Genomic DNA, 114766 nt, shown 5'->3' with positions numbered 1-114766 from the left:
CAGGAGTACGGTCGGCTTGCCCGGGGCCGCTGGGCGGCGGGCGACGACGGCGGGCCCGCCGGGCTTGCCGTTGTTGTCCACCCGCAGGATCTGCACGTCGTCCAGGCCAGCTCCGCGGAGCAGTTCGGCGACTGCTTCGGCTGAGCGGTCCAGATGGGCAGGGTCAAAGGAATCCCAGGCGATGCCGGGAATAGCTACCAGCCGGGTCAGGTCCTCGAGCGTGCGGGGAAATGCCGCCGCCACGCTGGCGCGCAGCGCTGCTTCATCCGGGACCGTGCTGGAGGTGTGGGAAGAGGAAGTCATAGGCCACACCCTACAACTGTGCTCTGCATGCTTCGAGGCGGGAGGCCTGCTTCGGGGTCCGGGGCCTGCTTCGGGGTGCGGGGCCTGCGGCGATGCTGAAAACCGCCGGCGTTTGCGTGTCCGGTAACCGCCGCGCATGCCGCCTGCGGTTCAGGTATCCTTGATGAGTGTTCGGACGAAAGAAAGAAGCGCCCACCGCGCAGGAAACTGTGGATCAGGCAACCACGGCCCAGGCCGGGTCACCGAAGCCGGGTGGCTCTGCAGGCAAGGGTGCCCCCACCCCTCGGCGCAAGGACCAGGTAGCTGCACGCCAGCGCCCACTGGTCCCCAATGACCGCAAGGCTGCCCGTGAGGCAAGCCGCGCCGCCATGCGCGAGGAACGCCTGAAGACACGTGCCGCCCTGGATACCGGCGACGAGCGTTACCTTCCCCTCCGGGACAAGGGCCCCAACCGCCGATTTGTCCGCGATGTAGTGGATGCCCGCTGGAACGTCGGTGAATTCGTCATGATCGCCGCGGCCGTGTTCGTAGTGGCGAGCTTCATCCAGAACCTCACCGTGCAGAGCTTCATTCTGATGGCGTTCTGGGCCCTGATTGTTCTGGTGATCGTAGACAGCATCCGCATCCGCTTCCTGCTGCGCCGCCGCCTCACCGAAAAGTTCGGCGGCCCCAACCAGGGCGACGTCTGGTACGGAATCTCCCGCGCCCTGCAGCTGCGCCGTTTCCGCCTCCCCAAGCCGCAGGTCCGCCGCGGCGAGAAGGTTTCCTAGCGGAACCCGCTCAACCCACATACATACAGAAGAAGGGACCGGTTCAACCGGTCCCTTCTTCTGTATCTTCTGCCCGGACTCCGGCAGTTCAGCCCCGCCGGTGGAGGTTCTGCAGCCTCCGGTTGATCCGTCCCGCCCAGAAGGGCCCTTCGTAGAGGAACGCGGTGTAGCCCTGCACCAGGTTCGCGCCGGCGTCGAGCCGCTCCTGAACGTCATCACCGGTCTCAACGCCGCCAACGGAGATGATCACCGGTTCCGGACCCAGCGCTGAACGCAGCCGGCGCAGAACTTCCAGTGAACGCTGCTTCAGCGGCGCCCCGCTCAGCCCGCCGACGCCGGCAGCGATAACCGTTTCGGGATCGGTCACGAGTCCTTCACGCCCGATGGTGGTGTTTGTTGCCACCACGCCGTCGAGCTTGAGGTCCAGGGCCAGGCGGGCGACGTCGTCGATGTCCTCGTCGGTGAGGTCCGGAGCGATCTTCACCAGCAGCGGCACGTGCCGGCCGGCGGTCTCATCCGCGGTCTGGCCCACCGCGGTGAGCAGCGGGCGCAGCGAATCGATGCTCTGCAGCTGACGCAGGCCCGGGGTGTTCGGGGAACTGACGTTAACCACCAGGTAGTCGGCGTCCGCGGCGAGCAGCCGGGTGCTGGCCAGGTAGTCTTCGACCGCGTCTTCGAGACCCACCTTTTTGGTCTTCCCGATGTTCACGCCCACAATCGGGCGGTTGCGGCCCCAGCGGCGGTAGAGACCGTCCACAGCTTTCCGGACCCGAGGGGCGACGGCGGCAGCGCCGTCGTTGTTAAAGCCCATGCGGTTGATGACAGCGCGGTCCTCCACCAGCCGGAACAGGCGCGGCTTCGCGTTGCCGGGCTGGGCCTGGGCAGTCACTGTTCCCAGTTCAACATGCCCGAATCCGAGGTTCGCCAGCGCAACGACGGCGGAGCCTTCCTTGTCGAAGCCTGCCGCAAGGCCAAAGGGTGAGGGGAAGGTAAGGCCCAGTGCTTCCGTTGACAGGTCCCGGCCGGGGCGGGTAAGCGCACGCAGAACCGGTGCGGCCGGTGTATAGGCAATGGCACGGATGGCTTCATAACCGATTCGATGGGCTTTTTCAGGGTCCATTCCGGAGAAGACGATCCGGAAGAACGTGGGGTAAACGCGCATGATTTAATGCTTCCACTCGCGGTGTCCTGCACCAAATCGCGGTCAGGAGTGCCCGTCAGGTTCGTGTATTTTCGATATATGGGGCAGAACTGGCAACCGGACAGGCTGGGCAGCGGGTATCGTGCCCTCACGCTGGACCTGGGCGAAGATGATGAAGGCCCGGTTGTAGCCACGCTGGTCTCCTACACGCCGGAGCCTCCCCCGCCGCCAACGTTCACCGGCCGCGTGCGTGAGCGGCTTTCCCGGTTCCGCGGCCCGGTGGAGCCTGCTTCGGTGAATGCGGTGGTGTACATCCACGGGTGGGCGGACTACTTCTTCCAAACAGAGCTGGCGGATTTCTGGGCCGAACGGGGTGTCGCGTTTTATGCCCTGGACCTGCGCAAGTACGGCCGCAGCCTGCGGCCCGGCCAATCCGAGGGCTTTATTACCGACCTCTCCGAATATGACGCCGATATTGAGGCGGCACTGGCTGCAGCGGAAGCGGACGTCAAGGCAAGCCGCGGGGAACAGACCCCGGTGCGCCTTTCGCTGATGGCCCACTCAACGGGCGGACTGGTGGCCTCGCTCTGGGCACACCGCAACCCCGGCCGAATCGCAGCACTGATCCTGAACAGCCCCTGGCTGGAACTGCGCGGAAGCTCCCTGGCCCGTAACGCCGCAGCGGGGCTGCTGGAACCGCTGGCCCGCACCCGGCCCAAGACCCGGCTCAAGATTCCGGAACTGGACTTTTACTGGCGGTCGCTCAGCGCGGAAGCCGACGGCGAATGGGAACTCGATCCGGTCTGGAAACCGCCGGGCAGCTGGCCGGTACGGGCCGGCTGGATAACCGCCGTGCTGGCGGGCCACTCACAGGTTGCCAAGGGACTGGACATCACCTGCCCCGTCCTGGTGCTGGCGTCGGCCCGCTCCACGATCGGTGCCACCTGGAACGAGACCATGAAGACCACGGACAGCGTGCTGGACGTCAGCCTGATGGTCCAGCGGGCACTGCTGCTGGGCCCGGTGGTGACAGTTCTCCGCTTTGACGGTGCCCTGCATGACGTGCTGCTCTCGGCCCGGCCGGTCCGCCGCCTGGTCTATACCCGGCTGGACAAGTGGGCGGCAACCTACCTGCTGGGGAAAAAACCCGGTTAGGCCCCCGCGGCTGCCTGGTCTACCGCTCCCCCGTACCGGCGGTCGCGCCGTGCGTAGGTTTCCACGGCTTCCCACAGGGTCCTGCGGTCTACGTCCGGCCACAGGGTATTCATAAAAACCATCTCCGCATACGCGGACTGCCAGAGCATAAAGTTTGAGAGCCGCTGTTCCCCGGAGGTGCGCAGGAACAGGTCGACGTCCGGCAGGTCCGGCTCATCAAGGTAGCGCTGGATCGTCTTCTCCGTGATGCTCCCGGGGCGCACTTTGCCGTTCTTGACGTCCTCGGCGATCGCCCTGACGGCATCGGTGATTTCCGCCCGTCCGCCATAGTTCACACACATGTTCAGGGTGCACGTGGTGTTGTTTTTCGTCTGTTCCTCGGCAACTTCCAGTTCCCGGATGACCGATCCCCAGAGCCGGGGCCGGCGCCCGGACCAGCGGATGCGGACACCCCATTCATCAAGCTGGTCCCGCTGGCGGCGAAGTACATCGCGGCTGAAGCCCATCAGGAACCGGACCTCTTCCGGGGACCGCTTCCAGTTCTCGGTGGAGAACGCGTACACGGACACGTGCTGGATTCCGATCTCCACTGCCCCGGCCATCACGTCGAGCAGTGCTGCCTCTCCGGCCCGGTGCCCTTCGGTACGCGGCAGGCCCCGCTGGTTGGCCCAGCGGCCGTTTCCGTCCATCACAATAGCCACATGCGCAGGCACCAGGTCACGGGGAACCGGCGGCGGAACAGCACCGGAGGGGTGCGGCCAGGGCGCAGCCGGAGACTTGCGGGGAGGGACCAAAGCTATACACGCTCCACATGTTGAAGGGATTTCACGACTCGTTCCAGGTGCCACTGCAGATAGCTGGCCACGAGTCCGGCGGATTCCCGCCGGGCCTGCGGTCCCGCAGCATCTGCGTGCTCCCAGTCGCCGGTTAGCAGCGCGGAGAGCAGAAGCATGGTTTCGGGCGACGGCGATGCTGAGCCCGGGGGCCGGCACACCGGGCAGACGGCGCCGCCAAGCGGGGCGGAGAACGCACTGTGCGGCCCGGGCGCGCCGCAGCGGGCGCAGTCGGTAAAGGACGGTGCCCAGCCTGCGGTGGCCAGGGCGCGCAGCAGGTAGGAATCCAGAATCAGTTCCGGTGGGTGTGCCCCGCGGCCCAGCGCTGCCATGGCACCGATCACCAGGTGGTAGTGCGCGTTCGCGGACTCGCCGTCGACGTCCGTGAGCCGCTCGGCGGTTTCGGCAACGGCCGCTGCGGCCGTGTAGCGGGCGTAATCGGCTGCGATTCCCGCACCATACGCTCCCTTGGTCTGCACCTGGGTCACGATGTCCAGGCTGCGGCCGTGGGAAAGCTGCAGGTCCACCACCATAAAGGGCTCCAGCCGTGCCCCGAATTTGCTGGAGGTGCGGCGTACTCCTTTGGCTACCGCGCGGACCTGGCCGTGGTTGCGCGTCAGCAGGATGACGATCCGGTCCGCTTCACCCAGCTTGTGGGTGCGCAGCACCACGCCCTCGTCACGGTAGGTCCGTGAAGCAAAAGATCTATTGGCCACGGATCCATTTTCCCACGCAGCAGCGCGCCCGGCTGCATGTGCAGCCGGGCGCGCCTTGTGCCGGACGGGAGCCGGCGGGGATGCTAGTCGCCCGAAGCGTCGCGGATCGCCCGGTTCACGGCGGAGATGACAGCCTTCAAGGCGGAGAGCGTGGTGTTCGAATCGATGCCGACTCCCCACAGCACGCGTTCGCCGACGGCGAGCTCAACGTAGGCGGCTGCCATTGCGTTGCCGCTGGCGGAGAGGGCGTGCTCGGAGTAGTCCAGCAGCCGCACGTCGACGCCGTCCTGGCTCAGGATCTGCAGCAGGGCGTCGATGGGACCGGTACCGGAGGCCACACGGCGCTGCTGCACGTTGCCGGCACGCAGGCTGGCGGTGAGCAGGAAGGACCCGTTCTCCGCCGTATCTGCAGTGACCGAGGTGAGGGCGTAGTGGCCCCAGGGCTCCGCACCGGAATCGGGAGTGGAGGGCAGGTATTCGTCCTGGAAAACGCGCCAGAGTTCGGCTCCGGTGACTTCGCCGCCCACGGTGTCCGTGCGCCGCTGGATGACTCCGGAGAACTCGATCTGTGCGCGGCGCGGCAGGTCCAGGTTGTGTTCGTTCTTGAGCAGGTACGCCACCCCGCCCTTGCCGGACTGGGAGTTGACCCGGATGACTGCCTCGTAGCTGCGGCCGATGTCCTTCGGGTCGATCGGCAGGTACGGGACACCCCATTCCAGGTCGTCCACCGTCTTGCCGGCTGCGGCTGCTTCCTTCTCCATGGACTCGAAGCCCTTTTTGATGGCGTCCTGGTGGGAACCGGAGAAGGCGGTGAAGACGAGGTCGCCGCCGTAGGGGGAACGCTCGGGTACGGGCAGCTGGTTGCAGTATTCGACGGTCCGCCGGATTTCGTCCATGTTAGAGAAGTCGATCTCCGGGTCGATGCCCTGGCTGAACATGTTCATGCCCAAGGTGATCAGGTCCACGTTTCCGGTGCGCTCACCGTTGCCGAAGAGGCAGCCTTCGATCCGGTCTGCCCCGGCCAGGTAGCCCAGTTCCGCGGCGGCAACGCCGGTGCCGCGGTCATTGTGCGGGTGCAGGGAGAGGATGATTGCCTCGCGGTTGGCCAGGTTGCGGTGCATCCATTCGATCGAATCGGCGTAGACGTTCGGCGTCGCCATTTCCACGGTGGCCGGCAGGTTCAGGATCATCTGACGGTCAGTGGAGGCTTCGAGGACTTCGGCTACGGCGTTGGAGATCCGCAGCGCGAAGTCCAGTTCCGTACCGGTGTAGGACTCCGGGGAGTATTCGTACGTGACGTCGATGCCGCGCAGCTGTTCCTCGTACTTTTTGCACAGCCGGGCACCGGTCAGCGCGATGTCCACGATCCCGTCCTGGTCCGTGTTGAAGACAACCTTGCGCTGCAGCACGGAGGTGGAGTTGTACAGGTGGACAATCGCGCGGTCCGCGCCTTCGAGGGCTTCGTAGGTGCGCTCGATGAGGTGTTCGCGGGACTGGGTGAGGACCTGGATCGTGACGTCGTCCGGAATCCGGTCGCCTTCGATCAGCTGGCGGACAAAGTCGAAGTCCAGCTGGGACGCCGAGGGGAATCCAACTTCGATTTCCTTGTAACCCATGTTCACCAGCAGGTCGAACATCTTGTGCTTGCGCTCAGGAGTCATGGGATCGATGAGCGCCTGGTTTCCGTCACGCAGGTCGACGGCGCACCAGCGCGGAGCCTTGGTGATGACCTTGTCGGGCCAGGTGCGGTCGGGCAGATCCACACTGATCTGGTCCTGGAACGGAACATATTTGTGGATCGGCATGCCGGAGGGCTGCTGTGCGTTTCGCATAATGTCTGGGGTGGCCTTTTCTTTTTAGATCTTTAGAAATGGTGGCCGGGCAACACAAACTCCGCAGCGAGGGTTCGGCCTAAACAGTGGTTTGCGTGGCCTCGCCGCGGCAGCTAAGAAGGAGGATCTCTGCGCGCACGTGCCCAGACTAGCACGCACGTTCCGGCGCTACGGAAAACTCAGTAACCGAACGCAGACTGGCACGTAACCTGCGCCGCCGTCTGTCCGGTGAGCCCGCCAAGGTCCCCGGTATCTTCCATGACATTGCCCTTGGTGAAGTCGGAACCGATCTGCACGACGACGCCGCTCACCACGGCGCTTGCGCTGACCTGCGAGGCCGGGATGTTCAGCGCTTCGGCGACCTGGAGCGCCATGGCGTCGTAGCCCGGGGTGAAGAACACCTGGGTTCCCGGGGTTGTGGATTCGGAGAGCCCGCCGGCAATGGCCTGGGTGAAGCCTTCGCTGAGGAGGTACTCGGCCAGTTCGGCGTCGCGGCCGCTGGCGGATCCGCTGATCCCGTCCAGCAGGGTGACCGGAATCGCTGCCGGGTCAACTGCGGGCTCGGTCTCTTCCGGAGCAGGGGTTTCAGTGCCGGGAGTCCCGGTGCCGGGAGCAGCGGGTTCTTCAGCGGCGACGCCGATGGGCTGGTCCGCCACCAGGGCATCGAAGAGCGGCTGGGCTGCGGCTTCGTCGAGGACGAGTCGGTTGGGGTCGAGTTCGTAGGGCACCACGGGCACGGTCACAAAGGCAACGCTGCCCAGATCCACATCTTTCATCCGGCCGGCCATCGCGATCAGGGTGGGGATGTCGGTAAGGCCCTCATCAACTGTGAGGTTCTTGGTCACGGTGTCGGCGATGGAGTACAGGCGGGGCAGGTTGTTCAGCGTGCCCTCACCCTGGACCTTGCGGACCATGGAAGCAAGGAAACTCTGCTGTGCCTTAATCCGGCCTTCATCGCCGCCGTTGCCGAAGCCGTGGCGGGTGCGCAGGAAGGCGAGGGCCTGGTCGCCCTGGATGCTTGACACTCCGGCGGGGATGTTCAGCCCGGAGAGCGGATCATCCACCGGCTGGTTCACGCAGACTTCCACTCCACCGAGGGTGTTGGAAAGTTCCTTGACGGCGTTGAAGTCGGCCATCATAAAGTGGTCGATGCTCAGGCCCGTGAGCTCGTTGATCGCAGCCACCGTGCAGCCGGGCCCTCCGTTGCCGAGGGCACCGTTCAGCTGGGCCAGGTCCATGGCCTGGTACTGCATGCCCGATTCCGGATCAGTACAGGCGGGCAGGGCCACCAGCAGATCACGCGGGAAGCTGACCACAGTCACGTGGGAGCGGTCCGCGGCCATGTTCACCAGCATCATGACGTCCGAGTTGTTGGAGTCCTGGCCTTCGCGGTTGTCCGTGCCCAGCACCAGGATCTGCATCGAATCGGTGTTGGTGTCCGCCGGGAGCCCATCCTGGTCCTGGCCGATATTCAGCGGCTTGGTGTCGAAGTTGCTCTGCAGCCTCAGCAGCTGAACCCCGGCGAACACCAGTCCGGAAACGAGTGTCAGCGATAGCAGCAGCGCAATTGAAGCCAGCACGGGGTGTCCCCCGCGGGCAGCTCCGTTGCCCAGATGGCGCCCGCCGGGTGCGGTGGTAGTCCGGCGTCGGCTTGGTGCGGCAGATCCGGAGGGACCATGACCTGTAGCGGCACGGCGTGATGGCATAGCCGTTCCCTCCCCTGGATCTGATACTGATGGCTTGCGAAAATGGTTGAACAAAGTGTACGGGCCGCTGCTGTGAAGAAGCTTAGGACCCGCTGGCGGGCAGCACGGGCTGCTAGAACCCCAGCTTTACCAGCTGCTTGGGATCCCGCTGCCAGTCCTTGGCGATCTTAACGTGCAGGTCCAGGTAAACCCGGGTTCCCAGCAGAGCCTCGATGCCGCGTCGTGCATTTGTTCCCACTTCACGCAGGCGTGAACCGCCCCGGCCAATAATAATCGCTTTCTGCGACGGGCGTTCAACATAAAGATTCACGCGCACATCCAGCAGCTGGTTGTCCTCACTGCGGCCTTCACGCGGCACGATCTCTTCGACCACCACCGCAAGTGAGTGCGGCAGCTCGTCCCGGACGCCCTCGAGGGCTGCCTCACGGACCAGTTCCGCAACCATCACCGCTTCGGGCTCGTCCGTCAGTTCACCGTCCGGGTAAAGCGGCGGCGAAGCGGGCATGTGCGAGGCAAGGACATCCGCAACGGTGTCCACCTGGAAGCCGTCGGTGGCAGAGACGGGAACGACGTCGGCCCAGCCGTCGGCACCCAGGACTTCAGTTCCCAGCGCGGTCACTGACATCAGCTGCTTGGCCAGCGCCGCACGGTCCACCGTGTCGGTCTTGGTGACCAGGGCAATAACCGGCTTCTTCTTCAGCGCTGCGAGCTGGTTGGCGATGTAGCGGTCACCCGGCCCCACCGCTTCGTTTGCCGGCAGGCAGAACCCGATCGCGTCCACCTCGGCCAGGGTATCGGCAACGAGGTCGTTCAGCCGCTGCCCCAGCAGGGTGCGCGGACGGTGCAGGCCCGGGGTATCCACGAGGATGAGCTGCGAGGTTTCCCGGTGCACGATTCCCCGGATGGTGTGGCGTGTCGTCTGCGGCTTTGCCGAGGTGATGGCCACTTTCTGGCCCACCAGGGCGTTGGTCAGGGTGGATTTGCCGGCGTTGGGCCGGCCCACCAGGGACACGAATCCGGCGCGGAACGTGGGTTCAGTCATCTCGGGGTACCAATTCTGTTGTTTTGGGGCGGTCTGTGTGGTCCGCCGCTGTAGTGTTGGGTTCGCCGTCTTCCGGCTGCCGCCAGGCGAGGACGTGTGAGACGCGGTTGCGCCGTCCCTCCAGCCGCTCAGCGTGGAGAACGATCGAATCGATGACCACTTCGCTGCCCACAATGGGCACGCGGCCGAGGGCCTTGGCCAAAAGCCCGCCCACGGTGTCCACCTCGTCGTCTTCGAGGCTGAGGTCGAACAGTTCACCGAGGTCATCGATGCCGGCCTTGGAACTGAGCCGGTAGCGCCCGTCCCCCAGGTCTTCGATGTCCGGGCGTTCGGAGTCGTATTCGTCGACGATTTCGCCCACGATCTCTTCAATCAGGTCTTCGAGCGTGACCAGGCCCGCTGTTCCGCCGTACTCGTCAATCACCACGGCAACGTGCGTGGATTCACGCTGCAGTTCCTGCAGCAGCTCCCCCACCGCCTTGGACTCGGGGACGTAGCGGACGGGTCTGCAGAATCCGTCCACGGCCTGGCTCCCGGCTTCGGGGGACCGTCCGTGCATCTGGGCGGCAACGTCCTTGAGGTACAGGATGCCGACGATCTGGTCAGCACTGTCCTCGATGACCGGCACCCGCGAGTAGCCCGAGCGCAGGAACAGGGACATCGCCTGGCGGAGGGTGGATCCGGAGTCAATGCAGACCATGTCCGTCCGCGGAACCATGACTGAGCGCACCTTTGTATCACCAAGCTCAAACACGGAGTGGATCAGCTCGGCTTCCGTGTTTTCGATCATGTCCGCTTCGGAGGCACGGTCCAGCAGCTCACGGAACTCTTCCTCCGTGAAGAAGGCGGCATCCGGGCCCTGGGTCCCGGGCGCAACGGCAGAGCCGATCTTCACGAGCCAGCCGGGAATCGGGCCGAGGACGGTCCGCAGTACACTCACCAGTCCTGCCGTGAGAACAACGACGCCGGTGACGTGGCGGCGGCCGATCTGGCGCGGGGAAACCCCAACCAGTACAAACCCAACACCGGCCATGGTGACCGTAGCCAGGAGGCCGGCGAGCCAGAGGTTCTCCACCACAAGCTGGAAGGCCATGGCAACGGAGACCGCCGTCGCCATTTCGAACCAGACACGCCAGAACCGCAGCGCGTGCATGTGTGCAACGGGGTGCTGCAGAATCCGTTTGAGGGGTTTGCCGGCACGGCCGCTGAGCAGCGCTTCGGCTTCATGTCGCGGGAGGTAGCCGTAGGCTGCCTCGGCGGCGGTAAGGAGTCCGGCCAGCACCACAAAGGCGATGGCCATGACAACTAGGACGCCTACGCTCAACTGCGTGTCTCCTTCGGGGCTTCCTTGCCCGTGTAGTCCGAGAGCAGGCGCCGCTGAAGCCCGAACATTTCGGCCTCTTCCTCGGGCTCAGCGTGGTCGTACCCCAGCAGGTGAAGGATCCCGTGGGTGGTCAGCAGGAGCAGTTCATCCTCCAGGCCGTGCCCGGCGGTCTCAGCCTGCCGTTCTGCGACCTGCGGGCAGAGCACAATGTCGCCGAGGACTCCGGCGGGGGTCGGACGGCCCGGCGACCCGGGACGCAGCTCATCCATCGGGAAGGACAGCACATCGGTGGGGCCGGGAAGGTCCATCCATTCAATGTGCAGCTTCTCGATCGCGTCCTCGTCCACCAGGATGATGGACAGCTCGGCTTCCGGATGGACGTACATGGCGTCCAGGACAAAGCGGCCCAGCCGGGACAGCGCTTCCTCGTCTGCCTGCATGGCGGACTCGTTGTTGACTTCGATGCTCATCGTTTCTTCTCCTGCCCGGCACTGTGGGAACCGGTGCGGGAACGGCGTTCTTCATCCCATTCGCTGTAGGCGGTCACGATGTCGCTGACCAGGCGGTGCCGGACGACGTCGGTCGCGGTCAGTTCGGAGAAATGCACGTCCTCGATCCCGTCCAGGATCTCGTGGACGATCCGCAGGCCGGAAGTGGTGGACCCGGGAAGGTCCACCTGGGTGACGTCACCGGTGACAACCATCTTGGACCCGAAGCCCAGACGGGTCAGGAACATCTTCATCTGCTCCGGTGTGGTGTTCTGCGCCTCGTCAAGGATGATAAACGCGTCATTGAGGGTCCGGCCGCGCATGTACGCCAGCGGTGCAACCTCGATCGTTCCCGCTGCCATCAGGCGGGGAATCGATTCCGGGTCCATCATGTCGTGCAGGGCGTCATACAGCGGGCGCAGGTAGGGATCGATCTTGTCATTCAGCGTTCCGGGAAGGAATCCCAGCCGCTCTCCCGCTTCGACTGCCGGGCGGGTCAGGATAATCCGGTTGACTTCCTTCTGCTGCAGCGCCTGCACGGCCTTTGCCATGGCCAGGTAGGTCTTGCCGGTGCCGGCCGGGCCAATCCCGAAGACCACGGTGTTGCGGTCAATCGCATCAACGTAGTTCTTCTGGTTCAGCGTCTTCGGGCGGATAGTGCGCCCGCGGGTGGAGAGGATGTTCTGCGTCAGGACCTCAGCCGGACGTTCTGCGCTCTGGTCGCGCAGCATGGTGATCAGCTGCTCAAGGACCTGAGGCGTAACGCGCGTCTGGTGCCGGGCAAGCACACGTACTTCATTGACGAGGCGGACAGTCCGTTCCACAGCGGGGGCGGGACCGGAGACGGAGAGCTCGTTGCCGCGGACATGGAGGTTCACCTCCGGGAAGGCGTTCTCGATGATTTTCAGGGCTTCATCGTTGGCGCCCAAAGACTGGACCATATGCTCTGTGGAGTCGAAGACAATTGTCTGCTGGTCCTCACGGATGGTGCCGATTCCTGCTGAAGATTCGGTCATATATGCGGCCCCTCGGCCTCTCATCGCCCCTTTGTGGAAATCTGTTGTGGAAGTCTGCTGAAAATCATGGTGCGCACACCCTCCTTAATTCTACTGGATAGGTGCCTGAGTGCACTGACGGAATCCGCGCAGGCCGCTGGCCGGGGGCTGTGCGCGGAGCCGTGACGCAGTTGTGAGCTGTATTACGGGCTTTGTCTCGGCTTGGCATCGTCTGGGTCTCAATCAGGTTTCAGTCCCGCCACAGAAGCATCAACCCCCGCTTTTGGGGTGTTTCGCTGTGCCAAGCTTGAAGGCATGCTCCGGCCGGGATCCGCCCTGGCCGGATCCCCCACGCATCGCCCGGTCCACGGACTGCGGGCACAAGACACGGAAGGCAGGGATAGTCATGACCAGGCAGCATAAGCGCCTCTCCGGCCGCACCCGCCTCCTGATGGCGGCAGCAGCAGCACCGCTTCTCCTGAGCTCCTGCGGAGTGGTTGCGGAACTCCCGACCACCAGCATGCCGAGCTCCTTCAGTGCGGCCACCTCACCCGAAGGCCGCCCGATGGCCGTCTCCGCCCCGGCCGAAGCCACAGTTTCCAAGGTTGTCATGCCGGTGTACTGGCTTGGCCTGAACGGTTCGGACGTCCAGCTCTACCGGGAGTTCCTGCCGTCGAAGAACACCGGCGACCCCATTGGTGAAGCGGTTATGGCCATGACCACCGATGCTCCCCGCGATGACGACTACTTCACTCCGTGGTCGCCCGCTTCGAAGGTCACCGCATCGATCTCCAGTAAGAACATCATCACGGTGGATATCACCGCTGACGCATTCAAACCGTCGCTGGACGCAGGCATGGCCCACCGCGCCGTGCAGCAGCTGGTTTACACAGCCACCGCCGCCGCTGCCAACGCCGGGCTGACCGCTGCCGGCTACAACACCAGCGTGGTGGTGCTGGTGGACGGCAAAGCCGGCTACAACGCTTTTGGTCACGAGGATCTTGAACCTGCCCTGGAACGGGACAAGACCCTTCCCGCGCCGATCTGGATCATCAGCCCGCAGGAACAGGACGGCACCGAAACGTCCCTCACGGTCATGGGTTCGGCGGTGGTCCGGGATGACCGGCTTGCCTGGAGCGTGGAACGCATCGCCAACGGACGGCCGGAAACCAAACCCGTGCAGACGGGCGAGATCAGCCTCGACGCAGAGCCAGGCGAGACCGCGATGTTCGAAATGCTCCTTGAGCTGGAACCCGGTGAGTACAACCTGCGGGTTTTCCACGGCGACGGCGCAAACCAGGACTCAAAGCGCTTTACCGTCTACTAGGAGCGAAGCCGGCTCCGAGGCGGGTCAGCTCCAGCGGCCCAGCAGGTAGTTCAGCAATACCAGCGCGGCCGGTCCGGCGCTTGAAGAGCGCAGGACGTGCGGACCCAGACGGACCGAAACGGCACCGGCAGCACCAAGCGCCTGCAGTTCCGCAGGACTAATGCCGCCTTCGGGTCCAACCACGACGGCGATGGACCGGATTCCGGTCTCCGTGCCTGCTGCCACTGACCTTGCCAGCGCCAGTTCCACCGCTGCAGCCAGCGGGACCTGGGCTTCCTCGTGCAGCACGAGCACCAGGTCCGTGTCAGCCAGCCGTGCGGGCAGAGCCTTGCTGTCGGCCACATCCAGCACCTGCGGAATCCGCGACCGGCGCGACTGTTTTGCCGCGGAAGTGACTACGGCCCGCCATTTCGCCTGGCCCTTTACCGCCTTGTCAGCCTTCCAGCGCACGATGCTTCGTTCGGACTGCCAGGGCAGAACGGCGTCCACTCCAAGTTCGGTAGCGGCCTCAATGGCCTGCTCATCGCGGTCGCCCTTGGCCAGTGCCTGCACCAGTGTCAGCTCACAGCCCACAGCAGGCTCCGCCTCGACCTCGCGCACATCGACTTCCAGCAGCGCGGGATCCGCGGACCGGACAGTTCCGCGCAGGCGCGTTCCGGCGCCGTCGACGATGTCCACGTCCTCTCCCGGCGCCAGCCGCTTGACCGCTACGGCATGACGGGCTTCGGGACCGGTCAGCGCGAACACGCTTCCCGGTGCCGCTGCCGCTACCAGTTCCGGGTCACCGAAGAAGATCGGGTTGGTCACGGTGAGCGCCGGCCTCTAGTGGTTGCCGAGGCGGTCGCGCAGTTTCGCGAAGACGCCGCTGTTGCTGTTGCCGCTGACCCTGCCTTCGGCGAACTCTTCGCCGCGGAGTTCAGCGAGCCGGCGGAGCAGTTCTTCCTGCGCCTGATCCAGCTTCTGCGGTGTCTCCACCTGGACGTGAACCATCAGGTCACCGCGGCCGTAGCCGCGCAGGTGCGTGACGCCCAGGCCCTTGAGGGTGGTAACTTCACCGGACTGGGTGCCGGCCTTAATGTGGATTTCGCGTTCCCCGTCGAAGGTCTCCATGTTGATGACCGTGCCCAGGGCTGCCGCCGTCATGGGCACCGTAAGGGTGGCGTGGAGGTCATCGCCGTCGCGCATAAACACGGGATCGGCGTTGACCCGGATCTCAACGTACAGGTCTCCCTGCGGGCCGCCGGCGGTGCCGGCTTCACCCTGTCCGCTGAGCTGGATCCGCGTTCCGGTTCCGACGCCGGCGGGAACCTTGATGGTCAGGGTGCGGCGGCTGCGTACGCGGCCTTCGCCGGCGCATTCGTGGCACGGGTCCGGGATGACGGTGCCGAAGCCCTGGCAGGACCCGCAGGGCGCCGTCGTCATGACCTGGCCAAGGATGGAACGCACCGCGCGCTGGACCTGGCCGCTGCCGTGGCAGATGTCGCAGGTCCGCGGGGAGGTTCCGGGCTGGCAGCAGGAGCCGTCGCACGTGGGGCAGACAACGGCGGTCTCCACGTCGATCTTCTTGTTGGTGCCGAAGACGGCATCCTTCAGGTCGATCCGGACGTTGATGAGCGCGTCCTGTCCCCGCCGGGTGCGCGACGCCGGTCCGCGGCCGCCGCCGGGTGCTCCGCCGCCGAAGAAGGTGTCGAAGATGTCCTGGAAGCCGAAGCCCTGGCCGCTGAAGCCGCCGCCGAACCCGTTGTCCGTGCCGTTCTCCTGGCCGGTGGTGTCGTAGACGCGCCGCTTCTGCGGGTCGGACAGTACTTCGTAGGCATGGGTCACGGCCTTGAACTCGTCTGCCGCTCCGGGGGCGGTGTTCACGTCCGGATGGAGCTTGCGGGCAAGCTTGCGGTAAGCCTTCTTGATTTCCTCGCCGGTGGCATCCCGGCTTACGCCGAGTACCTGGTAGTGATCACTCACTCGTGCACATCGCTTCCTGTGTTGCGTCCCCCGCCTCGGGGATGATTAGTCTTCCGGACACCGCTGGTGAGGCGGCTGCCAGTCTTTGGGGTCAGGTGTTCAGGACCCGGGAAAGGTAGCGGGCAACGGCTCGAACCGCTGCCATGGTGTTGGGATAGTCCATCCGCGTGGGACCAAGGATTCCTACCATAGCCGAAGCATCCGGCCCATACCCAGTGGCGACGACGGATGCCTCCGAGAGCGAACCGTATGGGTTTTCCGATCCGATGCGGACCGAGACTCCCCTGGCGTCCTGCTCCATTTCCGAGAGCAGCCGAAGCATAACGACCTGTTCTTCCAGGGCTTCAAGGATGGGCCCGATGGTCAGCGGGAAGTCTCCCGTTGCGCGGGCCAGGTTGGCTGTTCCGGCCATCACCATGCGGTCTTCGCGGTTAATTCCTGCCAGCTGTTCCAGGGCCCGCACCAGGGCGCCGGCCGTTCCCCGCAGGTGGGCCGGAACGGTAGCCAGGGTGTCTGCCAGGTGGGAAGTGATCCGCGTGAGCGTGGTTCCGGCAAGTGCCTGCAGGAAGTGCTGGCGCAGTTCATGCAGGTCCTGCTCCGTCACGGGGGCCGGCACGGTGATGACACGCTGCTCAACGCGCCCGGTAGTGGAGATCAGCACCACGAGGACCTGAGCCGGGGCCAGCAGGACGAACTCGATGTGGCGCACCTTCGCGTTGCCGAGGTGCGGGTACTGCACGACGGCGACCTGGTTGGTCAGCTGGGACAGGAGCCGGACGGTGCGGTCCAGGATGTCATCGATGTCCTCGGCGCCTTCAAGAAGGGTCTGGATGGCACGCCGTTCAGCGGCGGAAAGCGGCTTCAGATCCGAGAGCTGGTCTACGAAAAGCCGGTAGCCCTTGTCCGTGGGGATGCGTCCGGCGGAGGTGTGCGGCGCAACGATCAGGCCCTCTTCTTCGAGGACTGCCATGTCATTGCGGATGGTGGCGGAGGAAACGCCAAGGTGGTGCCGCTCGACCAGGGCCTTGGATCCTACGGGTTCGCGGGAGTGGACGTAGTCTTCGACAATGGCCCGGAGCACCTCGAGCCGGCGTGGTTCGCTCATGGTTTCCTCCTTCGCTGACGGACTGTCATTCGCACCCGGGCGCTGCACGGCCGTGCCGGCCGCTGTTAGCACTCGGTGTCCCTAAGTGCTAAGTCTAATACCATCCACCGCCGTTGCTAGCATTGAATCTTCCGTGCCTGCGGCTCACGCAGGTGCTGCGCAGCGTCTTCTCCAGGAACGAGGTTTTATGCCCAGCTACGAGTGGGGGCCGCAGGACATCACCGCCCCGGCCCGTAAGGCCCTGCGCCGGGTCGGCGCAGAGAAGGGCCTGGTCCTGGAAGAAGTCCAGACCGGGTGGGTTGGTGCGGTGCTGCGCACCGAAAAGTCCGGCGGCATGCACCTGGTAGTGCTCGAGGATGCGCGCGGCAGGACCCGTTCCTTTGAACTCGGCTTCGGGTTCCTCCTTGAGGGCGAACCGGTTGAAGTGATTCCTGCCGTTAAAGCGGCAGCGCCGCCGGCCGCCCGGCGGACGGCTTCCGGTTCGGTCGCAGTGGAGAACGTCCGGGCCCGCACCGCCCGCGCAAGCCGGATCTGGGTGGAAGGCAAGCACGACGCCGAACTCGTGGAAAAGGTGTGGGGAGACGACCTGCGGATCGAGGGCATCGTCGTCGAGCCTCTGCACGGAGTGGATGACCTGGCCGGTGCGGTGCGTGACTTCTCCCCCGGCCCCGGCCGGCGCCTGGGCATCCTGGTTGACCATCTGGTGTCCGGTTCCAAGGAGTCGCGCATAGCTGCCGAGGCCATGCGGGTTCCCGGCGCGGCAGGCAACGTGCTTATTGTGGGCCACCCCTATGTGGACGTCTGGCAGGCCATCAAGCCCCATGTCATCGGCCTGCAGGCCTGGCCCGTGGTGCCGCGGAACGAGGACTGGAAGACCGGAATCCTGAAGGGACTCGGCTGGCCGCACCGCAGCCACACCGACGTCGCGCTGGGCTGGAAAAAGCTGCTGGGCTCAGTCCGGACCTACGCCGATCTTGAACCGGCGCTGCTGGGCCGGGTGGAAGAAGTCATTGATTTCCTCACCGTTCCGTAGCCGTCCCGCCGCGCCGCGCTGAACCGGCCTTTGCCTGCTCCGGCGGCGGAACCCAGTACCCTTGTCTAACAACAGGTACCCGCGGGGGCAGCCCTGCGTCATCTGAGAGTTAAAGGAATAGCAACCGTGTCCAACCCACGCCCGAACCACCCGCAGCCGGATAACCACGGTTCGCCGGCGCGCCCGGACTACCAGGGTGCCCCGGCGAATGCCCTCCCGCTGACCGCGTCGGAAGACCGCCAGTGGGCCACGCTTTCCCACTTCGGCGGCATCCTGGGCTTCGTTCCTTCGCTCATCATCTATCTGGTGTTCCGTGACCGCGGGCCGTTCACGGCTCAGGAGTCGAAGGAAGCCCTGAACTTCACGCTGCCGCCCACCATCCTGGCGCTCGTGGCCTGGCTGCTTTCATTCATTCCGGTGGTGGGAGGGTATTTCGCCATCTTCAACGCGCTGATCTGGATTGCAGTCGCCGTGTTTTCCGTCATAGCGGGCATCGAATGCAACCGCGGACGGCCGTACCGCTACCGCTTCAATCTGCGCCGCATCCGGTAGTCCGCGGGGTTTTTACCGGTTCGGTCTGCTGCGGCTAGGGCAGCAGCCGGCGCACAACGGCGTCGGCCAGCAGCCTGCCCTTGAGCGTAAGCAGCACGGTGCCGCCAATGGCAGCCTTCGGCTCCACCAGTCCGTCCGCGATCAGGCCGGCGATCTCGTGCCGTCCTTCGGGACGCAGCAGCTCCCGCGGCAGGCCTTCAGCGAGCCGGGTGCGCAGCATGACGTCCTCCAGGTAGCGCGTGTCCGCATCCAGGGTTTCCCGCCCGACGGCGGGTGACTCCCCCGCCGCGATCCGCTGGGCGTAGGCAGTGGGATGCTTGGCGTTCCACCAGCGGACTCCGCCAACGTGCGAGTGCGCCCCGGGACCAATTCCCCACCAGTCATCACTGCGCCAGTAGGCCAGGTTGTGCCGGCAGGCGTCCTGCGGGGTGCGTGCCCAGTTGCTGACCTCGTACCAGTTCAGCCCGGCAGCGGTGAACAGTTCATCGGCTAGCAGGTACTTGTCCGCGTGGTCGTCGTCGTCAATGGGCGGCACTTCGCCGCGGCGCATGCGCGCAGCCAGCTTGGTGCCCTCCTCGACGATCAGCGCGTAGGCCGAAATGTGGTCGGGCCCGTAGCTCAGGGCTTCCTCGACCGAATGCTTCCAGTCCGCCAGGGACTCCCCCGGCGTGCCGTAGATCAGGTCCACGCTGACTTTCAGGCCGGCGTCGCGCGCCCACTGCACCGCCTGCGGTACCCGCGAGGGTGTGTGGGTCCGGTCCAGGACCGCCAGGACGTGCGGCACCGCGGACTGCATGCCAAAGGAGACTCGGGTGAAGCCGGCATCTTTAAGGAGCTGCAGGGATTCAGGGGTCACCGAGTCGGGGTTCGCCTCGGTGGTCACCTCCGCACCGGGAGCCAGACCCCACTCCTCGACGGCGGTGCCCAGGATGGCGGCCAGGTCTTCAGCCGGGAGCAGGGTCGGTGTGCCGCCGCCAAAGAAGACTGTCTCGATGGGCCGCTCCGGGACGCCCGACGCCGCCAGGGCCTTGGCAGCAAACCGGACTTCCTGCTGTGCTGTGGAGGCGTAGGCGTCCTGCGACGCTCCCCCGCCCAGCTCGGTGGCGGTGTAGGTGTTGAAGTCGCAGTAGCCGCAGCGAACGGCACAGAACGGAATGTGGACGTAGAGCCCGAATTTCCGTTCTGCTGCCGCGGTGGCTGCATCGGCCGGAAGGATTCCGTCCCTTGGGGCGGGATCCCCGAGCGGAAGCGCGCTGGGTGTCACTTCTTGGCTTTGTCCTTGGACTCGTCGGAGGACAGGGCAGCCACAAAGGCTTCCTGCGGTACTTCCACGCGGCCAACCATCTTCATGCGCTTCTTGCCTTCCTTCTGCTTTTCCAGCAGCTTGCGCTTACGGCTGATGTCGCCGCCGTAGCACTTGGCAAGCACGTCCTTGCGGATCGCGCGGATGGATTCGCGGGCGATGATGCGGGAGCCGATGGCGGCCTGGATTGGCACCTCGAACTGCTGCCTGGGGATGAGTTCGCGCAGCTTGCCGGTCATCATGACGCCGTAGGCGTAGGCCTTGTCCTTGTGTGTGATGGAGCTGAAGGCGTCCACCTGTTCGCCCTGAAGCAGGATGTCCACCTTGACCAGATCGGAAATCTGTTCGCCGTCTGCCTTCCAGTCGAGTGAGGCGTAGCCGCGGGTCTTGGACTTCAGCACGTCGAAGAAATCGAAGACGATCTCGGCCAGCGGCAGGCGGTACCGGATTTCCACCCGGTCCTCGGAGAGGTAATCCATGCCGCCCAGGACACCGCGGCGGGTCTGGCACAGCTCCATGATGGCGCCGACGAACTCGCTCGGCGCGAGGATCGTGGCCGCTACCATCGGCTCGCGGACCTCCTTGATCTTGCCTTCGGGGTACTCGCTCGGGTTGGTCACCTTGACCACCTTGTTGTCCTCGAGCGTCACCTCGTACTCCACGTTCGGTGCGGTGGAGATCAGGTCCAGGTTGTACTCGCGCTCGAGCCGCTCACGGGTGATTTCGAGGTGGAGCAGGCCCAGGAAGCCCACGCGGAAGCCGAAGCCCAGCGCCGCCGAGGTCTCGGGTTCATACACCAGGGCCGCGTCATTGAGCATCAGCTTTTCCAGCGCATCGCGCAGCACCGGGTAGTCGGCGCCGTCGATCGGGTAGAGACCGGAGAACACCATGGGCTTGGCATCGGCGTAGCCCGGCAGCGATTCGGCGGCGGGCTTGGCCAGGTTGGTGACGGTGTCGCCGACCTTGGACAGGCGGACGTCCTTCACGCCGGTGATCAGGTAGCCGACCTCGCCGACTCCCAGTCCCTTGGACGGGGTGGGTTCCGGGGAGCTGACGCCGATTTCGAGGAGTTCGTGGCTGGCACGGGTGGACATCATCTGCACGCGTTCCCGCGGCGAGAGCTTGCCGTCAACCACACGGACGTAGGTGACCACGCCGCGGTAGGTGTCATAGACGGAGTCGAAGATCATGGCGCGTGCCGGTGCGTTGGGGTCGCCGACGGGTGCGGGAATGTCACGGACAATCTGGTCCAGCAGGGCTTCGACGCCGACGCCGGTCTTGCCGGAAACCTTCAGCACGTCCTCCGGATCCCCGCCGATCAGTTTCGCCAGTTCCTCGGCGTACTTTTCCGGCTGTGCTGCCGGCAGGTCGATCTTGTTAAGGACCGGGATGATGGTGAGGTCGTTTTCCATCGCCAGGTAGAGATTGGCGAGGGTCTGTGCTTCGATGCCCTGGGCGGCGTCCACCAGGAGCACTGCGCCTTCGCAGGCTGCCAGGGAGCGGGAGACCTCGTAGGTGAAGTCAACGTGGCCCGGGGTGTCGATCATGTTCAGGGCGTAGGACTGGTCATCGAGTTCCCAGGGCATGCGTACAGCCTGGGACTTGATGGTGATGCCGCGTTCGCGTTCGATGTCCATGCGGTCCAGGTACTGGGCCTTCATGTCGCGCTGCTGTACCACTCCGGTGAGCTGGAGCATGCGGTCGGCCAGGGTGGACTTGCCATGGTCGATGTGGGCGATGATGCAGAAATTCCGAATGATCGCCGGATCCGTCGCGGCAGGCACCGGTGAGAAGCGGGCCAGAGGTGACACTGTGGCGGTTCCTTTACTGTTTGCATGGCTTCGGTGCTGTCCCCGGATGTGTACTCAGGGCAGGACCGCTCGCACGCAGGGATTGTACGAAGTGGACTGGTGTTAACAGTCTCCCACGTTTACCCCGGGTGACCCGAACTGTTCACGGCCGGGAAGAACGGCCGGGCCGTCCCGGCCGCCCGCACCTAGGATGGCGGCATGGCTTTTTCTTCCCGTAACCTGCTCAGCCTTGCCCGGAATGCCCTTCGGGTTGCCCGCCATCTGGCGCCCGGTCCTGCGAAAACTCCGAGTGCATCTTCCACGCGCTCATCCCACGCCCAGTCGTCTCCCTCCCCCTCAGCTACCTTGCAGTCGGCCCGGCGCAGCGGATACGCCGGCGACTACTCGGGACCGATCAAACCCGCCTACGCACCGAAGCCGGACGGGGCTCCGGATCCCGGCGAAGTTGTCTGGGCCTGGGTGCCCTATGAGGACGATCCGTCCCAGGGCAAGGACCGTCCTGTGCTGCTGATCGGCCGCAGCGGGCCCCGCCTGCTGGGCCTGATGCTCACCACCCGGGACCGGAACAACTCCAGAGACTCGGATCCGGACTACCTCGACATTGGCACCGGCGCCTGGGACAGCAAGGGGCGGCCGAGCGAGGTTAAGCTGGACCGGATCATTCAGCTGGATCAGGCGGACATCCGCAGGCAGGGTGCCATCGTGGACCGTTCTGTCTTTGAGCGTGTTGCGAAGCGGCTCGCGGAGCGCCGGCGCTGAAGCCGCTTCGTGCTGCGAGCAGGTGCGGGCCGGGCACGGGTCTTCGTGCCCGGTTCCACACTGTCCGCGAAGTTCTGCTAACATTTATTGCTGTGTGTCCGCGCAGGTCGACGGGCACTTCAGGCCGGGCGCCATTACGGTATCCCCACGCCGCTCAGTCAATGTCTGGTCTGAAATTCCCTCACCGACCAAGTCCGCAATACAAAGAGAGTTTATAAGTGGCCAATATTAAGTCCCAGAAGAAGCGCATCCTCACCAACGAGAAGGCGCGTCAGCGCAACAACTCGGTGAAGTCCGAGCTGAAGACGCTTATCCGCAACGTGGATAACGCTGTCACCGCTGCTGACAAGGAAGCGGCTCAGGCAGCCCTGCAGGCTGCTACCCGCAAGCTGGACAAGGCTGTCAGCAAGGGCGTTATCCACAAGAACAACGCTGCTAACCGCAAGTCGGCCATCTCCAAGAAGGTCAACGCGCTCTAAGCGGGAGCAACACCCTTAGTTTTACGAAAACGGCTGGTCCCTCGGGACCGGCCGTTTTTGCTTTAAGCCGGTATGTACCGTCCCGTTCCTGCGGCCACCGTTTCAATCCCGCAGGCACCCCGGCGCTGTGCGGCCAACGTGAAGGATCTCTCCGGTCGCAGGATCCTGAATCGGCGGTGTCCAGTTCGCCGCTTCCTGGAACATGCGGCGGGACGTCCGATTCAGCCGGGAACTGCCGAACGGATTATCGCCCGGAGGCAGCCAGCGCGATGACTGTAACGGCACGCTCCACCGCGTACACCGGATCGCGGCCGGCACCTTTGACCTGGGCATCTGCCTCGGCCAGGGCCTGCACCGCCTTGACCAGCGACTCGGAGGAAAAGCGCTGCGCATCCCGCCGTGCCTGGTCCACTTGCCAGGGAGCCATCCCCAGATCCTTGGCGAGGGAAGCGGAGGAACCCCGCAGATCGGCTACCCGTGCCACCGCGCGCACCTTCATGGCCAGCGCTGCCACCAGGGGAACCGGGTCCACTCCGGTGGCCAGTGCATGGCGAAGCATCGACAGTGCCGCCCCCGCACGCCCAGCCAGCGCGGCGTCGGCCACCTTGAAGGCAGTCGCTTCGACCCTGCCGCCGTAGTACTTCTCGACCGTCTCCTCAGTGACTTCGCCGGACGTATCGTGCATCAGCTGCTGGCACGCGGACGCCAGTTCAGCCAGGCTCGAACCCACCGCACTGACCAGCGCGCGGACGGCGCCGCCGTCAATCCGCCGCTTCCCGGCCTTGAACTCCTGGGAAACGAAGTCGGCCTTGTCGGCATCCTTCTTAAAAGGCTGGCAGTCGACCACCGGTGCTTTGGCGGCTTTGACGGCGTCGAGCAGCTTCTTGCCCCGGTTTCCGCCCGAGTGGTGCAGGACGAGCACCGTGTCCGGCGCCGGATCGGAGAGGTAGGTGAGGGTATCGTTCAGGAACTCCTCACTCATGTGCGCGAGGTTCCCGGCCTCGATCAGCTTCGCTTCCCCGAACAGGGACGGACTGGCAATAAGCGTCAGCTGCCCGGCGGTGTAGGCGGCGGCGTCGATGCGGATCACTTCGGTATCCGGCGCCTGGCTGCGCTGCTGCAGGCGAATATTCTCCATGGCACGGCCGGCAAGGTAGTCTTCCGGGCCGGTCAGCAGCACAACGGGGGCTGGAGCAGCCTGCCGCCAGGAGACGGTACCGGCCGCCGGCTTGGCGGTAGATTTCTTGGGCACGGCCGGATTCACGGATGCACTGCTCCTGGACTGGTGAACGGGGGATCGATCACCCCCAACATTGCCACGGGGCAACCCGCCGGCCAACTTCCGCCGTCGTCGTTTTTGCCACATTCCTCTTTCATGGTGATCTGCCTGCGGACCCGCACCCGCGCGGCGAGGGGAACGCAGACGCCGCCAGTCAAGTTTGTCCGCAACCGCGGGTACGGCTAATGTTGCGGAGGCATACGCCCAGAGGAGAGTGATTTAGTGGCCGCAGTTGACGGCGGACCCTCCCGCCGCAAGCCCTCGCGCCGGCAGCCCCGTTCCGTTGTTGCGCGGGCAGCAGTCGATGCCGCACTCGAGCACGGCTTTGAGAACGTGACGGTCGAGATGATCTGTTCGCGGGCTGACATTTCCCGCAGCTCCTTCTTCAATCACTTTCCCTCCCGTCACGCGGCAATCGTGGGTGAACCCCTCACCGTGCCCGGACCTGATGTGATCTACCCGATTCTTTCCCGGCATCCGGACGACCTGGTCCGTGGCCTGCTGGAAATGCAGGTACCTGTCCTGGCCAACCGGACCGCCGACTCGGACATCCTGCGCGACCGTTCCCGGCTGATCACTGAACAGCCAGCGGCCATGCGCCAGTACTCCACCGGGCTCATCTCCGTGCAGAACGGCCTCACTGACGCAGTCGAAGGATGGTTGCGCGCCCATCCGCAGTATGCCCGCATTCCAGGCAAACCACGGACTGAAGCGGTGCTGGCGGTTACGGCCGCGTATGCGGCGATGTACGCGACCTCCGACTGGTGGCGCGTTCCGCTGCGCGACGTCCCTGACCCCTTAGCCTCGTGTCTGGCCGCAGTGGATGCACTCAGGGTTGTTGTTGGGGCCAACGATCCGTCCCGTCCGCTGAGCCTTCCCGAGGTTCCGCTTCCCGAACCGGAAGAGGCCACAGCACCCGCCCCCGGTCTCCGGGAACGCAAACGGCGGGACACTGAGAACCGCATTGAGCTGGCAGCCGCCCGCGGCGCTCTTGAACGCGGCTTTGCGGCCGTCACCGTGGATGAAATCTGCGCGGAGGCCGTGATCTCGCGCAGTACATTCTTCAACTACTTCCCCTCCCGCGAGGCAGCCATGATCGGCCGGCCGTTGAACGTGCTGCCGCGCCAGCAAGCTGAGGAAGTGCTTACCAAACATGGTGACGATGTTGTGGGCGGGGCTTATGCGCTCATCTTCGGGTCGATCGGCCATACGAGTGTCAACGCGGAAGTGGCCCGGCTGCGGGCTGAGCTCTCCCGCACCCAGCCCGCTGCCCGGGATGCCGGTACCGCGACCCTCGTGGACGCCGGCACACGAATCATGGGCACTATCCGGGACTGGCTTGCCGGGAACCCGCAGTACGCGCACCTGAACGGTGAGCCGGCCTACGAAGCCTCCCTCGCCTCGAACGCAGCCTACGCGGCTATCTCGGATATGGCGGCCGGCTGGCTGGGAGCAGCCGGGGACATCCAGGCCAGTGCCGAGGACTTCGTGGCTGCCATGAACGACCTGCGCACCGTTCTGGCAGTAAACGGCGGCGCCGGGTAGCGCCTCAAGGTCCCCTGCTGAGCCCGCTGACCATCAGCTTCCCTCCGTCCAGGTGCAGGACAAAGCTGCCCAGCTGATCCGTGCGCGCCACCTGTGCCCCAGACTCTTCAAGGTTTCGAAGGGTTTCCGGAGCCGGATGCCCGTACGTGTTCTCCTCCCCCACCGATATCAGTGCCAGCAACGGACGCAACTCTTCCGGCAATGCCCGGCCGGAGTTACGCGCGCCGTGGTGGGCGACCTTGAGTACGTGCACGGGTTCGGTCCGCAGCTGCGCACTTGCTCGGAGCATCTGCCGGGCAGCCTCCTCCTCGAGATCACCCGTGAAGAGAAAGTTGATCCCAGCCGTACGGATCAGCAGGACAGCGCTGGCGTCATTCTCAGTGAGTCCCGCCAGGGTGCCGGCCGGGCCAGGGGCACCGGAGGCTCCCCCGGCTCCCGTTGGACCAGAACCACCCGCGGTGCCGGCCCTGTCATCTGTGCCCGCTGGGGGCCACAGGACGTCCCATCGCACGGAGCCGAGCTCCCCGTGTCCTCCGCGGCCCAGGCGTTCCGGCTCCACACCAAACTGGCGGCCGAGCTCGCTGATCTTCCCGGGCGTTCCAGGTTCAGCCGACGAGAACACCAGCGAGTTCACTTCCCTGCCTTCCGCCGCGGCCGCCGCACCAGCATAGTGGTCCTCGTGTACGTGGGTGATGACCAGCATCTCGATGGTGGCGATGCCCAGCCGGTCCAGACAGGTGTCCAGCGCCGGCGGGTCAGGACCGGCGTCGATGACTATCGCCGATTCGGGCCCCGTCCTTACTGCCAGGGCGTCGCCCTGCCCGACGTCGCAGACGGCGGCAATCCAGTCCGTCCGGCCCGGACCAGGCTGGAGCAGCCGCATTGTCACAGCACCCAGCACTACGACCAGGACGGTGGCCAGGCAGATCAGCCCAAACCGACCCGCACGCAAGGGACCGCACCACTGCCTGCCACCCTTCCCCTCGGATGAAATCGTTCCGGGGCCCTCCCGCGCGGCGCGGGGCCGCCCGAGCCTGATGATGCCCCAGGCCAGGAGCGCTGCCGCAGCTGCCATAGCCCCTGCTCCGGCCGGACCCGGGAGCCACGGCAGCAGCGCGCCCGGAGCCTGCGCGAAGAAGCGGGCTACACCGGAAACCCACCCTGCGCCGACACCAGCGGAGACCAGAAGAGGGAAATCCAGTGGCGGGGCAAAGTGCCCGAGCAGCACGGCGGCCATTCCCACAATGGTCACGAACGGAACAACCGGCGCCGCGGCAATGTTGGCCGGCAGGGAGTAGGCGGGCAAATTGGGCTGGAGCAGGACGAGCACCGGTGAGCAGGCCACCTGCGCCGCAAGAGGTACGGAGGTGAGGACAGCCACCGGCTGTGGCAGGAAGCGGGCCAGGCCCGCGCTCAGACGCGGACCGAGGAAGATTAATCCCGCCGTCGCGCACACGGAGAGGATGAACGCATAGCTTCCGCTGAGCCAAGGATCAACCGCCAGCAGGACAGTAGCGCAGAGACAGAGCAGTGCGGTGGGAACCTTCCCACGTCCGGTGACCACCGCGGCAGTACCGATTGAACCCATGACTGCGGCACGCAGCACGCTGGCATCGGGCCGGACCACCAGCACAAACCCCGCCAGCACCAGGACAGCGACAGCTGCTGCGGCGCCCCGCGGAAGGCGGACCACGCGGCACAGAAGAAAAACGAAGGCCAGCAGGTAACTGCAGTTGGCACCGGAAACCGCGGTGAGATGGGTGAGCCCGGTATCCTGCATCGCCGTGGTGAGCTCGGGAGGGGCAGTCGATCTGTCTCCCAGGACCATTCCGGGCAGCAGGCCAGCGGCATCCGTGGCACCGAGCGTCTGGGCACGCTGAGCGAATCCGGTTCTCAGCGCTGTGGCGATGGCCAGCAGCCCGTCCGCAGGTTCGACGGTCGGGGCGCGTGAGGCGCGGAGCACCGCTGCTGTCCGGTCACCCGGCTCCGAGGCGATGAGGGACCCTGCGGTGTTGAAGGTATCCCCCAAATGGATATTGGCGTAGGCCTCATTCCCAATAATGAGGACCGGCAGCAGGGCCGCGGAACGTTCACCTGCCAGCGTGAAACTGCTCAGCTGGGCTTCTAGGAGATACCTTGGCTTGCCGCTGAAACGGTCCGCGGCAGCAGGGCGGGCATCACTGGTCGCAACGAACTCACCCGTGATGGAAGCACCCGCCGCCACGGCCACACCTGCCGGACCGGCAGCCCGGCCCACCACAGCCGACCCCGCCGAACTGGCCACCAGGACCAGCACGGCGAGGGGCGCCAGCACTGCGGCGGCCCGACCGCGGAAGCGTGGTTTCATTCGCTGCCGAGACGTCAGAAGGACCATCAGCAGGAGGACCGCACCGGCCGCAGCCGCCAGAAGGCTGACCGGACCCGGCAAACGCACCGCAGCTGCGGCACTCGCCCAGGCGCAAACGGCGACCGGCACCAGCCGCAGTTCGGTATGGGGTTTCGCCCCACCGACCGCCGTTCCGGCCGTCAGGGAGCCGCGAAAGGAGCCGAACAGACGCCCCAGCAGGCCCGTAATACCACCCATGAGACCGCCGGCAGCGCTGCCCGCATATATCCGCCGGATCCCGCCGGAGGATCTCTTGGCAGGCTCGCCGCGCGAAACAGCGGCACCAGATCCACCGCGCTCGGCCCCGTCATCGTCTGCTGCACCGCGTGGTGCGCCGAGCCCAGTCCCGGACCCAGAGCCAGGCTCACGCCCGGGTCCGGTCCGTCTGCCTCGGTCAGGGCCGGCACCCTCGATTGCCGCTGAGGTGTAGCGTTCCCACGGACTTCGGCGGGCCATCAGACTGGACCCCGCAGGCAGCGATCCGGCGAGGCTCTGTTTTCGAAGCCACGCAGTTTCCGTGGGCCCAACCCATTCACACGGCGACCAGAGGCAACAGTGCAGCCAGCATTGCTTCCCCGATCCCCGGGACCGCGTCCAGATCCTCCGCCCGTTGGAACGGTCCGTGTTCAGTGCGCCAGGCAATGATCCGCCCCGCCAGCACCGGGCCCACCCGCGGCAGCGTCTGCAGCTCAGTCTCCCCGGCAGTATTCAGATTGACCACTGACACTGGGCTTCCGAAACCGGTCCCGGCCTCGGATCCCGGCGCTGGCTGCTCCCCTGATCCGGTACCCGGCGGCTGAACGGGTCCGCTGGGGTCTCCCTGCGCTGGGATAACGACCATGGATCCGTCGGTCATAAGGGAGGCGAGGTTCACCCGGGTCAGGTCGGCTTCGCCTGTGGCGCCGCCGGCTGCTGCAACTGCATCGGCAACCCTGCTGCCCGCAGGGATGCGCACCAGTCCGGGAGCGGTCACGGCGCCCGCCACGTGCACCACAAGCTGGGCGCTGCTGCCGGCGGGGCCACCCTTGGAACCCCCTTCACCGGATGTGCCCGCTTCTCCTGCCGGGGCGGTTTCCCGGTCCGCATGCGCGGTCTCTCCAGGAGTCTCCTCACGCTCCGGCGATCCCGTGGCCGGACGTTCCCCCGCGCCGTTTGTGGCGAGGTTTGAACCAAGTTCCACACTCAGTACTTCGGACGAAGCCCTCTCACGCAGCAGCGGAACCGCAGCAGCTGCCGCCAGCATCAGGCAGGCAGCAAGGATTCCTGCGCGTCGTGGAAACTTCCACCGCCGCCGGTTCTCGGCTGCAACACCAGGACCTGTACCGAAATCCGGTTCATCCTCCTGGGGGCCCGGGAGCTGCCACGCGGCCTCGGTGTCCTCCAGGACAGGACTGTTGCGGGAATCCGTCTCGCTTCCCGGTACACCTCCGGGCGGCGGAAGGTTTCCGCCAGCGGCACGGCGCCGCGCGGCAAGCCGTGAAGGAAGTCCGGCAGCCGGTTCTGTGTCCCAACGGTGGTTGGCCATGCCGGGGAGCCTACGATCCCGGCAGGACAGACAATAGCCGGTTTCAAGGCGTTGTGAACAGCATCGTTTGCGGCAGGCGTTGTGCAGGAAGACTGGCCCGCGGCAGAGTCAGTCGATGTCCCGGTCCTGGTCCCCGGGGCGGGCGGCAGTTCGACCCGCCGCGCCGGGCACCGCGGTTCCCTCGGCGCCAGCCCCGGAAGCCAGGGCGCCAGTTCCGGCGTCGGTCTCTGTCTCCATTTCTGTCTTCGGGCCAGCCGCAGCCGGGTCCGAACCGGAACGAGGACTCGGCGCTATAGCCACCGCCAGCACGCCCAGACCGGCATGCGCGGCAAGCACCGCAGGCAGCGGGCAAAGCATCACTTCAGCTTCGGGAAGCTCCCGGATCACTGCAGAAGCCAGGCGTTCGGCCTCCGCTTCGTTGCCAAAATGATGGACGGCCACACGCACCGGACCGGCGCGCCGGGAAAGTTCCTCCCGGGACAATTCCTCCAGCCGGGCCAGAGCCTTCGGGGCCGTCCGGACGCGTTCCAGCGGAACCACCAGACCGTCCCGGATCGCCAGGATGGGCTTGACCGCGAACAGGGTGCCGAACCAGCCGGCGGCAGCACCGATCCGGCCGCCGCGGCGCAGCTGGTCAAGGCTGGGAACGTAAAAGAGAATGTGCGCCGCTTCAGCACTCGCGTGGGCGGCAGCAGCGACGTCGGCCGCTTCCGCACCCGCGAAAGCCGCACGGGCGGCGGCCTGCACCGCATACCCCAGCCCCATGGCAACAGACGCGGTATCCACAACAAGCACGGGAAGCTCGGCAGACCGCGCCGCAAGCCGGGCGGAATCCACAGTTCCGGACAGCTTGGAAGAAAGGTGAACCGAGACCACCGCCTCGAAGCCGGCAGCAGCAAGCTCAGCGTAAACCGCCTCAAACTGGCCCGGAGCCGGACGTGAGGTGCGGACTTCCTGGCCCTGCGCCAAGGCCAGCGCGAGGGCACCGATCATCTTGTCAGTGCCCTCGCCGTAAATCTGGTCCCCGATCATCACCGGCATGGAAACAACCCGCACCAGCGAGGCCAGGGACGGCGTCTCCGCCCACTGCTCGGGCAGGGAAGATGATGAATCGGTGACGACGGCGACGCGCGGGCGGAAAGCAGGCTCAGCGGCCCCGGTTTCCCGGGACTTGAACCACCGCCCGCGCAGCGCCGCCCAGTCCATCATGACTAAGCAGGCACGATGTTCACGAGCTTGGGTGCCTTCACAATGATGGTGCGGATGCCGGCGCCGTCGAGCGTGCGCTGCACCTGCTCCGAAGCCAGCGCCAGCTCACGCAGCGCGTCTTCGGTGATGTCGGCCGGAACTTCCAGGCGGTCGCGGACCTTGCCCTTGACCTGCACGATCGCGGTGACGGTGTCCTGTACCAGCAGGGACTCGTCAACTGCCGGCCAGCCTGCATTGGCGACCGACGCCGGGTGGCCCAGCGCGTTCCACAGGTCTTCGGCGGTGTACGGGGCGAAGAGGCTCAGGATCACGGCCACCGTTTCGGCAGCTTCCCGGACCGCGGGATCGGCAGCACCGGCACCCGCGTCGATGGTCTTGCGGGTCGCGTTGACCAGCTCCATCAGCTTGGCGATCACCACGTTGAACTTGCCGGCGTCCAGCAGCTCGGTTGCGTCGGCGATGGTCCGGTGCGTCACGGAACGCAGCTTCTTGTCCCCCGCCGTGAAGTCCACGCCCGGCTCGGAGGCTACGTCCTGGCCCAGGCGCCAGGCGCGGGCCAGGAACTTCGCGGAGCCCGACGGCGAGACGTCCGCCCAGTCGACATCGTCTTCCGGCGGGGAGGCAAAGACCATGGTCAGGCGCACGGCGTCAACGCCGTACTTGTCCAGCTGCTCGCCCAGGTCCACGCCGTTGCCCAGCGACTTGGACATTGCCTTGCCGCCGTTGAGCACCTGGCCCTGGTTCAGCAGGGCGGTGAAGGGTTCATCGGCCTCGATCAGGCCCATGTCCTTGACCACCTTGGTGAAGAACCGGGAGTAGAGCAGGTGCAGGATGGCGTGCTCGACGCCGCCCACGTACTGGCCCACGGGCATCCAGTTCCGGACCGCCTCCGGGTCGAACGGCCCCTCGGTGAAGTGCGGGGAAACGAAGCGCATGAAGTACCAGGACGAGTCCACGAAGGTGTCCATGGTGTCGGTGTCCCGCTTGGCCGGACCGTCGCAGGACGGGCAGGAAACGTTGACCCACTCTTCCACGGAGGCCAGCGGAGAGGTGCCCTTCGGGGCCAGCGCCTCGCCCTTCAGCCCGGTGGGCAGGGTGACCGGCAGCTGGTCATCGGGAACCGGAACTTCGCCGCACTTCTCGCAGTGGATGATGGGGATCGGGGTGCCCCAGAAACGCTGGCGGGAGAGCAGCCAGTCGCGCAGGCGGAAGTTCACGAACTTCTCCCCCGTGCCCTTTTCCTCCAGGATGCGGACGGCTGCAGGAATGGCTTCGGACTTCGGCAGGCCGTTCAGCTCACCGGAGTTCACCAGGGTGCCTTCGCCGGTGGTGGCGGTGCCGCTGACGGCGGGATCCTCTTCACCGGTGTCCAGGACTGCGCGGACCGGCAGGTCGAAGGTGCGGGCGAAGTCCAGGTCGCGCTGGTCGTGTGCGGGCACGGCCATGATTGCGCCGGTGCCGTAGTCGGCCAGCACGTAGTCCGCTGCCCAGACCGGCAGCTTTTCGCCGTTGAGCGGGTTGACGGCGTAGCGGCCGGTGAAGACGCCGGTCTTGGTGCGGTCCGTGGCCTGGCGTTCGATGTCGGAGAGCGCCTTGACGTCCTCGCGGTACTGCAGCAGGGCCTCGCGGTGCTCATCGTCCACCAGGTCCAGGGCCAGCGGTGCGTCAGCAGCCACGACGAAGAACGTTGCTCCGTACAGGGTGTCCGGGCGGGTGGTGAAGACGGTGACCTGCTCTTCGGGCTTGTTGCCGGCAGCCTCGATGGCGAACCGGACGTGCGCGCCCTCGGAACGGCCAATCCAGTTCTTCTGCATGGCCAGCACACGCTCCGGCCAGTGACCCTTCAGCTGCTCCATGTCATCGAGCAGGCGGTCGGCGTAGTCAGTGATCTTGAAGTACCACTGGTTCAGGGCCTTCTTGGTGACCTGGGTGCCGCAGCGTTCGCAGGCGCCGTTGACAACCTGCTCGTTGGCCAGCACGGTCTGGTCCTTCGGGCACCAGTTCACCGGGGAGTTCTTCCGGTAGGCCAGGCCCCGGTCGTAGAAGCGGGTGAACAGCCACTGGGTCCAGCGGTAGTACTCCGGATCGGAGGTGTGCAGGCGGCGGGACCAGTCAACGCTGATGGCGTACCGCTTGAAGGAACCGGCCTGGGTGTCAATGTTGCGGTAGGTCCACTCACTCGGGTGGGCGTTGTGCTTGATCGCGGCGTTTTCCGCGGGCAGGCCAAAGGAGTCCCAGCCGATCGGGTGCAGCACGTCGAAGCCGAGCTGGCGCCAGTAGCGGGCAACGACGTCGCCCATCGCGAACGCTTCAGCGTGGCCCATGTGCAGGTCACCGGACGGGTACGGGAACATGTCCAGGACGTAGCGGCGTTCCTTCGAGCCATCATCGGCCGGGGTGAAAACGCCAAGGTCGTCCCAGACAGCCGGCCACTTCTTTTCCATGGCCGAGAAACTGTATACGGCCTCTTCCGACTGGTCAGTCTGTGACTGCGTGCTCACTATGCTTCGCCTCTGTCCTCAAGAAATCCTGGTGATCCGCGGCCTCCGGCGTGCCGCCGGTTCCGCCTGCGCTGTTAACTCTTCCCAGACACACAAAAGCCCCTCGTCAGATGCAAGGGGCTGCCGCGTTTGACTCAAACGCGGCTATCTAAGGAGGAGCAAAGCGGTCATTTCTCCACTTTACAACAGGCAGCGCCCGACGGCGGTGCCCGGGTCTGGTGCACCGCCGCGGACGGGCGCCGGGCCGGGACAGCCCGGCACCCCGTTCACCGGCACCCCGTTCACCCGCGCCCCACTGCCTCCCGGGCCGCACGGAATTCCAGGAAAGCTTCCCGGCTCGTCCGAGTGGGTGTAAAGCCGAATTCTTCCTTGAGGGCGGTGTTGTCCAGCACCGGACGGTAGCGGAGGAAGCGCAGCTGCTCCGGCCCGTGCACGGTGAGCCTGAGCTTCTGCCCCAGCCAGAGACCGGCGGCAAGCAGCGGCGCCGGCACGGTAAGCGTCCGTTTGCCCATGAGCCCGGCGATCTCCCGGACGGTCAGGGCGCCGTCGCCGGCCACGTTGAAGATCCCGCTCCGGCCGGTGACCACTGCCTGGGCCATTGCGTCAGCGACGTCCTGGTCCCAGATGAAAACAAACGGCGACTCGCTTCCGGCCACGCGCAGCAGCCGGGGCGCGTCGAACAGCGCAGTGATCTGGTTCCGCACCCGCTCCCCCAGGATCGTGCCGATCCGGAAGATGGTCTGCCGCAGTTCCGGATGGTCACGGCGCAGCCGTGCCAGCTCTTCTTCGACCAGCCGCTTGTGCCGGGAGTAGGCGAACTCGTCGTTCCCGCGCAGCGGATGGGACTCATTCAACCAGGGAGCGTTGTCGGCGTGGTAACCGTAGGCAGCGCCGGAGGAGGAAATGACTACGTGTTTGATTCCCGCCTCAAGACAGGCGGAAAGGACATTCCTCGAACCGATGACGTCCACCTGAAACTCCTGCTCCCGGGTGGTGTCCCGCCCCGGATTCACGATTGCCGCCAGGTGGACCACGGTGTCGATCCTGTGATCGGCCAGAAGGGTGCCCAAATGCGGGGAGCCAATGTCCGCCAGCGCGTACTGGACCCCGCTAATTACCAGGTCAGGCGCGGGTTCACGGATGTCCAGGCTGAGGACGTGGCTGATACCGGGATCCGCAGCCAGCCGGGAGACGACAGCGGAGCCAAGGAACCCGTTGCCGCCGGTCACGCAGACCCGGGTCACAGTGCAGCCTCCGTCGGCTCGGATGCCCGCCGGGCATCTCGCCTGCGCCACCACGCGGCAAGCGCCAGGCCGGCCAGGATGTCCCAGATTCCCCACCAGGCGGCGACCATGGCCATGCCGCCCAGCCCGGAGAAGAACGTCAGGGTCAGCCCAAGGCCCAGCCCGGTATTGCGGGCACCGACCTCGAAGGTCACCGCCCGCCGGCTGGCTTCGTCCAGCCGGACGGCGGCTGCAGCCCAGTACCCCACGGCCAGCGCCACGGCGTCGTGCAGGGCCACCACCAGGAAAATGGTGCCGAGGTGTTCACGCAGCGGTCCCAGGTTGCTGGCGGTGCCGGCCACGATGAACGCCAGCAGCGCCACCAGCCCAATCCGCTGCACCCAGGGCCGCAGCCGGTCGGTGAGGCCGGGAAAGCGCCGGGCCAGCGGCATGCCCACCGCAAACGGGACGCCGATGATCAGCAGGACCTGGATCAGCATCCCGCCCCGGTCTAGCGAGAAGTCGCGCATCAGGGTTGCCGTGGACGGACTCAGCGCTGCCCAGAACGCCACGTTGAGCGGCATCACGATGATGGCCACCAGATTCGACACCGCGGTCATGGACGCGGAGAGCGCCACGTCGCCGTGGGCCCGGTGGGTCAGCACGTTCGAGATGCCGCCCGGCGGGCAGCAGGCGACGAGGATCATGCCCAGCGCAATGGAGGCGGGGACCTGCAGCGCCAGGGCTATGCCGACTGTCACCGCCGGCAGGAGCAGGTACTGCGCGGCCAGGCCCAGCACGATCGCCTTCGGGCTCCGTGCGACCGTGCGGAAGTCGGCGGGCCGGACTTCCAGGGCTATGCCGAGGATGATCACGGCCAGGACCACGTTCAGGATCACCAGCGAGCCGGGTGAGAAATTGAGTACGACGTCGTCGATGGGCATCAGCGGTTCAACTCCGCGGGTGCCGCGGCAGTTTCCGGGGCGCGCTGGGCCAGCCGGTCAAGGTGCGCGTCCAGCTCCTTCCGGTAGGCGTCCTTGTTGACGTAGTAGCTCATCCGGTCCAGGCCCAGATAACGGTAGCCCCCGGTGACATCGGGCGACGGCCCGCTGACGGCGCCGTCGAACTCCGCGGCCGTGCCTGGGCTCTCCTGCTGGGCTGCGAGGTACGCCGCCACCAGCTCGGCCTGGCGGTATCTGCCTTCCCAGCCCAGGCCGGAGGCTTCCACCATGCCCACCACCATCAGGTTCTTCGCCTGGCGGCTGAAAATGTTCAGGTACAGCTGCGGCGACGCTCCGTGCCAGCCCAGCAGCTCTGGCGCCAGGAACGGGTAGCTGAGCACATAGCCGGTGGAGCAGAGCAGCAGGTCGTACTCCCCCGTTGTGCCGTCCCGGAAGTGCACGGTGGATCCCTCCAGCCGGTCGATGTCCGGTTTCACCGAGAGGTCGCCGTGGCCCAGGTGGTGCAGGATCAGGGAGTTGACCACCGGGTGGGATTCGTAGATCCGGTAATCGGGTTTGGGGAAGCCGAAACGCGCAGGGTCTCCTGTAAACATGCGGAGCAGGCGCTTGTCCAGGAACTGCTTGAGCGGCCGCGGCAGGGGTTTGCCCTGGTTCAGTATGTCCGTAGGGCGTCCAAAGACGTACTTGGGCACGAAGTAGTATCCGCGCCTGACGCTGATGTCCACGGAGGCGGCGTGGTGCACGGCGTCCACGGCGATGTCGCAGCCGCTGTTGCCCGCACCGACAATCAGCACACGTTTGCCCGCCAGTTCGGCAGCATCCTTGTACTGGGCCGAATGGCGGATCTGCCCGGCGAACTCACCCCGGAAAGCCGGCAGGAACGGCGTGTGCAGGGTGCCGGAGGCAACGACGACGGCGCTGAAACTGCCGCTGCCCGCCCCCTCGGGTCCTTCCCAGGCAAGGTTCCAGCCGCCGTCGCCGCTGGGAACGGCACTGGTGATCCGCGTGCTGAACCGGATTCGACCGGTGAGCCCGAAGGTTTCCGCGTAGCCGCGGAAATAGGCAAGCAGTTGCCGGTGGCCCGGATAATCCGGTGTCCCGGCCGGCATCGGAAACTCAGCGAACTCGGTGGTTGTCCTGGAGGAAATCAGGTGCGCGGATTCGTACACCGTGCTGGCGGGATTGCCGATGTTCCACAGCCCGCCGACGTCGCTGTGTGCCTCAAAACCCACGACGTCGAGTCCGCGTTTGGACAATGCCCGCAGGGCAGCCAGCCCGCTGGGGCCGGCACCAATTACGGCAACCGGCAGCGGCTGCCGGTCCGTGCGGAAAGAACCTGCTGTTAAGGACATCGAGACCTGTTTCTGTGACGCGCATCACCATTGATGCTGACCGAACGCTACCGGCCCCTGTTCCTGCAGGTCAAACGCGACACTCCCCAACTCCGGGACAAAAAACCAGCTCCCGGATCCGCGGATCCGGGAGCTGGTTTTTCGACGCGGGGAACGCTGCCCCGCAGGGCTGGTGCCTAGAGGACGTCCTTATCCACCCAGTCGAAGGTCCGCGTCACGGCCTTGCTCCACAGGCGCATCTGCCGCTCACGCTCGGCCTGGTCCATGTTCGGAGTCCAGCGCTTGCCTTCATTCCAGTTCGCAGCGAGCTCGGCCGTGTCATTCCAGAAACCGACTGCAAGTCCGGCAGCATACGCCGCACCCAGGGCAGTGGTTTCAACAACTTCGGGACGGACTACGTCCACTCCGAGGATGTCTGCCTGGAACTGCATCAGCGCGTCGTTGGCGACCATGCCGCCGTCGACCCGCAGTTCCGTCAGCGGAACGCCGGAGTCGGCGTTGACCGCATCAAGGACTTCCCGGGTCTGGAAGGCAGTGGATTCAAGTGCGGCGCGGGCAATGTGGTTCTTGTTCACGAACCGGGTCAGTCCCACGATCACGCCGCGGGCGTCGGAACGCCAGTGCGGTGCGAACAGGCCGGAGAACGCCGGAACAATGTAGACGCCGCCGTTGTCTTCGACCGCGCTGGCCAGCTGCTCAATTTCCGGGGCACTGTTGATCATGCCGAGGTTGTCCCGCAGCCACTGCACCAGCGATCCGGTGACGGCAATGGAGCCTTCCAGTGCGTACACGGGTGCGGCGTCGCCGATCTTGTACGCAACGGTGGTGAGCAGCCCGTTCTCTGACATCACCTTTTCCTCGCCCGTGTTGAAGATGAGGAAGTTGCCGGTGCCGTAAGTGTTCTTCGCATCACCGACGCCGAAGGCAGCCTGGCCGAACGTAGCGGCCTGCTGGTCGCCGAGGATGCCGGCAACCGGGGTTTCGCGCAGCAGCTGGGAAGTGTGCACCGTTCCGTAAATCTCCGACGAGGAACGGATCTCCGGGAGCATGGAGGCCGGAACACCGAAGGTGTCCAGGATTGACTGGTCCCAGGTCAGGGTGTCCAGGTCCATGAACATGGTCCGCGAAGCGTTGGACACATCAGTGATGTGGACGCCGCCGTCGGTCCCGCCGGTGAGGTTCCAGGTAACCCATGAATCGGTGTTGCCGAACATCAGGTCACCGTTCTCGGCCTTCTCCCGGGCGCCCTCTACGTTGTCCAGGATCCACTTGATCTTGGTGCCGGAGAAGTAGGTGGCCAGCGGAAGGCCCACCTTGTCCTTGAAGCGCTCCAGCCCGCCTTCCTGCGCAAGTTCGTCGACGATCGGCTGGGTGCGGGTGTCCTGCCAGACAATGGCGTTGTAGACCGGCTTGCCGGTGTTCCGGTCCCACACCACCGCAGTTTCGCGCTGGTTGGTGATGCCGACGGCGACGATGTCGTGCCGCGTGAGGTTTGCCTTGGACAGTGCGGTGCCCACAACCTCTCGGACGTTGGTCCAGATCTCCATGGGGTCATGCTCAACCCAGCCGGCACGGGGGAAGATCTGCTCGTGTTCTTTCTGCCCGGTTGAAACGATCTTGCCGTCGTGGTCGAAGACAATTGCCCGGCTGCTGGTAGTGCCCTGGTCAATTGCGATCACGTACTGCTGCTTGCTGTCGGTCACGTGGGTCTCTCCTTTGGGGTCTTAAGTCTTCGCGGACGTAGAAGGGCTAGACGATTTCAGGAAGCGGAATGAAGCCGCCGGCCCAGCCGCCGAGTGCTCCGCCGATCAGCGGACCGACCACGGGAACCCAGGAGTAGGACCAGTCGCTGTTGCCCTTGTTCCGGATGGGCAGCAGGGCGTGGACGATGCGCGGTCCAAGGTCACGGGCCGGGTTGATGGCGTATCCGGTGGGTCCGCCGAGGGAGGCACCAATACCAACCACCAGCAGAGCGACGGCCAGCGGGCCAAGTTCCGTAGGTGTACCGGCGAAGGCGACAATCACGAATACCAGCATGAACGTGCCGACAACCTCGGTGACTACGTTCCAGCCATAGGAACGGATTGCGGGACCGGTGGAGAACACACCCAGAATGTTTGCCGGGTCCGGCTCATCGTCAAACTGCTTTTTGTAGGCCAGCCAGGCTACAAAGGCGCCGATGATGGCACCGAGCATCTGTCCGCCGAAGTAGGTGAGTGTTGAGCCGATGGTTACCGCTACACCGGGTACGAATTCGTCCGCGCCGCCGGTGATGACGCCAACGGTCACGGCGGGGTTGATGTGCGCCCCCGACATCACGGAGAGGTAGACGCCGGCAAACACGCCGAGTCCCCATCCCCAGTTGACCATCAGGAAGCCGCCGCCGTTGCCTTTGGTTTTTCCCAGGGCAACGTTGGCGACTACACCGCAGCCCAGGACTATCAGCGCTGCTGTACCCAGCATCTCGCTGACAAATACCTCTCCTAGAGTCACCATCGACTCCTCCGATCCGTTAGTTGTGCATTTTGGGGGTGATCAGTGATGAAGGACCTGCCACGGGCACCGGCGTCAATCCGGGCATTTCGCCTGCCGAAGCCTGCCGGGGCACTGTAAGGCCCTATGCAATCAATCTTTTTCAAGAAACGCCATGACTTTAAGGAAACTGCTTGTCCTTGTCAGGGGGCGTTTACAGGCTCTTCACCGTACACGCGGCACGGCACAAGCGCACCTCGGGCGGAGCTCGGTAGAGTTGCAGCATGGATCCGGCACCAAAACTGACTCTGAACAACGGCGTACTCATTGACCAGGCGGGTTACGGAACCTATAAGGTTCCGGCGCAGGACGCAGCGCCGCTGGTCAGCGCAGCGCTCACCCTGGGGTACCGGCACATTGACACCGCAGCGCTGTACGGGAACGAAGAGGGCGTGGGCGAAGCGGTCCGCAACTTCACCGACGCAGGACACGTTGTGCGCGAGGACCTTTTTGTCACCTCGAAGGTGTGGAACACGGACCACGGCTACGACGCAGCGCTGCGCGCATTCGACACCTCGATGCAGAAGCTGGGTTTCGACTACCTGGATCTGTACCTGATTCACTGGCCCTGCCCGGAGCGCGGGCTCTTCGCCGAAACCTGGAAGGCACTGGAGACGCTCTACTCGGAGGGCAGGGTCCGGGCGATCGGCGTCTCCAACTTCAACCGCGAACACCTCGAGGAGCTCCTGGACCAGGCGTCCGTTGTCCCCGCCGTCAACCAGGTGGAGCTCCACCCGTGGCTCGCCCAGCGTGAACTGCGGTCCTTCCATGAAGCCAGCGGCATTCGTACCGTTGCCTGGAGTCCTCTTGGCCGCGGCGCCATTCTGGCGGAGCCTGCGGTGCAGCAGATTGCCGGGGAGATTGGGCGCAGCCCCGCCCAGGCAGTGCTGCGCTGGCATGTCCAGGCCGGCCACACCGTGATCCCGAAGGCCAGCACCGAGGAACGGATCGCCGAGAACCTGGACATTTTCTCCTTTGAGCTCAGCCCCGAACACATGGCCGTCCTGGATGGCATGGATTCCGGGCGCCGGACCGGTTCGAATCCCAGCGAGGTGAACTGATGCTCCTGCCGCGGCACCGCAGTGCCGCCGGGGCTGGTGCCCCCGCGCCCTTCCAGCGCCGGGCCAGCGTCCGGACCATCGCCGTCGAAGGATCCGCCCAGCGGTTCTGGGACTTCCCCGCCGAGGATCCCGGCACAGCAGGGCCGGCAATCTTTATGGTCCACGGCTTCCGCGGCGACCATCACGGCCTGCTGCGCCTGGTTGAAGCGCTGCCGAACAACCGGGTCATCCTGCCGGACCTTCCGGGATTCGGCCAGGGCGCTGTGCTTCCGGGAGTGCACGACGCCGCTGCCTACGCGCGTTTTGTCCGCACCGGCTTTGACGTGCTGGGCCTGGGCCCGGATACCGTCCTGCTGGGACACTCTTTCGGGTCGATCATCGCGTCCCGGACAGCAGCGGAGTACCCACAGCTCATCAGCGAACTCATCCTGGTCAACCCGATCAGCGAACCTGCGCTGGAAGGACCCAACGGTTTCACCAGCAAACTCGCGGAACTCTACTACCAGGCTGCGGCCAGGCTGCCGGAGAAACCGGGCCGGGCGCTGCTGGCGAATCCGGTGATTGTCCGCGGCATGAGCATGCTCATGGCGAAAACCCGCGACCCCGGTCTCCGGCGCTGGATCCACGGCCAGCACGATGCGTATTTCAGCGCTTTTGCCTCCCGGGCCATCGTGCTGGAGGCCTTCCGCTCTTCCATTTCCGAAACCGTCCGTGACTTCGCGCCGATGCTGCAAATGCCGGTGCTGCTGATCGCCGCCGACAGGGATGACCTGGGTTCGGTTCCGGCCCAGCGCCGGCTGGCAGCGCTGGTTCCGGATTCCGAGCTGGAGATCCTCGAAGGAGTGGGGCACCTGGTCCACTACGAGGCACCGGATTCCGCCGCTGCACTCATCACAGACTTCCTGGCCCGGAGGCACCGCTGATCATGAGAATTGTCTTTGACGCCCGTTTCACCCGCACGGACCAGCACGACGGCATCAGCCGTTACGGCGCCAGCCTCATGGAGGCAGTCTCCCGGCACGCTGACGTTCGGATGCTAATCAGCGATGAACGGCAGCTGGCACTGCTGCCCAGCCTGCCCTGGACCAGGATCAATTCCCCGCTTTCCCCCGCCGAGCTCTTTGTGGCCCGGCACGTAAACCGGCTGGGCGCCGACGTCGTAGTCTGTCCGATGCAGACCATGGGCAGCTGGGGGCGGCGCTATCCGCTGATCCTGACCCTGCATGACTTGATCTACTATCAGAACCCGACGCCGCCGGGGTTCCTGCCGCTGCCGGTCCGGGCGCTGTGGCGGCTCTACCACCTGGCTTACTGGCCGCAGAGGGTGCTGCTGAACAGGGCCGACGTCGTTGCCACGATCTCGGACACCACACGCGGGCTGATGGACCGGCACCGGCTGACCCGGCGTCCGGTGCGGATGGTTTCAAACGCGCCACAGCCCGGCACCGTTCCGCGGGATGAGTCCCGGCCGCCGGAGAAGTCGCTGCTCTACATGGGCTCTTTTATGCCGTACAAGAACGTTGAGACGATTGTGCGGGCCATGGACAACCTGCCGGGCTACACCCTGCACCTGCTCAGCAGGATTTCCCCTGTCCGGCGCAGCGAGCTTGAAGCGCTCTGCACTGATCCGTCCCGGGTGGTGTTCCACAACGGTGTCACGGATGCGAAGTACGACGAGCTGCTGCGGCGTGCCACCGCGCTGGTTTCGCTCTCGAAGGCGGAGGGCTACGGCCTTCCCATCATTGAATCGATGGCGGCCGGCACCCCGGTGATCGCTGCTGATACGCCGATTTTCCGGGAAGTCTCCGGCGGGGCCGCCCTGCTTGTGGACCCGGACAGCCCCGAAGGGTTTGCCCGTGCCGTTGACAGTCTCTCGGATCCGGACCGCTGGCGTGAAGCTTCCCGGGCCGGGGTGGCCCGGGCCGCCGTGTACGACTGGGAGGCTTCCGCCAAGCAGCTTCTGGAGGCTGCAGCCGAAGCATCCCGGGAGTTTGCGGCCCGGCCCCGGAAAGCCTAGCCCAGCCGGACGATCATCTTTCCCGTATTCGCGCCCTTCATCAGGTCGATGAAGGCCTGCGGGGCGTTTTCGAGTCCGTCGACGAATGTCTCGTCGTAGGTGACGCTGCCGTCCCGGAGCCAGCCGGCCATGAGGGACGCGAATTCCCCCGCGTACTGGTTGTAGCTGTTGGCAATAAAACCCTTGAGGGTCAGTTCCTTGCCGATGGCCTGGAACAGGTTGCGGGGAGCGCTCTGCGGTTCTGTGGCGTTATAGGAGGAGATGGCTCCGCACATGGCGACCCGCCCGTATTTGTTCAGCACGGAGATTGCCGCCTCCAGGTGGTCCCCGCCGACGTTGTCGAAGTAGACATCGATTCCGTCGGTGCCGGCGGCCTCTTTGAGCTGGGTCTTCACTGGCCCGTCGTGGTAGTTGAAGGCGGCGTCAAAGCCGAGTTCACGCAGCCTGGCCACCTTCTCATCCGACCCCGCACTGCCAATGACCCTGCTGGCGCCGAGGGCCCTGGCAATTTGTCCTGCCATGGACCCGACAGCCCCTGCCGCGCCGGAGACAAAGACCGCGTCTCCCTCGCGCAGATCCGCTACCTTCGTCAGGCCGGCCCAGGCCGTGAGGCCCGTCAGGCCCATGGCACCGAGGTGGGCGCTGGCCGGCGCGATGCCGGTGTCCACGACGCGGGCGCGCCGGGCATCAAGGACCGCGTAGTCCCGCCAGCCAAGGTTGTGGAGGACGGTATCGCCCGCCTTGTGTGTGTCGGCACGTGATTCCACGACTTCACCGACGGCACCGCCTTCAAGCGGGGCATCCAGCTGGAACGGCGGGACGTAGGACTTCACGTCATTCATGCGTCCGCGCATGTACGGATCAACCGACATCATCGTGTTGCGGACCAGGATCTGTCCGTCCTGCAGTTCCGGAACCTTTGCCTCGGCAAGCCGGAAGTTGCTTTCCGCCGGCCATCCATCGGGACGTGAGGCAAGCTGGATTTCACGGCTGGCTGCGGGGTACGTCATGGATCTCCTCTCAGGCACCGGCCTGTGCCGGGCGCAGATAAAACATAAGCAACCTGTCTATCATGCGCCGGGGCATGCCGCAGACCGCTTCGCCCTGCGCCGCTCACTTGATCCGGACATCCCACAGGTGGTGGGCGGCGTCGTGCATAAAGTACCGGGCCAGGGACTCAACGGTGAAAGTACTGCCGTCCGAGCGGCGCCCGCGCCGTGAACGGGCCTGGAGTTCGACGGCGGCAAAGGCGGCCGCCGTCGCTTCGGCTTCATCGGCCAGGTCCGCGGCAACCCTCGCGGGGTCCTGTTCGCCGTACCGTTCGGCGACGGCGGTTGCGTCCTGGTCCCAGTCGGCAAACTCGGCACCGTCGGTGTCCACCATCAGCAGCAGCCGCATCCGATAGACCGAGCAAAGGTCCCGGACGTGCGCCGCGTACTCCAGCGCAGACCAGGTGCTCTCATCCGGGCGTTCCGCCGCGTCCGGGCGCTCCAGGACGTCCTGCCATGCCTGTGCATTCTCCAGCAGGAGCTGCGGGATGTCCTCGTAGGCGGTTTCCGAGGCAGTGAAACCGCACTCGGGGCAGGTACGGTCCAGGACCCAGGTCCAGTTCTTAGTGTCGGGGATTATGGCCATTGCCACACTGTAGAGGATTCGGTTTGCGAACCGCAGCACTCCTAGAATTGCAGCACCGAAAAGTTCTTCTGCCAGGAGATGATCTTGATGCCGATGGGGGTCCCACCCCAGGACCACGAACGGAAAAGAGCGGCACTGGAAGCCAGGAGCCAGGCGCGCGGCGGCACCGCCGTAGACCTGTACCGGCACGACGGCTTCCTGGTACTCAACGCAGACCTTCCCGGGATTGACCCGGGTTCCCTCTCTGTGGAGCTGGACGGCAACGCCGTGCTGATTCGGGCCCACCGCAGCCTGCGCGGCATGGACAGCACAACACGCTGGAACGTCCGCGAACGCGAAGACGGAACGATCCTGCGGCGGATTCCAGTGGGCGAGGGCGTGGACCCTGCCGCAGCTGCACCGCACTACGCCAACGGAGTCCTCAGCCTCCACATCCCGCTGCGGCACGGCGCACGGCAGCGAAGCGTACCCGTGCAGTACGTGCAGCGGGCCGGCGAAGCAGCCTAGGCGTTACAGGCCGTCCGGGGCGTCCACCCGGATGTAGACAGGATCTCCGGTCCGCCTGGCCGAAAGGGCTGCCTTGGCGGCGCGCAGTGCCGGCGTGATGGCGGGTGCATCGCTGTACGGGAAAAAGCACAGGGTCCGCCAGCGCGGTCCGATGTCCCCCGCACCGTGTGCCGGTACTTCCTCCACCGGTGCGGGGCCTACGATGCGGGCACTTTCGGGCAGGCCCAGCCGTGCCGCGAATCCGTCCAGGCCCTCGCGCGAACCGGTGAGTTCGGCGTACCGAACCGCCGGCGGCAGGCCCAGTTCCCGGCGGAGGGCGAGCTCGCGTTCGGCCGCGCCTGCAGGATCCCAGCGCAGCAGGTGGCCTACCGTAGCCGTATCGTCCGCGGTAACCACCACTACTCCCCCGTCCCCGGCCGGGCGGACCAGCGCGGCTGCGGTGAGCCAGCGGCGCAGGGTTTCCTCCTGGGCGCGCAGCGACTGCCGCGAAAGCATGGCGGTGCCGTCCAGCAGGAGCGCGGCGGCATAGCCCGACGGCGCCACGGGCTCGGCGCCGGGGGTAGCCACTACCAGCGCCGGTGCATCCGGAACGTCAGCACGGATGTGGTCTCCGGCGGAGGACACGACAGTCACTGAAGGGAACGCCCTGCCGAGTTCTTCGGCGGTGCGTCCGGCGCCGGCGGTTGAGGCTCGGAGCCGGAAGCTGCCGCAGTGCGGGCAGTGCCACCGCGGTTCGGGACGGGCGCACCAGCGGCAGGCAGGCGGGGAATTCCTCCCGGCCTGCGCCAGCGGACCCTGGCACTGCCGGCAGCGCGCCGGTTCCCGGCAGTCCTGGCAGGACAGTGCCGGCGAGAACCCGGTGCGGGCCACCTGCACCAGCACCGGCCCCCGCTTCAGTCCGTCCTGGGCGGCTTTCCAGGCGGCGTGCGGAATGCGGGCGCGTGCTGCCAGCGGGTCCCGCTCCATGTTGAAGGTGTCGGCCGTGCTCATCACCCGGGCAGTGGAAGCACGTACCACCGCTCGTTCGGCGTGCAGCGGGGCGGCCCAGCCTGATTCAAGCAGCCGCTGGGCTTCAGTGCTGCGGGTATGGGACGCCACCAGCATGGCCGCCCCGGACGCCTCGGCGCGGAGCAGCAGCACGTCGCGGGCATGCTGGTAGGGGGCCCGCTGCTCGGCATGGAGGTCATCGGCGTCGTCCCAGATGCAGACCAGGCCCAGGTTCGCTACCGGGGCGTAGGCAGCGGACCGGGTGCCCACAGCCACCGTTGCATCGCCGAAGAGCAGCTGCAGGAAACTGCGGTACCTGGGTGTGGGCCCGTCCTCGCCGGTGAGCCGCACAGCGGTGCCGGCGGGCACCCGGTCCTGGAGAGCGTCCATGACGCGGGCCAGGTCTTTTTGGTCAGGCACCACTACAACGGCGCCTCGGCCGGACAGCACGGTCGCTTCCACGGCTGCAGCAATTTCCTGCGGCCAGGCGTCGGCTCCGTAGCCGCGCAGGGAGCTGAGCACGGCGCGGGGACTGTGTCCGGCTGCGAGGTGGCTCAGGAAACGCGGGCCGTGCGGGTAGCGGCGGAACGGGTTCTCCGCGGGCAGCGCAGTTTCGGACGGGGCTTCAGCGGGTATGGAGCCGGCCCCCGCTGAGTCTGCCCTGGTTGTGCCGTCTGCCCGGGCTTCAGCGGCGGCTCCCGCAGTCCGGTCTGCGAATTCCTTCTCCACCCGGGCTACGCGCGGTGGAACCGCTACCCGGAGGACATCGTGGACCGAGCCCGCGTACCGCACCGCCACGGACTGCGCCAGGGAGAGGATTTCGGGGCTGAGCACCGGGATCGGCGAGATAACCTTCCCGAGGTTCACCAGGCGTGCGGTCGTTTCTGTGGATTCAAGCCGTTCGGTAAGAAACCCGGCCAGTTCCTGACCGCCAAAGCGTACCTTCACACGGACACCCGGTGCGGCGGCGTCGCTTAGCTCTGCAGGGACAAGGTAGTCAAAGGGACGGTCAAGGTGCGGCAGGGGTGAATCCAGCAGCACCCGGGCGATGGGCAGGTCCGGTGCCGGACGGGATTTCCCCACCGGCGCGGCGGGCGGGGCAAAGCCGTGCAGCAGGGACAGCTGCACGGCTTCCTCCTCCGAAGCGCGCTGCCCCTGGGGCGGACGCTGCGGCGGATGCTCTCCCATGGGACTAGGCGCTGAACCAGCGGCGCAGTTCCTCGACCTTGTCGAGGCGCTCCCAGGTGAAGCCTTCGTCTTCCCGGCCGAAGTGGCCGTGCGCGGCGGTCTTCTGGTAGATCGGCCGCTTGAGGTCCAGGGCGTTGATGATGCCCAGCGGACGCAGGTCGAAGACCTCATTGATGGCCTTGGAAATCTGCATCGGATCAACCGTTTCGGTGCCGAAGGTCTCAACGTAGATGCCTACCGGGCGGGCCATTCCGATCGCGTAGGCGATCTGGATCTCGGCCCGGCGGGCCAGGCCTGCGGCTACCACGTTCTTGGCGACCCAGCGCATGGCGTAGGCCGCGGAACGGTCAACCTTGCTCGGATCCTTGCCGGAGAAGGCACCGCCGCCGTGGCGGGAGAATCCGCCGTAGGTGTCCACGATGATCTTGCGCCCGGTCAGGCCGGCGTCTCCTACCGGGCCGCCGATGACAAAAGGTCCGCCGGGGTTGATGATGTGGCGGACGGACGAGGTGTCCAGTTCCGTTCCGGCAAGCACGGGGTTGACCACGTACTCCACCATGTCCCGGTGCAGCTGTCCCTGATCAAGGTCAGCGGCGTGCTGGGTGGAGACGACCACCGAGTCCACGGAGACCGGACGGTCGCCGTCGTAGCCGATGGTGACCTGGGTCTTGCCGTCCGGGCGCAGGTAGGGCAGTGAACCGTCCTTGCGGACCTGGGTGAGGCGCTCGGAGAGGCGGTGGGCCAGCCAGATGGGTGTAGGCATCAGCACGCTGGTTTCGTCGCTGGCAAAACCGAACATAATGCCCTGGTCGCCGGCGCCCTGGGCGTCGAGTGGATCAACGGTGTCTCCGGAACGGTTCTCAACCGAGTTGAAAACGCGGGAGGCGATCTCGGGTGACTGCTGGCCAATGGAGACGGAGACGCCGCAGCGGGCACCGTCGAAGCCGTTGGCTGAGGAGTCGTAGCCGATTTCGAGAATGGTGTCCCGGACCAGCTGCGGGATCTCAACGTAGCCCTCGGTGGTGACCTCACCGGCGACGTGGACCAGGCCGGTGGTGACCAGGGTCTCCACGGCAACACGGGATTCAGGGTCGGCCTTGAGCAGGCCGTCAAGGATCGCGTCGCTGATCTGGTCACAGATCTTGTCCGGATGACCTTCGGTCACGGACTCTGAGGTGAACAGCCGCAGGGCGCTGGTTTCGGCGGGGGCAGTCGTATTGCTGGAAGTCACGGGTTTACTCTACTTCGTTCCGGGGACAGTCCCCGTTCGGGGTCAGGCCGTGCCATGCACGGTCATCTGGGGTCGCATTGCTGCACAGAAGGAAATGCTGCTTTTCTGCGCTGTGCTGTGCTGGAAAACACGGGCGGGAAGGGTGATGTTCAGGAGGCGTTATCCGGGAGGAACGGGCGCCGCGGCCTCGCTCGGCGCGGCAGAACTTGCCAGTTCAGCGGCGATCCGCTGTACGAGGTGCTGCGCAATTTCCGCCTTGGACCCGGTCAGTGCCGGCGGCTCGACGCCGGGATCCTCGTGCGGGGACAGAATGCGCACTTCGGTGCTGTCCTGGCCGAACACCAGAGAGCGGCCAACCTGGTTCAGGACCAGCAGGTCGCAGCCCTTGCGTTCGAGCTTGCGGCGTCCGTATTCAAGGACCGAGCCGCCGCCGTCACCGGTCTCCGCGGCAAATCCGACGATCAGGTCCGGTCCGGTTCCGCTCGCTGAGCGGTTCTGCACCGTTTCAGCGAGGATGTCCGGGTTGCGTACCAGGGTGATGACCGGGTCGGTGCCGTCGTCGCGCTTTTTGATCTTGGTGTCCGCGTTTTCCCCGGGCCGGAAGTCGGCAACGGCTGCGGACATCACGAGCACGTCGGTGGACCGGGCCGCTTCGTGTACCGCGTCGCGCAGTTCCAGCGCGGTTTCCACCTGTACCAGTTCCACACCCTCGGGTACGGGAACTTCCAAGTGTGCTGCGATAAAGCGGACCTGCGCGCCCTCGGCAACGGCTGCGGCAGCGATAGCTGCGCCCTGCTTGCCGGAAGAGCGGTTGCCCAGGAAACGGACGGGATCCAGTGGTTCGCGGGTGCCGCCTGCAGTGACCGTTACCCGGCGGCCAGCCAGAAGGCCTTCTGCCACAGGGGCCGCCGCGGCCGGAGCTTCGCCGGCGGCGGCCAGCGCCGCCGCGAAGATATCTTCCGGTTCAGGAAGCCGGCCGGGGCCTGAATCCTTGCCGGTGAGGCGTCCGGTGGCAGGCTCCATAACGATGGCGCCGCGGGCCCGAAGCGTGGCCACATTGGCGCGGGTGGCCGGGTGGTTCCACATTTCGGTGTGCATGGCCGGGGCGAAGAACACCGGCCCGCGTGCCATCAGCAGTGTGTTGGTAAGCAGGTCCGAGGCGAGCCCGGCAGCTGCCCTGGCCAGGAGGTCGGCGGTGGCAGGCGCCACCACAATCAGGTCGGCCTCATGGCCGAGCCGGACGTGGTTGACGGTGTCCACGGCGTCGAACACCGTGGTGCTCACCGGGTGGCCTGACAGCGCTTCCCAGGTGGCCACACCGACGAAACGGGTGGACGCCTCGGTGGGGACCACCTGGACGCTGTGGCCGGCTTCGGTGAACAGGCGCAGCAGTGAAGCGGCTTTGTAGGCAGCTATACCGCCGCCCACCCCCAGGACAATGCGCACGCCTGTCCTACCTCCTAGCCGTGGTAAGTGCCTTACTCGGCAGTTTCGTTGGCGCGGACTACCAGCATGCCGTCGTTGATCTCGCGCAGGGCGATGGACAGCGGCTTTTCGTTGAGCTTGGTTTCCACCAGCGGGCCAACGTACTCGAACAGGCCCTCGTGCAGCTGGGAGTAGTAGGCGTTGATCTGGCGGGCGCGCTTGGCGCCGTAGATGACCAGGGCGTACTTGGAATCAGCGGCCGTCAGCAGGTCGTCGATCGGCGGGTTGATGATGCCTTCAGGCTGGGTAGACAAAAGATCTCCAAAGTTTTCGTGCGGATCAAGAACAGCAGCTCAGCGTTGGCGAGGGCTGATCCCCATGAGTGAAACGAGCTCTGCTGCAGCCCGCTGAACGTCATCATTGATGACAGTGTGATCGAACTCGGGCTCGGCAGCAAGTTCCAGTTTAGCGGTTTCCAGCCGCCGCTGCTGCTCCTCGGGTGTTTCGGTGCCCCGGCCCACCAGCCGGCGGACCATTTCGTCCCACGTCGGCGGTGCCAGGAACACAAAATTCGCCTCCGGCATGGACTCCTTGACCTGCCGCGCGCCCTGCAGGTCGATTTCCAGCAGGACCGAGCGGCCTTCGGCCATGGCGGCTTCAACCGTCCGGCGCAGCGTGCCGTAGCGGTTGTGTCCGTGGACGACGGCCCACTCAAGCATCTGCCCCTCAGAGACAAGCTCGTCGAACTCGTCGGCGCTCACGAAGAAGTAGTGCACTCCGTTTTCCTCACCCGGGCGCGGAGCCCGGGTGGTGGCGGAAACGGAAAGCCAGACCTCGGGATAGTTATCCCGGATATAGGTGGACACAGTGCCTTTGCCAACGGCGGTGGGACCTGCCAGAACTGTCAGCCGCGGTTGCGACACGTAGACCTCACTTGTTTAGGGAACAGGTCCGACGCCGCCGCGGCCGCGTTGTGCGGCGAACGGCTTAGTCGGACTCCAGTAATTCGATCAGCGCCTTGCGCTGGTGGACACCAAGACCCCGAACCCGGCGGGTTGGGGCGATACCCACGGTAGCCATTATTCCAGCTGCGCGCCGCTCCCCCACACCAGGCAGTGCCCGGAGCAGGTCCACGACCTTCAGGCGCCCTACGGCTTCCTCGGAAGCACGGGAGACGATGACCTCTTCAACCGAGAGTTCACCGGACTTAATTTTGGATTTGATTTCGGCCCGCACGGTGCGGGCGGCGGTGGCCTTTTCCCGCGCCCTGGTGCGCTCTGCTTCAGTCAGTGGTTTGAGGTTCAATTGGCTCTCCCGGGCGAAGACTGACCACCCGTCAAACTGGTTGTGACCGGCGGCTTTGCGGTTTCTTGGGCTAGGGTCCGAACCTATCCGCACTGTGCGGGCAATGCAATGGAAACCGGTACGTAAGCCGTACCGGTTTCCACTATGGCTGTGGCAGGCCCGCCAGCGTGCGGGCAGCGGCCTCACGCAGTGCCGCGCGTTCCGGTCCGGCCTTGAGGATGTCCCGGCTGGAGGTCGCCAGCACGTTGGCGTAGGCCGCTCCGAAGGTCCGGCGCAGGTCCTCCCCCGTAGCGCCCTGGGCACCGAGACCGGGCGCCAGGATCGGCGCGTTGGCCGCTGCCAGGTCGATGTCCAGGTCCTCAAGGGCGGAGCCAACGGTCGCCCCGATGACCAGTCCGGTGGAACCGAGCGGCGCCGCGGCCGCGTTTTCCGCTGCAGCGGCATCCACAATCCGTGCTGCCACGGACCGCCCGGCGCCCACGTGCTGCACGGAGGCGCCCTCCGGGTTCGAGGTCAGGCCCAGCACAAAGACTCCCCTGCCGGTGGCAGCCGCCAGGTCCAGGGCAGGACGCAGCGATTCGTAGCCCAGGTACGGGCTCAGGGTGACCGAGTCCGCTGCCAGCGGAGAGCCGTCCTGCAGCCAAGCGTCAGCGTAGGCAGCCATGGTCGAGCCGATATCCCCCCGCTTGGCATCAGCGATGGAGAGAACACCGGACTCGGTGCACGCGGCGAGGACGCGCTCGAGCACCGCAATGCCGGCGGAGCCGTGGCGTTCATAGAGCGCCACCTGCGGCTTGACGGCAGCGGCCTGCTCCCCCACTGCCTCCAGGACGGTGAGTGAGAAGCGTTCCAGCCCGGCGGCGTCGTCGTTCAGTCCCCAGGCGGCCAGCAGGCCCGGATGCGGATCGATGCCGACGCATAGCGGTCCGCGGGTGTCCATGGCTGCCCGCAGACGCGCACCAAAGGGTGCGCGCCCGCCGGCAGCGTCAGTGCTGTGCTCAGGCAACGGTGGAAGCCTGAAGCTTGGCTGCGTATTCCTGGAGCGAGCAGACGTCCCACTCGTAGGAGCGCATGGCCTCGATGGCCTGCACGGCCGCGGTGAACTCGGACACGGTGGTGATGACCGGGCAGCCGATCGACGTCGCGGCGGCACGGATTTCGTAGCCGTCACCGCGGGCCTGGCCGCCGGAGGGGGTATTGATGACCATGTTGATGTCCCCGGCAGTGATCAGGTCCACCACAGTGCCTTCTCCGTCCGGTCCCGCGCCTTCGCCGACCTTGCGGACGGTGGTGGCCTGGATGCCGTTGCGGCGCAGGACATCTGCGGTGCCGCCGGTGGAGAGGATCTCGAAGCCGAGGTCGCTCATGAGCTTGACCGGCATGATGATCGAGCGCTTGTCCCGGTTGGCGACGGAGACGAAGATCTTGCCGGCCGTCGGCAGCGCGGAGTTGGCGGCTGCCTGGGACTTGGCGAAGGCCGTATCGAAGTACTTGTCGATGCCCATGACCTCGCCGGTGGAACGCATTTCCGGGCCGAGCAGGGAATCCACCACGGTGCCTTCGGGGGTGCGGAAGCGGCTGAAGGGCAGCACGGCTTCCTTCACGGCCACCGGTGCGTCCAGCGGAAGCGCCGAGCCGTCGCCGGTTGCCTTGAGCTTTCCAGCGGCACGCAGTTCCGCGATGGTGGTTCCGGTGCCGATCAGCGCCGCAGCCTTGGCCAGCTGCACGCCGGTGGCCTTGGAGACGAAGGGCACCGTGCGGGAGGCGCGCGGGTTGGCTTCGATCACGTAGAGCACATCCGAGGCCAGGGCGAACTGGATGTTGATCAGACCGCGCACGCCGACGCCGGAGGCGATGGCGCGGGTGGCTTCGACTACCCGGCCGATGACGTCGGTACCCAGCGTGATGGGGGGCAGCACGCAGGCGGAGTCGCCGGAGTGGATGCCGGCTTCCTCGATGTGCTCCATAATGCCGCCCACGTACAGGTCGGTGCCGTCGAAGAGCGCATCGACGTCGATCTCGATGGCGTCTTCCAGGAACCGGTCCACCAGGACGGGGTGGTCCGGGGTGATTTCCGTGGCGTTGGCGATGTACCGGGAGAGGTTGGCTTCGTCGTAGACGATTTCCATGCCGCGGCCGCCCAGCACGTAGGACGGGCGGACCAGGACGGGGTAGCCGATCTCGTCGGCGATCTTCTTGGCGTCCTCGAAGGAGACGGCGGTGCCGTTCTTCGGGGCGATCAGGCCGCCCTCGTCCAGGACGCGCTGGAAGGCACCGCGGTGCTCAGCCAGGTCGATCGCCTCGGGCGAGGTGCCCAGGATCGGGATGCCGGCGTCGGCCAGTTCCTGGGCCAGCTTCAGCGGGGTCTGGCCGCCGAGCTGGACGAAGACGCCCAGCACGCCGCCGGTGCGCTGTTCGGCGTGGATGACTTCCAGCACGTCCTCAAGGGTGAGCGGCTCGAAGTAGAGGCGGTCGGAGATGTCATAGTCCGTGGACACGGTCTCCGGGTTGCAGTTGATCATCACGGTCTCGTGGCCGGCTTCGCGCAGCGCCATGGTGGCGTGGACGCACGAGTAGTCGAACTCGATGCCCTGGCCGATGCGGTTCGGTCCGGAGCCGAGGATGATCACCGAAGGCTTCGCGTGCTGCCCCACCTCATCCTCCTCGTCGTAGGAGGAGTAGTGGTACGGGGTGTACGCGGCGAATTCGGCCGCGCAGGTGTCCACCGTCTTGTAGACCGGGCGGATGCCCAGGACGTGCCGAACGCCGCGGACAACGGCCTCGGACTGGTTGGTCAGCTTGCCAATCTGCTCGTCGGAGAAGCCATGGCGCTTGGCCAGCCGCAGGACGTCCTCGGTGATCTGGGCGGCGCCGCGGATCTCTTCGGCGACCTCGTTGATCAGTTCGAGCTGGTCCAGGTACCAGGGGTCGATTCCGGTGGCTTCGTAGAGCTGCTCGGCGGTGGCGCCGCCCAGCAGTGCCTGCTGCACCTGGGCCAGGCGGCCCGTGGTGGGCCGCTTGGCGGCTTCGATGAGCGCCGGTACGTCTGCCGGGTCCACCGGGTCGAAGCTGAGCTGGGAACCCTTCTGCTCCAGGGAACGCAGGGCCTTCTGCAGCGCTTCGGTGAAGTTGCGGCCAATGGCCATGGCCTCACCGACGGACTTCATAGTGGTGGTCAGCGTGGGATCCGCGGCCGGGAACTTCTCGAAGGCGAAGCGCGGAACCTTGACGACCACGTAGTCCAGCGTCGGCTCGAAGGACGCCGGGGTCTTCTTGGTGATGTCGTTGGGGATCTCATCCAGCGTGTAGCCCAGCGAGAGCTTCGTGGCGATCTTGGCGATCGCGAAGCCGGTGGCCTTGGATGCCAGGGCCGAGGAGCGGGAGACGCGCGGGTTCATTTCGATGACGACGACGCGGCCGGTGTCCGGTTCGATGGCGAACTGGATGTTGCAGCCGCCGGTGTCCACGCCGACTTCACGGATGACGGCGATCGCGATGTCCCGCAGCTTCTGGTACTCGCGGTCGGTCAGGGTCATGGCCGGTGCCACGGTGATGGAGTCGCCGGTGTGCACGCCTACGGGATCGAAGTTCTCGATGGAACAGACAACAACCACGTTGTCGTTCTTGTCCCGCATCATTTCGAGCTCGTACTCCTTCCACCCCAGGATGCTCTCTTCGAGCAGCACCTCGGAGGTGGGGCTGTACTGGATACCGGCTCCGGCGATGCGGCGCAGGTCCTCGGCGTTGTAGGCCAGGCCGGAGCCCAGGCCGCCCATGGTGAAGGACGGGCGGACCACCATCGGGTAGCCCAGTTCATCGGCAGCGGCGAAGGCTTCATCCATGCTGTGCACGATGATCGATTTAGCCGATTCGGCGCCGCAGCGTTCGACGACGCCCTTGAACTTCTCGCGGTCTTCGCCGAGTTCAATGGCTTCGATGTTGGCGCCGATGAGTTCGACGTTGTACTTCTCCAGCACGCCGTTCTTGTCCAGCGCGATCGCCGTGTTCAGAGCGGTCTGGCCGCCCAGGGTGGGCAGCACGGCATCGGGGCGTTCCTTGGCGATGATCTTCTCGACCACCTCCGGAGTGATCGGCTCGACGTACGTGGCGTCGGCGAACTCCGGGTCGGTCATGATCGTTGCCGGGTTGGAGTTGACCAGGATGACCCGCAGGCCTTCCTCCTTCAGCACGCGCAGTGCCTGCGTGCCGGAGTAGTCGAATTCGGCGGCCTGGCCAATGACGATCGGGCCGGAGCCGATCACCAGGACGGACTTGAGATCGGTTCTGCGGGGCATTAGCGGGATTCCTTGTTCTTGCTGGAGGCCATCAGGTCGACGAAGCGGTCGAAGAGGTAGGCGGAGTCATGCGGGCCGGCGGCGGCTTCGGGGTGGTACTGGACGGAGAACGCGGGGATGTCCAGGCAGGCGAGGCCTTCCACCACGTTGTCGTTGAGGCTGATGTGGCTTACTTCCACCTTGCCGAAGCGGGCTTCGGGCGCGGTGACGGGACCGTCCAGCGGTGCGTCCACGGCGAAGCCGTGGTTCTGGGAGGTGATTTCCACCTTGCCGGTGCGCCGGTCCAGGACGGGCTGGTTGATGCCGCGGTGGCCGTAGGGCAGCTTGTACGTGCCAAAGCCGAGCGCACGGCCAAGGATCTGGTTGCCGAAGCAGATGCCGAAGAACGGTGTGCCGGTGTCCAGCACGTCGCGCAGCAGCTTGACCTGGTTGTCGGCGGTGGCGGGGTCGCCGGGGCCGTTGGACATAAAGACGCCGTCCGGGTTCAGGGCCTGGACGTCTTCGAGGGTGGCGGACGCGGGCAGAACGTGCACACGGACGCCGCGTTCGGCGAAGCGGACCGGCGTCATGGACTTGATGCCCAGGTCCAGTGCGGCAACGGTGAAAAGCGGTTCGCCCTCCCAGCCGTGGGCGGAGGGTTCGACGACGTAGCTGGCCTCGATGCTGACTTCCTCAGCCAGGCGGGAACCGGCCATGGATTCCTGTGCGCGGACCTCGGCCAGCAGCTCGGCGTCGGTGCGCAGGGCAGTCTCGCCGGAGAAGATGCCGGCCTTCATGGCGCCGCGCTCACGCAGGTGGCGGGTGATGGCCCGGGTGTCGACGCCGGAGATCCCGACGACGCCCTGGGCTGCCAGGTCCTCATCCAGGGTGCGCTCGGAGCGCCAGTTGGAGGGCTTGCGTGCCGCGTCGCGGACAATGTAGCCGGCCACCCAGATGCGGCGGGACTCGGCGTCGTCGCTGTTCACACCGGTGTTGCCGATGTGCGGGGCAGTCTGGACAACCAGCTGGCGGGCGTAGGAGGGGTCGGTGATGGTCTCCTGGTACCCGGTCATGCCGGTGGCGAAGACTGCCTCGCCCAGGGCTGTGCCCGTGGCACCGTAGCTGCGGCCGCGGAAGCTGCGGCCGTCCTCCAGCATGAGGACAGCTGTTCTCGGGACGGGGGTTTGGTTCACTGTCACAGTTGTTCCTCGCTAGATGTTGCAGATTCCGGCAGCAGCGCCTTGATGGCCGAAACCAGGGGGGTTTTGTGGTCGGCTGCCCGGGTACGGAACCCGGTGTCGACACGCTTGGGGCCGAGCTGCCAGGTCACCAGGACCAGGCCCTCTTTCTCCACGAATTTTCCGGCCATCCCGCGCTCCAGGCGGACACCGCGCAGGTCCCCGCGCGGAATCCATACGTCCGGTGCGCCCTTCCGGGCGAACAGCAGGCCCTCGTCAAAGACGGCAGCTTCGGCAACGGACTTCACGCCCATTCCGTAGACCGCCACGCGGTCCAGCCAGTCTCCGGCGGTGGTGGTGGCAACGTACTGGCCGTCAGCTTCGAACCGGGGCAGCGGGAGGTCTTCGGGCAGCGGGCGGGGACGGGGAATGTCCGACTGGCGCTGGCGGCGTCCGCGCCAGCCGACTGCGAAAAGCGACAGCACAACTGCGGCGGCGACGACGACTCCGATGAGGAAGATCAGCCAATCCACGGTGTCTCCTCTGCTGCTGCGGCCCGGGGGCCGTTCAGCGCTCCGTCCAGGACGGTGGGGTGTCCGGCGAAGAAGGCGGCTCGGACCATTCCGGGCAGTTCAAGCCCTGCATAAGGACTGTTCTTGCCCATGGTTGCCATCTTATGGGGGTCCACGGTGCGCCGCGCAGCTGGGTCGACCAATATGACGTTGGCCGGTTCGCCCGCCTGAAGCGGCCTTCCCTGTGTTTTCACGCGTCCGATCAGTGCCGGCGTGGTGGAAGTCACGCGGGCAAACCCTGCCCAGTCCATCAGGCCCGTCTCAATCATGGTGGCCTGGATCACGGAAAGCGCCGTTTCAAGTCCGGTCATGCCCATGGCGGCCTGCGCCCACTCGCACTCCTTGTGCTCGCTGGGGTGCGGGGCGTGGTCGGTGCCGACGATGTCGATCGTGCCGTCGGCAAGGCCGCGGCGCAGCGCCTCGACGTCGGACTCCGTGCGCAGCGGCGGGTTCACCTTGTACACCGGGTCATAGCTGCGGACGGCCTCGTCCGTCAGCAGCAGGTGGTGCGGCGTGACCTCTGCGGTGACGTTGATGCCCCGCTCCTTGGCCCAGCGGATGATCTCCACCGAGCCCGCCGTGGAGACGTGGCAGACGTGGAGCCGGGACCCGGTGTGCTGGGCCAGCAGGACGTCGCGGGCAATGATGGATTCCTCGGCCACGGCAGGCCAGCCGGGCAGGCCCAGGACGGCGCTGACTTCGCCCTCATGCATCTGCGCGCCGTCGGTCATGCGCGGTTCCTGCGCGTGCTGGGCCACAACGCCGTCGAACGCCTTGACGTATTCGAGCGCGCGGCGCATCAGCACCGGGTCGTGGACACACATACCGTCATCGGAGAAGACCCGGACGCGGGCCCGGGAGTCTGCCATGGCACCGAGTTCGGCCAGCCGTTCACCCTTCAGGCCCACGGTCACTGCGCCCACCGGGCGGACGTCAGCCCAGCCGGACTTCAGGCCAAGGCTGTAGACCTGCTCCACCACGCCGGCGGTGTCCGCCACGGGATTGGAGTTGGCCATGGCATGCACGGCGGTAAAGCCGCCCAGGGCTGCGGCGCGGGTACCGGTTTCAACCGTTTCGGCGTCTTCCCGGCCGGGTTCACGCAGGTGGGTGTGCAGGTCCACCATGCCCGGCAGGGCGATGAGCCCTTCGGCGTCGATTACCAGGGCGCCCTCAGGTGCCTCAAGGTTCGGACCCACGGCGTCGATGAGGCCGTTGCGGATCAGGAGATCGGCGCGGTCCTTGCCCAGCAGCGAGGCACCGCGGAGCAGGTAGGTTCCGGTGGGGGAAAGCTCCGGGGAGGCCGCGGGGGCGGGTTTGGTTGTTGTGGCGGGATGTGCGGTAGTCACTGTGCGGATACTTCCTGTGGTGTGCGCTGGGAGCTGCCTTCACCGGAGAGCAGCAGGTAGAGGGCGGCCATACGGACCGAAACGCCGTTGCTGACCTGGGCCAGGACGGTGGCCCTCGGTGAGTCGGCAGCGCGTGAAGAGATTTCAAGACCGCGGTTCATAGGTCCGGGATGCAGCAGGATCGTGTTGTCCATGCCCAGGGCGTCCAGCCGGTCCAGCCGGACGTCGTCGAACCCCCAGCGCCGGGAGTACTCCCGCACGGTGGGGAAAAACGCCGAGTGCATACGCTCTGCCTGGACCCGGAGCATCATGACGGCGTCCGGCTTGGTTTCAAGCGTCTCGTCCAGGGAATAGCTGACCTTGCAGGGCCAGGATTCGACGCCGAAAGGCAGCAGCGTGGGCGGGGCGACGAGCGTGACGTCGGCCCCAAGGGTCTTCAGCAGCCAGAGGTCCGAGCGGGCCACCCGGGAGTGCAGAATGTCCCCCACGATGGCCACGTGCATGCCGGAGAGATCAGTGCCCTGGGAGGGCACCCCGTGCAGCTGTGCCCAGTGCCGGCGCATGGTGAACGCATCCAGCAGCGCCTGGGTGGGGTGTTCGTGCGTGCCGTCCCCTGCGTTCAGCACGGCGGCGTCGATCCAGCCGGAGTTCGCCAGTCGGGCAGGTGCACCGGACGCTCCGTGGCGGATCACGACGGCGTCGGCTCCGATGGCGGCCAGCGTCTGCGCGGTGTCCTTCAGCGACTCGCCCTTGGACACGGAAGAACCTTTGGCGGAGAAGTTGATCACGTCGGCGGAGAGGCGCTTGGCCGCTGCCTCGAAGGAGATGCGGGTGCGGGTTGAGTCCTCGAAGAAGAGGTTGACCACAGTCCGGCCGCGCAGGGCGGGAAGCTTCTTGACTTCCCGCTCCCCCACTGCAGACATGGTCTCCGCGGTGTCCAGGATGGAAATGGCGTCCTGATAGGAGAGGTCCAGGGTGGAGAGCAGGTGTTTCATGCAGGGCCTTCGATCACGACTTCATCCAGGGCGGGCTGATCTGTCTCCGCCAGCCGGACCCGGACTTTCTCCACGGCGGCCGTCGGCAGGTTCTTGCCAACGTGGTCCGCGCGGATGGGCAGCTCGCGGTGCCCGCGGTCCACCAGGACGGCCAGGCGCACGGCGCGCGGACGGCCGAGGTCGATCAGGGCGTCCAGTGCGGCGCGGATGGTGCGGCCGGAGTACAGCACGTCGTCCACCAGGACAACAACCTTGCCGTCAATGCCGCTGGGCGGAAGCTGTGTGGGGTGTGGCGGCCGGGTGGGCTGGTGTGCGAGGTCGTCACGAAACATGGTGACGTCGAGCTGGCCCGTGATGGCGTCTGCATCCACGGTGGGGTCAGCTGCTGCGATCTTGGCAGCCAGCCTGCGGGCCAGTGGATAGCCCCGGCGGGGGATGCCCATCAGCACCAGATCGGTGCCGCCCTTGTTTGCTTCAAGGATCTCGTGGGCAATGCGTGTCAGCACGCGGTCAATGTCAGCTGAAGTCAGAACGGTACGGGCAGGCACAGCGGCCTGCGTGGGATCACTGAGATCCATATTCTGCTTCCTCCTTCCCCGCCTCACAGGACGGACTTAAAGGTTGAATGCCAATCAAAACTATCACAGCACGTCGCCCGTATATTCTTGGGTCCATGACAGGCATGCGCGCATGACGCTGACCCCCGGCGGCAGTCCCTCCCGTCTGCCGGAGCAGCCCTCCGAACCGCTTCCCGGACTCAGTGTTCCCGCCCCGCCGCGGGGCGGTTCAGGGGTGCTGAACGTGCTGCTGGTAGCTGCAGCAGGGGTAGTGCTGGTGCTGGTTGGCCTGTTCCTCTTCGCAGCCCTGGGCAGCGAGGCCTTTATCCTGTGCGGGATCCTGGCGCTGATTCCGCTGGGGATCTGCCTGCTGGGACTGCACTGGATTGACCGCTGGGAACCGGAACCGCGCGGCGCACTGGCCTTTGCCTTCCTGTGGGGTGCAGGCGTTTCCGTGGCAATTACCCTGCTGCTGGGCGGCACGGTCAATGAAATTCTGGTAATGCTGCTGCCGCTGACTCCGTCCGAGGTGCTGACCACGGTCATCCAGGCGCCGCTGGTGGAAGAGACGGCAAAGGGCCTGGGCGTGCTCATCCTCGTTTTTGTGCGCCGCAGCCATTTCGACGGGCCGCTGGACGGCATTGTCTACGCCGGAGTGGTCGGCGCCGGTTTCGCCTTCACGGAGAACATCCTCTACTTCAGTGCCGCCCTGTTCGAGGCCGGCGGTGTTGGCCTGCAGCTGGGGTTCGTTTTTGTGCTGCGCGGACTGTTCTCCCCGTTCGCCCACGTGCTCTTTACCGCCGCCGTCGGCCTGGCCCTGGGCATTGCCGTCCGCAAACCCGGCGCCGGGCGGATTGTCGGCGGTTTCGCGGCAGGCCTTGCTGCGGCGGTGGCCGGGCATATGTTCTGGAACGGCGGAATGGCCCTGGTGGCAGACGACTTCTTCGTCTTTTACTTCCTGCTCCAGGTGCCGCTCTTCGCCCTCGCGGTGGGCGGTGTGAGCTGGCTGCGCCGGCAGGAGCAGCGCCTAACCGGGCTGCGCCTGGGTGAATATGCGGCAGCTGGATGGTTCACCCCGGCAGAGGTCAGCCTGCTGGCCACGCCTTCCGGGCGCCGGCAGGCCCTGCAGTGGGCAGGGGCCTTTGGGGCCAAGGTTCAAATGCGCGCCTTCATCCGGGAGACAACACATCTTGCCCTGGTCCGCCAGCAGCTCGTCAACGGACGCGAGCCGGAGAAAAATTCGGTGCGGGAGCGCCGTCTCCTCTCGGCCCTGACGCGCACGCGGACACAGCTGCTGGGGATCGCCGCCGCCGGGCGCCGCTACTAGTACGGCACCCCGGAGCTCTTCCGGGCATGCAAAAGCCCGGCAGGGGAATCCCTGCCGGGCTTTGTGCTGTGGATTCCAGCCTTGGCTAGGCCAGCAGTGAATCCTTGAGCTGGTGCAAACGGCTCAGCAGGCCGTTGATAAATGCCGGCGACTCATCCGTGGAGAGCGACTTGGCCAGTTCAACGGCTTCGCTGATGGCGACCTTGTCCGGTACGTCGTCGTTGTAGAGCAGCTCCCAGCTGCCCAGGCGCAGGATGATGCGGTCAACGGCCGGCATCCGGTCCAGCGCCCAGCCCTGGGAATAGGTGCTCAGGAATTCGTCGATCGTCTCCTGCTTGGCAATAACGCCCTCCACCAGGTCCATGGTGTAGGGGTTGATTACCTGGTCCGTCTTTTCCCGGCGGGAACGCAGGGACTCGAGCGGAGACATGGATCGCTGTTCCGCTTCGAAGAGCACCTCAAGTGCCCGTGTTCTTGCTTTACTGCGGGCACTCACTCGTTAACGCGTCCCAGGTAGTCACCGGTGCGGGTATCAACCTTCACCTTCGTGCCGGTTTCCAGGAACAGCGGAACCTGGATTTCGTAGCCGGTTTCCACGGTTGCGGGCTTGGTGCCACCGGTGGAGCGGTCGCCCTGCAGGCCCGGTTCGGTGTACGTGATCTCCAGGACCACGGAAGCCGGAAGTTCAATGTAGAGCGGGGCACCTTCGTGCATGGCGATGGTGACCATCATGGACTCAAGCATGAAGTTGGCGTAATCACCCACGATCGAGCCGGGGACCGTGAGCTGGTCGTAGTCCGAGGTGTCCATGAAGACGTAGTCTTCGCCGTCCTTGTACAGGTACTGGTAATCGCGGCGGTCAACCGTGGCGGTTTCGATCTTGATGCCCGCATTGAACGTCTTGTCGACGACTTTGCCCGAACGGACGTTGCGCATCTTGGTACGGACAAACGCACCACCCTTGCCCGGCTTTACGTGCTGGAACTCAATGATGCTCCAGAGGTTGCCTTCAAGCTTCAGCACGGTGCCGTTCTTGATGTCGTTGGTCGTTGCCACAGTTTCTCTTTCGTCGTTTCGCTTCTGCTTCGTGTCTGGTCCGTCGACCATTCTACCTGTTCGGAGATTCCCTAGAGGCTGAGCCGGATACCGGTCTCCGGCTCGGAGGCAATCTCCTGGTAGGCGGCGAAGAGCAGCGAGGTGTCAGGGACCTCCAGGATGGAGGGCTTGCCCAGTCCGTCAAGGACCACAAAGCGCAGCAGATCGCCGCGGGACTTCTTGTCCCGGCGCATACCGTCCAGCAGCGCGCTCCAGCGGTCGCGGCGGTAGGAAACCGGAAGTCCGAGTGAGGTCAGGATCTCCTTGTGCCGGTCCGCGGTGGCGTCGTCGAGCCGCCCCACCATGCGGCCCAGCTCGGCGGCGAAGACCATGCCTACTGAGACGGCCGCGCCGTGGCGCCATTGGTAGCGTTCGGCCAGTTCAATGGAGTGGCCCAGCGTGTGGCCGTAGTTCAGGAACTCACGCCGTCCCGCTTCACGCAGGTCACCGGAGACGACTTCGGCCTTCACCCGCACGGCCCGCTCAACCAGTTCACGCACGGTGTCCGAGGCGCCGTCGGACACCGCCTCCGGGTTCGCTTCGATCAGGTCCAGAATTGCGGGATCGGCAATGAAACCGCACTTGACCACTTCGGCCATGCCGCTGAGCAGTTCGTTCTTGGGCAGCGAGCCCAGGGCATCCAGGTCCGCCAGGACGCCGGCAGGCGGGTGGAAAGCACCCACCAGGTTCTTGCCTTCTGCGGTGTTGATGCCGGTCTTTCCGCCCACGGCTGCATCCACCATGCCCAGCAGGCTGGTGGGGATGTGCACTACCTTGATCCCGCGCAGCCAGGTGGCTGCCACAAAACCGGCGACGTCGGTGACTGCTCCCCCGCCCACGGCCACAATGGCGTCGGAGCGGGTGAAGTCGTTCTGTCCCAGGACCTGCCAGCAGAAGGAGGCAACCTGGATGTGCTTGCCTTCTTCGGCGTCGGGAATCTCCGCGGTGAGGGCCGTCAGTCCGGCTTCAGCGAGTTCGTCGCGCACGGTGTCGCCGGTGGTGCGCAGGGCACGGGGATGGATCACCAGAACCCGGCGGACCCGCTCCCCCAGCATTGCCGGAAGGCGCCCCAGCAGGCCGTTGCCGATGACGACGTCGTAATTCTCTGCGGGCTTTTCACCGGTCACCGGGATGATGGTGGGTTCAGCGGGCATTTAGTTCTCTCCTTCATCCAGGGCTGCGGTGATGCGTTCCACCACCTCGGCTACTGCCAGTCCCCTGGTATCTATGACTATGTCTGCCAGCGATTCGTAAATTGGTCTGCGGACCTCTGCCAGTGCGCTCCAGCGCTCCGCCGGATCACCGGCCAGCAGCGGACGGTGGGCAGTGCGGGAGATCCGCGGAAGCACCGTGGCCAGGTCGGTATCCAGGAATACAACCGTAGCGTGCTCCAGCAGCTGCCTGGTTCCGGTGTCCAGGACAGCCCCGCCGCCAAGGGAGATGACTGAACGCACGGGCGAGTCCAGGGACTGCGCAACGGCGCGGGCTTCGGCTTCGCGGAAGAACCGTTCACTGTGGCGGGCAAAGATCTCCGGGATGGGTCCGTGCTCATCCACAACCAGCTGATCAGTATCGATGTAGGGCAGGTTGTGGCGTGCTGCGAAGGAACGTCCGACCACCGACTTGCCGGCGGCCATAAGCCCCATCAGGACCAGATGCTTTTCAGACACCTGTACCGGTACCGGTCGAGGAGAGGGATTCCGGAATGCTCTCGAGGTACGTCCGGAGGTTCCGCACCGTTTCAGCCACCGAGTCCCCGCCGAACTTCTCGGTCATCGCCTCAGCGAGGACGAGCGCCACCATGGCCTCGGCAACGACGCCGGCAGCAGGCACGGCACAAACGTCGGAACGCTGGTGGTGGGCGCGGGCGGGTTCGCCAGTGGACACGTCAACGGTCTTCAGGGCACGGGGAACGGTGGCAATGGGCTTCATCGCTGCGCGGACGCGCAGCACTTCGCCGATGCTCATGCCGCCTTCGATGCCGCCGGCCCGGTTGCCGGAGCGGATCACGCGGCCGGCCTCGTCCTGCAGGATCTCGTCATGGGCCGCAGAGCCGCGGCGGGACGCGGTGAGGAAACCGTCGCCAACCTCAACGCCCTTGATGGCCTGGATGCCCATGAGGGCTCCGGCCAGGCGTGCGTCCAGGCGGCGGTCCCAGTGGACGTAGCTGCCCAGTCCCGGCGGCAGTCCGTAGGCGAGGACTTCCACGACCCCGCCCAGGGTTTCGCCTTCCTTGTGGGCGGCGTCCACTTCGGCAACCATCGCTTCAGTTACGGCCGGATCGAAGCAGCGCATCGGATTTTCGTCCAGCGCGGCGACGTCGGACGGCAGCGGCAGCGCCGAGCCTTCCGGAGATGCCACGCCGGCGATAGAGACGGTGTGGCTGACCAGCTCGACTCCAAGCTGGTTCAGGAAGGCCGAGGCAACGGCACCCAGGGCCACCCGGGCAGCGGTTTCCCGGGCGCTTGCACGCTCCAGGACCGGACGGGCTTCGCTGAAGCCGTACTTCTGCATGCCGGTGAAGTCTGCGTGCCCGGGGCGCGGCCGGGTCAGCGGCGCATTGCGTGCCTGGCCGTCCAGGATCTCCGCAGGCACCGGATCGGAGGCCATGATCTGCTCCCATTTGGGCCATTCGGTGTTACCGACCTCGATCGCCACCGGTCCGCCCTGGGTCAGTCCATGGCGGACACCGCCGAGGATGCGGACCTCGTCCTGTTCGAACTTCATCCGGGCACCGCGGCCGTAGCCGAGGCGGCGTCGTGCCAGCGCTTCCTGGATGGACGGGGTGCTTACTTCGACGCCAGCAGGGACGCCCTCAATAATTCCGACCAGTGCAGGCCCATGGGACTCACCGGCGGTCAACCAACGCAACATGGCTTCAATACTGCCATGTTCGGAAGGGCCCTTCAGCGCCTGGGCAGTCCCACTGCGTCACACATCACGTTTATGACGGCGGCCTCGTCGCGGAACGCAGGGCCGGTGAACAGGCGGACCTGTTCCACGGCCTGGTAGAGCAGCATTTCGAGTCCGGGCACAATTCGTCCACCGGCCTCTTCCCACACCGCTGCGACGGCGCTGGGCCACGGGTCGTAGGCCGCGTCGAGGAGGACGGCACCGGTGCGGTCTGCACCAATGGCCTGAAGCTGCTCCGCCAGGGAGTCCGCACCACGCGGCGGCAGCGTGCAGATGACGACGTCGGCACGGGAACAGGCAGCTGCGGCTTCTTCCCACGGGCGCAGGTTGACGGCAACCCCGAGCTGGTCGCCTACCTGCTGGACGGCGGCACGCTGGCCGGAGCCTGCGGCGCCGGCGCCGCGGAAGCTGCGGGCGTAAACGTCCACCTCGGTGCAGCCCATCCGGGACAGTGCGGCTACGGCGGCACAGGCCGTCCCGCCGGCGCCCAGGACCACACCGCGGGGCGTCTCCCCCGCACCGGCGTGTCTGAGCGCGTTGACCAGGCCCAGCACATCGGTGTTCCAGCCGGTAAGCACAGTCCCGTCCGGTCCCTGCTCAAAGGTGACGGTGTTGAGCACACCAAGCACCTGCGCGAGCGGGTCCAGCCGGTCCACGGCCGCAGCCATCGCGGCCTTCAGCGGCATGGTGACCGAAAGACCGTTCCAGTCCGGTTCACGGCGGACAGCGGCGGCGAAATCCGCCGCTGCTTCCTCCGGTACGTCAATTGCCTCGTAGCTGCAGTCGAATCCGAGGTAGTTGTAGGCAGCGCGGTGAAGGTGGGGCGACCGGGAGTGGCCGATCGGGTGCCCCAGCACCGCCGCACGTTTGCGGCTGGTCAACTACTCGCACCTTCCAGCTTCCTGGGTGCCGCACCATTCCTGGTATTCGGCAACGTATCGTCCGTGTTCTGCCAGAGTGGAGGAGAACTTGGTCTCCCCGGAGTCCAGGTTGACCGTCACCCAGTAGAAGTAGGGCACGTCCGCGGGGTTGGACGCCGCGTCAATGGCCTCCACGCTCGGTGAACCAATCGGCCCCACCGGCAGGCCCGGATTCGCGTAGGTGTTCCACCGGTTGGAGGTGTCTGCCTTTTCCTCCGGGGTGAGGTTGTAGCTCTTGCGTCCGAGGCCGTAGGTGACGGTTGCATCTGACTGGATCAGGCCGTTGGTCTCGGTGTTGTCTTCGCGGAGCCGGTTCTCAATGGCACCGGCAACGGTCGCGTAGTCGGCTTCGCCGGCCTCAGCCTGGATGATGCTGGCCTTGGTGAGCACCCGGTACTGCTCCGACGGATCCGTCACTCCGGCTTCCTCGAGCGCCGCGAAGGCGTTCTGGACCATTTCCGTAATGATTTCCTGTGCTGTCATGTCCACCGGGAAACGGTATTCGCCGGGGAACAGGTAGCCTTCCAGGCTTACTGCCTGGGCGGGAAGCCCAAAGTCCTGCGGGCTCTGGGCCAGTGCGGTGAACTCCTCCAGCGGGATGCCGGTGGACTTGACCAGCTCATCGAAGGTCTCATTCTGGCGCAGGTCGCGGGCAATGGCCGCGTAGTGGACTGCCGTTCCGCCGTCTCCCAGCAGAGCATCCAGGGCACCGGAGGAACTCATCTGGTACCGCATCTCAAAGGTGCCGGGCTGGATTTCCCGGCCCTGGGACTCCTGCTGGAACACTTCCACGAACTTCTTGGAGCTCGCTACGATGTCCTCGCTGGCGAGGTTGTTGCCGATCACGAGGGGCCCGTCGCCGGGCTGCACCACAAAGGAGACTGTCCCCTCCCCCGGTCCGGGGTAATCCTTGACGTCATTCATGCCCAGCAGATCCCGGAGGAACAGGGTGAGGCCCAAGACCGCTCCGGCGAAGACGGCCAGTACGGCGATCATGATCACGGTGCGGCGGCGACGCCGGCGCTGCTTCTCCCGCGACGGGCGGCGGCTGCGGCGGCTGGGCGCTGCTTCCTCTTCTGCGAAGAAGTTCTGGACGGCGGGCGCTGCGTCCTGGTGCTGCGCACCGCTGTGCGCGCCGGCATGCTGTGCTTCGGCCTGCGCGTACTGGACGTCCTCGTAGCGGTCATCTTCGTACCGCGCGTCGTCGTAGGGCGCGTCGCTGTACCGGGCATCGTCATAGTGCGGGGAAGGATGCCCTGCATCCCCCGGGTAGCTGTCTGCAGCCGGTTCGTTTTCCGGCCGTTCGCCCGTACCGTGGGGGTCGGGGTACCGGTGGCTCACGACGCCGTATCGCTTTCGGGGCGGCTTTGCTCGGAAATAGTTGGCTCCTCGTTCGGGGCCGGAGCAGCAGAGTGCGTACTCCGGCGCAGTGTGACCGGCACCCCCACATCGCGTCCCAGGGAACGCTGCATGTCTATGGCCTGCTGCAATATACCCACAGCAGCCACTTGGTCTACCACTCTACGGTGATTTCGTGTGTCCAAGCCAGCTTCACGCAGGGAGCGGTGGGCACTGACCGTGCTCAGCCGCTCGTCAATCAGCCGCACGGGAACGCTGAGTCCGGCCTTTTCGAGGGCCTGGGCCAGCGCCTGGGCATAGCTGCGGGCCATCTCCGTGGAAGCTGTTTCGGTGCCCTTCATGCTCTGCGGCAGGCCAACGAAGAACTCAACGGTCCCCCGCTCAGCGGCCTCGCGGACCAGGACCTGGATGTCGCTGTTTTTCTTGGCGTCCCGTTTCAGCGTGCGCACCGGGGTGGCCAGCAGGCCGTCGGGGTCGCAGGAAGCGACCCCGACGCGCGCCAGTCCAACGTCAACGCCGAGTTTGGTTCCGCGCGGGTAGCCGGACACTGTGGCGCTAGCCCCGGTTCGCCACCGCTGCGCGGATGGCATCGAGCGCCTCGGAGATCTTGCCGGTGTCGGATCCGCCGCCCTGCGCGACGTCGTCCTTGCCGCCTCCGCCGCCGCCAAGGACACCCGCGGCGGTCTTCACCAGCGCACCTGCCTTGACGCCGGCCCCGCGGGCGGCTTCGTTCGTGGCAACGATGACAACCGGACGGCCGTTGGCTGCACCGGCGACGGCCACGACAGCCGCCTCGCTGCCCAGACGGGACCGCAGGTCCAGGGCGAGGGTGCGGAGGTCATCCGCTCCGGAGACGGTACCGGCGTCGTGTGCCAGCAGGCGCACGCCGTCGATGTCCACTGCGGAACCCAGCAGCGCTGCTGCGGACGCCGCAAGCTGTTCGCGGCGCAGGCGCTCAAGTTCCTTTTCGACCTGCTTCAGCTTGGCCAGGGTCGCTGCCACGCGCTCGGGAACCTGAACCGAAGGGACCTTCAGCAGTTCGGAGAGCTCGTTGACCAGCGCCCGTTCGGCAGCGAGGTGGCGGAAGGCATCCATGCCCACAAAGGCCTCGACGCGGCGGTTGCCTGAGCCGACGGACTGTTCACCCAGCAGGGTCAGGGAGCCGATGCGCGAGGTGGTGTCAACGTGCGTGCCGCCGCAGAGCTCGCGGGACCAGGCGCCGTCGATCTCCACTACCCGCACCTGATCGCCGTAGGCTTCGCCGAACAGTGCGGTGGCGCCGAGGGCCTTGGCATCGGCCAGGGACATGATCTTGGTTTCGACCTTGTGGTTGCTGCGGATGGCCAGGTTGGAGACCTCTTCGATCTCCGACTTGGCAGCTGCCGAGAGCCCTTCGCCCCAGGAGAAGTCGAAGCGCAGGTAGCCGGCCTTGTTGAAGGAGCCGCGCTGGAGCGCTTCCGGGCCGAGGATCTGGTGCAGTGCAGCGTGCACAATGTGGGTGCCGGAGTGGGCCTGCTCCGCTGCGTGGCGCTGCTCGGCGTCGACCGCTGCCTGGGCAAGGGCCCCGGCGGAAATTTCGCCTTCGCGGACCACGGCCTTGTGGACGGTCAGTCCCTTGACCGGACGCTGCACGTCAGTGACCTCGACGACGAAGCCGTCGCCGGTGATGAAGCCGACGTCGGCTGCCTGGCCGCCGGCCTCGGCGTAGAACGGGGTCTCGTTCAGGACCAGCTGGATCTCGGTGCCCTGGCCTGCATAGGACACGGATTCGCCGTTGGAAACGATGCCGCGCACGTTGGATTCGGTGGCCAGCTCGTCATAGCCGGTGAAGACGGTGTTGCCGGCCTTGAGCAGTTCGTTGAAGACCGAAACGTCGGAGTGGCCGTGCTTCTTGCCGCGGGCATCAGCCTGGGCGCGCTGGCGCTGTTCCTGCATCAGGGAACGGAACCCGGCCTCGTCCACCTTCAGGCCGGCTTCTTCAGCCATTTCGAGGGTGAGGTCGATCGGGAAGCCGTAGGTGTCGTGCAGCGCGAACGCTTCGGCGCCGGAGAGCGGCTGGCCCGCTGCCTTGGACTCCTGCACGGCGGCTTCGAGGCGCTCGGTGCCGGAGGCGATGGTGCGCAGGAACGCCTTTTCCTCGGTGTAGGCAATCCGGGAGATCCGGGCGAAGTCGGTTTCAACCTCGGGGTAGGTGCCCTTCATCGCGTCCCGGGAGACGGGCAGCAGTTCAGGCAGCACAGCGGTCTCGACGCCGAGCAGGCGCATGGCCCGCACGGCACGGCGGATCAGGCGGCGCAGCACGTAGCCGCGGCCTTCGTTGGACGGGGTGACGCCGTCGGAGATCAGCATGAGGGCTGAGCGGATGTGGTCGGCGACGACGCGCATCTTCACGTCGTCGGCGTGGTGCGGATCCGAGGGATCCTCGGCGGAGGTGTAGGCCTTGCCGGAGAGCTCGGCAGCCTTGTCCAGGACGGGACGGACCTGGTCCGTCTCGTACATGTTCTCCACGCCCTGCAGGATCATGGCGAGGCGCTCCAGGCCAAGGCCGGTGTCGATGTTCTTCTTCGGCAGCTCACCTGCGACGTCGAAGTCTGTCTTCGAACGGACCTCGGAGAGCTGGTACTGCATAAAGACGAGGTTCCAGATCTCGATGTACCGGGTCTCGTCGACTGCCGGTCCGCCTTCAAGGCCGTAGGCCGGGCCGCGGTCGTAGTAGATCTCCGAGCAGGGACCGCCGGGGCCGGCCTGGCCGGTGTTCCAGTAGTTGTCTGCCTTGCCGGTGCCGATAATGCGCTCGTTCGGAACGCCGATCTTGTCCCGCCAGATGGCGCGGGCCTCGTCGTCGCGCTCGTCGCCGTCCTCGTAGACGGTGACCCAGAGCCGCTCGGGATCAAGGCCGTAGCCGCCCTCTGCCACGGGGCTGGTCAGCAGCTCCCAGGCAAAGGTGATGGCGTCTTCCTTGAAGTAGTCGCCGAAGGAGAAGTTGCCGGCCATCTGGAAGAAGGTGCCGTGGCGCGCCGTCTTGCCGACCTCTTCGATGTCTGCTGTGCGGATGCACTTCTGGACGCTGGTGGCCCGGCTGTACGGAGGGGTTTCCCGTGCCGTGAGGTACGGGATGAAGGGCACCATGCCCGCGACGGTGAACAGCAGCGAGGGGTCGGTGGTGACGAGCGACGCGGAGGGAACGACCGTGTGGCCCTTCCTGCTGAAGAAATCCAGCCAGCGGCGTGCGATCTCGTGGGACTTCATGGTGGTTCTTACCCTTCTGGTAAATCAATTCCACGCAGGGCGGCTGCGCGGTGGAATAAAGTCAGCGGCGGGCCGAGGACATGGTCTGGGCCACCGTGTCCGTGGTGTCCAGGCCCAGGGCGGAGCGGAGTTCGCCTTCGCGCTGGGTCATGGCGTCGCGGAAGGCGTCGGTGAAATCGTGCAGGGCGTCCGCGGCGGTACCGACGGCGCGGTTGAGCCCAGCCGGACCCAGGCTTTCCTTGGCGTCGGAGATGCGCCGGACCGCGATCACGCCGATGGTGATGCCGATCGACATCCAAAAGACACGCTTAATCATGTGCTGCTCCTGTGGTGGACTGCATGGCGGACTAGCGGCTGCGGCGGCCGCGCCCGGCGGGACGGCGGGAGGTCAGTGCGGTACGGACTCCGTAGGTGAACGCGGAAACCTTGATCAGCGGCGAACCGACAGTGGCTGCGACCAGGGACGTCAGCGCGGAGACGTTCGCCGACGCGTCGGACACGTTCGAAGAAATGCCGTCGACCTTGGCCAGCTGCAGGTTCGTGGTGGAAACCGTGGTGGTGACCTCGTCGATCAGCGGAGTGGTTTCGTCGCTGAGGGTCTTGATCGAGCCGCGAAGCTCATCGAAGACCTTCCCAAGCTTGAGGATGGGGACGGCCAGCAGCGCAACCAGCACGGCAAAAACCCCGGCTGCGATCAGACCGGCAATATCTCCACCTGACATGGTTCTCCTTGGGTTGTTTTCGAAGAGTTTCCGCTATGTACCTTACCCATTGACGGGACAGGACACTTACTTGGCGGCGGCGCGTTCCCCGGCCGGGGGTTGCGCACGGCCGCCGGGAAACGAAACAGCCCGCGGCACGGGCCGCGGGCTGTTCCATTTTCGCCATACCTCCCGCATATGCGGGAAGAGAGTCGAATTAGCGTGCGTAGTATTCCACCACGAGCTGCTCTTCGCAGGTCACGGGGATTTCCGAGCGCTTCGGGCGGCGAACCAGGCGAGCCTGCAGCTTGTCCAGGGAGACATCCAGGTAACCCGGAACAGCGGGCAGGACGTCGCGGTGGGCGCCGGCAGCGGCAACCTGGAACGGCGTCATGGTCTCGCTGCGCTGGTGCACATGGATGAGCTGGCCTTCGGACACGCGGAAGGACGGGCGGTCCACGCGGGCGCCGTCAACCATGATGTGGCGGTGCACAACCAGCTGGCGGGCCTGGGCGATCGTCCGGGCGAAGCCGGCACGCAGCACGAGGGCGTCAAGACGCATCTCGAGAAGCTCGATCAGGTTTTCACCGGTCAGACCGGCGGTGCGGCGGGCTTCCTCGAAGACACGGGTCATCTGTGCTTCGCGGATGCCGTACTGTGCGCGCAGGCGCTGCTTTTCGCGCAGGCGGACGGCGTAGTCGCTGTCCTGCTTGCGGCGGGCGCGGCCGTGCTCACCCGGGGGGTAAGGCCGGCGCTCGAAGTACTTTGCTGCCTTGGGGGTCAAAGCAATGCCGAGGGCGCGCGAAGCGCGGGCCTGACGGCGTGCACGTGTGTTGTTAGCCACGTTCACCTTTCACTGTTTTGGCGGTCTCGCCGTACGCGCCGGGAAACCCGCCGTGCACGGCTAATACGTAGTCACTGGCCTCCATTAGGGAGAGCTCCGGCCAACCGCTGCCTTCTGCTGCAACGCAGTTACCGGACATGGTTCCACCGCATCCGGAAGCTAATCCGGGAAAGAAGTGGGATTGTCCGGCAGTGCGCTTGCCAGTCAACCATCAATCCTAGCATGCAACGGCTTCCGGCCGGGCCCGGTTGAGACAGGTGCCGCTACCGTCCGCGGATGATTCCGCGCAGTCGTTCCAGCCGTGCCGCAATGTCCCGCTCTGCGCCGTTGGCAGTGGGCTTGTAATAGTCCTTGCCCACCAGGTCATCCGGTGCGTACTGCTGTTTGGCCACGCCGTGCGGTGAGTCGTGGGAGTAGATGTAGCCCTTGCCGTGGCCCAGCTGCTTGGCCCCGGGATAGTGGGCGTCGCGCAGGTGTGCAGGCACGCCGGTGCCGTATCCGGCCCGCACGTCTGCCGTCGCAGCGCCGATCGCCTTGTAGGCGGCGTTCGATTTGGGTGCAGTGGCTATGTGCACCACGGCCTCGGCCAGGATCAGCCGGCCTTCGGGCATGCCGATCATCTGCACTGCCTGGGCGGCTGCGACGGCTGTCTGCAGCGCCGTCGGGTCCGCCATGCCTACGTCTTCCGCGGCGGAAATCATCAGCCGGCGGGAGATAAACCGGGGGTCCTCCCCCGCTTCGAGCATCTTGGCCAGGTAGTGCAGGGCGGCGTCGACGTCTGAACCGCGCAGGGACTTAATGAAGGCGCTGGTGATGTCATAGTGCTGGTCTCCGGCCCGGTCATAGCGCAGCGCCGCCACATCCAGTGCCTGCTCGGCATGGGCAAGTTCCACGGTGGGCACGGTGACGTCCGGGTCCCGCTCGGAGTAGGCGACGCCGGCGGCCGCTTCGAGGGCAGTCAGTCCGCGGCGGGCGTCCCCGGCGGCGAGGCGCACCAGGTGCTCGAGCGCTTCTTCGCTGAGTTCCACCCGGCCGGCCAGGCCCCGCTCATCTTCGACGGCGCGCTGGAGCAGACCGGAAATATCAGCTTCGGTGAGCGGTTTGAGGGTCAGCAGCAGGGACCGGGAAAGCAGCGGGGAAACCACGGAGAACGACGGGTTCTCGGTGGTGGCGGCGATGAGGACAACCCAGCGGTTCTCCACGCCGGGCAGCAGGGCGTCCTGCTGTGCCTTGTTGAACCGGTGGATCTCATCCAGGAACAGGACGGTGGTGATGCCGTGCAGGTCACGCGCTGTCAGTGCTTCATCCATGACCCGGCGGACGTCCTTGACGCCGGAGGTGATTGCGGAGAGCTCCACGAACTTACGGCCCGGCCCGCGGGCCACCACGTGCGCCAGGGTGGTCTTGCCGGTGCCCGGCGGACCCCACAGCATCACCGAGGACGGCCCGGCCGGCCCTCCCTGCGGTGCTTCCGCGAGAGTTCGCAGCGGGGAGCCGGGAGCCAGCAGGTGCTGCTGGCCCACAACCTCATCAAGACTGCGCGGACGCATCCGTACCGCCAGCGGGCTGCGCGGGCGCTGCCGTGCCTCGCCCTCTGCGGCGGCGTCGTCGTCGTGGTCCTGCAGGTCCTGGTCCTCGCCGCTGTTGAACAAGTCATTCACGCTTCAAGGCTACCCGTGCCCTCTCCCCCTCGATTCCGCCCTGGACGGGAACCAAAACCGCCGAGAGGCCAGTTACGGCTCTTTTCAGCCCCCAAAAGAGCCGTAACTGGCCTCTCGAGGGAAGGAGGTGCGGGTGTGCGTTTAGAGGGAGACGGAGCCGTCGATGCAGGTGACGGACTCCCCGCCGACCCAGATACGGCCCTCGCGGGTGAACACCCGGACCAGGCCCGAACGGTGGACGGCGGTGCCCTGGGTGACGGTGTAGCGTTCCTCAGCAATGCCGTCGCCGATCAGCCACTGGGCCAGCCCTGCGTTGAGGCTGCCGGTGACCGGATCCTCAGAGACGCCGAGTCCCGGAGCGAAGGCCCGGACTTCGAAGTCGGTCTCAGCGGATTCGGGCTGGGGTCCGATCACTCCCACCCGGAGGTCGCCGATGGCAGCGTGATCCGGGCGCAGCGAGAGGACTGTCTCCGCATCCGGCAGCAGCAGGCCCAGCCAGCCCGGCCCGTTGTCCACCCACTGGTGGCCGCGGACCTGGTCCGGGGTGAGTCCCAGCGCTGCCGTCACCCGGGCCAGGGTTCCTTCTTCCACCGGCCCGGTGCGGATGAGCCGCGGCGCGGCAAAGGCGGCCAGCCCGGCATTGACCCGCAGGGGAACCAGCCCGATTCCGCATTCCTGAACCACCAGCCCGGACTTCATCGGCGTGTTACCGGCCTCGGTCCACGCGTGGCAGGTTCCCAGCGTCGGATGCCCTGCGAACGGGATTTCACCACCCGGGGTGAAGATCCGAACCCGGTAATCGGCTTCGTCCTGGATAGCGGGCAGGATAAAGGTGGTTTCGGAGAGGTTCGTCCAGCGGGCGAACTGCAGCATGGCCTCGTCGTCGAGGTCTTCCCCGTCCAGGACCACGGCCAGCGGGTTGCCCTGGTACGGCTTTCTGCCGAAAACGTCTACCTGTTTGAACCAGCGTTGTCTCATGCGGACACTGTAATAGCTGGCCGCACGTGCGCGGAAAGGCGTGCCGGTGGCGTCCGCTAGGCTCTGCGGATGAGAAACGGAGCGGGCTCCCGCAAACCCTTCGCAGCAGCTGCGGCCGCGCTGGGCGGTTCAGCTGAGCTGGTGGACTTCCTGATCCCGCTGTGGGCAGGGGTTGAGCTCGGCCTCGGCAGCGCAGCCATTGGGATGCTCATCGCCGTGGAACTGGCTGTCTCAGTGACAGCGCGGCCCCTAGCCGGCCGGCTGGCCGACACATTCACCCGGACCCGCATCGCAGCAGCGGGCGCGTTCCTCTACGCCCTCAGCTGCCTCGGTTACGCCCTAGCCGGCTCCTGGCCCTGGGCAGTGGCAGCGGCGGCTGTGGGCGGTATCGGTGGTGCGCTCTTCTGGATAGCCGTCCGCGCGGTCGCCGCCGAGTCGCTGGACACCGATTCGGGTTCGCTGGCTGGGCTGCTTTCCTCCGAGTCCTTCGGGTCCTGGTTCTTTTGGATCCCGGCCATGGTGCTGCTGCCGACCATCGGATTCTTCGGCGTCTTCATTGCGTTGGCCGTTGTCTGCCTGGCAGCCGCCCTCTGGCTGCTGCTGGTCCGCAGCGCGCCGCCCCGGGTCCAGGACGATCCGCGCGGCAGGGCGAAAGGCTCCGGCCTTGGCCCGCTCCTTTTCCTGGCCGGTTTGACGGCAGTGGCCGAGGCCGGTGTGGGACTGCTGCTCCTGCTGCATCTGCAGAACGCAGTCGGTCTGGAGGTCTACCAGATCGCACTTGTCTACCTGCCCGGCGGTATTGCACTGACTGTCCTCCCGCGGGTGCTCCACCGGTTCACCGAGCGGCGGGGGCGCCGGGCCGGCTACGCAGCTGTTTCGGCTGCATCGGCGGCGGCCGCAGCATGCCTGGCGTTCACACCGTCACCACTCGTGATCGCCGCATTGTGGGTGTTAACGTGCGCGTCCTGGGCAATGCTGATTCCAGTGCACGGGGCGGTCGTGGCGGAGGCAGGCGGTGCCCGCCTCGGCCGCGGAATGGCGCTCCTGAGCAACGCCGGACTGATTGGTGCCGCTGCCGGGTCCCTGCTGGCGGGCTTCCTGTACGACGGCGGCTCCTGGCCTGCGTCGTGCCTGGTGCTGGGCGCGGTCATCCTCAGCGGTGCCGTCCTGGGCCCGGCGGTCCTGAACAGGATGGGTATCAGGGACCGTCCGGAAGGTCCGGCCCCTAAACCGGCGGGGGCTGCCGCCTTCGACGGTTCCTGAGCCGTTAACGCCCGTTACGAACTGTTGCCCGGCATTGCCGATATGTGACGGACGTTTGCCCCGGGCCCCCTCCCGCTCCTAGATTGGTAGCCAGAATCAAGAGTTCCAGCCACAGGCCCTGGCCGGCTGGACGGCAACCCTCTCGTTGTAGCGGGGTGCTCCAGGTGACGATTCGGCCGTTCCGGTGGATCTCCCGGTCCGGCAAGTACAGCGTCTTCCGCGGTTTTGCACCGCGGGCTGCGCGTTCTGCAGAGGAATCTCCATGGCACTTGAAACCGATCTCCAGCCAAACGCACTGCGCCAGGCCTTCGGCCGTTTCCCGTCCGGAATTGCAGCACTCTGCGCCGAAATCGACGGCGCGCCTCAGGGAATCGTGGCTTCTTCCTTTACCGTCGGGGTGTCCATGGATCCGCCCCTGGTGATGTTCGCGGTGCAGAACACGTCCCGCACCTGGCCGGTATTGCGGTCGGCCGGCCGGATCGGTGTCTCCGTCCTTGGGTCGAAGCACGACGGCGTGTGCCGCCAGATCGCTTCCCGCGACGGCGACCGGTTCGCGGGTCTGAGCCTGCACGAGACACAGACCGGCTCCCTGTTCCTGGACGACGCAGCCCTCTGGCTTGAAACGTCAATCGAGAACGAGGTTCCGGCCGGCGACCACGCCGTCGTCCTGCTGCGTGTCCACGGCTACTCAACGCACGACGGCGCGCATGAGCCGCTCGTCTTCCACGGCTCGGCGTTCAGGAACCTCGCGGTGCCTGCCTTCGCTTAGCCCGGACAGCGAAAGACCCCGGCCGCCAGCATGGCGGCCGGGGTCTTTCCGGCTGGATCAGGCTAGGAGGCCGGGCTTTCAGCCGGCTTGTCCTGCTTCTTCTCCGGCTTGAAGTCAACGCCGGCTTCCTTGCGCTGCTGGGCGCTGATCGGAGCCGGAGCGGAGGTCAGCGGATCATAACCGCCGCCGGACTTCGGGAAGGCGATGACGTCGCGGATCGAGTCGGCGCCGGCCAGCAGGGCCACCACGCGGTCCCAGCCGAAGGCGATGCCGCCGTGTGGCGGAGCGCCGTACTTGAAACCTTCAAGCAGGAAGCCGAACTGCTCCTGGGCGGTCTCTTCAGAGATGCCCATGACCTTGAACACGCGTTCCTGCACGTCACGGCGGTGGATACGGATTGAACCGCCGCCAATCTCGTTGCCGTTGCACACGATGTCATAGGCGTAGGCCAGGGCCGAGCCGGGATCGGTGTCGAAGGTGTCCAGGAACTCGGGCTTCGGGGAGGTGAACGCGTGGTGCACTGCTGTCCACTCGCCTTCGCCTGCTGCGACGTCACCGGCTGCCACAGCTGCGGCGGCGGGCTCGAACATCGGGGCGTCGACGATCCAGACGAACGCCCAGTCCTTCGGGTCGATCAGGCCGGTGCGGTGGCCGATTTCAACGCGGGCGGCGCCGAGCAGGGCACGGGCTTCATTAGTCTGGCCAGCGGCGAAGAAGATGCAGTCACCGGGCTTGGCGCCAACCTTCTCTGCGAGGTTTTCGCGCTCGAAGTCGGTGAGGTTCTTGGCGACCGGCCCGGTGAGGGAGCCATCTTCCTGGACCAGCACGTAGGCCAGGCCCTTGGCACCGCGCTGCTTGGCCCATTCCTGCCAGGCATCGAGGGTGCGGCGGGCCTGCGAGGCACCGCCGGGCATCACGACGGCGCCGACGTACGGTGCCTGGAAAACGCGGAAGGTGGTGTCCTTGAAGAACTCCGTCAGCTCGGTCAGTTCCAGGCCGAAGCGCAGGTCCGGCTTGTCCGAGCCGTAGCGGGCCATGGCGTCGGCGTAGGTCATGCGGGCGATCGGGGTCTGGATTTCGACGCCGATCAGCTTCCACAGTGCTTTCACGATCTGCTCGCCGAGGGCGATGATGTCGTCCTCTTCAACGAAGCTGGCTTCGATGTCCAGCTGCGTGAATTCGGGCTGGCGGTCGGCGCGGAAGTCTTCGTCGCGGTAGCAGCGGGCAATCTGGTAGTACTTCTCGAAGCCGCCAACCTGCAGCAGCTGCTTGAACAGCTGCGGGGACTGCGGCAGCGCATACCAGGAGCCGGGTGCCAGGCGGGCCGGCACCACGAAGTCGCGGGCACCTTCGGGGGTGGAACGCGTCAGCGTGGGGGTTTCAATTTCAACGAAGCCCTCGTCGTGGAGCAGTTCGCGGGCCACGCGGTTGGCTTCGGAACGCAGGCGCATCGCAGCGGCGGGAGCCGGGCGGCGCAGGTCCAAGTAGCGGTGCTTCAGGCGGGCTTCCTCGCCGACCTCAACGTGCTCGTCGATCTGGAACGGCAGCGGATCGGAAGTGTTGAGGATGACGACGTCGTCCGCAATGACCTCAACCTCGCCGGTGGCCAGGGCGGGGTTCTCGTTGCCCTCGGGGCGGCGCTCCACCTTGCCGGTGATCTGCAGGACGTACTCATTGCGCAGGCCGTGGAAGACGTCCTCTTCACGGACAACAACCTGGGCAACACCGGAGGCATCACGCAGGTCAAGGAAGGCGACGCCTCCGTGGTCCCGGCGGCGGGCGACCCAGCCGGCCAGGGTGACAGTCTGTCCAATATGCTCGGCCCTCAGGGAACCAAGGGCATGTGTGCGCAGCACAGCAGTCCTTTCAACTTCGATTGGTTGCGGAAACCACCTGTTTCCGCCCATTGTGAGTAGAGATCTTCTTTGAGTTTACCGGTGTTCCCCGCGCTTCCCGGCCAAGGGCTGACCGATTGGAGGCCCGTTTGTCCGGCAATGCCGCTACTGCACGCCCGCTGGGCGGGTTCGACGCGACTACCGCCGGCATCGGTTCGATCATCGGCGCGGGCGTGTTTATTGTCTTCCCCTCAGCGGTAGCTGCCGACGGCGGCACGCTGGCCGCTCCCCTGGTGATCGCCGCCGTCGTCGCCTATGCCTGCGGCACCGCGATTTTCCAGATCAGTGCCGCACTGAACGAGGGCCAAGCCAATTACGACGACGGCGGCACCCGGGCAGCGCGGGTAATCCTCGGTCCCACGGCGGCTTTTGTGACCGGCTGGATTTTCCTGTGTTCCCGGCTCAGCGCCGCCGCAGTGGCGGCGCTGATGCTGGGCACCTACCTGGCACCGGACTACGCGGTGGCGGTGGCCGTCGCTGCCGCCGTCCTGACAGCGGCGCTCAATCTGTTCGGGGCAACCCGCAGCGACTGGGTGTCCCGGTTCATCGTCGCGTTCGTCATTGCCGTCCTCGCGTTCGTTGCCGTAGTAGCCGTCAACTCCGAACTGCCCGCGGACAATCCCAAGCTCGCCACCCTGCCCGAACCCGATTTCTCCGGCATCCTTGAATCCTCGGCGCTGCTCTACTTTGCCTTTATTGGCTACGGGTATCTGGCGTCTCTGGGGCCGCACGTCCGCTCCCCCGGGCGCAACATTCCGCTGGCGCTTCCGGCGGCCATCGCCGTCGTGCTGGCACTCTATCTGGTGCTGGGCCAGTCCCTGCTGAGTTATTTCGGTCCGGCAGGCCTCGCCGCCGAATCCGCGCCGATGGTGGTGCCCGTGGCTGATGTCAGCGGCGGGGTGGGTACCGGCGTCGTCCTGGTTGCTGCGGCTGCTGCCGGACTGGGAGCGTTGTCCGCGGTGAATGCGGGCTGCGCCCGAATCGGGGCGTCCATGGCCATCGAAGGTGAGCTGCCGGCGGTCTTCGGCAGGAAACGTTCCCTGCTGCGCGGCCGGCCCGAAACCCCGTGGGTGGGCGTGGCCGCGGGCGCCGCCGTCGTTAGTGTCCTGGTGCTGGCATTCCCGCTGACCACTCTGCTGGGCGTTGCCGCCTTCACTGGCCTGCTCTACGCCGGCGGCACTGCCGTGATCGCCTTCACCCTGCACTCACGCCGGTGGTACACGCCGCGGGTTCTCAACGTGCTGGGGATCGCCGGCGCCCTGCTCCTGGCATTGTCCCTGCCGCTGCTGGACATCTCCCTGGGGCTGATGGCCATTGTTGCCGGTGCCGTGGTGCGGCTGACGTTCCGCCGGGGACGGTAGCCGGCCTGTATCGTTGGCCCCTGGAGGAAAGCACCGGTATGGGGGTAAAGATGCAGAAGAAGTCCGATTCGGCCAAGGGTAAAAAACTGCTCGTCACGCAGCTTTTCCTGCTTTCAGTGGCTTTAATCCTGAACCTGTCCATCGCGGAAAAGAGCGTGCTGGTCTGGACCGCCACGGCCCTGCTGGCCCTCGCATTCCTCCTCACGGCTACCTCTGTGTGGATGTCCCGCAGGCACCGGACCGACTAAGCGATTCCCTCCGCCAGCAGCCAGGCCTCCACCTCGGCCAGCAGCTCGGCCTTGCGTTCGGGGGACGCGAACGATGCCGTAATTGAGTTTTCAGCGAGCCTTGCCAGTTGTGCCGGGTTCAGGTCGAACGTCTCGCGCAGGACGGCGAAGTTGTCGTCAACGTAGCCCCCGAAGTACGCCGGGTCGTCCGAGTTCACGGAAACGTTCAACCCCTGTTCCAGCAGCAGCGGCAGCGGGTGGCTCTCCAGCGAATCGACGGCTTGGAGCCGCACGTTGGAGAGCGGGCAGATGGTCAGCGGAATCTGGTCGCGTTCCAGCCGAGCCACCAGCTCCGGGTCATCCATACAGCGGATGCCGTGGTCGATCCGGTCCACCAGCAGCAGGTCCAGGGCCTGCTCAATGTAATGCGAGGGGCCCTCTTCCCCCGCATGTGCCACGAGCTTGAGGCCGGCGGCCCGGGCCTGTTCGTACAGCGGCACAAAGTTCTCCGGCGGGTTGCCCAGCTCCGCGGAGTCGAGTCCGATGCCGATGATCGGTGCGTTCATGGCCAGCAGGTCGGCGAAGACCGCCGATGCCTCTTCCTGCGGGCGGTCACGCAGGAACGCCGCGATCAGCGCCGTCGACACGCCGAACTCCGCCTCGGACGTCTCCAAGACGGAAGCCACTCCCCCAATGCAGGTTTCAAGCGTGACGCCGCGGGCCAGGTGCGCCTGCGGGTCCACCATCATTTCAACGTGCCGCACTCCGGCTGCCGCTGCCCGGGCGAGGTAGGCCCGCGTCATGTCCGCGAAGTCCGCTTCGGTGCGGAGCACGTCCATGTTGGCGTAGTAGAGGTCAAGGAAGGACTGCAGGTCGGTGAACTCGTAGCGGGCGCGCAGTTCGTCCAAGTCGGCATAGGGCAGCTCAATGCCGTTGCGGGCAGCCAGTTCAAAGATCAGCTCCGGCTCCAATGTTCCTTCAATGTGCAGGTGGAGTTCGGCGCAGGGCAGCTTGCTCAAGTCGGTCCTCTCAAGATTTCTATGGGCGGGCGCGGCGTGCCGCTTCCTTCCTTTCAGCCTAGGATGCCCGGACTGTCCAAACCATTCCGGAGGGGTCCTGCGTGCGCGTGACGCTACCTATCGGCGTGTTTGTGGCCCGCCAGCCAGGTGATGATGTCCGCTGCCGGACGCTGCGGCGCGCTCTGCCAGCCGGTTCCCGCCCACAGATGGAGGGTGTCGGCGTCGCCCGCTTTGCCTGCAGCCTGGCGCAGTTCCCGGGTGAGGTGGTGGACGGCAGGATAGGCGCTTGGTGCGTGCTGCCCGTACCGGTCGGCGAACCCGTTTCGCAGCGCCCGTGCCGGACGGCCGGTGAACGCACGCGTCAGGACGGTCTCGGAGAACGTGCCGCCGATCAGTGCTGCACGGTGGGTTGGCGAGGTTCCTGCTTCGTCTGCGAGAAGCAGCAGGGTGCCGACCGCTACGGCTTCGGCACCGGCACCCAGCAGGGCCTGAACTGCTGCCGGGCTGTCGACGCCGCCGGCAGCGATCACCGGGAGGCCGGCTGCTGCTCGGACGGCACGGACAAGGTCTGCGGTGGAGACCGGATCGATCTGGCGGGTCGGGTCAAGGGTGGCGCTGTGCCCGCCGGCCTGCGGTCCCTGGACCACCAGGCCGTCGACGCCGGCCGCCTGTGCCTGGCGTGCTTCCGCGGGGGTGGTGACCGAGGCGAGGACCCGGCTTCCTGCAGACTGCAGGGCGGCGATGTCCGACGCCGCCGGCAGGGCGAAGGTCAGCGAAACCACCGGCACCGGGTCGCGGAGAAGAAGCCCGAGCTTCTCCTCCCAGGAGTCGCTATCTGCCACCGGCTGCTCATTGAGGGTCAGCCCGTAGCGATCTGCTTCGGGCCGCAGCTGGTGTGCGTAGGTTCGGAATGCGGCTTCATCGACGGGCCCGTCAACCGGAACGAAGAGGTTCACGCCGAACGGCCGCCCGCCGGCGCGGAGCGCGCTGATTTCATCGGCCAGCGCGTCCGGCGTCTTGTAGCCGCCCGCCAGGAACGGGAAACCGCCGGCTTCGGCAACTGCGGTGGCCAGCGCCGTCGTCATCGGTCCTCCGGCCATGGGCGCAGCGGCGATCGGCAAGCGGGAGGGCAGCAGAGGGTTAGTCATCGCGGTGCCTTTCTGTCTTCTGCGGCTGATCATTCATCAGATTCCTGCCCTGGGGTAAACAGGTCTTCGATCCGACAGTGGAAAACTGCAGCCAGCCGGAAAGCCAGCGGCAGTGACGGATCATAGCGGCCTTTTTCAATCGAAATGATGGTCTGCCGCGAGACCCCAAGTTCGTCGGCGAGGCGCTGCTGCGACCAGCCAAGTTCAGAGCGGCGGTCGGTGAGAGTGTTCTCCATCAGGCAGCGGCTTTCTTCAGCCACAGGTAGCGCGCACCGAAGTCGAGCATGGCGAACGCGATCACGCTTCCCAGGACAAGACCGACGGTTCCCTCGGTTCCCAGGAAAGAAACGGCCGCACAGCCCAGTCCCCCGACCAGCAGAATGTCCGTAAACGCACCGCTGGCCGCTTTTTCGTACCAGGCCGATTCTACGGAGTCCTCGGGTTTTTCGATGGCCCCGGCGAGGGTTGAGCGGTCAACAAGCCCTGCCCAGGCGAGCACAGCTGATACGGGCAGGGTGAAGACTGCCATGACGGCGAAGGCAAGCATCGGACGGTCTCCGTTCCGCAGCAGCATAAAGAGCCAACCCAGCGCGGCTGACAGAAGCACCGCGGCGGCCAGGGAGGCGGTCATCAGTTGTGCACTGCTGCCGCCAAACTTCGCTCTGCCCCATTTGCTCCGTGCATTCTCAACGCTCACTGTCCAGCCTCCCCGCAGTTCCAAGATTTATGTCAAGGAAACTGTACTGTAAAGCAGACTGTACTGTAAAGGGTGTTTGACTATCCTGTGCGCGTGTCCGCACCGGCGTTTTATCCGGTTAAAGCGATACAGTTCGGGCAGATGGGTCCTAGGGTGTGGTCATGACCGAGCGTTTAGATGCAGCCCTTGCCGTGACGGCTGCCCTTGACGGCATGGACGATACCCGAGTCCGGCGGCTCATCGAAAATGCGGAACGCGTGGGCGTCGGCATTGGCGGAGAAACGAAAACGGTGCACGTTGGTGGAGCAACTGTTTTCGTGAAGCAGCTGCCGCTAACGGGCATTGAAGAAGCCGCTCCGACCTCCACAGCCAGCCGGCTGCAGCTTCCCTTTGTTGCCCATTACGGGATTGGCTGCCCCACCAACGCAGTCAGCCGGGAACTGGCAGCACATCAGGCGACCAACAAATGGGTTCAGGCGGGAGTGGCGGATTTCTTCCCGCTCCTGCTCGGCTGGCGAGTCGTGGATGTAAAAAGCGAAGCAGACCTCAGCGAGTTCGACGGCGATGCCCTCACCCGCCAATGGGGATCACACTGGCCGATCCTGCAGGACAAACTCGCGGCAATGAAGACCGCGTCCAAAAGCATGGTGTTGTTCCTCGAGTACGTGCCACAGACCCTGGGTGCCCTGATCCGCCTGAGCCTCGATCAGGGCACCGCCCCGGAAGTCTTCCCAGACGTTGTCGACCAGGTGCTGGAAGCCACAGAGTGGATGAACAGCCACGGATTCCTGCATTTCGATGTCCACCCCGGGAACATCCTCATCCGGGATGGCAGGCTGCTCTACACGGACTTCGGTCTGGCCCTTCACCGTGATTTTGAACTTACCGCGGAGGAGAAAGAGGGCATGCCCGAGCATGTTGGCTTTGACCGTGATTCCGCCCTGATGCACCTGTTCCACTGGACGTTGTACGAACTCGGCTACAAGTCCGGGGATGAACGCCTCGGACTGCTCCGTGCTGCCGCGGCCGACGCATCGACCCCAGCACTCGCTCCGGTTCGGGCGGCACTCGGGAACGGCGCGGACCTGATTGCGCAGTATGCGGGTGTTGCCATCTACATAACCGAGCTGTTCGCAGCCCTCAAGCAGGATACTTTCGCCGCGGAATACCGCCGACGACCATAGCGTCGAATCGCATGTCGCCGGCGGAGTCGGCACGGACGGCTACCTGCCTCAACACCTCCCGGTGCCTGAATTTCGTCGAAGTAGTTGTGCTGGGACGGCAAACAGAATCCAATAGCCCAATGACAAAGGATCCCGGCGGGACCACACCAAATACACAAACCGGGCTAAAGCGGGCAATCGGTGTGCCGCTGCTGTTCGCGTTTATCGTCGGCGACACACTCGGTGCCGGCATCTACACGCTGGTGGGCACCATGGCCGCCGATGTGGGCGGCGCGATCTGGAATTACCACAGCCGCTGCCCTCGCGAACGCCTTCGCCGGCGATTACCTGACAGCGCTGATCGACGTGCCTGCGGTCCCCGCAGCGGTCGTGTTCATCATTCTGCTGACCCTGATCAATCTTCGCGGGGTCCGGGAGTCCCTCGCCGCGAACCTCATCGCCTCAGTCATCGAAGTGACCGGTCTCGTCATCGTCATCGTCGTCGCCGCCATCGTCCTTGCCTCCGGCAACGGGGAGCCAGCCAGGCTTCTTGAGTTCGCGCCAGACGTACCGCCCCTCGAAGGCGCGTCCGCCGCCTCAATCGTCGCTTTCTTCTCTTTCCTTGGCTTCGAGGCGGCGGCAAACATGGCCGAGGAAGTGCGCAACCCGTCCAAGGCCTACCCCCGCGCACTGTTCGGCGCCATCTGCACCGCCGGGGTTGTCTACCTGCTGATTGCCCTTGGCGCGGTCATCGTGATGCCCCCGGAGGACCTGGCTGAGTCCACGGGCCTTTGCTCGACGTCGTTGCCGCCAGCGGCGTCAATATCCCGCCCGGACTCTTCAGCATCATCGCCCTGATCGCGATTGCAAATGGGGCCCTGCTGTTTATGGTCATGGCCAGCCGTGTCGGTTACGGACTGGCGGAAGCGGAACTGCTCCCCCGGGCCTTCGGCCGCGTACTGCCTGGCCGTCGAACGCCCTAAGCGCCGACTCATAGCGTCGTATCCAGCGGGGGTCATGCTCGCTTCAGGCTACGAAGATGCAGAACGGATGACCGGCCGGATCGACGTAAACGTACAACGGCTCGTTCGGGTCGTCCGTACGATCGAAACGGAGCTCTGCCCCCAACGCCAATGCCCTGGAGTGCTGATGCTGGAGTGTCTCTAGGTCAGGAACTGTTAAGTCGAGGTGCATCTGCATCGGCACATCAGACAGCGGCCATGTTGTCCTTTTCAAATGGTCAACCTGCTGAAAAGCGAGCCTGCGGTTGCCCTGTCCGTCTGTGAGAACGAGCCAATCCGCATCGTCAGGCATGCCCTCTTCCACGGGCTCATCTCCTGGCCGATATTGGAGTCCGAGCAGGTGACGGTAAAACTCCGCCAGTCCTCGCACATCACTAGTGTCGAGAACCGTCTGAAGCACCTGAGGGAATACGCTCATGGGCCGAGACTAACGATTCTGAAGGTTCCGTAGCCAGCTTCCGCCACCCCGCATCAAGCTTCCCGGAGTCATTGAGGAAGGATCTTCAACGAGCCGTCCCGCAGCGGATCCCTAGCCGGGAATTTTGGGGCCTGAAACTCATTCCATTTACAGGCACCCTCGTTTGATTAATAGTCTAGGCATGAGACTGGTTGGCTTTATTCCCGAAGACGCCCCCGACCCCCGTGCTGAATGGGTCGAGAACCTCAAGCGCATGCCTATTCCGGTGCTGGGGCTTATGCCCCAGCCATCGCTGGAGGACACGGACTCCGTCAGCCTGAACTACAGCCTGGATGATCATGGGTACAGCGAAATGACAGCGAGCATCACCTACACTCTCTGGCGAAACCCGGATGATCGCTCAGACCCGGTTAACTTTGCGGACCTCGACGAGGAGACCCGCAGGGGGATCGAGGAAGTTCCGCCATGGCCCCGGCCCCCTTGGCTGATCGAACAAGTGGAGCGAATGCGCTATCCGCAGCTTTGGGAGGCCGTGCGAACCACGTGGCACCGCGAGCCGCACTCTTCGCTTCAAAGCCTCCTGGCTGACCACGTCAACCACATCTTAATTAACCAGTACCAGCAGCAGCTCTGGCCCGACGGTAGACCCTTGGAGCAGCATGCACCCGTAGTAACCGGCCGGATGGTCAACGGCCAGGCCAGAACCGTCGTCAACGGAGTCGACGTACCTGGAGCAGAGGTCGATACTGACCCGTTCGTGTACGGGATCGGAGCCCGCCTCGCTAGCGGCGGCGTCGTGACCGCAGTACTTCCACGCGCTGAACTCAATCGGATCCAGGTCCGGTTTACCACCCGGAGCTAACGACCACACACCCCTACGTCCGAAAAGTGGATCGGCTACCGCGAGACGGCATTCCTGCTTGCTTCGATGGGAGCATGGCGGAACGACTACTCTCGATTTGCGTACTCTGCCCGCGGGAGAGGTCGTACTGCACGACGCGCGACGCCGACGCCGCTGGTCCGTGGAGCTCGAGCCGTTCGAGATCGGATTCGTTCCCGTTACTAAGGCCAAGTGCCACGCTCTCAGCGGTCCGGGCTCCGTTACTGTGTCTCAGTCAGACTCATTCGTTGAAAGGGGCGTCCATGCCGCGCGCAATATCCCTGATTCGTTCAAGCTCCCTCAGCGATGCGGCGCAATACGCTTACGCAGCGACAGCTCCTAACAATTCTCGTCTGATCTTTCTGGCCGGCGCTTGTCCCTTGAACGTTGATGGTACGACCGCGGGCATCGGAGACTATTCGGCTCAAGCGGCCAAAGCGATGGAGAACATGCTTCTTGCCCTTGACGCTGCCGGAGCTAGTCTCCAAGACGTGATTTTCACACGCGTTCTCGTGGCAACGACGGAGCGGACTGACCTAGTGGAGGCGTGGAACGTGATCCGGTCAGCTTTTGGGGACCACGACGTTCCGAGCACCCTTTTAGGTGTCACGGTGCTTGGTTACGAGAACCAGCTAGTCGAGATAGAAGCGACAGCAGCCGTCCTCGACTAAGCACTTAGCGGCGTTCCTTCTGGCAAGCGCCGCTAATGACGCCCTTCGATCACCCGTACGATGCCCGTCCTCACAGTGCCCCATACGCCGGTCCCTGACCGCGAAGCTCAGCGGCGACCAATGCGATGAGCCGTCCCGATTGAGTATCGACTCGCAGGCAAACAATGGAGCAGGCAGATTTCGGGCTGTCGGAAGCCCTAACTGACCGACTTCGCGCCTGGTACGACGCTTGGGATGCCGAGAACCTCTACGAATCGGTTGGAGTTCGCACGCCAAGGAACGGGCCTGGAAGGCTGAGGGTGCCAGCATCGCCCAGCAACTTCGATCAAAGGTCAAAGCCTTCGCTGACGAGGAATACGACGGGTAGCGGCCCCGACACCACGGATGTCCCGTAGAAGGATCCTTCAGCGGACACTATCTCGGGCGGGCCATATGCACCGACGCGAATCAGGGGCAGAGCAATATAAGTGTCAATTTCCGAGGTGGTCTGCACGGCTTTTCCATACTCATGTACACGCGGTGTTTCCATCTAATGACCGGACCACACGGGCGTCCTGTCTAGTGCATCCGAGATCGAAGTTAGGTGCCGTTGAGATCAAGGTGTTGGCCGGTCCAGGTACGACGAAGCCATCGGTCGTGGGAGGCGATGACGACGCTTCCCGGGTAGTCGGGGATGGCTGCTTCGAGCTGGGTAACCAACAGCAGCGAGAGGTGGTTAGTCGGTTCGTCGAGCAACAGCACATCGGGCGGGTTAGCGAGGAGCCCAGCGAGAGCCACTCGTCGTTGTTGGCCAATACTGAGGACCCTGAAGGGCCGGTTCTCATCTCGGCCTGCAATCAGCCCGAACGTTGCTAGAGGCACCTGCTCGGCGCGTTCCATCCCGATAAGGTCTTCGTAAACCTGACGCACCGTCCGACCCGACCCGCGGTACTGCGGATTGAGCAGTTGGACTTCTTGGGTCAGGTGGCCGACACTCAGCCCTGTTGGTCGATTGATGGTGCCGGACGTCGGAGCGAGGTCTCCGGCGAGCAGGTGCAGCAACGTGGACTTACCGGACCCATTGGGCCCGGTGACCAGCCACTTCTCACCCGCGCCAACCGTCAGCGAGGTCGGTTTGAGCCGGCCGGCAACTGTAGCGTGGGAGGCCGTGAGTACAGGGCCGGGCCAGGACCGGCGGGGCGCCAGCGCGGTGTCGTCGGCGGTGAGGCCTCGGAACTGCAAATCATTAGGTGGTTTGCGTACTTGCCGTTCCTGAAGGTCTGCCATCCGGGCTCGGGCATCGTTGACCCGCCGGGAAATCACTTTGTCGTTGCGGTCAGCGTAATATTTCTGTGCCATGCGCACCTCGGACCTAAGTGTCCAATCCTGGTGCCCAACGCTCTGGTTCTGACGAACGGCGGCACCTAGGCGCTTCAACTGTGCTTGTTCGTCGCGGTATTGGCGTTCCCACCGCCCTCGTGCGGCCAGCCGGGCGTGGAGGTAGTCGGTGTAGGTGCCGGTAAAGCGGGTGATGCCGATACCGGAGCCTTCCCCATCCCCAATGAGCGGCCCAGCCACGGTGTGCGGTACCGGAACCGGGTCTAGGTCCACGAGGGAGGTCACCGCCTCGTCTAGGAACGACCGATCATGGCTGGCGATAAGCACCGGCCCCACCCAGGAGGTGAGGACGCGGCACAGGTGTTCGGTGGCGGCGTCGTCAAGGTGATTGGTCGGCTCGTCGAGTAGGAGCACATCCGGGGCGGACAGCAGCAGCCACGCCAAGGCCAGCCGCGACCGTTGGCCGCCGGATAGGCGTCCGGTCTCGCGTTGGCGCGGTAGATCATCAAGCCCCAGCCCTGTGACCATCGCACCGATACGCGCATCGACGTCCCAGGCACCAATGCACTCGGCGGTTTCCAGAGCGTCGGCATAACTGCGCGCCGCTTCTCGGTCCTCTGGTGCATCGGCGAGGGCGTGGGCTGCTGTGCCGACAGCGTCGGCGGCAGCGCGGACCGGAGCGACCGCGGACTCCAGCACTTCGGCAATCGATGCCGTCGCCCGAAACGGGGGCTCTTGATGCAACAGACCCATGCACGGTGCACGGCCGCCCGGCGCGGTGGCGCGCGCGATCCCGGTGTCCGGACTTTCTAGGCCGGCAACGATGCGTAGCAACGTGGTTTTTCCAGACCCGTTCTCACCGATCAGTCCCGTCCGCTCTCCGGCAGGGACGGCGAACGAGACGTCGGTGAGTACGCGACGGTCTGCGAATGAGATTGACATGCCGTCCACCCGCAGATGGGCAGCATCGCGCGAAGAGGTGGAAGAAGCAGCAGTGGGCACAGGTGTCCTCGGAGTCGATCGATCTCCCACCGGGCGATGGCCGCGGACGTAGGAGGAAGGATTAGAGTCACCGAATCACACCTGCACTATATCAACTGAGCTTACTGAGATGGCCTGCACCTTCAAGGGTGTCCAAAAGCCGATCCCTCAGCGCACAGGATGTGCGGTTCAGGGTTTCTGACTGTGATGCTGTGGAAGTGAATGATTTTAGTGGTGTGGGGGCAGTCGCGCGTTTACTCGGCGTGAGTGTGCGGACGTTGCATCATTGGCACCAGTCTGGGGTAGCAGTTCCTTCCTGTCGCAGCGCGGCTGGGTATCGGGTGTATTCGCCAGCTGATGTCGCCCGTCTGCGGCGGGTGCTTCTTTTTCGTGATCTCGGCGTGCCGTTGCAAAGAATTCCGGGACTATTGGAGGCTGGGGCCACCGCACGTAGGAAGGAGTTGGAAGGCCGGCGGGCAGAGCTCGCGGCAAAGATCCTTCACCTCCAGGAGGTTGACCGGGAAGTTCAACGTCTGCTGGCAGCTGATGAGCAGGGAGTTTTGTTGTCGGCGGCTGAGGAGGTGCAGGTTTTCGGTGGGGATTGGGACAAATCCTTAGTCGTCGCTGCGCGTGAGCGTTGGGCGGACTCTCCGCAGTGGGGAGAGTACACGGAGCGTTCCGCCAACCGGACCACCGAGGGCTGGCGCCTAATTACTGCCGCTATGCAGTCCGTCACGGAACGCTTGGCTGAAGCGTTCCGTGACAGCGTTTTTCCCGGAGATGAGCGGGCTAACGCTTTGGCGGAAGAACACCGTGAAGTGATGAGCGAGTACTTCCACTGCACCCACTCTATGCATGCGGTCATTGCGAGACGGTATGTAGCCGAAGCCGGGTTTCGGGAGTTTTATGAGCAGGTCGAACCTGGTTTAGCAGTTTGGTTGAAGCAGGTCATTGACGCCAATGCGCGCTCCGCAGGGGTAGATCCGGACACGGCTGCCTGGGAGTAGCGGATCAGCGAACGGTACCAAGAGCCACTTTGATGATTTCTTGGCTCGGAACATGCAGCGCTTGTGCGGCTGTTAACCCGGTGGTTTCGAGATAAGCGTCGACCAGGCGGTTTCCTGCCGCGTATCCGGCCCCAGTCGGCAATCCAACAGGTTCACCGCCGAATCTCTTGGCGGATTCATCGCCGTGCACCCAGGCGGTGAAATTCTGCATACCCTGAATCTGAAGACCAGTAACGACCTTCTCGAAGACTCTGTCATCGTGGAGGTGCGGGGCCCCGATCGGTGTGTACCCGGCATGGCCGTAAGACTGCCGTGCGAAGGCATCGGCCAAACCTTCGGAAATGATTTGCTCTCCCACCTCGACCTGGGCGGGATCCCAGACAACCCCTCCGGGCGCGTAGCGGAGGTTGTGGTTCAGCTCGTGGACCGCTGCCGCTTCAATCCGGTTGAGATTCTCCTGAGTCGGCCACAGGGTCAGTGAAATGTACCCGGTTAAACTGCCGTTCCCGCTGAACCCGCCTAACGGGCCCATGAAGTACTCATCGTACGGGTTTCCCAGAACAATGAAGACGGTGATGTCTGGGACGTGGATGCCCGGGGTTGCGGCGAGTTGCTCGTCCAGTGCCTCGGCCATTGCCCTTTCAACTCGGACCCACACATCATTCTTGCGAAGAAGCTCGAGGGCCTGATGAATTTCGGCACTAAGCCGGTCAGGGGGAAATCCGAAACTCATTTCGTGCATCGTCAGCAGATCGACCTCGCCAGGGAAATATTTGAACATTCCCTCCATAGGAGCCAACACACCGCGAAGCACGTCCCTGCGATCTGTTTCGGAAGCCCGTAGTACGGCGTCCATCCCAGCTCTTGTATCCAAGGTCGTAATAGTCATGAGACCGAACGTAAAGCCTGACGCTACGTCAGGGTCAACTTCCATGGCCCATGGTCCGTATACCGATCCTTCACCGGGACATCCGTGTCCATTAGACCCGGTAGCGGGCGAGAGGTCAGTCGCCGGCGCTCCAGGGCAGCAAATCTCGATCTGCCCTCACCGACACAGTGTCGACGCGGGAGTCATTCATCAGTTGCCGAAAGATGGATGGCTCGGCGGCCACGATCAAAGAGTCCGGGTACAGCCTGCCACCCCATGCAAAACGCTGGTCGGCATCCCACGCGAACTCCGGGACCCTTCGTCCGGCCGTCACATCGTCAGGACTGAGGTGTGCCTCGAAGTATTCATCCCCGAATACTCGCCTTGGCGAATTGGTCCGTGGTGCTTCCGCGTAGCCCATCCACCGGAGGCATTGCAGCTTGAGAGTGCCAATCGCATCCCGAAGGGCGTTCGCAGTTTCCTCATCCAGCTCGCCCATGCAGGAGACGAGTGCGCGAATGGACGGTTCTTCCTCGGCTATCTCCGCGGTCGCTTCAAACCAATCCAGCGAAGCAGAATGATCTTCTAGGGAGACGTATCGGGACCATCGCACAGTGTTTTCGCTCTCATCGAGAGAGGGGTCTCGAAAAGGAAGGAATAGGCGCAGTATCGGTAGGCCACGATGCGTTGACGGGATAAAAGCGCACGCGCGAGTGGCCGAGCCTGACTCTTCCAGACCTGTGCTCCCCTTGTTCATCCTGAAATCTTAGCTCTGTGGGCATCAGGAATTCTCTTCAGAGATTTTTCGAAGAAGTCGGGCGGCTCTCTTTGCACGGGAGCCTCAAGAGGGACTATTCGCGCGCAATGCCGAGTTGAATGCGACGATCGCAGGCAACGCGTGGAGCGACGTTCCATTTAGGGATCCCTAACCGGGCGCAGCCGATGGCTGCTGATGGTGCTTAAGCTCTCGGTCTATCTGCACTCTGCGCGATGCGGTGTTCGTAGGCTGCATTGCGCTCCCGGTGGCAGAGCCCAATTTGCAGCATGGGAGCCTGCAGGACGTGCGGGTACAGCTCGATAAGGGTGTCTTGTATCGCCCAGTCAGCGGATCGATAAGCTGATGGGCCTTTCTGCTCTGTAAGCGGCTGTCCGTACAAGCCTATGAGTCCGTTCTTCACTGCATCGTATCCGGCATCAACAGCTGTAATCACGTCCCGGGCATTCGCGTAGGTGAAAAAGTTGAGGCTGAAGAGGGATCCGTCTATGGCCGCCCATAGAGCATTAATGGTCGCGATACGGGTTATCACGAAGGCCCCTCCGGTCACGCCTAGTAGCGTCTCATCATCAGAACCGCCGGAAGGCCCAAGCTCGCATCCAAGGCGCTCAAAGTAGTTGCGGGACTGCTCTGTTCCTAAGGGCCAAGGAGTCTCAACGACGGCTTGGATGAATTCCACGATGACACCCGGATTGGGGTTGAGGGACTCTTTGCGTCCAAAAGGCGTGTCCATGGCTGCACCCTACCCCTCCCCGTTGGCGCGCGTGGTGTCGCGATCAGGGATCCTTCACCGGGACAGCGGTATCCAGTGGACCCGGTAGCGGGCAAAACGTAATCAGCCGCCCGCACTTACCCCGTGGCGACCCGGTGGTTTCTCGACAGCGAGGGATGCCTCGCCATCCCAGCGAATCCCGGGCTGGGACTGGAGCTGGATCACGAAGCGGTGAAGTTCTACACAGACGGTGAGGACCTCTTCTCTCTCTAATTCAGAACTATGCCGCCGCAGTCTGCTGACAGCGACACCCGTGCGGAGTTGTGTGTGTGGGGGGAGAGAGATTGCGGCGCGGCTCGCCCAACCTGGCGGGTGTATGGGAGAGAAATCGCCCGCAACCGGTTCCGCTCAATGTGCTGCGGCGTCATCGTTCCTGCGTGTATTCGGCCAGTACGACACCCGATTCGTATGGAGTGATGGCGAGCGGTCGCAAGGATGCCGGATCGTAGCGCCGGTCGCCGAACAGGCGAATGCCGTGGCCGAAGAGGACCGGGTTGAGTTTGAGTGCGAGACGGTCGATTTCATCGGCCAGCGCCGCGGCGAGGATCCCGCCCCCGCACAGCCAGATGCCTGCGCCGTCCTCGGCCTTCAATTCACGAACGACCTCGACAGGATCACGATCGGTGAATTCGACGCCGGCAGCGCCTTCTGGTGACTCGTGTCCGCGGGTGAACACGATCTGGCGGAGGTGGCGGTAAGGACTAGGGAGGTCTGGCAGGCCGACTGCGTACGTGTTCCAGCCCATGAGTACCGTATCGAAAGGGCCGCGCTCGACGGAGAGACCCGCCGCCTCGGCGAGGTCGGTCGGCGCGGTACCGCGGTACTTCTGCCATATCCCCGCAGCGTGGTCTCCCTCGGAGACGAACCGGTCGAATTCACCGGAAGGCCCCGCGATGAACCCGTCCATGCTGACGGCGACGTAGTAAGTGAGTTTTCGCATCGTTTCTCCAATCACAACAGTTGCCAGTTCGGCGGCAGTGCGCTTCGATCCCTTATCGCGGCGAGGTGCTCTCGCGAGCTGACCCGTCTCAATCCGAGCTGCCAGCGTTGCAGAGTCCGCACAGCAACGATACTTGGTGGGGGGTCTTTCGACTTGTGTAGTGATCCCTGTCGGAGCATATTTCCTGATGGGAGTGCTCGGAGCCTTAGCGCAGCCGCATGACGGGTACGGGGACCGCACCAAAAGGGGCACCGGACTGGATGGGATGGATATCTGGGTCGTATCTGTCGGCAATGCACTGTTTGGAGCCGCCGTGGTCGTACTGATGGCAGGGCTGCTGGCACTGGGAAAGCTAGTCGCGGCCGCCTTCGGACGGCCAAACTTTCCATCGCTATGAGCCCGGTGCCGCTCCACATCGTCGGGGCATGCCATGCACAACATGATGCGTCCCGAAAACGGTCTATGTGGTTCTGTGCTGCGCTATTACTGCCCTTGATCACAACCAGCGGTACTTTGAGCTACGCGCCACTGCGCCGTGGAGGGGCATGTATCCACACATATCTGCCAACTCGGGAGAGGATGCTCCGTAGCGTGTTGGACGCCTTTACTTATCCAATGGTGTCGTTTCGCCAGGCGGGGGAACTGACTGAGCCGGATGTGCAGGACCCGGCACCGCTTCCCCCTTCGGAAGAAAGAATGCCGCACCGATGAGGGCGGCGAGTAAAGTAACTGTGCTGACGATGATGGGCAACCATGCGGCGGGGCTGCGGCGCCGACCTTTATTCAGTAACAAAATCCCGGAGATCAACGTTACTACAGCGAGAGGAACAGCGACCAAGGGCACTATAAAAACCAAAATCAGACTAAGACCTGCGGCAATACTCGCAATCACGGTTCCCCACGGCCGGGAGGCGGGCAGGGCTTCTGCTGATGGACTGATCTCGGTGCTGAGGTTTGCGATTCGCTCAACCGGACCCAGTTCATCCAGGACCAAGCGAACTGCTCTCGGATCAGGGACATCTTCCTCAGCGCTCAGTGCGTCAGCGATATGTTCTCGTACCGAAGCTACGATTTCATCACGGTCCTCCGACTGCGCAAGCGCCCTCTCAAGACTCGTCAGATAGGCAGAAATAAGCGACGATTCCGGCAACTTTTTGTTCACAGCATCAGCATTCACAATGCGGTCTCCTTTAGGGCTTTTGTCACTCCGGCTGTGAAGGGACCCCAGGCATCTTTGAAGGACGCCAGAGCTACCTCACCCTGTTTTGTGAGTTTGTAATACCGACGAGGCGGACCTGAGGTCGATTCCTGCCAAGTCGTCTCCACCAGCCCTTGTTTGCGCAGCCTTGCCAAAAGCGGGTAGAGGGTACCCTCGCTTGCAAACAAGGCAGGGAACTGCGACAGATCAGCAGCAATCTGCAGCCCATACGATGGTGCGCGTTGGAGCTGCGCCATCACGCAGTATTCAAGCACGCCCTTACGCAGCTGAACGAGTATCGCTTCCTGGTTTAGTTCCACAGTCCTCACTATACGGCTAACTATCGTGTATCGCCAGATAGAGCGCTCTGCAATGAACCATGTTTTGATGCGTACATGGCGACGCATTGGGGGTCGCCTCTTTCATCACTCGAAGGGAAAAAAATGCGAACACGAAGGTTGATATTGGGGGTCGGATTGTCCCTGCTGGGACTGATCGGCTCGATGGGCACGGCGAACGCCGCCCCAGCAACGTCCGATTCCTCCACACAGGCACACACTCAGGTGAGGACGGTGGAATCCAAGCTTTCCCCTGACCTTAAGGACCATTTGGCAACGCTCCCCTCTGCGGACAAAGAGAGCTTTGTGGCCTCGATGCTGCCGGCGACGGAAACCATGACTACAGCAGCACCTGTTCCCCTTGATGCTGTCGCCAAAAAGAATGCCAATTCTGCTCAGTTGCGAGGCGACACCATCTCCCCGATGGCCAACGGTTGCTGGACCGGACGGGTCGACTGGACTATACGAGCGACGGCTGGAAACACGCTCTACACCTATTACCACGTAGGCGGTTGGTGCGTAAGTGGTACATCCGTCACCTCGGCCTGGACTGCAGACTCCGGCGGGCAGACACACACTATAGGTTGGCGTCGCGACGGGCGTATCGGCCAGAGCAGCGGGGTTATCAGCAATCAAGGCCGCTCATACACCCAGCAGAAGTTTGTCCTGGGAACGGGGGGTTGGGATGTGCTGACAAACCAGCCTTGTGGTCGAGTCGCCGGGCTCTGGACTGCCGGATACAACTACTCTGCCACCTGCGGCATTTATTGAGCACCTGCATTTGATGATGCTGATGCTATGGGAGGGTCATCAAATGTGTGTTCAGTGATCGCAGGCTGACACAAGAAAATAAAGACTCCTAGGGGTGCTCCCGGCCGCTTGGTCAGGGAGCACTCCTAGGATATTGGAACTGATTTGACGCAAAGCGGGCGACTTTGACAGGTCGTTCCCGTTGAGACTCATCAGAAACTGCCCTTTTACTCGTAGGCCAGGACCGGTCAACTAGAGGGACGGCGTCCCGATGAGGGATCCTTCACTGCGACGCTCGGCATGGGCAGCACGCCGAGGCGACTTCCGTTCAGTGATCCGCAAGCGGAATGCTGAACGGGAGAGTGAGTCACCCTAACCCGAGGCAGTCTGCGATTAAGCGCGGGCCACGAGGGTGGACTGCGTTGAAAAATCCGCTCGCGTACTGTTGACGGATGCGAGCCAAACGCGGAATGTTCAGCTGGAAAATGACACGCTTCCTCTTCTCCACCGGCAGTTTCGTTGCTATGGGTGGAATTCTCCGAATCGCGACGGCGGCCTCGTGGGGGTATATCTGGTTTGTGCTGCTCGGACTTGCTCTCGTAGCACTGTCCACCCGTGGTCCATGGGATAGCGAAGCAAGCGGCCGCAATCGATCAGTTTTGGGTTTCCGAGTTCGTCCGTAGCAGGTCCGTAGCGACATGCAGACTACAAACCACGGGGTTAACATCAATAGCCCACAGGGGATCCCCCACCGCGACACTCCGCTTTTCGCCAGCTAAAGCGGGACGCGTCTAATACTTGGACAGCAAGAAGTCAGACCGCAGGTAGATCCTAAGACCCCCATCGCCTTCAGCACGGCCGGTGCATGTCTTGCGCAACGTCCACAAGTTCATCGGCTCGCAACGTTCCGATGCCAGCCCCAGATCGGCAACTAAAGACCTTGCAGTCTGCGGGGATTCGATTTCAACGTCCATTTCCCACCAGCAGCCTCCAGAGCCACAGAATTGTGAAATTTCTCCTGCCGTGCTGGGCGCTGGAATAGTCCCGAACTCCGAGACGGGAGGAACGGCACCTTCGTTTACAGCGCTGAAGGCAACAGATCCCACCCAGGCAGCGAGAAAGAGACCGATAGCGAGCTTCACGGTGCGCCTTCGTCGTTGACGGGTTCTAAACCGGGCCCCGTGATCCATCATCAGCGAGTTCCTTGGTTCTGCAAGCTTGCAGGGTTATTCGAAAGGCCGTGATCTCTCCAGTGACAACCCAGCTCATCAAAAGCAGAATGGCCGCTCAACGGGATTCCTCGGTGACATCGTCCTGCTGAGCAGCACGACACAACTGCTCTTCGCGCATTTCAGGGCTCAACTCATCCCACGCGTGTGCCTGGGCTGTGACCTCTGATTCCGGCAGGCCCATGGCTCTCAGCTGCTCGGGTGAAACCATCACGCTGTTCTCCGGCCCGATCAGGTTGCTCCGGTCCAGGGCCGCGCCGGGACCGTTGGAATAATCAGCGGAACACGCGATGAACGGTTCGTAGACCGCTGTCGCAGGATCATCCGTCAGCCTCGAAGACCCCATCGACGCAATGGTTGCCATTGCAACTGGGCCGGTCTCACCAGCGGATTCATCAGGCGCAGATATGGGCGTGGTTCCTATTCCAAGGACAAAGCCACCCAAGATCGCTAGTACGACGATCATTCTTACTGACGGTTTCCTGTTAATGGTGGTCCCCCTGACCCGCTGCCACACCCCATCGATGCAACGGCCCCAGCCTAGCGGACGGTGCAGGATTCACTCCGAAGGTAAGCACTAGAGGGGTCCTATTAGGCGATCCCTCACTGCGACGCAGCTGAGCGAGTGGATCGTCTAGGGTTGGCGGTGCCATGCCTGCCTACAGAAAGCTTAGTGAACCCCCATGCCAGCGCATCATTTCAGTCCACACCTCCACCAGTCCACGGCGCCCTTCTCGCACTTCGTTCAGCACGGCTCGACTGGCTATACCGCTGGCATCATTGGCCAACGGCCCGATGATGGATCGCTCGTCTCGGAAGACGTTGCGGAGCAATGCAAGGCGATGATGAACAACCTGAGAACGCTGCTGGAAGAGCTCGATTTGAGCCTTTCGGATCTGGTGCGAGCAACAGTCTATCTAACTGACTACAGCGACTTTGCAACGATCAACGCTGTATACGCCAGTTATATGGATGAACCCTTCCCCGCCCGTACAACAGTTCAGGTAGCGGCTCTGCCGCTTGGTGCGAAGGTCCAGATCGACGCAGTCATAGCCCTGCCGGAAACGACCGCTCATCTTCTGACGGAATCGGTCAGCGGACAGGCGAATCCGTAAGGATGGACCCATGAGAATTGGGGAACTATCGGCTAAGACCGGGGTCAGCGTGAGATCGCTGCGCTATTACGAGCAGCAAGAGCTGCTTGAACCCCGACGCACACCAGCGGGTCACCGCTTCTACACAATGGAGGATGAGCGTCGTGTGCTTCAAATCCAAGACCTGTTTGAGGCTGGCTTCTGCAGCTCCGTCATACGTACTTTGCTTCCTGCCCTAACGGATCCCCGAACAAATCGGGGTCTGCTCCGCGCCACTCTAAACGCCGCCCAGGCGCGGCTGGAGAGCGAGAAGGAATCCGTCGAAGCCGAACTTCAGAAACTCAAGCGGCTCGGAGAACGATATGGGCTTGCATCTGACACGCATGTCACGCCCCAAGATGATCGTCATGACTCCTTCACGGCAGCCCAAGCAATTGCGTTTGATCATCGAACCAGACGACTTCGATAAGGCACTACGCTTCTACCGCGACGTCCTCGGCCTGACAGAACAGCCGGCGTTCGCAACTGATGGCGAGGATCGAGTGTCAATACTGACTGTGGATGCATCGACGATTGAACTCGCCACGCCCACACACATCCGGAACATTGACGCTATCGAAAACGCCCCCGCGTCCGAAGGCCCCGTGCTGCGAATGGCCCTCGAGGTGGAGAGCACCGAAGCTGCGATGTCTGCCGCCGAAGAGTATGGGGCCCAGGTGCTCGCGCCCCCAACCAGAACTCCGTTCGAAACGATCAACGGAAGAGTGCAGGGTCCTGCCGGCTGGCAAGTGACCTTCTTCCAAGAACTTGAAACCCTGGAAACACGGACTGCCAGGAAAGGCTTCACCACCGATGCGCACCGTCCCCGCTGAGGATGTACCTTGCGGCCACGCCAGATGGCACCGTGGAAGAATCGGCCCATGCTAGACGATTGGGAAAGCCGTGTGCAGGACTTCTGGGCCCTGGCTGATGACACCGACCCCGCTGAAGCCTTCCGGAAAATGAAAATGCTCGTCGACGAGCACGCTGACGGGCATGGTGCGGCTTTGTATGAATGGGCTTCCGTTCACGATTTCCTGGGCAAAGAAACGGAAGCGATTCCTCTATATCGCCGTGCACTCGATGCCGGTCTAGATAATGGAAGACGGACCCAGGCACTCATTCAACTCGGCAGCTCGCTGCGCAATGTAGGCGAGTTCGAGGCTGCTGTTGAGGTCCTCGAAGATGTAGAGGAAAGCGACGTCGCTGGAGATGCGCAGCGCGCCTTCCTCGCTCTGGCACTTTATGATGCCGGCCGCCCCGATCAAGCCCTCCGTGTTGCGCTTGAGGCCCTGTCAAAGACCCTTCCCCTCTATCGGCGCGCAATCAGCAGATATGCGGCAGAACTCGGCCCGCGCTGCTGAACTTCTAGAGCTGGTTTTACTCAAACGGTGCCCGGAGGTACGCATAGGCCCCCGGGAAGTGAGGAACGCTGATAGGTCGTCACCGTCCGGTTGAGGATCGGCTTACGGCACATGGCATGCTGGCAGTCTGAGTTGAGCCGCAGTAATAGAGGGGGCCATTCATATGCAGAGCGACGAACCAAAGGTCAGTCGGGACGGTTCTGTGATGTGCACCGTGACAGGATCGTTCTTTCGGGCTGTTGACCCCGCCTACCGAGCCACAGCTCTCGAGGGGTCCAGATCTGCCGGCCGGTATTCACCGCCGGATGTACCAACGTTGTACCTCAGCTCGTCACGCGAGGGTGTAGCCGCTGCAATGATCGCCCATGCGGACAATCGCACACCAAATCTCGAAGTGCTGCAGTTCGATGTGGAGGCCGAGCGAATCGTCGATCTTCGTGATCACGAGGCATTGAAATCGCTGGGCATTGATCCTGCGGACGCTGCGGCGGACTGGCAGGAACTTGTTGCCGCTGGCCGTTCACCGTCCTCTTGGAAGGTCCGGGAGGCTCTGGAGAGTTTTGGCGCCCGCGGGTTGATCGACCCGTCACGTAAGCAGCCGCACCTCTGGCATCTGACGCTCTTTAGCTGGAACGCTGACGGCGCTCCGAGCGTCCGGGAAGTTCCAGCCCAGTAAGGGATCTCTATGGGACGGGGCTATCGCGCACCTAGACGGAGATCCCCGTGACCGATGGTTAGACTGTCGCTATGTCGACCGGGAAAGGTGCTAAGTGGGGAGTCGGTAGGAGTTCTTTTAACAAGCTCCCATATTCGACTGTCCTGCTCCCTATTGTTGCCTTATCTGGATGTGCGGTGGAGAGTGCTCCCATGCCGCCGGACGGACATGTTTTTCTGACAGTTGTCGTTCAGCAGAACAGCGGATCTGCTGTGCCGGGCTGCCTGGTAAAGCTGGAACCGTCGTTCGGTGAACCAGCAACGGTAACGGCTTCCTCTGGTACTTCGGACCAAAGCGGGAGTGTCGAGTTAGTGCAGTCCCACGGCTTGTACGAAATGCTTACGCAGTGCCCGGGCGAAATGCCGACCGGCCCAGTTTTAGTTGATTTAGAGGGCACAGGGCTCACGTATGCGACGTTGACAACAGGCTCCGCCGACCAATGACAGCTGCGGCCAGTATCCGGACGGCGCATTTCCATAGTAGGGGGTGCTGAAGGTGTCGCGCTGAGGGATCCTTGAGCGGGACACATAGCTCCATCGCCCATCTCCCCCAGGCACCGCGGTGAGTGACTGGTTTAATGGCGCCCGCATCCTCCTGCCAGCCGTCTCGACCACTTCCTGCAAGATCAAGGGTTCCCAGCTGGAAGCGACCGCTCACGGCCTTCCGCGGAGGACAGCAGAGTATCTATTGACAATCAATCGATCGACTGTCGATAATTCAGTTTATGGAAATACTGCCCCAACGCCCCGTTGGCCCCACACTGGTCGTTCTCACGAGAACATCCCTTGTACTACTCTTCCTCACTGTTGTTGGTGCGCAGATTCTTGTCATCAAAGGTGCACAGTCGATGGTCAACACCTATCCCGAATTTGGGGATATTCATTTTCCTCTAGTCGCAGCCGGAATCGTCTTTGGCATATGTGTCGAGCTGGTCCTCGTAATCACCGGGATTCTTGTCGGATACATTCGCGACGGACGCATTTTCGGGTCGTCGTCGTTAAGGCTCGTCGACATCATGGCGGCGGGCCTCGCGGCAGGATCCGCTACCGTAGCCTTCACTCTCTTCCTCATTCCTGGGCCGCCAGCCCTTGGACTCATACTGGTAGGCGGCGTACTTGTCGGGGTCACGGTGACGCTAGTTGTCCTGGTGCTTCGGTCACTGCTCCATAGAGCCGCGTTTATGCGCGCAGAACTCGATGAGGTTGTCTAATAATGGCCATCCGGGTAGCAATCGAGGCACTGCTAAACGAGCGAGGGCTCTCTGTGGGCGAGTTTGCTGACCAAATTGGGATCACCCCAGCGAACGTGGCAGTTCTTAAGAACGGACGGGCCAGGGCCGTTAGATTCTCGACTCTGGATGCCATTTGCCGAGTGCTCGAATGCCAGCCAGGAGACATCTTGATTTGGGAAGAAGACTGATCGGTGCTGCTGAACATTTTGAAGAGCCGCTCCTGCCAAAGCAGATGAAACAACAATCAGAGAGGAAAATGATGTTGCTATGACGAAGCAGGAAGCTCTGCCTTTGCGCATTTTGATCGCAGTCCTGGCTTTCGGAGCACTAGTGCTTCAGATCCTCCTCATTCCTCAGGCTGGTGACAGCTATGCCGACAGATTTCCCGAAGCTGCGTATCTCGCTTTCCCCTACACGACAGCAATTGCGGTTGGGTTCATCGGTTTTGAAGTGGCGTTGCTGGCAGCGTGGCAACTCGTCTCCGCTGTCCAGACGGACAGAGCGTTGAACAGCCGGACAGTACGATGGACCAACGTTACGGCGGCTTCACTTGGTTTCATGGCAGCGGTCTTTGCTTGCGTGTGTGCGCACACGCTGTTCTGGACAGAGTTTGGATCTCCAGCAGTCTTTTTCGGATTTCTAGTTTCCCTCGCTCTGTTTGCCTGCGTTTTCGTTGTTCGAAACGGTGTTAGGAGCTGGCTTGAGAATGCCGCGGACGACAGCACTCCCCAGTAGTCTTCCTCTCTTCGCCACGACCTTGACCGGAAGGGTAAGAGAGGAGCCAGGCAATAAGTCGGTCAACTTTCCTGCGACTCATCAGCGCACATCAGGACCTCTGTTAGTTCCTGACAGCGTCCCGTAAGCCGGTCCCCCACCGCAACGCCGCTTCGGAAGCACACGGCCCCCGGCAATCCCGGGAACCCTGAGTCGCATATACCCCGCCCGCATTGATTCGCGGTGAGGGTAGCCCAAACGCGACACCTTTTGCCCAATGAAATCCCAGGGCCACCCAAACCGCACGGCAACAAAAAAGCCTGGCCGGCACACCGCCGTCGACCGGAGCCTGGACCACCCAGCGGGCGGATCCCGGAATCCAATGCAGCGGTGCGCCAGCCAGGCCGGAACGAGATCAAACCAGGTCAGTTACCTCCGGGCTGGAGCTCAACCTCAATGGGTGCGAAGTCCGATCCCTTGGTATCCACGCCTTCCTCTTCCAGCTCAGCCAGAGCCTTCTCCACGTACTCGTTGGTCCAGGCCGATGCCGGCGGCTCCTCGCTGATGATCGTCGCCCCGGTCTCGTTCTTGGTGCCCAGCGCAATATCAACCGTCTGTTCCCACGCGGCCTCATCAATCAGGCCAACACCGTTCGTTGACGGCCAGATCAGCTTGGACGTTTCGTTGGTCATCCAGAGCTGGTGGCTCTTGCCCAGCGTGGACCCGGCCCCGGTGACGATCTCCGCCGCCTCCTCGGGGTTGTCCTTCGCATACGCCCAGCCCTTGATGGCTGCCTTGATGAACGCGACAGTGGTTTCCTGGTACTCCTCGTCGTCTTCGAGCCGCTGGGTGTCAGCCCAGATGGCATCCTGGAGCATCGCGGTGCCCTCTTCGTTCCAGTCGATGACGGAAAGGTCTTCCGGCTGGTAGAGCTCGCCCGTGTCAGGATTCTCCGTCTCCAGCACCTGTGCGTACTCGTTGTACGTCATGGCCTGGGCGGCATCGATGTCCCCGGCCAGGAAACCGTTCATGTCGAAGGCCTGCTGAATCAGTTCAATGTCATCGATTTCAACGCCGGCCTGCTGCATTCCGGCAAACAGTTCCCATTCATTGCCGTAGCCCCAGGAACCTACCTTCTTCCCGGCCAAATCCTCCGGCCCGTCAATGCCGGAGTCCGCCATGGCGACCTGCAGGGTGGCGCTGCGTTCGAAGATCTGCGCCACGTTGGTGATGGCAGCGCCCTGTTCGATCGAGCCGAGGACCTTGGGCACCCAGGAGATCGCGTAGTCGGCGTCGCCGGAGGCCAGGACGTCCTGCGGCACAATGTCCGCACCGCCTTCCAGGATTTCGACGTCGAGTCCCTCCTCCTCGAAGAAGCCCTGGTCCAGTGCCGCGTAGTAACCGGCGAACTGGGCCTGGGCAAACCACTGCAGCTGCAGTTTGACCGGGGTGAGCTCGTCGGCGGCGGCGGAGCCGTCCCCGGAGTCCCCGCCGCAGCCGGCCAGCGCCAGGGCAGTGACGGCCAGGCCCGAGGCCAAGATTGTGAGCGGTTTCCTTCGTGTGTTCATGTTGCTTCCCCTCATACGGACTTTTAGTGCGGACGGAGTGGTGCGGGTGGAACATCTAGGGAGCGGCGCCGAACTCAGGAGCCGCCGGAGTGCCGGGAAAAGTACTTCTCCAGTGCGGCGGTGACCGCGTAGAACAGCAGTCCCAGCAGGACGGCGCCCAGCACGTAGGCCCAGGCCAGGGTGTAATTGCTGCTCGACGCCGCTGAGGTCACCGATTTGCCCAGCCCTCCGACCGGCCCGCCGAAGTATTCGGCAATCAGGGCCGACACAACGGCCAGCGACGACGCGATCCGCAGACCGGTGAACATGTACGGCACGGCACTGGGCAACATGACACTGCGGGTGATCTGCCACTTCCCGGCGGCGTAGGAACGCATCAGATCACGGTGCACGGGCGCCACCTGACGGAAACCGCGCAGCGAGTTGACGTAGACGGGAATGAAGACGGCGATGCCGGCGATGATCTGCCGGGTAGCCTGCTGGTCCGCACCGAACATCGTGTAGAGGACCGGCGCCAGCGCCACGATTGGTATCACGGACAGCGCCACCACCAGCGGGGCCGCCAGCCGGTCCAGCGCCGGCAACGCCGCGGACGCCACGGCAGCCGCAACTCCCAGTAGCGCTCCTGCCACCAGTCCGGCCGCGGCGTTCATTCCGGTTACGGCAGCGGCGACCACCACGTTCGACAGATTTTCAAAGAAAGACTCGGCTATGGCCAGCGGCCCCGGAACAATAAAGGGTTCAATCTGCAGGATCCAGACCGCTCCCTGCCAGAGCAGGAGCGCCGCGGCCCCCAGCAGCAGCGGGGCACCGAGATGGTGTCCCAGCCCGGACAGCCGGCCGGGGTCGATGCCCGCCGCTCCCCTCGCTTCCGGCGGCGCCCCCGCTGCCGGAACGGCCGGAGGATCCTGGACAACCCCGCTCATCGCGTCTCCGCTCCCCGGACCGCCGCAGGCTCTGCGCCGTGCAGGGCCTCGCGCACTGAACGGATCGCCTCGTAGAAGGAGGCCTCCTCCCGCAACCCCGCCCCGCGGCCACCGGCTGTGCCCAGGGTGATGTCCACGATCTCCCGGATTTCTCCTGGCCTCGGAGACATCACCACCACGCGGTCGGAAAGGAAAACTGCTTCCGGAATCGAGTGCGTGACGAAAACGACGGCGCAGCCGGTCTCGGCGCAGATACGAATCAGCTCGTTTTGCATCCGCTCCCGGGTCATCTCATCCAGCGCCCCGAACGGTTCGTCCATCAGCAGCAGCTTCGGGGACTCTGCGAGAGACCTGGCGATTGCCACGCGCTGCTGCATACCGCCGGAGAGCTGGTCCGGGTAGTGCCCGCCAAAGTCGGAGAGCCCCACCATGTCCAGCAGCTCATCGGTTCGCGCCCGCCGGGCTGCAGGAGCTGCGCCGTGGGTCTGCAGCGGCAGCTCGATGTTCCCGCGGACGGTCCGCCAGGGCAGCAGCCCGGCCTGCTGGAACGCTATGCCGTAGTCCTGGTCCAACCGTGCCTGCCGTGCGCTCTTCCCAAACACGCTGATGGTGCCGGAGCTGGGCGAATCGAGGTCAGCAACCAGACGCATCAGGGTGCTTTTGCCGCAGCCCGAAGGCCCGATCAGGGAGACAAACTCACCTTCGGCGACGCTCAGGCTGACATCCCGAAGGGCCTGGACGGGACTGCGCCCGGAACCGAAGATGCGGCCGACGCCGGCCACGTGCACCGCGGGGACCGGCACCGCTCCCCCGCCCCCCGGCGTCGTAATTCCTGAATCCGTTCTGCCGTTCATGCTGCCTGCTCTCCTCTGCGGTAACGGCGCAGCAGTGCACCGATCAAAGCAACGAATCCCACCGCGGCCAGGCCCAGCACCACGGCGCCGAAGATCGGTGCCCAGGGCTTGCCCGGATCACCTCCCGCGGCGGCGGCGAATTCGACGATCATGCGGCCAATACCGCCGCGGAGCCCGATTGACACTTCCGCCACCACCGCCCCGATCACCGCGTTCGCCGCAGCGAGCCGGAGCGCCGGAAGCAGGTAGGGCACACTCGCCGGAAGCCGAAGGCGAACGAAGGTCTGCCACCAGCCCAGGGCGTAGGTATGCATCAGGTCCACGTGGGCCTTCTCCGGAGCACTGAAACCGCGCAGGGCGCCGATAGCCACAGGGAAGAACGCCAGATAGGCGGCAATCACGGCCACGGACATCCAGTTCTCCCAAGTGAACGGACCGAATTCAAGCTGCGATCCCCAGCGCCGCACCAGCGGTGCAATCGCAATCAGCGGCACGGTCTGGCTGAGGATGATCCAGGGCAGCATCGCTGAATTGGCGCTGCGGAACCGCTGCATCAGGATGGCCAGTCCCAGCCCCACCGCTACGCCCAGGAGCCAGCCGGCGCCGGCAATACCCAAGGTGAAGCCGGCAGCCTGCAGCACTGACACCCACATGGGATCAGCACCCGAGGCCGATGATTCCGGTGCGAACAGACGCTGAATCATGGTCCAGACATGCGGCATGGCCAGGTCCGTGGTCCGCGGCAGCAGCGGCACGCCGCCGACGCTAACCCCGGACGCAGGGCCTGTAGCCTTGTACGCCTCCCAGAGAAGGACCGGCAGCAGCACCCCGCCGATCCCCCACGCGACCGCGGAAGGGCGCCGCCGCCGTCGTACGTCCGTTTTCATGCCTTCGCAGCCACGTGATCCCGCAGCGCAGGAATCACCGTCTCCCCGTAGACACGGAGGGTTTCCTCCTTGTTGTCATGCTGGAGGTAACCGGCGAACTGGGTCACCCCCAGGGCCTTGAGCTTTTCGAGCTTCTCCATGTGCTCTTCGGCGGTGCCCAGGATGCAGAACCGGTCCACGATTTCATCCGGCACAAAGTCGGCATGGGTGTTCCCCGCCCGCCCGTGCTCGTTGTAGTCGTAGCCCTGGCGTCCGGCAATGTAATCGGTCAGCGCCTGCGGAACGGAGGAATCCGACCCGTACTTGGACACGATGTCCGCCACGTGGTTGCCCACCATGCCGCCGAACCAGCGGCACTGGTTGCGCATGTGCTCCCGGTCCGTACCGATGTACATGGGTGCTGCCACGCAGAAGGAAATGCTGTCCGGGTCCCGGCCGGCGTCGGCGGCTGCCTGCCGGACGGTGCGGATCATCCATTCGGCGATGTCCACGTCCGCCAGCTGCAGGATAAAACCGTCCCCCACCTCACCGGCTAGTTTCAGCGCCAGCGGACCATAGGCGGCCACCCAGACCTCCAGTTCGGAGCCTTTGCTCCAGGGGAACTGCAGGGTGGCACCGTTGTATGCAACCGGGCGGGAATTGGCCAGCTCGCGTATCACGTGGATCGATTCCCGCAGGGTCTTCAGCGTGGTGGGAGCCCCATTGGTCACCCGCACCGCCGAATCCCCGCGGCCGATCCCGCAGACCGTCCGGTTGCCGTACATCTGGTTCAGCGTGGCGTAAGTGGACGCCGTCACGGTCCAGTCCCGGGTAGCCGGGTTGGTGACCATTGGCCCCACCTTGATGGACCGGGTCTCCGCCAGGATCTGGCTGTAGATCACGTAGGGCTCCTGCCAGAGCAGGTGCGAATCGAAGGTCCACACGTAGTCGAACCCGTGTTCCTCGGCTAACTTGGCCAGTGCCACCGTCCGCTGGGCGGGAGGATCACACTGCAGAACAGCTCCAAATTCCATGTTTCCCCCTAGACCAGGTACTGGCTGGTTGCGCGGCGGACATACTGCCCGTGGCCCTTGCTGCCCATGTACTCGTTGTTGTTGACGACCACCCGGCCGCGGGACATCACCGTGTCCACATGCCCTTCAATCTCGTAGCCCTCCCAGGCCGAGTAGTCCATGTTCATGTGGTGGGTCTTCTCCACACCGATGGAGGTGTGGCCGTTCGGGTCGTAAATAACGACGTCGGCATCAGCTCCCGGGGCGATCACACCCTTGGTGCCGTACATGCCGAACATCCGTGCCGGCGTCGTACTGGTGATTTCCACCCAGCGTTCGAGGCTGATCTTTCCGTCCACGACGCCCTGGTACATCAGGTCCATGCGGTGTTCCACCGACCCGATGCCGTTGGGAATCTTGGAGAAGTCCCCCACCCCCATATCCTTTTGCCCCTTCATGCAGAACGGGCAGTGGTCCGTGGCGACCATCTGGATGTCATTGGTGCGCAGCGACTGCCACATGTGGTCCTGGTGGTGTTCGTGTTTGGACCGCAGCGGCGTGGAGCAGACCCATTTGGCGCCCTCGAATCCCTCGGCACCAAGCTGGTCCTCAAGGGAGAGATAGAGGTACTGCGGACATGTTTCACCGAACACGTTCTGCCCGTTGTCCCGCGCGGCGGCCAGCTGCTCCACCGCCTGCTTGGCAGAGACATGGACCACGTAGAGCGGGGCTCCGGTGAGGTTGGCGAGCATGATGGCCCGGTGGGTGGCTTCCTCCTCCATCTGCCAGGCGCGTGCGACGCCGTGATAGTAGGGGTCGGTTTTGCCCTGGGCGAGCAGCTCGGTGACCATGGCATCGATCGCCGGACCGTTCTCCGCGTGCATCATGGTCATCAGCCCGGTCTCAGCACCGACGCGCATGGCCTTGTAGATCTGCGCGTCGTCGCTGTAGAAGACCCCGGGGTAGGCCATAAAGAGCTTGTAGCTGGATACGCCTTCGTCCGGCAGGGTTTCCATCGCCTTCAGCGAGTCATCATTGACGTCGCCGATGATCTGGTGAAAGCCGTAGTCAATGGCGCACTGTCCGGCGGCCTTCTCATGCCAGGCGGCGAGGCCATCCATCACGCGTTCGCCGTAGCGCTGGATGGCGAAGTCCACAATGGTGGTGGTTCCGCCCCAGGCTGCTGCCCGGGTTCCGGTCTCGAAGGTGTCGGAGGCTTCGGTGCCGCCGAAGGGCATCTGCATGTGGGTGTGTGCGTCGATTCCGCCTGGGATTACGTACTTGCCCGTGGCATCCAGGACGGTATCCACGGACCCGGCCAGGTCGTGTCCCAGGAGTGTGGATCCGGGTGCCAGGACGGCGGCGATTTTCTCTCCGTCCACCAGGACATCCGCAGCGCTGCGGCCGGTGGCGGTGACGACGGTGCCACCGGAGATAAGTGTTGTTGCCATTAAGCGTTTCCTTACCTTCCTCTTTGCTGTCCGGGGCTACGGTGCGGTGATGGGGTCATAGGCGTCCGGCCGGCGGTCCCGGTAGAACTGCCAGTTGTTCCTTGCAGTGCGGACCAGATCCATATCCAGGTCACGGATCATCAGCTCCTCACCGTCCCGTGCCCCCACCTCCCCCACGTAGTTGCCCTGCGGATCGGCGATGTAGGACGTGCCGTAGAAGTCCACAGCCTCCTCGCCGAACTCGCTGGTTTCCTCACCCACCCGGTTGGGGACCACTACGAAGTAGCCGTTGGCCGCTGCCGCGGTGGGCTGCTCCAGTTCCCACAGCCGGTTTGAAAGACCGGGCTTGGAAGCGTTGGGGTTAAAGACCAGCTGGGCACCGTTCAGGCCCAGGACCCGCCATCCTTCGGGGAAATGCCGGTCATAGCAGATAGTGACGCCGACTTTTCCGACTGCCGTGTCGAAAACGGGCCAGCCAAGGTTTCCCGGACGGAAATAGAACTTCTCCCAGAACTTCTCCACATGCGGAATATGGTTCTTCCGGTATTTACCCAGGTACGTTCCGTCAGCGTCGATTACCGCCGCCGTGTTGTAGTAGACGCCGGGCTGTTCTTCCTCATAGACGGGAAGAATGATCACCATGTTGTGCTCGGCGGCCAGTTTGGAGAACCGCTCCGTCAGCGGCCCCGGCACAGCCTGGGCGTACTCGTAGTACTTGCTGTCCTGGACAATTCCGAAATACGGCCCGTGGAAGAGTTCCTGGAAGCAAATAACCTGCGCACCTTCTGCTGCTGCCCGACGGACAAACTCCTCATGCTTGGCAACCATGGACTCTTCGTCCCCGGTCCAGGTGGTCTGCGTCAGTGCGGTTCGAACGATCGTCAAAACATCCTCCACAATCCGGCGGCTGGGCCGCCCGTTTCGCAAAAAGGCCGCTTGGGCTTTTCATCATCATTTGGGCTAAACATTTCTCCTGCGTTTCGGAGGCATTAAAGCTGCGGTGCAGCCCCGTTCTCCGTGCCCGCCATCCTTGGCTACCCGGACGAGTTCTGCAAGAGTGTAGAAATCGCCGCCGGTACGCTTTCATCCCGGCAGGCGGCAGCAGATCTCCGGCCGGATTGGCCGAAGGTCAGCAGGCCTTGATTTGGGCCCCGCCGCACCCTCTTTCCGCGGGTGAAGTTTTCCCGCGGAACCGCCACCCAGATCACTCCTGCGAGGTTCCTTGACTCCCCTATCCCCTCACTCGTTCCGCGTCGCCGCGGCAGCAGCAGTGTGCGCTGCCGTGCTGCTCTCCGGCTGCGCCGGTTCGGCCGGAGGTTCCGGTCAGGCGAACAGGCCGGAGACGGCAGTCTCCGCAGCAGGCAAAACCGATGCCTTCCCGGTGGTGCTCGATAACTGCGGAACCGAGCTCTCCCTTGAAGCTCCCCCGGACCGTGTAGTGACCATCAAGTCCACGTCCACTGAAATGCTGCTGGCCCTGGGCCTGGGCGAGAGAATTGTGGGCACGGCGTTCGCCGACGGCCCGGTGCCCGATGCCTGGGCGGGATCACCGGTTCCCCCGGTCCTGGCGGAGAAGGTTCCGTCCCGCGAGGCCGTCCTCGGCCTGGCTCCGGACCTGGTGTTCGCCGGCTGGGAATCGAATTTCTCCGCCGACGGCGCCGGGGAACGCAGCCAGCTGGAAAAGATGGGCGTGGCCAGCTACGTCTCACCCGCGGCCTGCCAGCAGGACGGCTACCGGCCGGATCCCCTGACCTTCGACGATGTCTTCGCCTCCATCCGGGAGGCCGGGCAGATTTTTGGGGCAGAGGACGCGGCGGACGAGCTGGTGGCCGCGCAAGAGGCGGACTTGGAAGAGATTCGCCCCTCGGACAAGGGTTACAGTGCCCTCTGGTACAGCTCGGGATCGGACACCCCGTATGTGGGGGCGGGCAGCGGTGCCCCGGCCCTGCTGATGGAGGCCGCCGGACTGGAGAACATTGCCGCCGATATCGATGCCGGGTGGAGCCCGTACTCCTGGGAGTCCGTTGCCGCTGCGGATCCGGACGTCATTGTGCTGGTTGATTCTGCCTGGGGCAGCATCGAGAAGAAGAAATCGGTGCTGGAATCCCATCCGGTGATCTCCCAGCTCAGCGCGGTCAAGGAAGGCCGCTATCTGGTGGTCCCTTTCGCCGCATCGGAAGCCGGAGTGCGGAACGTGGAGACAGTCCGCTCCCTGACCGGACAGCTGGCTGCCCTTGACTGAGACTCTCCCGCGGAAGGCGGCACCCACCACCGGGGTTCCCCATCACCGCCGCTCCCGCAACCACGGCCAGAGGTCCCCCCGACCATGGCTGGTGGCCGCCGCTCTCTGCATTGCACTGTGCGCCTCCAGCCTGTGGGCCCTGACCGTCGGGCCGGCGGGCCTGGGCATACGGGAGGCCTGGCTTGCGCTGACGGCACCGGGCAGCGGGTCCCTCAGCCCGCTGCAGGAAGCGATCGTGCGGGACCTGCGCCTGCCGCGGGTGCTGACTGCCGCGGCAGTCGGCGCCGGCCTCGCGCTGAGCGGCGCGGTCATCCAGGCACTGACCCGGAACCCGCTCGCCGACCCGTATCTGCTGGGGCTCAGCTCCGGTGCCAGCCTGGGTGCCGTCACGGTTCTCCTGCTGGGCGCCGCCGTCGTTCTTCCGGTGGCTGCCTTCGCCGGAGCGATGCTGGCGATGGCCGCAACCCTGACGCTGGCCGGGGCCTTGGGTTCCATCACTCCCACGCGGACCGTCCTGGCCGGTCTGGCTGTCTCGTCGCTGGCTGCAGCGGCGGCGTCGTTTGTGGTGTTCTGGACCGCGCAGGGCGATTCCTACCGCGAAGTGCTCGGCTGGCTGATGGGCTCCCTGGCCGGCGCCACCTGGGCCAGCACGGGGATCGCGCTGCCGGCCCTCGCCGTCGTCGGTATTCCGCTGATATTCTGTGGCCGGCTGCTGGATGCATTCTCCTTCGGAGACTCCGCCGCTTCGGCGCTTGGCGTGCCGGTGCCAGCCGTGCGCTGGACACTGCTGGGGGCGACCGCGCTGCTGACCGGTGCCATGGTTTCGGTGAGCGGTTCCATCGGTTTTGTGGGCCTGGTCCTGCCGCATGCCGTGAGGATGCTGGCCGGTGCCTCGAACCGTGCGCTCCTCCCGCTCTCCGCACTGGCCGGTGCGCTGTTCCTGGTGCTGGCAGACACTGCCGCCCGGACGGTCTTTGATCCGCGCGAGATACCTGTGGGGATTGTGACCGCCCTGATCGGCGCTCCTTTCTTTATCCTCCTGCTCCTCCGCCGCCGGAGCGGTGCATGAGCGCGAATATGTCCGGAGCCGTACTCTCCGCGGACCGGGTGCAGGTGGTCCGGGGCGGGCGGGTGCTTGTTGACGGGGTGGACTGCTCGCTGGAACCGGGAACGTTCACCGGGCTGCTGGGTCCCAACGGCGCCGGAAAGTCCACCCTGCTCCACCTGCTGGCCGGCGTTCTGGGACCCGACGATGGAACGGTGCGGCTTCGGGACCGGGCGCTTTCGGCAACGCGGGCGCGGGATCGGGCCCGCAGCATCGCCCTGGTGGAACAATCCCTGCCTGCAGACACGGGTCAGTCCGTGCGAGAAGTGACGGCCCTTGGCCGTACTCCGCACCGCAGCCTGCTGGCCGGGAACAGCCGGCGGGACCAGGAGATCGTTGAGCAGTCCCTGGCAGTGGCGGGCGTCCTTGGTCTGGCGGAGCGCACATACTCAACCCTGTCCGGTGGGGAGCAGCAGCGGGTGCAGTTGGCGCGTGCACTGGCGCAGGAACCAGCCGTACTGCTGCTGGATGAGCCCACCAACCATCTTGACGCATCCGCCCAGCTGGAGACCCTGGAGCTGCTGGAGGACCTGGCCGCTGGCGGTACCGCAGTGGCAGCGGCCCTGCATGACATCAATCATGCGGCGGCGTCGTGTACCCACCTGATCGCGCTTCTTGGCGGGAAGGTCGTGGCATCCGGTCCAGTGCAGTCCGTGCTGACACCGGAGCTGCTCCGTGCGGTCTACGGCGTGCAGGCTGTCATGCTGAAACACCCGCTGACGGGCCGCCCGCTGGTCGCTTTAGGCAGGTGAACCCGCTGGCTGGAAGCCCGGCCGGCGACCGGTGCCCGCGCTGTGCGTTACAGTTTCGATGTCCCGTCATTCGGCGGGTTATTGACGCCGGCCCGGTTTGCCGTCACAGCCAACCGCTGCCAGCATTCTTGACAGGAAAACTAAATGGGGGAAAGTACGTTCTTTAACGTGCGCCAAAAGGCGGCTGCGATTGCCGTCGCAGCTCTCGTAGGAAGCGGTGTCACTGCCGTTCCGGCCTTCGCGACAACTGACGGGCTGCCGGAATCATCTGCGGAGGTGCGTGGCTCAGAATCCAGCGGCGCCGTGACGGACCGGTTCATCATCACCTACCGTGACACGGCAGGCATCGGTTCCCTGGACCGGTCCGAAGCGTACGAGTCCGCGGCGGAGGAGCTGGGCGCCGACGCCACAGTTCTTTTCGAGACCGGTACCGGCGCTTCCGTGGTGACAGTAGACAAGGAACTGACTGAAGCGGAGTCCGAGGCCCTGATGGCTTCCATCGCTGAAAGTCCTGCGGTGGAAAACGTTGAGCCGGACATCCTGCTCGCGCCTGCATCCCTGCCGCCAAATGATGAGTATTACGACTTGCAGTGGAACCTCTTCGACCCCCTGGGCGGGGCGAACGTGCCATCCGTCTGGGACACCACCCGGGGCAAGGGGCAGGTGGTTGCTGTCATCGACACCGGCTCCACGGATCACTCGGACCTCAATGACAGAATGCTCCCGGGCTATGACCTCATCAGCAATGCTGACACCGCACGCGACGGTGATGGACGCGACGACAATCCGCAGGACGAAGGTGACTGGTCATGGGGTGTCAACTGCTCATACCGGACATCCAGCTGGCACGGGACCCACGTCGCAGGCACAGTGGCGGCCACGGCAAACAACGTTAATGGGATCAGCGGCGTAGCGCCCGAGGCCATGATCGTCCCGGTCCGTGTCCTCGGTGAGTGCGGCGGGTACCTCTCCGACATTGCTGACGCGATTATCTGGGCTGCCGGAGGCGAGCTGCCCGGCATTCCAGTCAACGCAAACCCCGCTCAGGTGCTGAACCTGAGTCTTGGCGGCGTGGCAACCTGCTCGCGGACTATGCAGGCAGCGGTTGACTACGCCAACAGCCGGAATGCGGTTGTGGTGGCGTCGGCCATGAACGATAGCCGCCCTGTGGCGGATGCGACTCCTGCAAACTGCGAGGGCGTCATCGCCGTTGGTGCAACCGGTCCCGACGGACGATGGGCCTATTACTCCAATTACGGTCCGGGCGTGGACATCATGGCCCCGGGTGGAAACATGCGGCTCGGCGAGCAGGCCGGTGTCCTCTCCACCCTGAACTTCGGACAGACGGACCCCGCTCTTGAGTCCTACGCGTTCTACCAGGGCACCTCCATGGCAGCACCTCACGTGGCAGGCGCTGCCGCGCTGATGCTTGCAGTGTCCCCCAATCTGTCTCCGGCTCAGGTGGAAGCACGCCTCAAAGAGACCGCACGGGAACTCCCTAACGGCTGTGACCCCTTCTGTGGTCCGAAGCTGCTCGATGTCACTGCTGCAGTGACTGAGCAGTTCACCGCCGCACCGGTGCCCACCATCAAGGGCACCACCACCGTCGGCTCCACCCTCACCGCCACACCCGGCACCTGGGCCCCGGC

General features: G+C 64.7%; 109 protein-coding genes, 1 pseudogene and 1 riboswitch (1 of these 111 only partly in view). Of the genes and pseudogenes, 35 read left to right on the top strand and 75 right to left on the bottom strand.

Annotated elements, in window-relative coordinates; all coding sequences use genetic code 11:
* Positions 1–303, bottom strand: partial view of a M20/M25/M40 family metallo-hydrolase gene (locus ACWGQ2_RS13520; protein ID WP_452018072.1) — the 5' end (the start) only. 1104 nt of this gene lie to the left of the window's left edge; the window shows 303 of its 1407 coding nt (coding positions 1–303); its start codon is at positions 301–303; its stop codon lies beyond the left edge, outside the window.
* A gap of 167 nt (positions 304–470) precedes the next feature.
* Here ACWGQ2_RS13520 and ACWGQ2_RS13515 point away from each other — a divergent pair, with 167 nt between their 5' ends.
* Entirely contained in the window at positions 471–1073 is a 603-nt protein-coding gene (locus ACWGQ2_RS13515; protein WP_452018070.1) for a DUF3043 domain-containing protein, read from the top strand.
* 88 nt (positions 1074–1161) lie between these two features.
* On the opposite strand, the gene ACWGQ2_RS13510 is transcribed toward ACWGQ2_RS13515, so the two are convergent.
* Entirely contained in the window at positions 1162–2235 is a 1074-nt protein-coding gene (locus ACWGQ2_RS13510; RefSeq protein ID WP_452018068.1) for a quinone-dependent dihydroorotate dehydrogenase, read from the bottom strand.
* A gap of 78 nt (positions 2236–2313) precedes the next feature.
* Here ACWGQ2_RS13510 and ACWGQ2_RS13505 point away from each other — a divergent pair, with 78 nt between their 5' ends.
* Positions 2314–3369 (top strand): alpha/beta hydrolase, encoded by a 1056-nt coding sequence (locus ACWGQ2_RS13505; protein WP_452018066.1) that lies wholly within the window; start codon positions 2314–2316, stop codon positions 3367–3369.
* Here the strand turns inward: ACWGQ2_RS13505 and ACWGQ2_RS13500 are convergent.
* The 8 genes from ACWGQ2_RS13500 to ACWGQ2_RS13465 all read right to left on the bottom strand — a co-directional run bounded on the left by ACWGQ2_RS13500 (position 3366) and on the right by ACWGQ2_RS13465 (position 12326).
* On the bottom strand, positions 3366–4169 hold the full coding sequence (locus ACWGQ2_RS13500) for an isoprenyl transferase (protein ID WP_452018150.1): 804 nt from the start codon (positions 4167–4169) through the stop codon (positions 3366–3368). The two genes, ACWGQ2_RS13505 and ACWGQ2_RS13500, sit on opposite strands and share 4 nt — an antisense overlap.
* Entirely contained in the window at positions 4166–4918 is a 753-nt protein-coding gene (gene recO / locus ACWGQ2_RS13495) for a DNA repair protein RecO (RefSeq protein ID WP_452018064.1), read from the bottom strand. Before recO ends, ACWGQ2_RS13500 begins: the two co-directional genes overlap by 4 nt.
* Positions 4919–5001: 83 nt before the next feature.
* A complete protein-coding gene (gene leuA, locus ACWGQ2_RS13490) occupies positions 5002–6750 on the bottom strand; it encodes a 2-isopropylmalate synthase (RefSeq protein ID WP_452018062.1) in 1749 nt (582 codons plus the stop codon).
* A 179-nt stretch (positions 6751–6929) separates the two neighbouring features.
* On the bottom strand, positions 6930–8456 hold the full coding sequence (locus ACWGQ2_RS13485; RefSeq protein ID WP_452018060.1) for an LCP family protein: 1527 nt from the start codon (positions 8454–8456) through the stop codon (positions 6930–6932).
* A 112-nt stretch (positions 8457–8568) separates the two neighbouring features.
* Positions 8569–9498, bottom strand: a complete 930-nt coding sequence (era, locus tag ACWGQ2_RS13480) for a GTPase Era (protein WP_452018058.1) — start codon at positions 9496–9498, stop codon at positions 8569–8571.
* Entirely contained in the window at positions 9491–10798 is a 1308-nt protein-coding gene (locus ACWGQ2_RS13475) for a hemolysin family protein (protein WP_452018148.1), read from the bottom strand. Before ACWGQ2_RS13475 ends, era begins: the two co-directional genes overlap by 8 nt.
* 20 nt (positions 10799–10818) lie before the next feature.
* Positions 10819–11292: an rRNA maturation RNase YbeY gene (gene ybeY, locus ACWGQ2_RS13470; RefSeq protein ID WP_452018056.1), complete on the bottom strand. Its 474-nt coding sequence runs from the start codon at positions 11290–11292 to the stop codon at positions 10819–10821.
* Positions 11289–12326: a PhoH family protein gene (locus tag ACWGQ2_RS13465; protein WP_452018054.1), complete on the bottom strand. Its 1038-nt coding sequence runs from the start codon at positions 12324–12326 to the stop codon at positions 11289–11291. The genes ybeY and ACWGQ2_RS13465 overlap by 4 nt, the downstream gene beginning before the upstream one ends.
* A gap of 385 nt (positions 12327–12711) precedes the next feature.
* Between ACWGQ2_RS13465 and ACWGQ2_RS13460 the strand changes: the two genes are divergently transcribed.
* Positions 12712–13632, top strand: a complete 921-nt coding sequence (locus tag ACWGQ2_RS13460; protein ID WP_452018052.1) for a GerMN domain-containing protein — start codon at positions 12712–12714, stop codon at positions 13630–13632.
* Positions 13633–13656: 24 nt separating this feature from the next.
* Here ACWGQ2_RS13460 and ACWGQ2_RS13455 read toward each other — a convergent pair whose 3' ends face one another.
* The 3 genes from ACWGQ2_RS13455 to hrcA all read right to left on the bottom strand — a co-directional run bounded on the left by ACWGQ2_RS13455 (position 13657) and on the right by hrcA (position 16699).
* A complete protein-coding gene (locus ACWGQ2_RS13455) occupies positions 13657–14439 on the bottom strand; it encodes a 16S rRNA (uracil(1498)-N(3))-methyltransferase (RefSeq protein WP_452018050.1) in 783 nt (260 codons plus the stop codon).
* A gap of 15 nt (positions 14440–14454) precedes the next feature.
* Positions 14455–15594: a molecular chaperone DnaJ gene (gene dnaJ, locus ACWGQ2_RS13450; protein WP_452018048.1), complete on the bottom strand. Its 1140-nt coding sequence runs from the start codon at positions 15592–15594 to the stop codon at positions 14455–14457.
* A 91-nt stretch (positions 15595–15685) separates the two neighbouring features.
* Positions 15686–16699: a heat-inducible transcriptional repressor HrcA gene (hrcA, locus tag ACWGQ2_RS13445; RefSeq protein ID WP_452018046.1), complete on the bottom strand. Its 1014-nt coding sequence runs from the start codon at positions 16697–16699 to the stop codon at positions 15686–15688.
* A 187-nt stretch (positions 16700–16886) separates the two neighbouring features.
* Here hrcA and ACWGQ2_RS13440 point away from each other — a divergent pair, with 187 nt between their 5' ends.
* Both ACWGQ2_RS13440 and ACWGQ2_RS13435 read left to right on the top strand, forming a co-directional pair.
* Complete coding sequence (locus ACWGQ2_RS13440; protein WP_452018044.1) at positions 16887–17732, top strand: DUF3097 domain-containing protein; 846 nt, start codon at positions 16887–16889, stop codon at positions 17730–17732.
* A 126-nt stretch (positions 17733–17858) separates the two neighbouring features.
* Positions 17859–18284, top strand: coding sequence for a DUF4870 domain-containing protein (locus ACWGQ2_RS13435; RefSeq protein WP_452018042.1), 426 nt, complete (start codon positions 17859–17861; stop codon positions 18282–18284).
* A 34-nt stretch (positions 18285–18318) separates the two neighbouring features.
* Here ACWGQ2_RS13435 and hemW read toward each other — a convergent pair whose 3' ends face one another.
* Positions 18319–19548, bottom strand: coding sequence for a radical SAM family heme chaperone HemW (gene hemW, locus ACWGQ2_RS13430; protein WP_452018040.1), 1230 nt, complete (start codon positions 19546–19548; stop codon positions 18319–18321).
* Positions 19545–21398 carry a translation elongation factor 4 gene (lepA, locus tag ACWGQ2_RS13425; RefSeq protein WP_452018038.1) on the bottom strand — a complete coding sequence of 618 codons (1854 nt, stop codon included), beginning with the start codon at positions 21396–21398 and terminating at the stop codon, positions 19545–19547. Before lepA ends, hemW begins: the two co-directional genes overlap by 4 nt.
* A gap of 198 nt (positions 21399–21596) precedes the next feature.
* Here lepA and ACWGQ2_RS13420 point away from each other — a divergent pair, with 198 nt between their 5' ends.
* On the top strand, positions 21597–22157 hold the full coding sequence (locus ACWGQ2_RS13420) for a type II toxin-antitoxin system PemK/MazF family toxin (protein ID WP_452018036.1): 561 nt from the start codon (positions 21597–21599) through the stop codon (positions 22155–22157).
* Between the two features lie 218 nt (positions 22158–22375).
* Positions 22376–22636 carry a 30S ribosomal protein S20 gene (gene rpsT, locus ACWGQ2_RS13415; protein WP_055241021.1) on the top strand — a complete coding sequence of 87 codons (261 nt, stop codon included), beginning with the start codon at positions 22376–22378 and terminating at the stop codon, positions 22634–22636.
* 244 nt (positions 22637–22880) lie between these two features.
* Here rpsT and holA read toward each other — a convergent pair whose 3' ends face one another.
* Positions 22881–23888, bottom strand: a complete 1008-nt coding sequence (gene holA / locus ACWGQ2_RS13410) for a DNA polymerase III subunit delta (RefSeq protein WP_452018034.1) — start codon at positions 23886–23888, stop codon at positions 22881–22883.
* Positions 23889–24137: 249 nt separating this feature from the next.
* On the opposite strand from holA, the gene ACWGQ2_RS13405 reads away from it, so the two are divergent.
* The gene (locus tag ACWGQ2_RS13405) at positions 24138–25460 is read left to right on the top strand and encodes a TetR/AcrR family transcriptional regulator (RefSeq protein ID WP_452018032.1); all 1323 of its coding nucleotides are present in this window, start codon (positions 24138–24140) and stop codon (positions 25458–25460) included.
* A gap of 4 nt (positions 25461–25464) precedes the next feature.
* On the opposite strand, the gene ACWGQ2_RS13400 is transcribed toward ACWGQ2_RS13405, so the two are convergent.
* From ACWGQ2_RS13400 to ACWGQ2_RS13360, 9 genes are all read right to left on the bottom strand, one after another.
* Positions 25465–27807, bottom strand: a complete 2343-nt coding sequence (locus ACWGQ2_RS13400; RefSeq protein WP_452018030.1) for a ComEC/Rec2 family competence protein — start codon at positions 27805–27807, stop codon at positions 25465–25467.
* Positions 27808–28378: 571 nt separating this feature from the next.
* Complete coding sequence (locus ACWGQ2_RS13395) at positions 28379–29371, bottom strand: ComEA family DNA-binding protein (RefSeq protein ID WP_452018028.1); 993 nt, start codon at positions 29369–29371, stop codon at positions 28379–28381.
* 108 nt (positions 29372–29479) lie between these two features.
* Positions 29480–30580 (bottom strand): DegV family protein, encoded by a 1101-nt coding sequence (locus ACWGQ2_RS13390; RefSeq protein ID WP_452018027.1) that lies wholly within the window; start codon positions 30578–30580, stop codon positions 29480–29482.
* 2 nt (positions 30581–30582) lie between these two features.
* Positions 30583–33084 carry a leucine--tRNA ligase gene (gene leuS / locus ACWGQ2_RS13385; RefSeq protein WP_452018146.1) on the bottom strand — a complete coding sequence of 834 codons (2502 nt, stop codon included), beginning with the start codon at positions 33082–33084 and terminating at the stop codon, positions 30583–30585.
* 278 nt (positions 33085–33362) lie between these two features.
* Positions 33363–34325 carry an SDR family oxidoreductase gene (locus ACWGQ2_RS13380; protein WP_452018025.1) on the bottom strand — a complete coding sequence of 321 codons (963 nt, stop codon included), beginning with the start codon at positions 34323–34325 and terminating at the stop codon, positions 33363–33365.
* Positions 34322–35248 carry a bile acid:sodium symporter family protein gene (locus ACWGQ2_RS13375; RefSeq protein ID WP_452018023.1) on the bottom strand — a complete coding sequence of 309 codons (927 nt, stop codon included), beginning with the start codon at positions 35246–35248 and terminating at the stop codon, positions 34322–34324. The genes ACWGQ2_RS13380 and ACWGQ2_RS13375 overlap by 4 nt, the downstream gene beginning before the upstream one ends.
* Positions 35248–36618: a flavin-containing monooxygenase gene (locus ACWGQ2_RS13370; protein ID WP_452018021.1), complete on the bottom strand. Its 1371-nt coding sequence runs from the start codon at positions 36616–36618 to the stop codon at positions 35248–35250. Before ACWGQ2_RS13370 ends, ACWGQ2_RS13375 begins: the two co-directional genes overlap by 1 nt.
* 176 nt (positions 36619–36794) lie before the next feature.
* A complete protein-coding gene (gene glpK, locus ACWGQ2_RS13365) occupies positions 36795–38321 on the bottom strand; it encodes a glycerol kinase GlpK (protein ID WP_452018019.1) in 1527 nt (508 codons plus the stop codon).
* A gap of 46 nt (positions 38322–38367) precedes the next feature.
* Positions 38368–39111 carry an MIP/aquaporin family protein gene (locus ACWGQ2_RS13360; RefSeq protein ID WP_452018017.1) on the bottom strand — a complete coding sequence of 248 codons (744 nt, stop codon included), beginning with the start codon at positions 39109–39111 and terminating at the stop codon, positions 38368–38370.
* Positions 39112–39374: 263 nt separating this feature from the next.
* Here ACWGQ2_RS13360 and ACWGQ2_RS13355 point away from each other — a divergent pair, with 263 nt between their 5' ends.
* Genes ACWGQ2_RS13355 through ACWGQ2_RS13345 form a run of 3 tightly spaced genes read left to right on the top strand, consistent with a single transcriptional unit; the run spans position 39375 to position 42228 of the window.
* The gene (locus tag ACWGQ2_RS13355) at positions 39375–40211 is read left to right on the top strand and encodes an aldo/keto reductase (protein WP_452018015.1); all 837 of its coding nucleotides are present in this window, start codon (positions 39375–39377) and stop codon (positions 40209–40211) included.
* Positions 40211–41134, top strand: coding sequence for an alpha/beta fold hydrolase (locus ACWGQ2_RS13350; protein ID WP_452018013.1), 924 nt, complete (start codon positions 40211–40213; stop codon positions 41132–41134). The genes ACWGQ2_RS13355 and ACWGQ2_RS13350 overlap by 1 nt, the downstream gene beginning before the upstream one ends.
* Positions 41135–41136: 2 nt before the next feature.
* The gene (locus tag ACWGQ2_RS13345) at positions 41137–42228 is read left to right on the top strand and encodes a glycosyltransferase family 4 protein (RefSeq protein WP_452018011.1); all 1092 of its coding nucleotides are present in this window, start codon (positions 41137–41139) and stop codon (positions 42226–42228) included.
* Here ACWGQ2_RS13345 and ACWGQ2_RS13340 read toward each other — a convergent pair.
* Positions 42225–43238, bottom strand: a complete 1014-nt coding sequence (locus ACWGQ2_RS13340; protein WP_452018010.1) for an NADP-dependent oxidoreductase — start codon at positions 43236–43238, stop codon at positions 42225–42227. The two genes, ACWGQ2_RS13345 and ACWGQ2_RS13340, sit on opposite strands and share 4 nt — an antisense overlap.
* A 103-nt stretch (positions 43239–43341) precedes the next feature.
* Positions 43342–43863 (bottom strand): DinB family protein, encoded by a 522-nt coding sequence (locus ACWGQ2_RS13335; protein WP_452018008.1) that lies wholly within the window; start codon positions 43861–43863, stop codon positions 43342–43344.
* A gap of 93 nt (positions 43864–43956) precedes the next feature.
* On the opposite strand from ACWGQ2_RS13335, the gene ACWGQ2_RS13330 reads away from it, so the two are divergent.
* Positions 43957–44370, top strand: a complete 414-nt coding sequence (locus ACWGQ2_RS13330) for an Hsp20/alpha crystallin family protein (RefSeq protein ID WP_452018006.1) — start codon at positions 43957–43959, stop codon at positions 44368–44370.
* 3 nt (positions 44371–44373) lie between these two features.
* Here ACWGQ2_RS13330 and ACWGQ2_RS13325 read toward each other — a convergent pair whose 3' ends face one another.
* The 13 genes from ACWGQ2_RS13325 to pyrR form a co-directional block, all read right to left on the bottom strand.
* Positions 44374–46545 carry a primosomal protein N' gene (locus tag ACWGQ2_RS13325; RefSeq protein ID WP_452018004.1) on the bottom strand — a complete coding sequence of 724 codons (2172 nt, stop codon included), beginning with the start codon at positions 46543–46545 and terminating at the stop codon, positions 44374–44376.
* A gap of 4 nt (positions 46546–46549) precedes the next feature.
* A complete protein-coding gene (gene metK / locus ACWGQ2_RS13320) occupies positions 46550–47776 on the bottom strand; it encodes a methionine adenosyltransferase (protein WP_452018002.1) in 1227 nt (408 codons plus the stop codon).
* A 159-nt stretch (positions 47777–47935) separates the two neighbouring features.
* Entirely contained in the window at positions 47936–49222 is a 1287-nt protein-coding gene (gene coaBC / locus ACWGQ2_RS13315) for a bifunctional phosphopantothenoylcysteine decarboxylase/phosphopantothenate--cysteine ligase CoaBC (protein WP_452018000.1), read from the bottom strand.
* 32 nt (positions 49223–49254) lie between these two features.
* Positions 49255–49515, bottom strand: coding sequence for a DNA-directed RNA polymerase subunit omega (gene rpoZ, locus ACWGQ2_RS13310; RefSeq protein ID WP_055241005.1), 261 nt, complete (start codon positions 49513–49515; stop codon positions 49255–49257).
* Positions 49516–49554: 39 nt separating this feature from the next.
* Positions 49555–50124: a guanylate kinase gene (gmk, locus tag ACWGQ2_RS13305; RefSeq protein WP_452017997.1), complete on the bottom strand. Its 570-nt coding sequence runs from the start codon at positions 50122–50124 to the stop codon at positions 49555–49557.
* A gap of 64 nt (positions 50125–50188) precedes the next feature.
* Positions 50189–50506 carry an integration host factor, actinobacterial type gene (mihF, locus tag ACWGQ2_RS13300; protein ID WP_091604601.1) on the bottom strand — a complete coding sequence of 106 codons (318 nt, stop codon included), beginning with the start codon at positions 50504–50506 and terminating at the stop codon, positions 50189–50191.
* Positions 50507–50648: 142 nt separating this feature from the next.
* The gene (gene pyrF / locus ACWGQ2_RS13295; protein ID WP_452017995.1) at positions 50649–51512 is read right to left on the bottom strand and encodes an orotidine-5'-phosphate decarboxylase; all 864 of its coding nucleotides are present in this window, start codon (positions 51510–51512) and stop codon (positions 50649–50651) included.
* Positions 51505–54801, bottom strand: coding sequence for a carbamoyl-phosphate synthase large subunit (carB, locus tag ACWGQ2_RS13290; protein ID WP_452017993.1), 3297 nt, complete (start codon positions 54799–54801; stop codon positions 51505–51507). The genes pyrF and carB overlap by 8 nt, the downstream gene beginning before the upstream one ends.
* Positions 54801–55937 (bottom strand): glutamine-hydrolyzing carbamoyl-phosphate synthase small subunit, encoded by a 1137-nt coding sequence (gene carA, locus ACWGQ2_RS13285; RefSeq protein ID WP_452018144.1) that lies wholly within the window; start codon positions 55935–55937, stop codon positions 54801–54803. The genes carB and carA overlap by 1 nt, the downstream gene beginning before the upstream one ends.
* A gap of 38 nt (positions 55938–55975) precedes the next feature.
* Positions 55976–56491 carry a PH-like domain-containing protein gene (locus tag ACWGQ2_RS13280; protein WP_452017991.1) on the bottom strand — a complete coding sequence of 172 codons (516 nt, stop codon included), beginning with the start codon at positions 56489–56491 and terminating at the stop codon, positions 55976–55978.
* Positions 56479–57798, bottom strand: a complete 1320-nt coding sequence (locus ACWGQ2_RS13275) for a dihydroorotase (RefSeq protein ID WP_452018142.1) — start codon at positions 57796–57798, stop codon at positions 56479–56481. Before ACWGQ2_RS13275 ends, ACWGQ2_RS13280 begins: the two co-directional genes overlap by 13 nt.
* A gap of 74 nt (positions 57799–57872) precedes the next feature.
* Positions 57873–58871 (bottom strand): aspartate carbamoyltransferase catalytic subunit, encoded by a 999-nt coding sequence (locus ACWGQ2_RS13270; RefSeq protein WP_452017989.1) that lies wholly within the window; start codon positions 58869–58871, stop codon positions 57873–57875.
* Entirely contained in the window at positions 58868–59449 is a 582-nt protein-coding gene (gene pyrR, locus ACWGQ2_RS13265) for a bifunctional pyr operon transcriptional regulator/uracil phosphoribosyltransferase PyrR (protein ID WP_452017987.1), read from the bottom strand. Before pyrR ends, ACWGQ2_RS13270 begins: the two co-directional genes overlap by 4 nt.
* A 112-nt stretch (positions 59450–59561) precedes the next feature.
* Here pyrR and ACWGQ2_RS13260 point away from each other — a divergent pair, with 112 nt between their 5' ends.
* The gene (locus tag ACWGQ2_RS13260) at positions 59562–60755 is read left to right on the top strand and encodes a PrsW family intramembrane metalloprotease (RefSeq protein WP_452017985.1); all 1194 of its coding nucleotides are present in this window, start codon (positions 59562–59564) and stop codon (positions 60753–60755) included.
* Between the two features lie 85 nt (positions 60756–60840).
* Here the strand turns inward: ACWGQ2_RS13260 and nusB are convergent, their stop codons facing one another.
* From nusB to ACWGQ2_RS13190, 14 genes are all read right to left on the bottom strand, one after another.
* The gene (gene nusB, locus ACWGQ2_RS13255) at positions 60841–61251 is read right to left on the bottom strand and encodes a transcription antitermination factor NusB (protein ID WP_452017983.1); all 411 of its coding nucleotides are present in this window, start codon (positions 61249–61251) and stop codon (positions 60841–60843) included.
* Positions 61248–61811, bottom strand: a complete 564-nt coding sequence (gene efp / locus ACWGQ2_RS13250; RefSeq protein WP_055240995.1) for an elongation factor P — start codon at positions 61809–61811, stop codon at positions 61248–61250. Before efp ends, nusB begins: the two co-directional genes overlap by 4 nt.
* A 71-nt stretch (positions 61812–61882) precedes the next feature.
* On the bottom strand, positions 61883–63004 hold the full coding sequence (gene aroB, locus ACWGQ2_RS13245) for a 3-dehydroquinate synthase (RefSeq protein WP_452017981.1): 1122 nt from the start codon (positions 63002–63004) through the stop codon (positions 61883–61885).
* A complete protein-coding gene (locus ACWGQ2_RS13240; RefSeq protein WP_452017979.1) occupies positions 63005–63520 on the bottom strand; it encodes a shikimate kinase in 516 nt (171 codons plus the stop codon).
* A complete protein-coding gene (gene aroC / locus ACWGQ2_RS13235) occupies positions 63513–64724 on the bottom strand; it encodes a chorismate synthase (protein ID WP_452017977.1) in 1212 nt (403 codons plus the stop codon). Before aroC ends, ACWGQ2_RS13240 begins: the two co-directional genes overlap by 8 nt.
* 32 nt (positions 64725–64756) lie before the next feature.
* Complete coding sequence (locus ACWGQ2_RS13230) at positions 64757–65644, bottom strand: shikimate dehydrogenase (RefSeq protein WP_452017975.1); 888 nt, start codon at positions 65642–65644, stop codon at positions 64757–64759.
* Complete coding sequence (mltG, locus tag ACWGQ2_RS13225) at positions 65645–67024, bottom strand: endolytic transglycosylase MltG (protein ID WP_452017973.1); 1380 nt, start codon at positions 67022–67024, stop codon at positions 65645–65647. It lies immediately after the preceding gene.
* Positions 67021–67632, bottom strand: coding sequence for a Holliday junction resolvase RuvX (ruvX, locus tag ACWGQ2_RS13220; protein ID WP_452017971.1), 612 nt, complete (start codon positions 67630–67632; stop codon positions 67021–67023). The genes mltG and ruvX overlap by 4 nt, the downstream gene beginning before the upstream one ends.
* Entirely contained in the window at positions 67598–70291 is a 2694-nt protein-coding gene (gene alaS / locus ACWGQ2_RS13215) for an alanine--tRNA ligase (RefSeq protein WP_452017969.1), read from the bottom strand. The genes ruvX and alaS overlap by 35 nt, the downstream gene beginning before the upstream one ends.
* Positions 70292–70352: 61 nt before the next feature.
* Positions 70353–70607 carry a hypothetical protein gene (locus ACWGQ2_RS13210; RefSeq protein WP_422402407.1) on the bottom strand — a complete coding sequence of 85 codons (255 nt, stop codon included), beginning with the start codon at positions 70605–70607 and terminating at the stop codon, positions 70353–70355.
* A gap of 31 nt (positions 70608–70638) precedes the next feature.
* Positions 70639–71013, bottom strand: a complete 375-nt coding sequence (locus ACWGQ2_RS13205) for a DUF948 domain-containing protein (RefSeq protein WP_452017967.1) — start codon at positions 71011–71013, stop codon at positions 70639–70641.
* A gap of 196 nt (positions 71014–71209) precedes the next feature.
* Positions 71210–71836 (bottom strand): 30S ribosomal protein S4, encoded by a 627-nt coding sequence (gene rpsD, locus ACWGQ2_RS13200; protein ID WP_152227785.1) that lies wholly within the window; start codon positions 71834–71836, stop codon positions 71210–71212.
* A 263-nt stretch (positions 71837–72099) separates the two neighbouring features.
* Positions 72100–73497: a replication-associated recombination protein A gene (locus tag ACWGQ2_RS13195; protein WP_452017964.1), complete on the bottom strand. Its 1398-nt coding sequence runs from the start codon at positions 73495–73497 to the stop codon at positions 72100–72102.
* Positions 73498–73638: 141 nt separating this feature from the next.
* Positions 73639–74475 carry a PhzF family phenazine biosynthesis protein gene (locus ACWGQ2_RS13190; protein ID WP_452017962.1) on the bottom strand — a complete coding sequence of 279 codons (837 nt, stop codon included), beginning with the start codon at positions 74473–74475 and terminating at the stop codon, positions 73639–73641.
* A 69-nt stretch (positions 74476–74544) separates the two neighbouring features.
* On the opposite strand from ACWGQ2_RS13190, the gene ACWGQ2_RS13185 reads away from it, so the two are divergent.
* On the top strand, positions 74545–75738 hold the full coding sequence (locus ACWGQ2_RS13185; RefSeq protein ID WP_452017961.1) for an MFS transporter: 1194 nt from the start codon (positions 74545–74547) through the stop codon (positions 75736–75738).
* A 94-nt stretch (positions 75739–75832) separates the two neighbouring features.
* Positions 75833–75952, top strand: a riboswitch (SAM riboswitch).
* 48 nt (positions 75953–76000) lie between these two features.
* Positions 76001–76507: a flavin reductase family protein gene (locus tag ACWGQ2_RS13180; RefSeq protein WP_452017959.1), complete on the top strand. Its 507-nt coding sequence runs from the start codon at positions 76001–76003 to the stop codon at positions 76505–76507.
* 62 nt (positions 76508–76569) lie between these two features.
* Here ACWGQ2_RS13180 and aspS read toward each other — a convergent pair whose 3' ends face one another.
* Positions 76570–78363 carry an aspartate--tRNA ligase gene (gene aspS, locus ACWGQ2_RS13175; RefSeq protein ID WP_452017957.1) on the bottom strand — a complete coding sequence of 598 codons (1794 nt, stop codon included), beginning with the start codon at positions 78361–78363 and terminating at the stop codon, positions 76570–76572.
* Positions 78364–78491: 128 nt separating this feature from the next.
* On the opposite strand from aspS, the gene ACWGQ2_RS13170 reads away from it, so the two are divergent.
* The gene (locus ACWGQ2_RS13170) at positions 78492–79763 is read left to right on the top strand and encodes an APC family permease (protein ID WP_452017955.1); all 1272 of its coding nucleotides are present in this window, start codon (positions 78492–78494) and stop codon (positions 79761–79763) included.
* Positions 79764–79801: 38 nt separating this feature from the next.
* Positions 79802–80011, top strand: a complete 210-nt coding sequence (locus ACWGQ2_RS13165; RefSeq protein ID WP_452017953.1) for a hypothetical protein — start codon at positions 79802–79804, stop codon at positions 80009–80011.
* Here ACWGQ2_RS13165 and ACWGQ2_RS13160 read toward each other — a convergent pair.
* The 4 genes from ACWGQ2_RS13160 to ACWGQ2_RS13145 form a co-directional block, all read right to left on the bottom strand.
* Positions 80008–81009: an adenosine deaminase gene (locus tag ACWGQ2_RS13160; protein ID WP_452017952.1), complete on the bottom strand. Its 1002-nt coding sequence runs from the start codon at positions 81007–81009 to the stop codon at positions 80008–80010. The genes ACWGQ2_RS13165 and ACWGQ2_RS13160 overlap by 4 nt on opposite strands.
* A 113-nt stretch (positions 81010–81122) precedes the next feature.
* The gene (locus tag ACWGQ2_RS13155) at positions 81123–82157 is read right to left on the bottom strand and encodes an NAD(P)H-dependent flavin oxidoreductase (protein ID WP_452017950.1); all 1035 of its coding nucleotides are present in this window, start codon (positions 82155–82157) and stop codon (positions 81123–81125) included.
* A 29-nt stretch (positions 82158–82186) separates the two neighbouring features.
* Complete coding sequence (locus ACWGQ2_RS13150) at positions 82187–82393, bottom strand: helix-turn-helix transcriptional regulator (protein ID WP_452017948.1); 207 nt, start codon at positions 82391–82393, stop codon at positions 82187–82189.
* Entirely contained in the window at positions 82393–82854 is a 462-nt protein-coding gene (locus ACWGQ2_RS13145; protein ID WP_452017946.1) for a hypothetical protein, read from the bottom strand. Before ACWGQ2_RS13145 ends, ACWGQ2_RS13150 begins: the two co-directional genes overlap by 1 nt.
* A gap of 161 nt (positions 82855–83015) precedes the next feature.
* Here ACWGQ2_RS13145 and ACWGQ2_RS13140 point away from each other — a divergent pair, with 161 nt between their 5' ends.
* Positions 83016–84038, top strand: coding sequence for a protein kinase domain-containing protein (locus tag ACWGQ2_RS13140; protein WP_452017944.1), 1023 nt, complete (start codon positions 83016–83018; stop codon positions 84036–84038).
* Between the two features lie 261 nt (positions 84039–84299).
* Positions 84300–84875, top strand: a complete 576-nt coding sequence (locus tag ACWGQ2_RS13135; protein WP_452017942.1) for an APC family permease — start codon at positions 84300–84302, stop codon at positions 84873–84875.
* 168 nt (positions 84876–85043) lie between these two features.
* Here ACWGQ2_RS13135 and ACWGQ2_RS13130 read toward each other — a convergent pair whose 3' ends face one another.
* Positions 85044–85457, bottom strand: a complete 414-nt coding sequence (locus tag ACWGQ2_RS13130; RefSeq protein WP_452017940.1) for a VOC family protein — start codon at positions 85455–85457, stop codon at positions 85044–85046.
* Between the two features lie 181 nt (positions 85458–85638).
* Between ACWGQ2_RS13130 and ACWGQ2_RS13125 the strand changes: the two genes are divergently transcribed.
* Complete coding sequence (locus ACWGQ2_RS13125) at positions 85639–86319, top strand: hypothetical protein (protein ID WP_452017938.1); 681 nt, start codon at positions 85639–85641, stop codon at positions 86317–86319.
* Positions 86320–86600: 281 nt separating this feature from the next.
* Positions 86601–87008: a RidA family protein gene (locus ACWGQ2_RS13120; protein WP_452017936.1), complete on the top strand. Its 408-nt coding sequence runs from the start codon at positions 86601–86603 to the stop codon at positions 87006–87008.
* Between the two features lie 579 nt (positions 87009–87587).
* Here ACWGQ2_RS13120 and ACWGQ2_RS13115 read toward each other — a convergent pair.
* Positions 87588–89327, bottom strand: a complete 1740-nt coding sequence (locus ACWGQ2_RS13115; protein WP_452017934.1) for an ABC-F family ATP-binding cassette domain-containing protein — start codon at positions 89325–89327, stop codon at positions 87588–87590.
* A 191-nt stretch (positions 89328–89518) separates the two neighbouring features.
* On the opposite strand from ACWGQ2_RS13115, the gene ACWGQ2_RS13110 reads away from it, so the two are divergent.
* Positions 89519–90313, top strand: coding sequence for a MerR family transcriptional regulator (locus ACWGQ2_RS13110; protein WP_452017932.1), 795 nt, complete (start codon positions 89519–89521; stop codon positions 90311–90313).
* Positions 90314–90317: 4 nt separating this feature from the next.
* Here the strand turns inward: ACWGQ2_RS13110 and ACWGQ2_RS13105 are convergent, their stop codons facing one another.
* The 5 genes from ACWGQ2_RS13105 to ACWGQ2_RS13085 all read right to left on the bottom strand — a co-directional run bounded on the left by ACWGQ2_RS13105 (position 90318) and on the right by ACWGQ2_RS13085 (position 95186).
* Positions 90318–91202, bottom strand: coding sequence for a DUF2268 domain-containing protein (locus ACWGQ2_RS13105; protein WP_452017930.1), 885 nt, complete (start codon positions 91200–91202; stop codon positions 90318–90320).
* A 938-nt stretch (positions 91203–92140) separates the two neighbouring features.
* Entirely contained in the window at positions 92141–92689 is a 549-nt protein-coding gene (locus ACWGQ2_RS13100) for a hypothetical protein (protein ID WP_452017928.1), read from the bottom strand.
* A gap of 403 nt (positions 92690–93092) precedes the next feature.
* Positions 93093–93668: a dihydrofolate reductase family protein gene (locus ACWGQ2_RS13095; RefSeq protein ID WP_152275385.1), complete on the bottom strand. Its 576-nt coding sequence runs from the start codon at positions 93666–93668 to the stop codon at positions 93093–93095.
* 604 nt (positions 93669–94272) lie between these two features.
* Entirely contained in the window at positions 94273–94845 is a 573-nt protein-coding gene (locus ACWGQ2_RS13090; RefSeq protein WP_452017926.1) for an HAAS signaling domain-containing protein, read from the bottom strand.
* Positions 94842–95186, bottom strand: coding sequence for a PadR family transcriptional regulator (locus ACWGQ2_RS13085; RefSeq protein WP_246173104.1), 345 nt, complete (start codon positions 95184–95186; stop codon positions 94842–94844). The genes ACWGQ2_RS13090 and ACWGQ2_RS13085 overlap by 4 nt, the downstream gene beginning before the upstream one ends.
* A 252-nt stretch (positions 95187–95438) precedes the next feature.
* Here ACWGQ2_RS13085 and ACWGQ2_RS13080 point away from each other — a divergent pair, with 252 nt between their 5' ends.
* Positions 95439–95975 (top strand): hypothetical protein, encoded by a 537-nt coding sequence (locus ACWGQ2_RS13080; RefSeq protein ID WP_152218450.1) that lies wholly within the window; start codon positions 95439–95441, stop codon positions 95973–95975.
* A gap of 1266 nt (positions 95976–97241) precedes the next feature.
* Here ACWGQ2_RS13080 and ACWGQ2_RS13075 read toward each other — a convergent pair.
* A complete protein-coding gene (locus tag ACWGQ2_RS13075; protein ID WP_452017923.1) occupies positions 97242–97649 on the bottom strand; it encodes a hypothetical protein in 408 nt (135 codons plus the stop codon).
* 217 nt (positions 97650–97866) lie between these two features.
* Between ACWGQ2_RS13075 and ACWGQ2_RS13070 the strand changes: the two genes are divergently transcribed.
* Positions 97867–98298, top strand: a complete 432-nt coding sequence (locus ACWGQ2_RS13070) for a RidA family protein (RefSeq protein WP_452017921.1) — start codon at positions 97867–97869, stop codon at positions 98296–98298.
* A gap of 10 nt (positions 98299–98308) precedes the next feature.
* A pseudogene (locus tag ACWGQ2_RS13065) lies at positions 98309–98500 on the top strand (MerR family transcriptional regulator); the annotation flags it as partial.
* Positions 98501–98554: 54 nt separating this feature from the next.
* Here ACWGQ2_RS13065 and ACWGQ2_RS13060 read toward each other — a convergent pair.
* Positions 98555–98686: a hypothetical protein gene (locus ACWGQ2_RS13060; protein ID WP_452018156.1), complete on the bottom strand. Its 132-nt coding sequence runs from the start codon at positions 98684–98686 to the stop codon at positions 98555–98557.
* Between the two features lie 31 nt (positions 98687–98717).
* On the opposite strand from ACWGQ2_RS13060, the gene ACWGQ2_RS13055 reads away from it, so the two are divergent.
* The 6 genes from ACWGQ2_RS13055 (at position 98718) to ACWGQ2_RS13030 (ending at position 102361) form a co-directional block, all read left to right on the top strand.
* Positions 98718–99149 carry a VOC family protein gene (locus tag ACWGQ2_RS13055; RefSeq protein ID WP_452017919.1) on the top strand — a complete coding sequence of 144 codons (432 nt, stop codon included), beginning with the start codon at positions 98718–98720 and terminating at the stop codon, positions 99147–99149.
* Between the two features lie 48 nt (positions 99150–99197).
* The gene (locus ACWGQ2_RS13050) at positions 99198–99680 is read left to right on the top strand and encodes a tetratricopeptide repeat protein (protein WP_452017917.1); all 483 of its coding nucleotides are present in this window, start codon (positions 99198–99200) and stop codon (positions 99678–99680) included.
* 163 nt (positions 99681–99843) lie between these two features.
* On the top strand, positions 99844–100356 hold the full coding sequence (locus tag ACWGQ2_RS13045; RefSeq protein WP_452017915.1) for an RES family NAD+ phosphorylase: 513 nt from the start codon (positions 99844–99846) through the stop codon (positions 100354–100356).
* Positions 100357–101119: 763 nt separating this feature from the next.
* Positions 101120–101605 (top strand): DUF2975 domain-containing protein, encoded by a 486-nt coding sequence (locus ACWGQ2_RS13040; protein ID WP_452017913.1) that lies wholly within the window; start codon positions 101120–101122, stop codon positions 101603–101605.
* Positions 101606–101607: 2 nt separating this feature from the next.
* On the top strand, positions 101608–101814 hold the full coding sequence (locus ACWGQ2_RS13035; RefSeq protein WP_452017911.1) for a helix-turn-helix domain-containing protein: 207 nt from the start codon (positions 101608–101610) through the stop codon (positions 101812–101814).
* Between the two features lie 79 nt (positions 101815–101893).
* On the top strand, positions 101894–102361 hold the full coding sequence (locus ACWGQ2_RS13030; RefSeq protein ID WP_452017909.1) for a DUF2975 domain-containing protein: 468 nt from the start codon (positions 101894–101896) through the stop codon (positions 102359–102361).
* Positions 102362–102765: 404 nt separating this feature from the next.
* Here ACWGQ2_RS13030 and ACWGQ2_RS13025 read toward each other — a convergent pair whose 3' ends face one another.
* The 7 genes from ACWGQ2_RS13025 to ACWGQ2_RS12995 form a co-directional block, all read right to left on the bottom strand.
* Positions 102766–103908, bottom strand: a complete 1143-nt coding sequence (locus tag ACWGQ2_RS13025; RefSeq protein ID WP_452017907.1) for an ABC transporter substrate-binding protein — start codon at positions 103906–103908, stop codon at positions 102766–102768.
* A gap of 74 nt (positions 103909–103982) precedes the next feature.
* On the bottom strand, positions 103983–104834 hold the full coding sequence (locus ACWGQ2_RS13020; protein ID WP_452017905.1) for an ABC transporter permease: 852 nt from the start codon (positions 104832–104834) through the stop codon (positions 103983–103985).
* Positions 104831–105688 carry an ABC transporter ATP-binding protein gene (locus tag ACWGQ2_RS13015; RefSeq protein WP_452017903.1) on the bottom strand — a complete coding sequence of 286 codons (858 nt, stop codon included), beginning with the start codon at positions 105686–105688 and terminating at the stop codon, positions 104831–104833. The genes ACWGQ2_RS13020 and ACWGQ2_RS13015 overlap by 4 nt, the downstream gene beginning before the upstream one ends.
* Entirely contained in the window at positions 105685–106575 is an 891-nt protein-coding gene (locus ACWGQ2_RS13010; RefSeq protein WP_452017901.1) for an ABC transporter permease, read from the bottom strand. Before ACWGQ2_RS13010 ends, ACWGQ2_RS13015 begins: the two co-directional genes overlap by 4 nt.
* Positions 106572–107588, bottom strand: a complete 1017-nt coding sequence (locus tag ACWGQ2_RS13005; RefSeq protein WP_452017899.1) for a TIGR03842 family LLM class F420-dependent oxidoreductase — start codon at positions 107586–107588, stop codon at positions 106572–106574. The genes ACWGQ2_RS13010 and ACWGQ2_RS13005 overlap by 4 nt, the downstream gene beginning before the upstream one ends.
* Before the next feature lie 8 nt (positions 107589–107596).
* The gene (gene hydA / locus ACWGQ2_RS13000) at positions 107597–109018 is read right to left on the bottom strand and encodes a dihydropyrimidinase (protein WP_452017897.1); all 1422 of its coding nucleotides are present in this window, start codon (positions 109016–109018) and stop codon (positions 107597–107599) included.
* Between the two features lie 36 nt (positions 109019–109054).
* Positions 109055–109903: a nitrilase-related carbon-nitrogen hydrolase gene (locus tag ACWGQ2_RS12995; protein WP_452017895.1), complete on the bottom strand. Its 849-nt coding sequence runs from the start codon at positions 109901–109903 to the stop codon at positions 109055–109057.
* 337 nt (positions 109904–110240) lie between these two features.
* Between ACWGQ2_RS12995 and ACWGQ2_RS12990 the strand changes: the two genes are divergently transcribed.
* From ACWGQ2_RS12990 to ACWGQ2_RS12975, 4 genes are all read left to right on the top strand, one after another.
* The gene (locus ACWGQ2_RS12990; protein ID WP_452017893.1) at positions 110241–111260 is read left to right on the top strand and encodes a putative F420-0 ABC transporter substrate-binding protein; all 1020 of its coding nucleotides are present in this window, start codon (positions 110241–110243) and stop codon (positions 111258–111260) included.
* Complete coding sequence (locus ACWGQ2_RS12985; protein ID WP_452017891.1) at positions 111253–112329, top strand: putative F420-0 ABC transporter permease subunit; 1077 nt, start codon at positions 111253–111255, stop codon at positions 112327–112329. The genes ACWGQ2_RS12990 and ACWGQ2_RS12985 overlap by 8 nt, the downstream gene beginning before the upstream one ends.
* Positions 112326–113117: an ABC transporter ATP-binding protein gene (locus ACWGQ2_RS12980; protein WP_452017889.1), complete on the top strand. Its 792-nt coding sequence runs from the start codon at positions 112326–112328 to the stop codon at positions 113115–113117. Before ACWGQ2_RS12985 ends, ACWGQ2_RS12980 begins: the two co-directional genes overlap by 4 nt.
* A gap of 144 nt (positions 113118–113261) precedes the next feature.
* Positions 113262–114766 (top strand): S8 family peptidase (locus tag ACWGQ2_RS12975; RefSeq protein ID WP_452017887.1); only part of this gene is annotated, 1505 nt, incomplete at its 3' end.

The organism is Arthrobacter sp. NPDC055585, assembly GCF_053619115.1.
This window is presented reverse-complemented; position numbering and strand designations above follow the sequence as displayed.

Bases quoted from the DNA above. Each gene is read 5' to 3' on its own strand.
- ACWGQ2_RS13510 (WP_452018068.1), bottom strand. From the start codon at position 2,235: ATGCGCGTTTACCCCACGTTCTTCCGGATCGTCTTCTCCGGAATGGAC.
- ACWGQ2_RS13505 (WP_452018066.1), top strand. From the start codon at position 2,314: ATGGGGCAGAACTGGCAACCGGACAGGCTGGGCAGCGGGTATCGTGCC.
- leuA (WP_452018062.1), bottom strand. From the start codon at position 6,750: ATGCGAAACGCACAGCAGCCCTCCGGCATGCCGATCCACAAATATGTT.
- ACWGQ2_RS13485 (WP_452018060.1), bottom strand. From the start codon at position 8,456: ATGCCATCACGCCGTGCCGCTACAGGTCATGGTCCCTCCGGATCTGCC.
- era (WP_452018058.1), bottom strand. From the start codon at position 9,498: ATGACTGAACCCACGTTCCGCGCCGGATTCGTGTCCCTGGTGGGCCGG.
- ACWGQ2_RS13475 (WP_452018148.1), bottom strand. From the start codon at position 10,798: ATGGCCATCGCCTTTGTGGTGCTGGCCGGACTCCTTACCGCCGCCGAG.
- ybeY (WP_452018056.1), bottom strand. From the start codon at position 11,292: ATGAGCATCGAAGTCAACAACGAGTCCGCCATGCAGGCAGACGAGGAA.
- ACWGQ2_RS13465 (WP_452018054.1), bottom strand. From the start codon at position 12,326: ATGACCGAATCTTCAGCAGGAATCGGCACCATCCGTGAGGACCAGCAG.
- ACWGQ2_RS13460 (WP_452018052.1), top strand. From the start codon at position 12,712: ATGACCAGGCAGCATAAGCGCCTCTCCGGCCGCACCCGCCTCCTGATG.
- hrcA (WP_452018046.1), bottom strand. From the start codon at position 16,699: ATGAGCGAACCACGCCGGCTCGAGGTGCTCCGGGCCATTGTCGAAGAC.
- ACWGQ2_RS13440 (WP_452018044.1), top strand. From the start codon at position 16,887: ATGCCCAGCTACGAGTGGGGGCCGCAGGACATCACCGCCCCGGCCCGT.
- ACWGQ2_RS13420 (WP_452018036.1), top strand. From the start codon at position 21,597: ATGGCTTTTTCTTCCCGTAACCTGCTCAGCCTTGCCCGGAATGCCCTT.
- ACWGQ2_RS13400 (WP_452018030.1), bottom strand. From the start codon at position 27,807: ATGAAACCACGCTTCCGCGGTCGGGCCGCCGCAGTGCTGGCGCCCCTC.
- ACWGQ2_RS13395 (WP_452018028.1), bottom strand. From the start codon at position 29,371: ATGGCCAACCACCGTTGGGACACAGAACCGGCTGCCGGACTTCCTTCA.
- ACWGQ2_RS13390 (WP_452018027.1), bottom strand. From the start codon at position 30,580: ATGATGGACTGGGCGGCGCTGCGCGGGCGGTGGTTCAAGTCCCGGGAA.
- ACWGQ2_RS13375 (WP_452018023.1), bottom strand. From the start codon at position 35,248: ATGCCCATCGACGACGTCGTACTCAATTTCTCACCCGGCTCGCTGGTG.
- ACWGQ2_RS13370 (WP_452018021.1), bottom strand. From the start codon at position 36,618: ATGTCCTTAACAGCAGGTTCTTTCCGCACGGACCGGCAGCCGCTGCCG.
- ACWGQ2_RS13355 (WP_452018015.1), top strand. From the start codon at position 39,375: ATGGATCCGGCACCAAAACTGACTCTGAACAACGGCGTACTCATTGAC.
- ACWGQ2_RS13350 (WP_452018013.1), top strand. From the start codon at position 40,211: ATGCTCCTGCCGCGGCACCGCAGTGCCGCCGGGGCTGGTGCCCCCGCG.
- ACWGQ2_RS13345 (WP_452018011.1), top strand. From the start codon at position 41,137: ATGAGAATTGTCTTTGACGCCCGTTTCACCCGCACGGACCAGCACGAC.
- ACWGQ2_RS13340 (WP_452018010.1), bottom strand. From the start codon at position 43,238: ATGACGTACCCCGCAGCCAGCCGTGAAATCCAGCTTGCCTCACGTCCC.
- ACWGQ2_RS13335 (WP_452018008.1), bottom strand. From the start codon at position 43,863: ATGGCCATAATCCCCGACACTAAGAACTGGACCTGGGTCCTGGACCGT.
- ACWGQ2_RS13330 (WP_452018006.1), top strand. From the start codon at position 43,957: ATGGGGGTCCCACCCCAGGACCACGAACGGAAAAGAGCGGCACTGGAA.
- ACWGQ2_RS13325 (WP_452018004.1), bottom strand. From the start codon at position 46,545: ATGGGAGAGCATCCGCCGCAGCGTCCGCCCCAGGGGCAGCGCGCTTCG.
- carB (WP_452017993.1), bottom strand. From the start codon at position 54,801: ATGCCCCGCAGAACCGATCTCAAGTCCGTCCTGGTGATCGGCTCCGGC.
- carA (WP_452018144.1), bottom strand. From the start codon at position 55,937: ATGCTGGAGGACGGCCGCAGCTTCCGCGGCCGCAGCTACGGTGCCACG.
- ACWGQ2_RS13270 (WP_452017989.1), bottom strand. From the start codon at position 58,871: ATGAAACACCTGCTCTCCACCCTGGACCTCTCCTATCAGGACGCCATT.
- pyrR (WP_452017987.1), bottom strand. From the start codon at position 59,449: ATGGATCTCAGTGATCCCACGCAGGCCGCTGTGCCTGCCCGTACCGTT.
- ACWGQ2_RS13260 (WP_452017985.1), top strand. From the start codon at position 59,562: ATGACGCTGACCCCCGGCGGCAGTCCCTCCCGTCTGCCGGAGCAGCCC.
- aroB (WP_452017981.1), bottom strand. From the start codon at position 63,004: ATGCCCGCTGAACCCACCATCATCCCGGTGACCGGTGAAAAGCCCGCA.
- aroC (WP_452017977.1), bottom strand. From the start codon at position 64,724: ATGTTGCGTTGGTTGACCGCCGGTGAGTCCCATGGGCCTGCACTGGTC.
- ruvX (WP_452017971.1), bottom strand. From the start codon at position 67,632: ATGCCATCCGCGCAGCGGTGGCGAACCGGGGCTAGCGCCACAGTGTCC.
- alaS (WP_452017969.1), bottom strand. From the start codon at position 70,291: ATGAAGTCCCACGAGATCGCACGCCGCTGGCTGGATTTCTTCAGCAGG.
- ACWGQ2_RS13210 (WP_422402407.1), bottom strand. From the start codon at position 70,607: ATGATTAAGCGTGTCTTTTGGATGTCGATCGGCATCACCATCGGCGTG.
- ACWGQ2_RS13205 (WP_452017967.1), bottom strand. From the start codon at position 71,013: ATGTCAGGTGGAGATATTGCCGGTCTGATCGCAGCCGGGGTTTTTGCC.
- ACWGQ2_RS13190 (WP_452017962.1), bottom strand. From the start codon at position 74,475: ATGAGACAACGCTGGTTCAAACAGGTAGACGTTTTCGGCAGAAAGCCG.
- ACWGQ2_RS13185 (WP_452017961.1), top strand. From the start codon at position 74,545: ATGAGAAACGGAGCGGGCTCCCGCAAACCCTTCGCAGCAGCTGCGGCC.
- ACWGQ2_RS13180 (WP_452017959.1), top strand. From the start codon at position 76,001: ATGGCACTTGAAACCGATCTCCAGCCAAACGCACTGCGCCAGGCCTTC.
- ACWGQ2_RS13165 (WP_452017953.1), top strand. From the start codon at position 79,802: ATGGGGGTAAAGATGCAGAAGAAGTCCGATTCGGCCAAGGGTAAAAAA.
- ACWGQ2_RS13155 (WP_452017950.1), bottom strand. From the start codon at position 82,157: ATGACTAACCCTCTGCTGCCCTCCCGCTTGCCGATCGCCGCTGCGCCC.
- ACWGQ2_RS13150 (WP_452017948.1), bottom strand. From the start codon at position 82,393: ATGGAGAACACTCTCACCGACCGCCGCTCTGAACTTGGCTGGTCGCAG.
- ACWGQ2_RS13140 (WP_452017944.1), top strand. From the start codon at position 83,016: ATGACCGAGCGTTTAGATGCAGCCCTTGCCGTGACGGCTGCCCTTGAC.
- ACWGQ2_RS13135 (WP_452017942.1), top strand. From the start codon at position 84,300: ATGTGGGCGGCGCGATCTGGAATTACCACAGCCGCTGCCCTCGCGAAC.
- ACWGQ2_RS13130 (WP_452017940.1), bottom strand. From the start codon at position 85,457: ATGAGCGTATTCCCTCAGGTGCTTCAGACGGTTCTCGACACTAGTGAT.
- ACWGQ2_RS13125 (WP_452017938.1), top strand. From the start codon at position 85,639: ATGAGACTGGTTGGCTTTATTCCCGAAGACGCCCCCGACCCCCGTGCT.
- ACWGQ2_RS13120 (WP_452017936.1), top strand. From the start codon at position 86,601: ATGCCGCGCGCAATATCCCTGATTCGTTCAAGCTCCCTCAGCGATGCG.
- ACWGQ2_RS13105 (WP_452017930.1), bottom strand. From the start codon at position 91,202: ATGACTATTACGACCTTGGATACAAGAGCTGGGATGGACGCCGTACTA.
- ACWGQ2_RS13100 (WP_452017928.1), bottom strand. From the start codon at position 92,689: ATGGACACGCCTTTTGGACGCAAAGAGTCCCTCAACCCCAATCCGGGT.
- ACWGQ2_RS13095 (WP_152275385.1), bottom strand. From the start codon at position 93,668: ATGCGAAAACTCACTTACTACGTCGCCGTCAGCATGGACGGGTTCATC.
- ACWGQ2_RS13075 (WP_452017923.1), bottom strand. From the start codon at position 97,649: ATGATCGTCGTACTAGCGATCTTGGGTGGCTTTGTCCTTGGAATAGGA.
- ACWGQ2_RS13070 (WP_452017921.1), top strand. From the start codon at position 97,867: ATGCCAGCGCATCATTTCAGTCCACACCTCCACCAGTCCACGGCGCCC.
- ACWGQ2_RS13060 (WP_452018156.1), bottom strand. From the start codon at position 98,686: ATGACGATCATCTTGGGGCGTGACATGCGTGTCAGATGCAAGCCCATA.
- ACWGQ2_RS13050 (WP_452017917.1), top strand. From the start codon at position 99,198: ATGCTAGACGATTGGGAAAGCCGTGTGCAGGACTTCTGGGCCCTGGCT.
- ACWGQ2_RS13045 (WP_452017915.1), top strand. From the start codon at position 99,844: ATGCAGAGCGACGAACCAAAGGTCAGTCGGGACGGTTCTGTGATGTGC.
- ACWGQ2_RS13040 (WP_452017913.1), top strand. From the start codon at position 101,120: ATGGAAATACTGCCCCAACGCCCCGTTGGCCCCACACTGGTCGTTCTC.
- ACWGQ2_RS13035 (WP_452017911.1), top strand. From the start codon at position 101,608: ATGGCCATCCGGGTAGCAATCGAGGCACTGCTAAACGAGCGAGGGCTC.
- ACWGQ2_RS13030 (WP_452017909.1), top strand. From the start codon at position 101,894: ATGACGAAGCAGGAAGCTCTGCCTTTGCGCATTTTGATCGCAGTCCTG.
- ACWGQ2_RS13025 (WP_452017907.1), bottom strand. From the start codon at position 103,908: ATGAACACACGAAGGAAACCGCTCACAATCTTGGCCTCGGGCCTGGCC.
- ACWGQ2_RS13020 (WP_452017905.1), bottom strand. From the start codon at position 104,834: ATGAGCGGGGTTGTCCAGGATCCTCCGGCCGTTCCGGCAGCGGGGGCG.
- ACWGQ2_RS13015 (WP_452017903.1), bottom strand. From the start codon at position 105,688: ATGAACGGCAGAACGGATTCAGGAATTACGACGCCGGGGGGCGGGGGA.
- ACWGQ2_RS13010 (WP_452017901.1), bottom strand. From the start codon at position 106,575: ATGAAAACGGACGTACGACGGCGGCGGCGCCCTTCCGCGGTCGCGTGG.
- ACWGQ2_RS13005 (WP_452017899.1), bottom strand. From the start codon at position 107,588: ATGGAATTTGGAGCTGTTCTGCAGTGTGATCCTCCCGCCCAGCGGACG.
- hydA (WP_452017897.1), bottom strand. From the start codon at position 109,018: ATGGCAACAACACTTATCTCCGGTGGCACCGTCGTCACCGCCACCGGC.
- ACWGQ2_RS12980 (WP_452017889.1), top strand. From the start codon at position 112,326: ATGAGCGCGAATATGTCCGGAGCCGTACTCTCCGCGGACCGGGTGCAG.